94 protein-coding genes and 4 pseudogenes (1 of these 98 running past the window's edge) are annotated in these 115343 nt (G+C 74.1%); 60 read left to right on the top strand and 38 right to left on the bottom strand.

Annotated elements, in window-relative coordinates; genetic code table 11:
• Together ACFVU7_RS20050 and ACFVU7_RS20045 are read left to right on the top strand one after the other, a co-directional pair.
• Window positions 1–481: the 3' portion of a LysR family substrate-binding domain-containing protein gene (locus ACFVU7_RS20050; RefSeq protein ID WP_375875364.1), read on the top strand. 353 nt of this gene lie to the left of the window's left edge; only the last 481 of its 834 coding nucleotides appear in the window; its start codon lies off the left edge, out of view; its stop codon occupies window positions 479–481.
• A gap of 55 nt (window positions 482–536) precedes the next feature.
• Window positions 537–1118: a DUF421 domain-containing protein gene (locus tag ACFVU7_RS20045; protein WP_049657336.1), complete on the top strand. Its 582-nt coding sequence runs from the start codon at window positions 537–539 to the stop codon at window positions 1116–1118.
• 78 nt (window positions 1119–1196) lie between these two features.
• Here ACFVU7_RS20045 and ACFVU7_RS20040 read toward each other — a convergent pair whose 3' ends face one another.
• Window positions 1197–1925: a rhomboid-like protein gene (locus ACFVU7_RS20040; protein ID WP_388046250.1), complete on the bottom strand. Its 729-nt coding sequence runs from the start codon at window positions 1923–1925 to the stop codon at window positions 1197–1199.
• Between the two features lie 95 nt (window positions 1926–2020).
• Window positions 2021–3370: a cytochrome P450 gene (locus ACFVU7_RS20035; RefSeq protein WP_388046249.1), complete on the bottom strand. Its 1350-nt coding sequence runs from the start codon at window positions 3368–3370 to the stop codon at window positions 2021–2023.
• 308 nt (window positions 3371–3678) lie between these two features.
• On the opposite strand from ACFVU7_RS20035, the gene ACFVU7_RS20030 reads away from it, so the two are divergent.
• Window positions 3679–5082 carry an amidase gene (locus ACFVU7_RS20030; protein ID WP_049657344.1) on the top strand — a complete coding sequence of 468 codons (1404 nt, stop codon included), beginning with the start codon at window positions 3679–3681 and terminating at the stop codon, window positions 5080–5082.
• 101 nt (window positions 5083–5183) lie between these two features.
• Here ACFVU7_RS20030 and ACFVU7_RS20025 read toward each other — a convergent pair whose 3' ends face one another.
• On the bottom strand, window positions 5184–7127 hold the full coding sequence (locus ACFVU7_RS20025) for an FUSC family protein (protein ID WP_388046248.1): 1944 nt from the start codon (window positions 7125–7127) through the stop codon (window positions 5184–5186).
• A gap of 430 nt (window positions 7128–7557) precedes the next feature.
• On the opposite strand from ACFVU7_RS20025, the gene ACFVU7_RS20020 reads away from it, so the two are divergent.
• From ACFVU7_RS20020 to ACFVU7_RS20000, 5 genes are all read left to right on the top strand, one after another.
• Complete coding sequence (locus ACFVU7_RS20020) at window positions 7558–8652, top strand: phytanoyl-CoA dioxygenase family protein (RefSeq protein ID WP_388046246.1); 1095 nt, start codon at window positions 7558–7560, stop codon at window positions 8650–8652.
• On the top strand, window positions 8634–9947 hold the full coding sequence (locus ACFVU7_RS20015; protein ID WP_388046244.1) for a DUF6271 family protein: 1314 nt from the start codon (window positions 8634–8636) through the stop codon (window positions 9945–9947). The genes ACFVU7_RS20020 and ACFVU7_RS20015 overlap by 19 nt, the downstream gene beginning before the upstream one ends.
• A gap of 120 nt (window positions 9948–10067) precedes the next feature.
• On the top strand, window positions 10068–11294 hold the full coding sequence (locus tag ACFVU7_RS20010; protein WP_375875365.1) for a type III PLP-dependent enzyme: 1227 nt from the start codon (window positions 10068–10070) through the stop codon (window positions 11292–11294).
• Entirely contained in the window at window positions 11291–11914 is a 624-nt protein-coding gene (locus ACFVU7_RS20005) for a GNAT family N-acetyltransferase (protein ID WP_388046241.1), read from the top strand. The genes ACFVU7_RS20010 and ACFVU7_RS20005 overlap by 4 nt, the downstream gene beginning before the upstream one ends.
• Before the next feature lie 5 nt (window positions 11915–11919).
• Window positions 11920–13125, top strand: a complete 1206-nt coding sequence (locus ACFVU7_RS20000) for an MFS transporter (RefSeq protein ID WP_117492192.1) — start codon at window positions 11920–11922, stop codon at window positions 13123–13125.
• 92 nt (window positions 13126–13217) lie between these two features.
• Here the strand turns inward: ACFVU7_RS20000 and ACFVU7_RS19995 are convergent, their stop codons facing one another.
• Complete coding sequence (locus ACFVU7_RS19995) at window positions 13218–13610, bottom strand: MerR family transcriptional regulator (RefSeq protein WP_388046240.1); 393 nt, start codon at window positions 13608–13610, stop codon at window positions 13218–13220.
• Between the two features lie 16 nt (window positions 13611–13626).
• Window positions 13627–14646 carry an MDR family NADP-dependent oxidoreductase gene (locus tag ACFVU7_RS19990; RefSeq protein ID WP_388046238.1) on the bottom strand — a complete coding sequence of 340 codons (1020 nt, stop codon included), beginning with the start codon at window positions 14644–14646 and terminating at the stop codon, window positions 13627–13629.
• Between the two features lie 238 nt (window positions 14647–14884).
• On the opposite strand from ACFVU7_RS19990, the gene ACFVU7_RS19985 reads away from it, so the two are divergent.
• Window positions 14885–15625 carry a PIG-L deacetylase family protein gene (locus ACFVU7_RS19985; protein WP_388046236.1) on the top strand — a complete coding sequence of 247 codons (741 nt, stop codon included), beginning with the start codon at window positions 14885–14887 and terminating at the stop codon, window positions 15623–15625.
• Window positions 15626–15632: 7 nt separating this feature from the next.
• Here the strand turns inward: ACFVU7_RS19985 and ACFVU7_RS19980 are convergent, their stop codons facing one another.
• The 3 genes from ACFVU7_RS19980 to ACFVU7_RS19970 all read right to left on the bottom strand — a co-directional run bounded on the left by ACFVU7_RS19980 (window position 15633) and on the right by ACFVU7_RS19970 (window position 17322).
• Window positions 15633–16301, bottom strand: a complete 669-nt coding sequence (locus tag ACFVU7_RS19980) for a DedA family protein (RefSeq protein ID WP_388046234.1) — start codon at window positions 16299–16301, stop codon at window positions 15633–15635.
• A gap of 44 nt (window positions 16302–16345) precedes the next feature.
• Window positions 16346–16540 carry a DUF1918 domain-containing protein gene (locus ACFVU7_RS19975; protein WP_049659048.1) on the bottom strand — a complete coding sequence of 65 codons (195 nt, stop codon included), beginning with the start codon at window positions 16538–16540 and terminating at the stop codon, window positions 16346–16348.
• Between the two features lie 119 nt (window positions 16541–16659).
• A complete protein-coding gene (locus ACFVU7_RS19970; protein ID WP_388046232.1) occupies window positions 16660–17322 on the bottom strand; it encodes a TetR family transcriptional regulator in 663 nt (220 codons plus the stop codon).
• 379 nt (window positions 17323–17701) lie between these two features.
• Between ACFVU7_RS19970 and ACFVU7_RS19965 the strand changes: the two genes are divergently transcribed.
• From ACFVU7_RS19965 to ACFVU7_RS19930, 8 genes are all read left to right on the top strand, one after another.
• A complete protein-coding gene (locus tag ACFVU7_RS19965; protein WP_388046230.1) occupies window positions 17702–18526 on the top strand; it encodes a phytanoyl-CoA dioxygenase family protein in 825 nt (274 codons plus the stop codon).
• Between the two features lie 11 nt (window positions 18527–18537).
• Entirely contained in the window at window positions 18538–19107 is a 570-nt protein-coding gene (locus ACFVU7_RS19960) for a DUF6309 family protein (RefSeq protein ID WP_388046228.1), read from the top strand.
• Window positions 19104–23510 (top strand): AMP-binding protein, encoded by a 4407-nt coding sequence (locus ACFVU7_RS19955; protein ID WP_388046226.1) that lies wholly within the window; start codon window positions 19104–19106, stop codon window positions 23508–23510. Before ACFVU7_RS19960 ends, ACFVU7_RS19955 begins: the two co-directional genes overlap by 4 nt.
• Window positions 23511–23521: 11 nt before the next feature.
• Window positions 23522–24778, top strand: a complete 1257-nt coding sequence (locus ACFVU7_RS19950; protein WP_074004675.1) for an aspartate aminotransferase family protein — start codon at window positions 23522–23524, stop codon at window positions 24776–24778.
• Window positions 24779–24790: 12 nt separating this feature from the next.
• Window positions 24791–25654 (top strand): TauD/TfdA family dioxygenase, encoded by an 864-nt coding sequence (locus ACFVU7_RS19945; protein ID WP_049659062.1) that lies wholly within the window; start codon window positions 24791–24793, stop codon window positions 25652–25654.
• On the top strand, window positions 25651–26466 hold the full coding sequence (locus tag ACFVU7_RS19940; RefSeq protein ID WP_388046224.1) for an SDR family oxidoreductase: 816 nt from the start codon (window positions 25651–25653) through the stop codon (window positions 26464–26466). Before ACFVU7_RS19945 ends, ACFVU7_RS19940 begins: the two co-directional genes overlap by 4 nt.
• A gap of 3 nt (window positions 26467–26469) precedes the next feature.
• Complete coding sequence (locus ACFVU7_RS19935) at window positions 26470–27216, top strand: class I SAM-dependent methyltransferase (RefSeq protein WP_388046222.1); 747 nt, start codon at window positions 26470–26472, stop codon at window positions 27214–27216.
• A gap of 289 nt (window positions 27217–27505) precedes the next feature.
• Window positions 27506–28699: a glycosyltransferase 87 family protein gene (locus ACFVU7_RS19930; protein ID WP_388046220.1), complete on the top strand. Its 1194-nt coding sequence runs from the start codon at window positions 27506–27508 to the stop codon at window positions 28697–28699.
• A 61-nt stretch (window positions 28700–28760) separates the two neighbouring features.
• Here the strand turns inward: ACFVU7_RS19930 and ACFVU7_RS19925 are convergent, their stop codons facing one another.
• Window positions 28761–29453 (bottom strand): Tat pathway signal sequence domain protein, encoded by a 693-nt coding sequence (locus ACFVU7_RS19925; protein WP_117492178.1) that lies wholly within the window; start codon window positions 29451–29453, stop codon window positions 28761–28763.
• Between the two features lie 308 nt (window positions 29454–29761).
• On the opposite strand from ACFVU7_RS19925, the gene ACFVU7_RS19920 reads away from it, so the two are divergent.
• From ACFVU7_RS19920 to ACFVU7_RS19900, 5 genes are all read left to right on the top strand, one after another.
• The gene (locus tag ACFVU7_RS19920; RefSeq protein ID WP_388046218.1) at window positions 29762–31222 is read left to right on the top strand and encodes a hypothetical protein; all 1461 of its coding nucleotides are present in this window, start codon (window positions 29762–29764) and stop codon (window positions 31220–31222) included.
• Window positions 31223–31287: 65 nt separating this feature from the next.
• Entirely contained in the window at window positions 31288–32091 is an 804-nt protein-coding gene (locus ACFVU7_RS19915; protein WP_049660250.1) for a methyltransferase domain-containing protein, read from the top strand.
• Entirely contained in the window at window positions 32088–32864 is a 777-nt protein-coding gene (locus tag ACFVU7_RS19910; RefSeq protein ID WP_388046217.1) for a maleylpyruvate isomerase family mycothiol-dependent enzyme, read from the top strand. Before ACFVU7_RS19915 ends, ACFVU7_RS19910 begins: the two co-directional genes overlap by 4 nt.
• Before the next feature lie 275 nt (window positions 32865–33139).
• On the top strand, window positions 33140–33775 hold the full coding sequence (locus tag ACFVU7_RS19905; RefSeq protein WP_388046215.1) for an AAA family ATPase: 636 nt from the start codon (window positions 33140–33142) through the stop codon (window positions 33773–33775).
• Window positions 33776–33863: 88 nt separating this feature from the next.
• Window positions 33864–34733, top strand: a complete 870-nt coding sequence (locus ACFVU7_RS19900; RefSeq protein WP_074004589.1) for an NAD-dependent protein deacetylase — start codon at window positions 33864–33866, stop codon at window positions 34731–34733.
• A 51-nt stretch (window positions 34734–34784) separates the two neighbouring features.
• Here the strand turns inward: ACFVU7_RS19900 and ACFVU7_RS19895 are convergent, their stop codons facing one another.
• A complete protein-coding gene (locus tag ACFVU7_RS19895) occupies window positions 34785–35426 on the bottom strand; it encodes a hypothetical protein (RefSeq protein WP_388046213.1) in 642 nt (213 codons plus the stop codon).
• 845 nt (window positions 35427–36271) lie between these two features.
• Here ACFVU7_RS19895 and ACFVU7_RS19890 point away from each other — a divergent pair.
• From ACFVU7_RS19890 to ACFVU7_RS19880, 3 genes are all read left to right on the top strand, one after another.
• A complete protein-coding gene (locus tag ACFVU7_RS19890) occupies window positions 36272–37543 on the top strand; it encodes an MFS transporter (protein WP_388046211.1) in 1272 nt (423 codons plus the stop codon).
• Between the two features lie 166 nt (window positions 37544–37709).
• Window positions 37710–38156, top strand: coding sequence for a glutaredoxin domain-containing protein (locus ACFVU7_RS19885; RefSeq protein WP_388046209.1), 447 nt, complete (start codon window positions 37710–37712; stop codon window positions 38154–38156).
• 228 nt (window positions 38157–38384) lie between these two features.
• A complete protein-coding gene (locus ACFVU7_RS19880) occupies window positions 38385–39098 on the top strand; it encodes a hypothetical protein (protein WP_388046208.1) in 714 nt (237 codons plus the stop codon).
• 119 nt (window positions 39099–39217) lie between these two features.
• On the opposite strand, the gene ACFVU7_RS19875 is transcribed toward ACFVU7_RS19880, so the two are convergent.
• Window positions 39218–40222, bottom strand: coding sequence for a hypothetical protein (locus ACFVU7_RS19875; RefSeq protein WP_388046206.1), 1005 nt, complete (start codon window positions 40220–40222; stop codon window positions 39218–39220).
• Window positions 40212–40733 carry a SigE family RNA polymerase sigma factor gene (locus ACFVU7_RS19870; protein ID WP_053112272.1) on the bottom strand — a complete coding sequence of 174 codons (522 nt, stop codon included), beginning with the start codon at window positions 40731–40733 and terminating at the stop codon, window positions 40212–40214. Before ACFVU7_RS19870 ends, ACFVU7_RS19875 begins: the two co-directional genes overlap by 11 nt.
• A gap of 350 nt (window positions 40734–41083) precedes the next feature.
• Between ACFVU7_RS19870 and ACFVU7_RS19865 the strand changes: the two genes are divergently transcribed.
• From ACFVU7_RS19865 to ACFVU7_RS19835, 7 genes are all read left to right on the top strand, one after another.
• Complete coding sequence (locus tag ACFVU7_RS19865) at window positions 41084–42604, top strand: sialidase family protein (RefSeq protein WP_079272534.1); 1521 nt, start codon at window positions 41084–41086, stop codon at window positions 42602–42604.
• 499 nt (window positions 42605–43103) lie between these two features.
• Window positions 43104–44045, top strand: a complete 942-nt coding sequence (locus tag ACFVU7_RS19860) for a phosphotransferase family protein (protein WP_388046204.1) — start codon at window positions 43104–43106, stop codon at window positions 44043–44045.
• Between the two features lie 155 nt (window positions 44046–44200).
• Complete coding sequence (locus tag ACFVU7_RS19855) at window positions 44201–45544, top strand: GH1 family beta-glucosidase (RefSeq protein ID WP_388046202.1); 1344 nt, start codon at window positions 44201–44203, stop codon at window positions 45542–45544.
• A 368-nt stretch (window positions 45545–45912) separates the two neighbouring features.
• On the top strand, window positions 45913–47073 hold the full coding sequence (locus ACFVU7_RS19850) for an amidohydrolase family protein (protein ID WP_388046200.1): 1161 nt from the start codon (window positions 45913–45915) through the stop codon (window positions 47071–47073).
• 160 nt (window positions 47074–47233) lie between these two features.
• Entirely contained in the window at window positions 47234–47866 is a 633-nt protein-coding gene (locus ACFVU7_RS19845) for a TetR/AcrR family transcriptional regulator (protein ID WP_049656129.1), read from the top strand.
• Window positions 47867–48166: 300 nt separating this feature from the next.
• On the top strand, window positions 48167–49726 hold the full coding sequence (locus ACFVU7_RS19840; RefSeq protein WP_388046198.1) for an MFS transporter: 1560 nt from the start codon (window positions 48167–48169) through the stop codon (window positions 49724–49726).
• Window positions 49727–50196: 470 nt separating this feature from the next.
• Window positions 50197–50916: a DUF2993 domain-containing protein gene (locus ACFVU7_RS19835; protein ID WP_388046196.1), complete on the top strand. Its 720-nt coding sequence runs from the start codon at window positions 50197–50199 to the stop codon at window positions 50914–50916.
• 233 nt (window positions 50917–51149) lie between these two features.
• On the opposite strand, the pseudogene ACFVU7_RS19830 reads toward ACFVU7_RS19835, so the two are convergent.
• From ACFVU7_RS19830 to ACFVU7_RS19795, 8 genes and pseudogenes are all read right to left on the bottom strand, one after another.
• Window positions 51150–51371 (bottom strand): annotated as a pseudogene (locus ACFVU7_RS19830) (TetR/AcrR family transcriptional regulator); the annotation flags it as partial.
• A gap of 67 nt (window positions 51372–51438) precedes the next feature.
• Window positions 51439–52455 carry a 4-hydroxy-2-oxovalerate aldolase gene (dmpG, locus tag ACFVU7_RS19825; protein WP_388046194.1) on the bottom strand — a complete coding sequence of 339 codons (1017 nt, stop codon included), beginning with the start codon at window positions 52453–52455 and terminating at the stop codon, window positions 51439–51441.
• Entirely contained in the window at window positions 52452–53399 is a 948-nt protein-coding gene (locus tag ACFVU7_RS19820; protein ID WP_388046193.1) for an acetaldehyde dehydrogenase (acetylating), read from the bottom strand. The genes dmpG and ACFVU7_RS19820 overlap by 4 nt, the downstream gene beginning before the upstream one ends.
• Complete coding sequence (gene mhpD, locus ACFVU7_RS19815; protein ID WP_388046398.1) at window positions 53396–54217, bottom strand: 2-keto-4-pentenoate hydratase; 822 nt, start codon at window positions 54215–54217, stop codon at window positions 53396–53398. The genes ACFVU7_RS19820 and mhpD overlap by 4 nt, the downstream gene beginning before the upstream one ends.
• A gap of 166 nt (window positions 54218–54383) precedes the next feature.
• A complete protein-coding gene (locus ACFVU7_RS19810) occupies window positions 54384–55394 on the bottom strand; it encodes a VOC family protein (RefSeq protein ID WP_388046191.1) in 1011 nt (336 codons plus the stop codon).
• Window positions 55391–56266 carry an alpha/beta hydrolase gene (locus ACFVU7_RS19805; RefSeq protein WP_388046190.1) on the bottom strand — a complete coding sequence of 292 codons (876 nt, stop codon included), beginning with the start codon at window positions 56264–56266 and terminating at the stop codon, window positions 55391–55393. Before ACFVU7_RS19805 ends, ACFVU7_RS19810 begins: the two co-directional genes overlap by 4 nt.
• Before the next feature lie 13 nt (window positions 56267–56279).
• Window positions 56280–57047 carry an FAD-dependent monooxygenase gene (locus ACFVU7_RS19800; RefSeq protein ID WP_388046188.1) on the bottom strand — a complete coding sequence of 256 codons (768 nt, stop codon included), beginning with the start codon at window positions 57045–57047 and terminating at the stop codon, window positions 56280–56282.
• Window positions 57048–57319: 272 nt separating this feature from the next.
• Window positions 57320–57886, bottom strand: a pseudogene (locus ACFVU7_RS19795) (FAD-dependent monooxygenase); the annotation flags it as partial.
• A gap of 254 nt (window positions 57887–58140) precedes the next feature.
• Here ACFVU7_RS19795 and ACFVU7_RS19790 point away from each other — a divergent pair.
• The 7 genes and pseudogenes from ACFVU7_RS19790 (at window position 58141) to ACFVU7_RS19760 (ending at window position 68401) form a co-directional block, all read left to right on the top strand.
• The gene (locus ACFVU7_RS19790) at window positions 58141–59190 is read left to right on the top strand and encodes an amidohydrolase family protein (protein WP_388046187.1); all 1050 of its coding nucleotides are present in this window, start codon (window positions 58141–58143) and stop codon (window positions 59188–59190) included.
• Window positions 59191–59357: 167 nt separating this feature from the next.
• Window positions 59358–59486 (top strand): annotated as a pseudogene (locus tag ACFVU7_RS19785) (family 1 glycosylhydrolase); the annotation flags it as partial.
• A gap of 182 nt (window positions 59487–59668) precedes the next feature.
• The gene (locus ACFVU7_RS19780) at window positions 59669–60118 is read left to right on the top strand and encodes a hypothetical protein (RefSeq protein WP_388046185.1); all 450 of its coding nucleotides are present in this window, start codon (window positions 59669–59671) and stop codon (window positions 60116–60118) included.
• A gap of 209 nt (window positions 60119–60327) precedes the next feature.
• Window positions 60328–61842 (top strand): TIGR02677 family protein, encoded by a 1515-nt coding sequence (locus ACFVU7_RS19775; protein ID WP_388046184.1) that lies wholly within the window; start codon window positions 60328–60330, stop codon window positions 61840–61842.
• Between the two features lie 19 nt (window positions 61843–61861).
• A complete protein-coding gene (locus ACFVU7_RS19770) occupies window positions 61862–63076 on the top strand; it encodes a TIGR02678 family protein (protein WP_049649843.1) in 1215 nt (404 codons plus the stop codon).
• A gap of 16 nt (window positions 63077–63092) precedes the next feature.
• Window positions 63093–67178, top strand: a complete 4086-nt coding sequence (locus ACFVU7_RS19765; RefSeq protein ID WP_388046182.1) for a TIGR02680 family protein — start codon at window positions 63093–63095, stop codon at window positions 67176–67178.
• On the top strand, window positions 67175–68401 hold the full coding sequence (locus ACFVU7_RS19760; protein WP_388046180.1) for a TIGR02679 family protein: 1227 nt from the start codon (window positions 67175–67177) through the stop codon (window positions 68399–68401). The genes ACFVU7_RS19765 and ACFVU7_RS19760 overlap by 4 nt, the downstream gene beginning before the upstream one ends.
• Before the next feature lie 124 nt (window positions 68402–68525).
• Here ACFVU7_RS19760 and ACFVU7_RS19755 read toward each other — a convergent pair whose 3' ends face one another.
• The 3 genes from ACFVU7_RS19755 to ACFVU7_RS19745 form a co-directional block, all read right to left on the bottom strand.
• On the bottom strand, window positions 68526–69752 hold the full coding sequence (locus ACFVU7_RS19755) for an alpha/beta hydrolase (protein ID WP_074004614.1): 1227 nt from the start codon (window positions 69750–69752) through the stop codon (window positions 68526–68528).
• A gap of 258 nt (window positions 69753–70010) precedes the next feature.
• A complete protein-coding gene (locus ACFVU7_RS19750) occupies window positions 70011–70685 on the bottom strand; it encodes a response regulator transcription factor (RefSeq protein ID WP_074004615.1) in 675 nt (224 codons plus the stop codon).
• Window positions 70682–71932, bottom strand: a complete 1251-nt coding sequence (locus ACFVU7_RS19745) for a sensor histidine kinase (protein WP_388046178.1) — start codon at window positions 71930–71932, stop codon at window positions 70682–70684. The genes ACFVU7_RS19750 and ACFVU7_RS19745 overlap by 4 nt, the downstream gene beginning before the upstream one ends.
• A gap of 867 nt (window positions 71933–72799) precedes the next feature.
• Here ACFVU7_RS19745 and ACFVU7_RS19740 point away from each other — a divergent pair.
• Window positions 72800–76909, top strand: a complete 4110-nt coding sequence (locus ACFVU7_RS19740; protein ID WP_388046176.1) for a hypothetical protein — start codon at window positions 72800–72802, stop codon at window positions 76907–76909.
• An 86-nt stretch (window positions 76910–76995) separates the two neighbouring features.
• Here ACFVU7_RS19740 and ACFVU7_RS19735 read toward each other — a convergent pair whose 3' ends face one another.
• From ACFVU7_RS19735 to ACFVU7_RS19725, 3 genes are all read right to left on the bottom strand, one after another.
• Window positions 76996–78186 (bottom strand): CapA family protein, encoded by a 1191-nt coding sequence (locus tag ACFVU7_RS19735; protein ID WP_388046173.1) that lies wholly within the window; start codon window positions 78184–78186, stop codon window positions 76996–76998.
• A gap of 194 nt (window positions 78187–78380) precedes the next feature.
• On the bottom strand, window positions 78381–79427 hold the full coding sequence (locus tag ACFVU7_RS19730; RefSeq protein ID WP_388046172.1) for a YncE family protein: 1047 nt from the start codon (window positions 79425–79427) through the stop codon (window positions 78381–78383).
• Window positions 79428–79805: 378 nt separating this feature from the next.
• Entirely contained in the window at window positions 79806–79937 is a 132-nt protein-coding gene (locus tag ACFVU7_RS19725) for a hypothetical protein (protein ID WP_375875341.1), read from the bottom strand.
• Between the two features lie 517 nt (window positions 79938–80454).
• Between ACFVU7_RS19725 and ACFVU7_RS19720 the strand changes: the two genes are divergently transcribed.
• Entirely contained in the window at window positions 80455–80658 is a 204-nt protein-coding gene (locus tag ACFVU7_RS19720; RefSeq protein ID WP_049649849.1) for a cold-shock protein, read from the top strand.
• Between the two features lie 15 nt (window positions 80659–80673).
• Here ACFVU7_RS19720 and ACFVU7_RS19715 read toward each other — a convergent pair whose 3' ends face one another.
• Window positions 80674–81618, bottom strand: coding sequence for a helix-turn-helix domain-containing protein (locus ACFVU7_RS19715; protein ID WP_388046170.1), 945 nt, complete (start codon window positions 81616–81618; stop codon window positions 80674–80676).
• A 186-nt stretch (window positions 81619–81804) separates the two neighbouring features.
• On the opposite strand from ACFVU7_RS19715, the gene ACFVU7_RS19710 reads away from it, so the two are divergent.
• Both ACFVU7_RS19710 and ACFVU7_RS19705 read left to right on the top strand, forming a co-directional pair.
• Window positions 81805–82749: an MBL fold metallo-hydrolase gene (locus ACFVU7_RS19710; protein ID WP_117492829.1), complete on the top strand. Its 945-nt coding sequence runs from the start codon at window positions 81805–81807 to the stop codon at window positions 82747–82749.
• A gap of 121 nt (window positions 82750–82870) precedes the next feature.
• Window positions 82871–84313, top strand: a complete 1443-nt coding sequence (locus tag ACFVU7_RS19705) for a carboxylesterase/lipase family protein (RefSeq protein ID WP_388046168.1) — start codon at window positions 82871–82873, stop codon at window positions 84311–84313.
• A 112-nt stretch (window positions 84314–84425) separates the two neighbouring features.
• On the opposite strand, the gene ACFVU7_RS19700 is transcribed toward ACFVU7_RS19705, so the two are convergent.
• The 5 genes and pseudogenes from ACFVU7_RS19700 to ACFVU7_RS19680 all read right to left on the bottom strand — a co-directional run bounded on the left by ACFVU7_RS19700 (window position 84426) and on the right by ACFVU7_RS19680 (window position 90414).
• Entirely contained in the window at window positions 84426–85553 is a 1128-nt protein-coding gene (locus tag ACFVU7_RS19700) for an NADH:flavin oxidoreductase (RefSeq protein ID WP_388046166.1), read from the bottom strand.
• A gap of 181 nt (window positions 85554–85734) precedes the next feature.
• Window positions 85735–86427, bottom strand: a pseudogene (locus tag ACFVU7_RS19695) (cytochrome P450); the annotation flags it as partial.
• Between the two features lie 264 nt (window positions 86428–86691).
• Window positions 86692–88401 (bottom strand): urease subunit alpha, encoded by a 1710-nt coding sequence (locus tag ACFVU7_RS19690; RefSeq protein WP_388046164.1) that lies wholly within the window; start codon window positions 88399–88401, stop codon window positions 86692–86694.
• On the bottom strand, window positions 88398–89165 hold the full coding sequence (gene ureA / locus ACFVU7_RS19685; RefSeq protein WP_388046162.1) for an urease subunit gamma: 768 nt from the start codon (window positions 89163–89165) through the stop codon (window positions 88398–88400). The genes ACFVU7_RS19690 and ureA overlap by 4 nt, the downstream gene beginning before the upstream one ends.
• 37 nt (window positions 89166–89202) lie before the next feature.
• Window positions 89203–90414 carry an agmatine/peptidylarginine deiminase gene (locus tag ACFVU7_RS19680; RefSeq protein ID WP_388046160.1) on the bottom strand — a complete coding sequence of 404 codons (1212 nt, stop codon included), beginning with the start codon at window positions 90412–90414 and terminating at the stop codon, window positions 89203–89205.
• Between the two features lie 264 nt (window positions 90415–90678).
• On the opposite strand from ACFVU7_RS19680, the gene tatA reads away from it, so the two are divergent.
• Window positions 90679–90999 carry a Sec-independent protein translocase subunit TatA gene (tatA, locus tag ACFVU7_RS19675; RefSeq protein ID WP_388046158.1) on the top strand — a complete coding sequence of 107 codons (321 nt, stop codon included), beginning with the start codon at window positions 90679–90681 and terminating at the stop codon, window positions 90997–90999.
• A 79-nt stretch (window positions 91000–91078) separates the two neighbouring features.
• Here tatA and ACFVU7_RS19670 read toward each other — a convergent pair whose 3' ends face one another.
• Window positions 91079–92818, bottom strand: coding sequence for a serine/threonine-protein kinase (locus tag ACFVU7_RS19670; RefSeq protein ID WP_388046156.1), 1740 nt, complete (start codon window positions 92816–92818; stop codon window positions 91079–91081).
• A 206-nt stretch (window positions 92819–93024) separates the two neighbouring features.
• The gene (locus ACFVU7_RS19665) at window positions 93025–93600 is read right to left on the bottom strand and encodes a TetR/AcrR family transcriptional regulator (RefSeq protein WP_074004630.1); all 576 of its coding nucleotides are present in this window, start codon (window positions 93598–93600) and stop codon (window positions 93025–93027) included.
• A 256-nt stretch (window positions 93601–93856) separates the two neighbouring features.
• Here ACFVU7_RS19665 and ACFVU7_RS19660 point away from each other — a divergent pair, with 256 nt between their 5' ends.
• The 8 genes from ACFVU7_RS19660 (at window position 93857) to ACFVU7_RS19625 (ending at window position 102517) form a co-directional block, all read left to right on the top strand.
• On the top strand, window positions 93857–94861 hold the full coding sequence (locus ACFVU7_RS19660) for an agmatine/peptidylarginine deiminase (RefSeq protein WP_388046154.1): 1005 nt from the start codon (window positions 93857–93859) through the stop codon (window positions 94859–94861).
• Between the two features lie 31 nt (window positions 94862–94892).
• On the top strand, window positions 94893–96542 hold the full coding sequence (locus ACFVU7_RS19655) for an ABC transporter substrate-binding protein (RefSeq protein ID WP_074004632.1): 1650 nt from the start codon (window positions 94893–94895) through the stop codon (window positions 96540–96542).
• Window positions 96539–97498, top strand: a complete 960-nt coding sequence (locus ACFVU7_RS19650) for an ABC transporter permease (RefSeq protein WP_079272556.1) — start codon at window positions 96539–96541, stop codon at window positions 97496–97498. The genes ACFVU7_RS19655 and ACFVU7_RS19650 overlap by 4 nt, the downstream gene beginning before the upstream one ends.
• On the top strand, window positions 97495–98349 hold the full coding sequence (locus ACFVU7_RS19645) for an ABC transporter permease (RefSeq protein ID WP_375875354.1): 855 nt from the start codon (window positions 97495–97497) through the stop codon (window positions 98347–98349). The genes ACFVU7_RS19650 and ACFVU7_RS19645 overlap by 4 nt, the downstream gene beginning before the upstream one ends.
• Window positions 98350–98425: 76 nt before the next feature.
• Entirely contained in the window at window positions 98426–99373 is a 948-nt protein-coding gene (locus tag ACFVU7_RS19640; RefSeq protein WP_049650853.1) for an ABC transporter ATP-binding protein, read from the top strand.
• Window positions 99366–100163 (top strand): ABC transporter ATP-binding protein, encoded by a 798-nt coding sequence (locus ACFVU7_RS19635; RefSeq protein ID WP_049650845.1) that lies wholly within the window; start codon window positions 99366–99368, stop codon window positions 100161–100163. Before ACFVU7_RS19640 ends, ACFVU7_RS19635 begins: the two co-directional genes overlap by 8 nt.
• A gap of 122 nt (window positions 100164–100285) precedes the next feature.
• On the top strand, window positions 100286–101209 hold the full coding sequence (locus tag ACFVU7_RS19630) for a DUF4436 family protein (protein WP_388046151.1): 924 nt from the start codon (window positions 100286–100288) through the stop codon (window positions 101207–101209).
• Between the two features lie 126 nt (window positions 101210–101335).
• Window positions 101336–102517 carry an agmatine deiminase family protein gene (locus ACFVU7_RS19625; protein WP_388046149.1) on the top strand — a complete coding sequence of 394 codons (1182 nt, stop codon included), beginning with the start codon at window positions 101336–101338 and terminating at the stop codon, window positions 102515–102517.
• Window positions 102518–102540: 23 nt separating this feature from the next.
• Here ACFVU7_RS19625 and ACFVU7_RS19620 read toward each other — a convergent pair whose 3' ends face one another.
• Window positions 102541–103197 carry a TetR/AcrR family transcriptional regulator gene (locus ACFVU7_RS19620; protein ID WP_159028415.1) on the bottom strand — a complete coding sequence of 219 codons (657 nt, stop codon included), beginning with the start codon at window positions 103195–103197 and terminating at the stop codon, window positions 102541–102543.
• Window positions 103198–103339: 142 nt separating this feature from the next.
• Here ACFVU7_RS19620 and ACFVU7_RS19615 point away from each other — a divergent pair, with 142 nt between their 5' ends.
• Window positions 103340–104518, top strand: a complete 1179-nt coding sequence (locus ACFVU7_RS19615) for an agmatine deiminase family protein (RefSeq protein ID WP_388046148.1) — start codon at window positions 103340–103342, stop codon at window positions 104516–104518.
• A gap of 87 nt (window positions 104519–104605) precedes the next feature.
• Here ACFVU7_RS19615 and ACFVU7_RS19610 read toward each other — a convergent pair whose 3' ends face one another.
• The 3 genes from ACFVU7_RS19610 to ACFVU7_RS19600 all read right to left on the bottom strand — a co-directional run bounded on the left by ACFVU7_RS19610 (window position 104606) and on the right by ACFVU7_RS19600 (window position 107672).
• The gene (locus ACFVU7_RS19610; RefSeq protein ID WP_074004639.1) at window positions 104606–105769 is read right to left on the bottom strand and encodes an agmatine/peptidylarginine deiminase; all 1164 of its coding nucleotides are present in this window, start codon (window positions 105767–105769) and stop codon (window positions 104606–104608) included.
• A 59-nt stretch (window positions 105770–105828) separates the two neighbouring features.
• Window positions 105829–106866 (bottom strand): agmatine/peptidylarginine deiminase, encoded by a 1038-nt coding sequence (locus ACFVU7_RS19605; RefSeq protein WP_049650855.1) that lies wholly within the window; start codon window positions 106864–106866, stop codon window positions 105829–105831.
• Window positions 106867–107093: 227 nt separating this feature from the next.
• Entirely contained in the window at window positions 107094–107672 is a 579-nt protein-coding gene (locus ACFVU7_RS19600; protein ID WP_049650856.1) for a TetR/AcrR family transcriptional regulator, read from the bottom strand.
• Window positions 107673–107815: 143 nt separating this feature from the next.
• Between ACFVU7_RS19600 and ACFVU7_RS19595 the strand changes: the two genes are divergently transcribed.
• The 7 genes from ACFVU7_RS19595 to ACFVU7_RS19565 all read left to right on the top strand — a co-directional run bounded on the left by ACFVU7_RS19595 (window position 107816) and on the right by ACFVU7_RS19565 (window position 114759).
• Window positions 107816–108376, top strand: a complete 561-nt coding sequence (locus ACFVU7_RS19595) for an RNA polymerase sigma factor (protein ID WP_181970890.1) — start codon at window positions 107816–107818, stop codon at window positions 108374–108376.
• Window positions 108373–109200 carry a zf-HC2 domain-containing protein gene (locus tag ACFVU7_RS19590; RefSeq protein ID WP_380741420.1) on the top strand — a complete coding sequence of 276 codons (828 nt, stop codon included), beginning with the start codon at window positions 108373–108375 and terminating at the stop codon, window positions 109198–109200. Before ACFVU7_RS19595 ends, ACFVU7_RS19590 begins: the two co-directional genes overlap by 4 nt.
• Window positions 109201–109241: 41 nt before the next feature.
• Entirely contained in the window at window positions 109242–110051 is an 810-nt protein-coding gene (locus ACFVU7_RS19585) for an ABC transporter ATP-binding protein (RefSeq protein WP_117492847.1), read from the top strand.
• On the top strand, window positions 110048–111448 hold the full coding sequence (locus ACFVU7_RS19580; RefSeq protein ID WP_388046145.1) for a hypothetical protein: 1401 nt from the start codon (window positions 110048–110050) through the stop codon (window positions 111446–111448). The genes ACFVU7_RS19585 and ACFVU7_RS19580 overlap by 4 nt, the downstream gene beginning before the upstream one ends.
• The gene (locus ACFVU7_RS19575; RefSeq protein ID WP_388046143.1) at window positions 111445–112035 is read left to right on the top strand and encodes a hypothetical protein; all 591 of its coding nucleotides are present in this window, start codon (window positions 111445–111447) and stop codon (window positions 112033–112035) included. Before ACFVU7_RS19580 ends, ACFVU7_RS19575 begins: the two co-directional genes overlap by 4 nt.
• Window positions 112036–112252: 217 nt before the next feature.
• Window positions 112253–113623 carry a (5-formylfuran-3-yl)methyl phosphate synthase gene (locus ACFVU7_RS19570; protein WP_380780242.1) on the top strand — a complete coding sequence of 457 codons (1371 nt, stop codon included), beginning with the start codon at window positions 112253–112255 and terminating at the stop codon, window positions 113621–113623.
• Window positions 113624–113769: 146 nt separating this feature from the next.
• Entirely contained in the window at window positions 113770–114759 is a 990-nt protein-coding gene (locus ACFVU7_RS19565; RefSeq protein WP_049650863.1) for a phospholipase D, read from the top strand.
• The last annotated feature ends 584 nt before the right edge of the window (window positions 114760–115343 follow it).

Below are 115343 nucleotides of genomic sequence, written 5' to 3'. Positions count from 1 at the left end.
CGGGCGGCCCGCCATCGCGCGTCCGGACAGCACGGAGGACGCGATCGAGCTGGTCGCCGCGAACGTCGGCGTGCTCCTGGTGCCGCAGTCGCTGGCCCGGCTGCACCACCGCCGGGACCTCACCTACCGGCCGGTGGTGGAGGCGCCGCAGTCCCAGGTGGCGCTGGCCTGGCCGCAGGAGCGGACGACGGACCTGGTGGAGGAGTTCATCGGGATCGTCCGCGGCCGTACGGTCAACAGCTCGCGCGGGCGCGGGGCCGGGCAGGCGGCGCCCGAGGCGCAGCCGAGGAAGGCGGCGGCCGGCCGGGGCAAGCCGCAGCCGCAGAAGTCCGGCGGGCAGAAGGGCGGCGCGCAGAAGGCGGGTGGCCAGAAGGCGGGCGGGCAGAAGTCCGGTGGACAGCGCGCGGGGGCGCCGAAGGCCGGGGGCGCCAAGGCCGGCGGGCGGGGCGCGGCGGCCCGGCGCGGCAGGCCCAAGCGGTGACCGTGGCGTAGCGTCTGCCCCGTTCGCTTGCAGTCGAGGCGGGAGGAGCGGGGCAGTGTGGCACGACCTGATGGCCGTCCAGATTCCGATCGTGGAGAAGGTCCTCCGTACGGTCGCCGTCTACGTGCTGATCCTGGTGCTGTTCCGGCTGGCCGGGAAACGCGGGCTGGCGGGGCTGAACACCTTCGACATGGTGGTCGTCTTCCTGCTCTCCAACGTGGTGCAGAACGCCATCATCGGAAACGACAACAGCCTGCTCGGCGGCGCGATCGGGGCGGTCACGCTGGTCGCGGTGAACGCCGGCGTCACCCGCTGGCTCGCCCGCGACCCGAAGGCCGCCCGGCTCCTGGAGGGCAGGCCCACCACCGTGGTGAAGGACGGCAAGCTGGTCGAGGGCGCGCTGCACAGCCTGGCGCTGCGCCCGTCCGAGCTGGAGCACGCCATCCGGATCCAGAACGGCGACAAGGTCGGCGACGTCGCCCGCGCCCGGCTGGAGCCGGACGGGCAGCTGCTGGTGGCCCTCAAGCACGGCGAGCAGAGCGCCACCCGCGCCGACGTCGAGGACCTGCGGCGCCGGCTGGCGGAGATCGAGCGGCTGCTCACCGCGATCGCCGCCGACCGGCGCCCGCCGGGCTGACGCGGGCTCGGGCTCGGGCCGGGCCCGCCCGCCTGGCTGTGGAAGGGGGTCTTCGCACTCCTGGTCATCCGGGCATGATCACCGGTCGGCCGCCGCCGGGGCAAGGGTTTCGGCGCGCCGGCGGCGGGCGGCGGTGAGGGCCACGGCGGCGGCCAGGGCGAAGCCGAGGGCGGCCGAGAGCAGGTGGCCGACGGTGGTGAACGGCGGGAGGGGACCGGGCCATTCGCCGTCGCCGGAGAGCGGCCAGGCGAGGACGAAGGCGGCCCAGGGCAGCCGGGCCCAGCGGGGCAGGGCGAGGACGGCGAGGGCGAGGACGGTCTGGGCGCCGTAGCTGATGCCGTAGTCCGAGGCCTGGCGCACGCTCTCCGGGTACCAGCCGTGCCGCAGGGCGAACACGATCACCGCGGCGGTGAGCAGGGTGGCGCCGATGTGCCCGCCGAGGAGGACGGCGGCGGCGCGCGGGCTGCCGAAGCGGCGCTCGGTCCAGGCGAGGCAGCAGCCGATGCCGAGGCCGAGGGTGATCAGGGTGCCGCCGAAGCCGGTGGAGAGGATCTCGGTGAGGGTGCCGTCGAACAGCAGCGCGCTGCCGAACAGGGCGGTGACCGGGTGGTCGTGGAGGTTGTCGAGGTTGGTGCTGATGTGGTCGCGGAGCGCGTCCGCCCGGTCCTCGGCGAGCAGGTTCCCGACCCAGACGTTCCCGAGCAGGAGCAGGAGGACGTAGCCGAAGGTCAGCGGCGAGCGGCGCGGGTACGTCCGGACGGCGCGGAGCAGCCCGGTCAGGAGCCCCGATGGGGTGGGTGCGTTCATGGTCTGGTGGTGTCCCGGTCGAGCGGTGTGGTCCGCGGCCGGCGCCCGTACGGCCGGCCATGCCGGGACAGTACCGAAGCCCGGTGGGGCTCCGGTCAGCGGACCCGGCGGGTCAGCGTCGCGGTGAAGGGCCGGGGCACGAGGGAGGAGCCGCGGACGGGGCGGACGGGCCGTCCGGGGGTGGGGGCGATGGTCCAGCGGGCGGCGATGGTGGCGATGGCGAGGACGGCCTCGGTGGTGCCGAAGGCGTCGCCGATGCAGCGGCGGGCGCCGAGGCCGAAGGGCGCGTAGGTGCCGGGGGCGGGGCGGGCGGTGGTGAGCCAGCGGTCGGGGTCGAAGCGGTCGGGGCGGGGGAACAGGTCGGGCCGGCGGTGCAGCAGGTACGGGCTGTACAGCAGGGTGGCGCCGGCCGGGACGTGGTGGCCGCCGAGCTCGGTGTCGGTGGTGGCGGTGCGGCTGAGGATCCACGGCGGCGGGTAGAGCCGCAGGGTCTCGCTGACGATCCGGGCGGTGAGCGGCAGGGAGGGCAGGTCCTCGTGGCGGGCGGGCCGGCCGTCCAGGACGGTGTCGAGTTCGGCGTGCAGGCGGGTCCGGACGGCCGGGTTGGCGGCGAGCAGTGTCCAGGCCCAGGAGAGGGTGGCGGCGGTGGTCTCCATGCCGGCCAGCAGGAAGGTGACCACCTGCTCGTGGACTTCGGTGTCGGACAGGCCCCGGCCGTCCTCGTCCGTGGCGGCGAGGAGCGTGGAGAGCAGGTCGTGCCGGTCGGTGCCGGCGGCGCGGTGTTCGGCGATCAGCCGCCGGGTGATCTCCCGCAGGTCCTGCTGGGCGCGGCGGAAGCGGCGGTTGCCGGGGGTGGGGAGGCGGTCGGTGCCGGGCAGCGGCAGCATCAGCCGCCGGCCGACGCCGCGGGTCACCACGTCCATGCTCCGGTGCACCGGCAGCGAGCCGGCCCGCTCGTGCGCGGCGAACAGGCAGCGGGCGGTGACGGCGGTGGAGAGGCGGTACATCGCGGCGGGGACGTCGATCACGTCGCCGTCGTGCCAGCGGGCGGTGGCGCCGGCGATCTCCTCGATCATCAGCGCGGCGTAGCCGGGCAGCCGGTCGCGGTGGAACGCGGGCTGGAGCATGCGCCGTTGGCGCCGGTGGGCGGCTGCGGGGCAGGTGGCGAGGCCGTTGCCGAAGACCTCCCGGGCCTTGTCGAGGAGGGGCCCGCCCTTGTCGAAGGTCTGGTCGTCGGTGAGCATCCGGCGGACCAGCTCGGGGTGGCAGACCACGTACGCGCGGAGCGGGCCGAGCCGCAGCCGGACGAGGTCGCCGTGGGCGGGCAGGCCGGCGACGAACTCGTGGGGGTGGTGGAGGAGCGCGGGGGCGTGGCCGAGCAGCGGGAGGCCGCCGGGGGCGGTGGCCGCGGTGAACCGGGTGGTCGGGAAGAACGGGGTCGGCACGGGCGTCACCTTGGTTGGGGCGGGAGGACCGGGACGAATCGCGAACGTGATCTTTCCCGGCGGTGTGCGGCGAAACGATCGTGGACCGGCGGACGGGGTGAACGCGGGGGCGCGGGGCGAACGATCGTGCGCCCTCGCTGTCTTGACGGCTCGTCCGCCCGTGAGCGGGCACCCCGGGCCGTAGGGCGTCGCCGGGTGGGCCTACACTCGGAGCCCAGTGAGATTACCGGTCAGTAGAACCGGGCAGGTACGAGCAGCCGGTGCGATGGTCGGACGGCGGAACGTCCGGCGGGGAGTGGGGGGTTCGGATGACCGACGAGCGGGTCCACGCGTTCGCCGACGACGCCCTGGGCGCCCACGACGCGGTGGCGCTCGCCGCGCTGGTCCGGGCCGGTACGGTCAACCCCCGGGAGCTGGTCGGCGCGGCCGTCGACCGGGCCGCCCGGGTGGACGGCGCGCTGCTGCCCGTCGCCCACGCTTCGTACGACAGGCCGCGGATCAGCCGGGAGGGCATCGGCGGTCCGCTCTGGGGCGTGCCGACCTACCTCAAGGACAACGTGGACCTGCGCGGCCTGCCGACCGGGATGGGCAGCGAGGCCTTCCCCGCCCGCCCGGCCCGCCGCAACGCGCGCTTCACCGACCAGTTCCTCGCCACCGGCCTGGCCGTCCTCGGCAAGACCCGGCTGCCCGAGTTCGGCCTCAACGCCTCCACCGAGTTCGCCACCGCCCAGCCGGTGCGCAACCCGTGGAAGCCCTCGCACTCGGCCGGCGCCTCCTCGGGCGGCGCGGCCGCCCTGGTGGCCTCCGGCGTGGTGCCGATCGCCCACGCCAACGACGGCGGCGGCTCGATCCGCATCCCGGCGGCCTGCTGCGGGCTGGTCGGCCTCAAGCCCACCCGGGGCCGGCTGGTCACCAACGCCCAGAGCGGCAAACTGCCGATCGACCTGGTCACCGACGGCGTGCTGACCCGCTCGGTGCGCGACACCGCCGCCTTCCTCGCCGCCGCCGAGCGGCACCGGAGCAACCCCGCGCTGCCCCCGCTCGGCCTGGTCGAAGGGCCCGGCGAGCGGCGGCTGCGGATCGGCCTGGTGGTGGACTCGCCGACCGCCAGGACCGACGGGCCGACCCGGCGGGTGGTCGAGGAGACCGCCGCCCGGCTGGAGGCGATGGGCCACCTGGTCGAGCCCGCCGCACTGCCCTTCGGCGAGGAGTTCTCCCGCGACTTCGTCAGCTACTGGGGCTACATCGCCTGGGCCGTCGCGGCCACCGGCCGGCTGCTGATCGACCCGGGCTTCCGGGCCGGGAGGCTGGACGGCCTGACCACCGGGCTGCGCCGCCGGTTCCAGGCCGAGTTCCCGCGGACCCCCGGCGTGCTGCGGCGGCTGCGCCGGGCCGAGGGCGTGTACGCGCGGATCTTCCGCACCCACGACGTGATCCTCTCCCCGGTGCTCGCCCACACCACCCCGCCGATCGGGCACCTGAGTCCGAACGTGGACTTCGACGAGCTGATGGACCGGCTGACGCGCTACGTCGCCTTCACCCCGGTCAACAACGTGGCCGGCGGCCCGGGCATCGCCCTGCCAGCGGGCTCCGCGCCCGGCGGGCTGCCGGTCGGGGTGCACCTGTCGGCGGCGCACGGGCAGGAGCGGCTGCTGCTGGAGCTGGCCTTCGCGCTGGAGGCGGACCGGCCCTGGCGGCGGATCCAGGACTGAGCGGGCCGGTCCGGGCCCGGTCGGCCGTTCGGCGACGGCGTTCAGGGCCGTCGCGCTCAGGGCAGCGGCGCTCTGGACCCCGGTGCTCCGGGTAGCGGTGCTCAGGGCAGTGGCGCCGCCACCGCCCGGGCCGCGCGCACCTCGTGGTGCAGCCGGGCGAGCGCGCAGTCCGGCGACAGCGCGTCCGGCCGCGCCTCCGGCAGCCGCTCGCCGGTGCGCAGCGCCTCGGCCAGGTCGGCCAGCTCCCGGGTGACGGCGGCGACCTCGGCGGTGGTCGGCACCGGCGCGCCGTGCTCGATCCGCACCCGGGTGGCGGTGGTGGTGTCCACGATCCGCTCGACCGCGATCACCACCGGCCACCACGCCCGCGCCCGGGCCCCGACCGGCGGCGGCTCGGTGAGGGCCCGCTGGAACTCGCTGCGCACGGCGGACAGGTCCCGGTAGAGCCGCCGCCGGTAGCGGGCGCGGGCGGCCGGTTCGTCCGGTCCGGGGCCGGTGGCGAAGGCCAGCGAGACGTACGAGGCGGTGTCCTGGACGGCGTCGGCGAGGCGGTCGCCGATCCGGGTGTGCCAGGACTCCGGCCACAGCAGGTAGCCGGCCAGCAGGGAGATCCCGCAGCCGATCAGCGAGTCGTAGAGCCGGGGCAGCACCAGGTGGAAGCCCTGGTGGTTGAGCAGGTCGGAGAGCAGCAGGATGACCGGGGTGATGGCCGCGGTCTGGAAGGCGTACCCCTTGGCGGAGAGCACCGGGATCAGCGTCGCCAGCACCGCCATCACGGGGACGTCCCACCAGCCGTGCGGTACCTCGGCCAGGACCGGGATGGCGATCAGCAGCCCGGCCGCGGTGCCGAACGCGCGCAGCACCGCGCGGGAGAACACCGAGCCGAAGTCGGGCTTCATCACGAAGGTCACGGTCAGCGCCACCCAGTACGAGCGGGGCACCGCGATCACCGAGACCAGCACCTGCGCCAGCCCGATGCACAGCGCCAGCCGCAGCCCGTACCGCCAGGACGCGCCGGACAGCAGCAGCGCCCTGGCCGCCCGCCGGGCCCGCACCGCGAGGCGGGCCGGCCGGCCGAGCCGGTCGTCGGCGGCGTACGGGTCGGGCGAGGCCTCGTACGCCACGGTGGCGGCGTGCTCGATCGCCTCGACCAGGGCGCGGGTGGACGGCCCGGCGGGGCTCGGCAGGGCGAGGGGCGGCGCCGGGCCGGCGCGGTCCCGCTCGACGGCGTCGGCGAGCGCGCGGACGGCGGCCGGGTAGTCGGCCGGCAGCGGGCCGAACTCGGGCGGGCGCAGCTGGGCCGCGGGGGCCGCCTCGACCACCGGGATCAGCGCGTTGAGCTGGGCGAGCAGTCGGGCCAGGGTGGGTGAGCGGCCGTGCCGGCGGGTGCGCCGGGCGAGCAGCAGGTCGTAGGACTGGTTGAGCGACTGGGTGAGCGCGTGGCGGCGGCCGTCGTACTCCGGTGTGCCGGCGGCCTCCAGCAGGTCGGCGGCCGCCCGGTAGGTGCCTGCCACCACCGCCCGCTCGGGGACGCCCAGCCGCAGCGGCCAGGCGAGCAGGGTCAGGGTGAGCACCACCAGGCCGCCGAGCAGCAGCAGGGCGGGCGGCAGCCACCACGGGGAGGGCAGCGGCAGGCCGGCTCCGACCACCGCGTTGAGCAGCAGGAGCAGTCCGGAGACGGAGGCGACCGCGCCGATCGAGGAGATCATGCCGGAGACCAGCGCGACGACGGTCACCGTCACGACGGCCGTCCAGCCGGTGCCGAACACCAGGGTGCCGAACAGCATCCCGAGGGCGCCGAACAGCTGGGGCACGGCGATGTTGAACACCCGCATCCGGTAGGCGTCGGCGGTGTCCCCGATGACTCCGGACAGCGCGCCCATCGACACCAGCGCGCCGTAGCCGGGCCGTCCGGTGGCGGTGCCCACCGCGAGCGGGGCGGCGAGCGCGACGGAGGCGCGGGCGGCCGCCGCCCAGGGGACCGGTGCGGACCGGGGGCGCAGGCCCTCGGTCAGCCACGGGGGAGCCGTCAACGCGCGTGCCATGTGCCCAACGTACGGCGGACCCGGGCGGTTCACCGTTCGCGCTTATGTCAATTCCGGAAACATACCCGCGCTTATGTCAGCCTCCGAAACATAAAGCGAACCCCGAGAGGCGCCGTGAGCTGCGTTGATTTCCCAATCGGTAACCCGCGGGAAAGGGTTGACACCATTAGTTGGTCTAGTCCAACGTATGGGGAGCGCGGTTCGGCAATGGCTGATGCAGGGTGAGCGGCCTTGCCGGACGGACGAGTTGACCCCCTGACGTGGCGCTGTTCCGCGCCCGCGGGCCGAGGGGAGAAGGGCCGTGTGCGGACGGCCTTCCGGTCCGCGCTCGAATTCCCGCTGCGGCCGGTGACCGGCCGCCGACTCGCCGTGCCCGCACCTGGCGTACGAGGAAGCGCTGCGTCGACTACGAACCATGGAGTGACTGCCCATGCCGAGCCCTGCCCCACACTCCGACGGACCCGCGGGGGAATACCTGTACCGGGCCGCGTCGGAGCGCCCCTACTTCAGCGCCGACACCGAGAGCTACCTCGCCCCGACCGCACTGCGCGAGGTCCGCAAGACCCGCCCGCTGCGCGTGCTCTCCGAGGAGGACCACGCCTTCTGGCAGGACTACGGCTACGTGGTGGTGAAGCAGGCGATCCCGGCCGAGGCCGCGCGCCGACTGCTCGACTTCGCCTGGGAGTTCCAGGGCCTGTCGCCGGACCGCCCCGAGGACTGGTACCGCGAGCGCGACTACCGCGACGAACTCGACCGGCACCTGCACATCTACGGCTTCGTCGAGGCCTACCACCACCAGCTCATCTGGGACAGCCGCCAGGCGCAGCGCGTCTACGACGCCTTCGTCGACGTGTGGGACTGCGAGGAGCTGTGGGTCACCCTCGACCGGCTCAACCTCAACCCGCCGAACGTCCGCAACCGCGACCGTGCGCTGATCGAGCCCACCGACCGCGGCTTCGACATCGAGCTGCACTGGGACGTCGACACCACCCGGGGCGTGCTGCCGCAGCGCGTCCAGGGCATCATCGCGCTCAACGACACCGCCCCCGACCACGGCGGCTTCCAGTGCGACCCGGAGCTGTTCCGCCGCTTCAACCAGTGGCAGGCCGCCCAGCCGGCCGACCGCGACCCGATCCGCCCGGACGTCGACCGCGCCGAGTACCCGGTCGTCCGGCCCGAGCTGAAGGCCGGTGACCTGCTGATCTGGAACGGCCTGCTCGCCCACGGCGTGGCGCCCAACACCTCCGCGGGCGGGGTGCGCGCGGTGCAGTACCTGTCGATGATGCCCGCGCTGGAGGAGTCCGAGAAGCTGCGCCGCTCCCGGGTGGAGTCCTGGCGCACGCTCGGCACGCCGGACTGGAACCGCACGCTGGTCGGCGACGCCGACCGGCCCGAGGCGCAGCGCTACGGGACCGCCGAACTCACCGAGCTGGGGGAGAAGCTGCTCGGCCTGTGCTCCTGGAGCGGCAAGCCGTTCGACGAACGCGGGGACACGGGGGAGCGGGAATGCGCGACGTCTGCCTGACCCTGCCCACCAACCGCGCGTGCGCGGACACCATCACCGCGATCGGCGCCGAAGCCGCCCACGCCGTACGGCGGTTCGGCGTCCGGGTGCACCTGCTGGTGCTGGACTCCGCCGACCCCGCGGCCCGCGCCCGGCACGCCGCGGCCCTCGCCGCCCTGCCGGCCGTCGAGGGCGTGGTCGTCCACCACCTGGACGAGGACGCCCAACGCGCCTTCCTGTGCGAGGCGGTCGAGCGCTCCGGCGCGGCCGACCCGGACCGGCTGCTGCGCCTGCTGCTGCCCGACGCCCTCTCCTACGGCGCCTGCACCAACCGGGCGTTCCTGCTGGCCGCCGCGCTCGGCTGCGCGTCGGTGCACCGCCGCGACTCCGACAGCAGCTACCAACTGCTCGACGGCGAACCGGTGTTCCCGATCGAGCACGAGCTGGCCACGCTCGGCCTGAAGGCCGCCGACGCGGCCGCCGCCGTCACCGAGAACCGCCTCGACCCGGCGCACGCGGACAAGCCGGTCGCGCTGGTCGGCGCCTCCTTCGTCGGCGAACTCTCCGTCGACATCGGCGAGATCCGCGAACTCGACCCCGAGGTCTACCACGACGTGGTCGCGCTCTGGGCGCCCACCGGGGCGAGCGAGCAGGAGAAGCGCGAACTCGTCGCCGACTCCTTCACCGGCGGCGGCAGCGAGCCGTTCACCGCCGACCGCGCGGTGCTCGACCTGCCCGACATCTGGCACATCGACATGTGCAACATCGGCCTCCACCACGAGGTGTACGAACGGGTGCCGCTGCCGCCCGCCACCGACACCATCGGCAGCGACTACTTCCTGCACCACCTGGTGCGTGACGCGACCCTGCCGGGCGTCACCCACAACCGCCACATCGTCAACTACTACACCCCGGAGCGCCGCACCGGCCCCGGCTTCACCGCCTACCAGCTGCGCTACGCCAAGTTCCTGCTCTCCATGCTCTACCTCTACCCGGTCTACTCCGACATGGAGACCGCCGGCGGCGCCCTGCTGGACGAGCAGCACCGCGTCCGCCCCGAGGCGATCGCCGACTCCGCCCGTCGCAGCGCCGCGACGGACCGCGCGGAGAACCACCGCAGGCTCGCCGAACTCGACCGCTGCTACCGGCGGCTCGGCGGGAAGTACGCCGACTTCGCGGACCGGTTGGCGCCCCTGCGGGCGCGCCTGCTCGACGAGGCGCAGGCGGACATCGAGGACTTCGCAGCGCTGATCGACGCGTGGGGCCCGCTGGTGCGGGCGGCCAAGGCCACCCCCGCCGACCGGTCGCCGCGCTAGCCGGACGGGGAGCTCACCGTGATACGCCAGACCACCAGCAAGACCAGTACGGCCGCCGGCCACGCCAACGCCCGCGTAGCCGGCCACCCGCCCGCCCACCGCGCCCCGTCCGTCTCCGTGCTGCACACCGAACCACCCCGCGCCGACGAACACGACCGCGGCGCGCTGCGCGCCGCACTCGCCGACGGCACCGACGACCGGATCATCTACGACCTGGACGGCATCGGCCGCCAGTACGCCGCGCTCCGCGCCGAACTGCCCGGCGTGGCCGTCCGGTTCGCCATGAAGGCCTGCCCGGTGGACGAGGTGATGGAGCACCTCGCCGCGCTCGGCTCCGGCTTCGACGCGGCGAGCCCGCAGGAGATCGCCCAGGCGCTGCGCACCGGCGTGCCGCCCGAGCTGATCCACTACGGCAACACCATCAAGTCGGACCGCAACATCGCCGAGGCCTACCGGTTGGGCGTGCGGGACTTCGCCACCGACAGCCTGGAGGACGTCGCGGCGATCGCCGAACACGCCCCCGGCGCACGGGTGTTCTGCCGGATCGCGACCACCGGCGAGGGCGCCCTGTGGGGCCTGAGCCACAAGTTCGGCTGCTCGCCCGAGGACGCCGTGCGGGTGCTCGACGCCGCCCGGACCGCCGGGCTGGTGCCGTCCGGCCTGTCGGTGCACGTCGGCTCCCAGCAGATGACCGCCGAGGCCTGGACCGCCGCCGTGGACGCGCTGGCCGCCGTGCTGGAGGCGCTCAACTGGCGCGGGATCACCCCGACCCGGATCAACCTCGGCGGCGGCCTGCCCGCCCTCGGCGTCCTCGACCGGGGCGGGCGCCCGCTCGACCCGCCGCTGGACAAGATGTTCGTGGTGATCCGCGAGGGCATGGAACGGCTGCGCGCCGTCAACGCCGGGCCGCTGGAGTTCCTGCTGGAGCCCGGGCGCCACCTGGTCGCCGACCACGGCGCGATCCGCGCCCACGTCTCCCGGCTCACCTCCCGCCACCGCCTCGACGGCACCCGGGAGGACTGGCTCTACCTCAGCTGCGGCAAGTTCAACGGCCTGTACGAGATGGACCAGCTCCAGTACCGGCTGGAGTTCCCCGCCCACCCGGGCGGCCAGTTCGTCAACGCCGTGGTGGCCGGCCCGACCTGCGACAGCGACGACGCGTACGCCCAGGACGGCGGCCGGGTGCGCGTCCCGCGCGCGGTCCGCTCCGGCGACCCGGTCTGGATCCACTCCTGCGGCGCGTACGCCACGGCCTACGCCACCCGCGGGTTCAACGGCTTCGCGCCGCTGCCGTACACCTGCATCGGTGGCGGCGACGGCCGGGACCACCACGGAGGCACCGCATGACCGACGCCCTCGTCGACGCTCCGACCGACCTGCGCATCCGGCTGCTCCGGGAGGAGGACTGGGACGCCGTGGTCGCGCTGGAGGAGCGCGCCTACGCCGCCAGCGGCCTGTCCGAGGGGCGCGAGGCGCTCCGGTCCCGGCACCGCGCCTCGCCGGACACCTGCTTCGTCCTGGAGCACCCGGACGGCCAGGGCGGCCAGGGCGGCGTGGGCGGGTACCTGCTCGCCCTGCCGTACCCGCTGTTCCGCTGCCCGGACCTCGCCCGCAGCGAGGACGGGGACGGCGCGGGCGCGGGCGAGCGGCCGACCAACATGCACGCGCACGACCTGGTCGTCGCCGAGGAGCTGCGCGGTCGGGGCCTGTCCCTGCGGATGTTGCGGCACCTGGAGGAGACCGCCCGGACGGCCGGCTACCGGAGCGTCTCGCTGGTCGCCGTCCGCGGCTCGCACGTGCTGTGGACCACGCTGGGCTACCGCGCCCGGCCCGAGATCGACCTGCCCGAGAGCTACGGCACCCGGGCGGTCTACATGGCGATGCCGCTGGACCCCGTCCCGTCCCGGCCGCTGCCGCACCCCACCGACCCGACCCCCGGGCCGCACTCCAGAGCCGAAGTGGGCTGATACCGATGTCCCCCGTTCGCGACGACTTCCGCCGGTCCCAAGTGGCCATCGGCGCACTGTTCTTCGTCCTCGGATTCCAGTACGCGACCTGGGTCTCCCGGGTGCCCGCGCTCAAGGCCAGGCTCGACCTGGGCGAGGCCCAGATCGGCCTGCTGCTGATGACCTGCGGGGTCGGCGCGGCGGTGTCCTTCCCCCTGGTCGCGGTGCTGATGCGGCGGCTCGGCTCCCGCCTGCTCTCGGTGCTGTCCGCGCTCGCCCTCGGCGTCGTCCTGCTCGCGCTGTCGGTGGTGCCGAACTATCCGGTGACGCTGCTGGTGCTGTTCTTCGACGGCGTCGCGGTCGGCGCCCTGAACGTCGCGATGAACGCCCAGGGCGCCGCGCTGGAGGCCCGCTTCGAGCGGACCACGATGTCCCGGCTGCACGCCACCTTCAGCGCCGGCTCGCTGCTCGCCGCCCTGCTGGCCTCGGGCGTCACCTCCGTCACCGGCACCCTGGCGGCGCACTTCGGCGTGGCCGCCGCACTGCTCGCGGTGCTGGTCGTGGCCGCCCGGCCGGGTCTGCTGACGGACGGCCCGGCCGCGGCCGCCGAGCCGGAGGAGCGGAAGGAGCGCCGCGGCTTCGTGCTGCCGACCGTCGTGACCCTCTGGATGGGCCTGGCGATGGTGTTCGGCACCGTCACCGAGGGCGCCATGAACGACTGGTCGGCGCTCTACCTCAAGGACTACGTGCAGGCCGGCGCCGGACTCGCCCCGATGGGCATCGCGGTGGTCTCGGTGATGATGGTCTGCGCCCGGATCTTCGCGGACGGCTGGCGCACCCGCTTCGGCGACGGCCGGATCGTGCGCACCGGCAGCCTGCTGGCCGGCCTCGGGCTGGCCCTCGCCCTGGCGGTCGGCGGCGTCGTCCCGACCCTGCTCGGGTTCGCCTGCGTCGGCCTCGGCGTGGCCGCGGTGACCCCGTGCGTCTACGTCGCCGCCGCCCGGCAGGGCCCCGACGCGCTCTCCCTGGTCGCCGCCATGGGCACCACCGGCCTGCTGGCCGGCCCCGCCGTGATCGGCTTCATCGCCGGCGCCACCAGCCTGCTCTGGGGCATGGCCGCCGTCGCCGCCTCGGCGGCCGTCGTCTCGCTCTGCGCCACCCGGATCCGCTGGCCCGACCAGGACGCCCCCGCCGCCCCCGCCGAACCCCGGCTCGCCGCCGACGCGACCTGACCCCACGCCCGGACCCTCGCCCGGCACCTCGCGCACCCCCGTCGCGAGGTGCCGGGCGAGTCTGTTGCGGAGGCCGGTGACCCGGGCGTCCGTCAGTCCCCGGCCGGGACGTCCGCGCCGCCGGTGGCGATGTGGTGGGCGAGCCTGGCGCGCAGCGCGGTGAGGCGGGCGATCTCGGCGTCCAGGGCGGCCAGCCGGGCGTGGACGACGGGGGCGAAGGTGTCGGGACCGGGGGAGCCGGAGCAGCGCACCGGCGGGTCCTGGCCGAGCAGGTCGAGGCGGTGGGCCCGGCTGGCCAGGTCGTCCACCGTCAGCCCGGTGGCGAGGAGTTGGCGGATCACCCGGACCCGGGCGACCTCGGCGTGGCCGTACTCGCGCTGGCCGGAGGCGGAGCGGGCGGGCGGGTGGAGGAGGCCGCGCTGTTCGTAGAAGCGCAGCGCCCTGGGTGTGGTGCCCGCCGCCGCTGCCGCGTCCCCGATCCGCATGCCCGCTCCCTGGTCGTCAGAGTTCCACGACGGTCGTCCCGAAGGTGTCCCCGGTGAACAGTCCGGTCAACGCTCCGACGGCCCGGTCGATGCCCGCCACCGGCGTCCGGGGCAGGACGATCTCCCCGGCGCGCAGCCAGCCGGCCAGGCGCTCCCGCCACTCGGCCTCCAGGTCCGGGTGGTCGAGCACGGTGAAGCCGCGCAGGCTCAGGCCGAGGGTGGCGACCCGGAAGGCGTCGATCACGGCGGGTGCGTCGCCGCCCCGGCGTTCCGGTGCGAGCTGGCCGTCCAACGCGCCGACCAGGGCGAACCGGGCGCCGTGCCGGGCCGCGTCCACGGCGGCGGTCAGCTGCTCGCCGCCGACCAGGTCCAGCACGACGTCGACGCCCTCCGGTGCCGCCGCGGCCAGTTGCTCGGCGAAGGGCCGCCCGCCGGGCACCAGCGCCGCGTCGTAGCCGAGTTCGGCGGTCAGCCGCTCCGCCTTGGCGGGCGAGCGGGTGGTGCCGATCACCCGGTCGGCGCCGAGCAGCCGGGCGACCTGCCCGGCCACCGTGCCGACCGCGCCGGCCGCGCCGGTCACCAGCACCACGTCGCCCGGGCGCACCCCGGCGGAGCGGGTCAGCCCGCCGTAGCCGGCCGAGGCGGCGGAGACCAGGGCGAGCGGGTCCGGGAAGTCCGACGGGACGGGGGTGAGATGCGCGGCCTCGGCGAGCGCGTGGCTCCGCCAGCCGTTCAGGTGGGTGACCAGGTCGCCGGGGCGCAGTGGACCGTCCTCCGGTGCGGCCAGCACCTCGCCGAGGGCGGGCCCGAACAGCGCGTCCCCGGGGGCGATGTGCGGCATCGGCAGGCCGGAGCCCGCGCCGCCGATCAGCGTGCGCAGCCCGGGGAAGACCAGGAAGGCCCGGTTGCGGACGAGGACCTCCCCGGGGCCGGGCGCCGCCAGCGGCTCCTCGGCCACGGTGAAGTCCCCGGGGGCGGGCAGTCCGGCCGGTGCGGCGGTCAGCCGGACGACGCGGGCGGTGGTGGGCAGGGCCATGGCGGCACTCCTCTGAGCGGGCGGGGGAGGCGGCGGCGGTCGGTGCCGCCGCGGGACGCCCGGACGCTAACCCCTGACCCTTGCGTCAGGGGCAAGCCGCCTGGCCACGGAGGTGTCTGACGGGGTGTGGGGGACGCGGGTCTTCTAGAGTCACGCGTGGTACGGACGTACGACTGTGATACCCCCGTACGTCCGTACCGCCGGACGACCCCGAGCCGCACCGAGAGGAACGAGCAGCATGACCGAGCAGGCCCCCGAGCCCTTCGAGCCCGTCGACGAGGACTGGCGGACGGCGCTGGCGATCGTCGCCCACCCCGACGACATGGAGTACGGCGGGGCCGCGGCCGTCGCCCGCTGGACCTCGCAGGGCAAGAAGGTCGTCTACGTGATGGTGACCAGCGGCGAGGCGGGCATCGACACGCTGGACCCGGCCGAGTGCGGTCCGCTGCGCGAGGCGGAGCAGATCGCCTCGGCGCGGGTGGTCGGCGTCGACACCGTGGAGTTCCTCGGCCACCCGGACGGCGTGGTGGAGTACGGGGTGCCGCTGCGCCGGGACATCGCCCGGGTGGTGCGCCGGCACCGGCCGGACATCGTGATCACCAGCAACTTCCGGGACACCTACGGCGGGGTGTTCCTCAACCAGGCCGACCACGTCGCGGTCGGCCGGGCCACCCTGGACGGGGTCCGGGACGCCGGGAACCGCTGGGTGTTCCGCGAGCTGCTGGCCGAGGGCCACGAGCCGTGGAACGGCGTGCGGCAGATCTGGGCGGTGGCCTCGCCGGAGGCGAAGCACGCGGTGGACACCACCGGGACCTTCGACCAGGGCGTCGCCTCGCTGGAGGAGCACAAGGCGTACCTGGCCGGGCTGGGCGGGGCGATGGCGGAGCCGCGGGAGTTCCTGGAGGGCTTCGGCCGGGGTGCGGGCAGCCGGCTGGGGACGCGCTTCGCGGTGCCGTTCGAGGTGTTCCCGCTGCGTTGACCTCCGGCTACCCGGAGCCGGGGCCGGGGTCGGCGTCCGTGCCCGCGCGGCGCCGGCGCCGGTAGCGCAGCACCTGCCGGAGCAGGAGGGCGGCGACCAGCACGCCCAACCCGACCGCGAACCAGACCTGGTAGCGCAGCGCCGTGTGGTACACGGCGCCGATGTTGGCGCCGGCGAGGTAGCCGAAGGTGCCCCAGACCGCAGTCCACAGCACCGCGCCGAGCAGGTTGAACGCCAGGAACCGGCGCCGGGGCATCTCCGTGGTCCCGGCGATGATCCCGTTGTACTGGCGCAGCCCGTCCACGAAGCGGGCGACCGCGACCACCTTGCCGCCGTGCCGGGCGAAGAAGCCGTCCGCGCGCTCCATCCGGGCCGGGGTGAGCAGCACGTAGCGGCCCCAGCGGTGGACGAAGGCGCGTCCGCCGGTGCGGCCGATCAGGTAGCCGAGTCCGTTGCCGAGCGCGGCGGCGCCGGTGGCGATCAGCAGGACGGCGGCGAGGTCGAGGTGCCCGGTGCCGGCGTACACCGAGGCCAGCACCAGGACGGTCTGCCCGGGCACCGGGACGCCGCAGTTGTCCAGCAGGACGAGCACCGCCACCGCGAGGTACCCGTAGTGGTCCAGCAGTGGCGCGAGTCCGGCGAGTGCCCCGGGCAGCGGGGTCGTGGGGGCGGGCACCGCTCCTCACCACCTCGCGCGGGGCGGGGTGGCGGGGGAGTGGGTCAGCGTTCCGCCTGGCGCTGTTCGATGTTGCAGTCGGGGCCGGGGTAGATCAGGCCCTCGTGGCCGTCCTCGAAGCGGACCACGTACGGCGGTTCGCCGTCGGTGCCGCGCACCTCGACGATCTCGCCCTTCTGGTCCACCATGCCCACCGACCTGCTGTGGATGTGGAGCCGGTCACCTACCGCCGCGTGCATGGTCTGCTCCCTCGGGTCGTGTGCCGGGCCGCCTCCGCGGACGGTTCCCGCTATCCACTGTGCTGCGGGGGCGGCGGGCGCGCAACGCCTCGGGCGGGCGGGGCCCGCGGGGCCGGGCCTCAGCGGGCGGACGGCTGTTGCGCGAGGTAGCCGCGGACCAGCCGCTTGCACTCGGCGATCAGCGCCGGATCGCCGTCCGGGGACTCCCGGAAGGCCAGCTTGAGCACCGCGTCGGCGGCCTCCAGGGCCACCCGCAGGGTCAGCATGACGGTCGTCGGGTCGCCCGCCCGGAACAGTTCGCCGCCGAGCGCCTGGAGCCGCAGGGCGACGGCGGTGTTGTTGTCCACGCCCGCGTCCAGCAGGTACCGGTCGTCCCGGACACCGGTGGGGACGGCCGGTCCGGCCAGGCCGAAGTCCAGCTGGCCGAAGCCCGGCACCGCGCGCTTCATCGCCACGAACTCCTCCACCGCGAGATCGGTGAAGAGGGCGGGGCCGACCGGCGCGGCGGCGGCCAGCCGGGCGTCCAGGCGCTGGAGGTAGTGGTCGAGGTTGCGGGTGGCGAGCGCCGCCAGCAGGTCCTCCTTGCCGGCGAAGAACTGGTACAGGGTGCCGATCGGCACCTGGGCGCGCTGGGCGACCTCCTTGGTGGTGAGCGCGGTCGCCCCGACCTCGTCCAGCAGCCCGGCGCAGGCGTCCAGGATGCGGCCGTACCGCTCCAGGCTGCGCTGCTGGACCGGGCGGCGCCGGACCGGTCCGGGGGCGGGGTGACTCCTGTCGCTCATGACCTCACTGTGCCGCATCCGCTGTTGCGGCGGCGAATCACCGGGGCGCGAACGGACCGGAGTTCCCCGTGGGACGGGAGACGACTGGTGGCCGGAGCTGAACGGCACGGTGGCGGGAAGGTGTCCACGGGTTGGCATTGGTCTTGTCGTGGACGCGAAGACAGGTTCATACTCCTGAGGCGGACTACCTTGCGTGATCAACGCATGCCTCTTCGTGGTGATCACGATTCAGCTGTGGCGGCCGAGGCGCCTGTGACGGACGCTCCGCCGCCACCCGAGGTCTGGATGACGCCGTGTGCCCCCACTGCCCGCGCCACGTCCCGTGGCGCCGATTCCCTGTGTGTTCCCCGCCGAACGGAAGGAGGGGATCGGTTCGGTGATGCCGTCCTCCGGAGGGCGTGAGGCCCTCGACACCGAGCACCGCCGCCAGTTCCTGGAGTCCGGGTACCTGGTCCTGCCCGGCCTGCTGCCGGAAGCGCTGCGCGAACGGCTCGCGCCCGAGGTGGACCGGTGGGTCGACGAAGGCCTGCGGGCCCGGTCGATCGCCGCGTGCGCCGACCCCTTACGGCACGGACCGCCCCCGCTGCTGGAACTGGAACTGCCCGCCCACGGCGAACTCCTCACCCACCCGCCCCTGTTGCGCACCCTGACCCGCCTGCTCGGGCCGGACTTCGTCTTCCACCACCTGCACAGCGACCGCCAGGACCCGGGGATCCCGGGCAAGGCCTGGCACCACGACTGCGAGCCCAACGACCGCTCCGACCCGTCGCTGCTGATGGTCCACGCGCTGCACTACCTCGGCGGACTGGACGAGAAGGTCGGCAGCCTGGCCGTGCTGCCCGGCTCGCACCTGCGCACCGTCGGCAAGTCCGCCTACGCCCACCACGGCACCGGCGAACTGCCCGGCGAGGTGGTCATCGACCGGCTGCCGCCCGGCTCCACCGTGCTGCTCAACTCGGCGCTGTTCCACACCCGCCGGCCGGCACCCGAAGGGCCGGGCCGCCCCCGGTACTTCGTCGACGCCTCCTACTGCCAGGTGGGAGCGCGCTGGCGCCCGGTGAAGCCGTACTGGCGGCAGATGCTCGCCCGGGCCCGCGAACTGGACCTGGCCGACGGCCAGTGGCCCGAGCTGTTCGCGGAGCGGCACTTCACCGAGTACACCGGCAGCGAACACGCCCGCACCGAGTACACCGGAACCGTCTGAGGAGCACTGCCGTGGAGATCGTCACAGCCGTCGCCTACCCCGAGGTCCACGACGCCTACCTGCGGGACCACCCGGTGGATCGGGCCCACGAGGCGAACAGCAACATGTACGGCGAGGAGAACCTCGACCGTGCCGACCGCATCCCCGGCGGCTGGTGGCGGATCCGGCTCTCCCGGGCGGACGTCCTGGGCATCGTGCTGCCCTGGCACCTGAGCGAGGGCGGGGAGCTCGAACTGGTGCCGCGCTCCGGGCTGACGGTGGCCGAGGCGGCCGAGCGGGTCCGGGCCGGCGGATCGGCCTGGACCGCCGCCAACCCGGTCTGCGCGGCGAAGCTGCGGCTGCTGAGGTGGGCCCCGCTCACGCCCGTCTTCCTCAGCACCGCCCCGGTCGACCACTCCGACTACGGGGACCTCGTGCTCCGGTCGGGGCTGATCCACCTCGACGGCCTGCACCGCATGCTGGCCTGGGAGTTGGCCGGACGGTTGCCCGAGCGGGAGCTGCTGGACGGCTACCTGGTGGGCGACCCGGGGGTGGCCGCCGGGCCCGCCCGGGCGGGCCGGAGGGGGGACGAGTCGGCGTGACCTCCGCGACGCAGCACCTCCGGTCCGCGGCCTGCGGCCACCCGGCCGACCCCGCCCACCGGGCCCGCTCGCTGCCCGACCTGCTCGCCCACCACGCCCGGGCGCACCCCGACCGGCCCGCCCTGGGCGACGGCGTCCGCACCTTCGACTACCGCACGGTCGACACCGCGGCCGACCGGATCGCCGCCCGGCTGGCCGCCGCCGGCACCCGCCGGGGCGACCGGGTCGCCCTGCTCGGGCCCCGGGACGCCCGGATGCTGGTGCTGCTGTACGGCGTGCTGCGCGCCGGCGCGGCGGCCGTGCTCGCCGATCCGGACTGGTCGGCGGCCGACCTGGCCCGGCGGCTGGCCTCCGTCCGGGTGGCCCGGGTGCTCGCCACCGAGGGCGGCCTCGGCGGGGAGGTGGTGGACGTCGAGGCGCTGCCGGAGCTGCCCCCGGTGACCACCGAGGTACGGGGCGAGGACCTCGCGTACCTCTCCTTCACCTCCGGGTCGAGCGGCGAGCCCAAGGCGGTGGCCGTCACCCACGCCAACGCGGTGCACTACGCCCGGGCGCTGGCCGGGCGGCTCGACCTCACCGAGGCCGACGCGCCCCGCGCCGCCCACGTCACCACCCTGGCCGCCGACCTCGGCCACACCGCCTGGCTGCTCGCCCTGGCCACCGGCGGCTCGGTGCACCTCGTGCCGGACCGCGAGGTACGCGACCCGGAAGCCTTCTGGGCCTCGCTGCGGCGGGCCCGGGTGGACGTGCTGAAGACCACCCCCTCGCACCTGACCGCCCTGCTGGAGGGCCGCCCGGCCGACACCCCGCCGCTGCACACCGTGCTGCTCGGCGGCGAGGCGCTGCCCCGCCCGCTCGCCGCCGCCCTGCTCGACGGCGGCACCACCGCGCGGCTGGCCAACCACTACGGACCGACCGAGACCACCGTCGGCGCCACCTGCCTGCTCGTCACCTCCGCCCGCCAACTGCCCGCCGAGGAGCCGACCGTACCGATCGGCACCGCGATCGGCGAGGTGCTGCTGACCGTGGTGGACGGCGACGGCCGGGCGGTGCCGGACGGCTCGGTGGGCGAACTGCTCATCGGCGGCCGGGGCGTGGCCGCCGGGTACTTCGGCCGGCCGGACGAGACCGCCCGCGGCTTCGTCCGGCGCGACGGCCGACTCGTCTACCGCACGGGCGACCTGTGCCGGCGGCGGCCGGACGGCAGCCTGGTCTTCCTGGGCCGGGTGGACCGCCAGGTCAAGGTCCGCGGCTACCGGGTGGACCTCGCCGAGGTCGAGCGGGCGATGGACGGCCACCCGGGCGTCGCCCGCTCGGCGGCGCTGCTGCGGGAGACCGCGCTCGGCAACCAACTGATCGGTGTCGTACGGCTGTTGGACGGCACGGACGGGACGGTGGGCCTGGACGGGGCTGGGATCCTGGACGGGCTGCGGGCGCACCTGCGGGACCGGCTGCCCGGCTACTCCGTGCCGCAGCCGATCCTGGTGCTGCCGCGGTTCCCGGTCGGACCGAACGGCAAGCTCGACCGGCAGCGGCTGGCCGAGCTGGCGGCCGAACTGGTCGAGGCCCGGGCCGAGTCGGGCGACACCGGGTCGGACGGAACCGAACCGGACGACACCGGGGTGAACGGCGGTGCGGGGAGCGGACCGGCCGGGGAGATCGCCCGGTTCTGGGCGGGCGCCCTGGGCCTGCCCGCCGTCGGGCCGCGCGCCGACGTGCTCGGCCTCGGCGGGGACTCCATCCTCGCCATGCGCACCATCGCCCTCCTGCGGCGCTCCGGCCTGCGGGTCGCCTACGAGGACTTCTACCGGTACCCGACGGCGGAGGGCCTGGCGGCGGTCGCCGTCCCGGTCGCGCCGTCCGTCCCGGCCCCGCGCGGCTCCACGAGCGGTCGCCGACTCGCCCCGGCCCAGCGGTGGTTGTACCGGCAGCGGACGGTGCGGGACCTGCGGCACTGGAACCAGTCGGTGCTGCTGCGCTGTCGCACCGCCGTCGACCCGGAGGCGCTCTCGGCGGCCGTCGCGGCCGTCCTGGAACGGCACCCGGCGCTGCGCCGGCCGGTCACCCCGGACGGCTGCGGCGAGGTCCGGGCGGTGGCCGAGCTCGACCCGGTCTCCTTCTCCCGGATCCCGCGCGCGTCCGGGGAGATCGCCGACACCGTCGCCGGGGTCTGCACCGAACTCCACCGCAGCCTCGACCCGTCGGCCGGCCGGCTGCTGCGCGCCCACCTGTTCACCGGCCCGCCCGGCACCGACGACCGGCTCGCGCTGATCGCGCACCACCTGGTGGTCGACGGGCTGTCCTGGCGGATCCTGCTGGACGACCTGGCGCACGCGTACCGGGCGGTGCTCGACCGGAAGCCGGTCGACCTGCCGCCGACGGCGGACTTCTACGCCTGGGCGGCGGTCTCGTCCTCCGTCGCGGCGGAACCGGTCGTCGGGGACGCCGCTGTCGGGGAAGCCGAGGAGGCCGGGGAGGTCGAGGAGCCCGCCGCGCTCAGCTGGGCGCTCGACCCGGACGCCACCGCCCGGCTGATCGCCCGGCACGGTGCCGGGGCCGGGCTGGAGGCCGTACTGCTGGCCGCCTTCGCGGAGGCCGTCACCGGTGACAGCGGCCGCCCCCGGCTCGCGGTGGAGGTCGAGACCCACGGCCGGGACGCGGTCGGCGACCCGGGCGAATTCCTGGACACCGTCGGCTGGTTCACCGCCGTCAAGCACGTCGAGCTGGACGCCGGGGCCACCCCGGACACCGTGGCCCGGCGGCTGCGCGAGGCCCCCGTCCGGCCGATGGACGGGCCCGGCGGACGGCCCGCCGTCGGCTTCAACTTCCTCGGCACCTTCCGGCTGCCCGAGGAGCCCGCGCTGGACTGGACCGTCGCCGCCGAACAGGCCGGCACGGCCCGCTGTACGGGCGGCGACCCGCTGTACGAACTGCGGCTCACCGCACGGGTGGTGGAGCAGCGGCTGGTCGCCGACCTGGTGTACGGCCGGCCCGGCCTGCCGCACCCCGCCGCCGAGCGGATCACCGGGCGGTTCGCCCGCGCCGTGGCGGCCGAGGCGCGGGCCGAGGTCGTCGGCCGGACCGACGCGCGGGCCGACGCCGAGGCGCCGGAGGCCGCACCGCCCGTCCGGGCACCGCTGTCCACCTCCGGCCAACTGCTGCACCCCGGTGTCGCCCCGACGGCCCGGGCGACGGTGCGCGAACCCGCCCGGGTGCTGCTCACCGGCGCCACCGGCTACCTCGGACGGCACCTGCTGGAGGCCTTCCTGGCGCGCGGCGCCGAGGTCACCTGCCTGGTGCGGGCCGCCGACGACGCCGAGGCGCTGAAGCGGCTCGGCACCGGCGCGGCGGGCACGGTCCGGCCCGCCCGGGCGCTCGCCGGGGACATCGACCGGGACGGCCTCGGCCTCTCCCCGGCCGCACTGGAACACGCCCGGGGCGCCCACCTGGTGGTGCACGCGGCGGCGGACGTCCGACTGGTGGCCTCACCCGACGAGCTGGAGCGCACCAACCACACGGCGGTGCGCCGACTGCTCGACTGGGTCGGGGAGCACGCCCCGGACGCCCGGGTCCACCACGTCTCCACGCTGGCCGTCTCGGGCGGCGTCGACGGCCCGCCGCGCCGCTTCAGCGAGGCGGACCTGGAGATCGGCCAGCACTTCCGCACCCCGTACGAGCGGACCAAGTACCGGGCCGAACAGGCCGTCCGGGCCTGGGCCGCCCGCGGGCACGCCGCCTACCTGCACCGCAGCGGCCACATCGCGGCGCACAGCCGGACCGGCGCGTTCCAGGCCAACGCCGGCGACAACCGGATCTACCAGCTGCTCCGCGGCTACCTGCTGGCCGGCGCCGCGCCGAGCCGGCCGGGCACCGCCTTCGCGTTCTCGTACGTGGACACGGTGGCCGCCGGGATCGCCGCGATCGCCCTCGACCCGTACGCCGCGCCCGGCGCGTACCACGTGGAGACGCCGCACGCCGTCCCGCACGACGAGCTGGTGCGGTGGCTGGCCGGGCACGGCCACGCCGTACGGCTCACCGACGAGGCGGCCTTCGCGGCCGCCCTCGCCCGGGCCGAGCGCCGGCACCCGACGGCCGCCCGGGTGGCCGCCGCCTGGGCGGCGCAGGAGGAGCGCCGCGTCCTGGTGGACAGCTCGTACACCACCGCGGTGCTCGACCGCCTGGGCGTGCGGTTCGCCGCGCCGACCCCGCGGTGGTGGTCGGCCGCACTCACCTGGGCCGCCGAGGCCGGCTACCTGCCGCCCGTCGGCCCGACCCCGCCCACCCGTGACGACATCCGTGACGACGTCCGCGACGGCGCCGATCACGACACCTGTGACGACGTCCGCGACGGCGCCGGTCACGACCCCCGAGACGACATCCGTGAAGGCAGGACCAACCCGTGAAGGCAGGCCCCGTGTCCCAGCTCTCCCCGGCGCTCAAGCAGGCCACCCCGGTCGTCGCCGTACGCGGCGAAGGACTCCACCTCTACGACGCCGACGGCCGCCGCCACCTCGACTTCACCTCCGGCGTGGGGGTGACCAGCACCGGCCACTGTCACCCGAAGGTGGTCGAGGCCGTCCGGGAACAGGCCGGCCGGCTGATCCACGGGCAGTACACCACCGTGCTGCACGACCAGCTCCTCACGCTCACCGAGCGGCTCGGCGAGGTCCTTCCGTCCGGCCTGGACTCGCTGTTCTACGCCACCGCCGGCACCGAGGCGGTGGAGGCCGCGCTGCGGCTCGCCCGGCACGCCACCGGACGGCAGAACGTGATCGTCTTCGAGGGCGCGTTCCACGGCCGCACCATGGGCGCGGCCTCGCTCACCACGGCCGGAACCCGGTTCCGGGCCGGCATCGGCCCGCTGATGCCCGGGGTCGCGGTGGCGCCCTTCCCGGCCGCGTTCCGGCTCGGGCTGTCCGAGGACGAGGCGGTGGCGCACGCCCTGCGCGGACTGGACGAGGTGCTCGCCACCGTCTCCGCGCCCGCCGAGACGGCCGCGATGTTCGTCGAGCCGGTGCTCGGCGAGGGCGGCTACGTCCCGGCCCCGCCCGGCTTCCTGGCCGGGCTGCGCGAGCGGGCCGACCGGCACGGGATCCTGCTGGTGGTGGACGAGGTGCAGACCGGCTTCGGCCGCACCGGCCGGTTCTGGGCCCACCAGTACGAAGAAGGGGTGCGCCCCGACGTCCTGATCACCGCCAAGGGCCTGGCCAGCGGCTTCCCGCTGTCCGCGATCGCCGCGCCCGCCGAGCTGATGGGCCGCGCCTGGCCCGGCTCGCAGGGCGGCACCTACGGGGGCAACCCGGTGGCCTGCGCCGCCGCGCTGGCGACCCTGGACGTGCTGCGCGAGGAGCGGCTGGTCGAGAACGCGGCCGAGCAGGGCGCCCGGCTGCTGGCCGGGCTGCGGGCGGTCGCCGCCGAGGCGCCCGGGATCGCCGACGTCCGCGGGCTCGGGCTGATGGCCGCGAGCGAGTTCTGCCGCCCGGACGGCACCCCGGACCCGGAGGCGGCCCGGCGCGCCCAGCAGGCCGCGGCCGAGCACGGCCTGCTGCTGTTGCTGTGCGGGATCCACCTCAACACGGTCCGGATGATCCCCGCGCTGGTGGTCACGGCCGAACAGATCGACGAGGGCCTGGAACTGTGGGCGAAGGCCGTCGCGGCCGGCGGCCGGTAGGGAGGAGAGGACATGGACGCGGTGACCGAAATCGGCTGGAGCAGCCTGGAGTTGGACGCCCGGCGGGAGCTCTGGTCGCTCCCGCTGGAGGAACGGGAGCGGCGGCTGCTCTGGGCCGACGCGCGGGCCGGGCAGTGGGGCGCGGGTGAGCAGGTGCGGACCAGGCTGCGGGAGTTCGTCCGGAACGCCGCCGACTCGGTGGGCATCACCCATGTGAGCGGCCTGGTGGACGCGACCCGCCCGGAGCAGGAGATCACCGAGGTGCTCTCCTTCCTGCTGGGGGACTTCGGCCGGATCGTCCCGCAGAACGGGCGCGGCGACCTCACCTCGGTGCTGCACGACCAGGACGGCGACGGAAACACCGAGCTGGGCTTCCACTGCGACACCTGCGACCTGCTGGTCCTGCTCTGCCTGCGGCCCGCCTTCGACGGCGGCGGGCTGACCAAGCTGGCGAGCGCCCGGCACGTGCACGACCTGATCGAGCGGGAGCGGCCGGACGCGCTGGCCACGCTCCGCGAGGAGTGGACCTTCGAGCGCAGCGGCCGGGCCGGTCCGCAGGTGGTGGTCACCCCGATCCTGTACGACCGCAAGGACGGGACGATCGGGTGCTACTACCAGACCCGCACCGTCCGCTCCTCTCCCGACCGCGGCGGACCGGAGTTGACGGACCGTCAGTGGGAGGCGCTCGGCGTGCTGGACGAGGTGCTCTACCGGCCGGAGATCGCCTTCGGGCTGCCGATGGCCGCCGGTGACCTGCTGATCATCCGCAACAGCCGTGTGCTGCACGGGCGTTCGCCGTTCATCGACGAGCCCGGGCCGTACGCCCGGCGGATGCTGCGGGTCTGGGTGAACGAGGGGGAGGAGTGGACGCCGTGACCGCTGGAGCCGAGAGCACGGATGCCGTGACCGCCGGAGCCGGCGCCGGAGGCGCGCCCGCACCGCACGGGCGGGTGGCGATCGTCACCGGCGGGGGCAGCGGCCTCGGCCGGGCCTCGGCACTGGCCCTGCTGGCGGCCGGCTGGACCGTGGCCGTCGCCGGGCGGCGCAAGGACGCGCTGGAGGAGACCGCCGCCCTGGCCGGGCCCGGGGCCGCCCGGGTGCTGCCCGTCCCGACGGACATCCGCAGCCCGGAGGAGGTCGCCCGGCTCTTCGACACCGTCCTCGACCGCTACGGCCGGGTGGACCTGCTGTTCAACAACGCGGGCGCCGCCGCCCCGCGCCGGCCGATCACCGAGACCCCGTTCGAGGACTGGAACCGGGTGCTGGACACCATCGTCACCGGCGGCTTCCTCTGCGCCCGCGAGGCCTTCCGGGTGATGAGCACCCAGACCCCGCAGGGCGGGCGGATCATCAACAACGGCGCGCCCTCGGCCTACGTGCCACGCCCCAACTCCATCGCGTACACCGCCGCCAAGCACGCCGTGCTCGGCCTCACCAAGGTGCTCGCCCTGGACGGCCGCGCGTACGGCATCTCCTGCGGGCAGATCGACGTCGGCAACGTCACCCCGGTGGACGGCGGCCCGCAGCCGGCCGCGATGCAGGCCGACCGGACCATGGCCGTCGAGGCGACCATCCCGGTGGACCGCTTCACCGAGGCCCTGGTGCTGATGGCCTCGCAGCCGCCGGACACCACCATCCAGTCCCTGGTCGTGCTGCCGACCACCATGCCGTTCGTCGGAAGGGGCTGAGCCGTGCTGGTCAGCGCACGCTCCTTCGCGGAGTACCGGGCGATGTTCGCGCTCACCGAACGCGACCTGGAGCAGCGCGTCCTGGACTGCCCGGCCGGCGCCGCGAGCTTCGTGGCGGAGGCCGGGCGGCGTGGCATCGACGCCGTCGCCGTCGACCGCCAGTACGCCGAGCACCGCGAGGAGCTGGGCCTGCTGGTGGAGCGGGAGACCGGCTTCAAGCGCGAGCGGCTGGTGAAGGAGACGGCCGACCACGTGTGGTCCTGGTACACCGACGCGGACGACATGATCCGCCAGTGGACCGCCAACGCCCGGGACTTCCGCGCCGACATCGCCGCCCGCCCGGACCGCTACGTGGCCGGCTCGCTGCCCGAACTCCCCTTCGCCGACGACTCCTTCGACCTGGTGCTCAGCTCGCACCTGCTGTTCTCGTACGGCAACCGGCTGGACGGGGACTTCCACCGGGCGGCCCTGCTGGAGCTCGCCCGGGTGGCACGGCACGAGGTGCGGGTGTTCCCGCTGATGGTGTACGACACGCGGGAGCGCTACCCCGGGCTGGAGCCGCTGCGCGGGGAACTGGCGGACCTCGGCGTCCCCAGCCGGGTGGAGCGGGTGGCCTACGAGTTCCGGCCGGGGGAGAACGAGATGCTGGTGCTCGCCACGGCGGGCTACCGGACGCCGGCCCGGACCGCGGCGGGCGCCGCGGTGGCCGAGGACCCGGTGCGGTGGCGGCACCGGGAGGCCGGGGACTGACCGCTGCCGGGCGCCCGCTCGCGCCCCGGGCCGGAGCCGTACGAGCTCAGGCCCGGGGCGGGCCCGGGTGGGTCGGTCCGCGGGTCGGTCGGCGGCCCGGTCGGTGGGTCGGTCGGCGGCCCGCGGAAATCCGTACCGGTTCGTTGTCGTCCGTTTCCGGTGGGTGCCGCGTCCTGGTGGTATGAACCACTGTCCAGTCCGACCCGAACCCGACCTGCGCCCCGGCCCCCAGGAAGCCGCGCCGGACCGAGGGACCCCGCCTCCGCGCCGGGCCGATCCGGTGGTGCCGGTGCTGGCCGCGGTCGCGGTGGCGGCGGTGGCGTCCGCGCTCCTGCTCCGGGGCCTGCTGCTGCAGTACGAGTCGTCGGACTGGTACTACTTCCTCGGCCCCTGGTACCGGTACATCGCGGCGCACGGCGGGTTCCAGGCCCTCGGCGACACCGGCTTCTCGGACTACAACGTCCCCTACCTGTACCTGATGGCCGCGCTCGGCCGGCTGCCGGTGCCCGCGCTGGCGGCGGTCAAGTGCCTGTCGGTCCTCTTCGACCTGGCGCTGGCCTACTACACCCACCGCATCGTCGCGCTGCGGTGGCCGCACCGGCCCTGGCGGCCCTTCGCGGCGGCGGTGACCGTGCTGTTCCTGCCCACGGTCGTGACCAACAGCGGGTGGTGGGCCCAGGCCGACGCGATCTTCACCGCCTTCCTGCTCGGCGGCGTCCACCACCTCCTGCGCGGCCGGCCCTGGTGGACCTGCGCCTTCTTCGGGATCGCCCTGGCCTTCAAGCTCCAGGCGGTCTTCCTCTTCCCCCTGCTGCTCGTCGTGGTCCTGGCCCGGCGGATGCCGTGGCGGTGCCTGCTGGCCGTCCCGGCCGCCTACCTGGCGCTCGACGTCCCCGCCGTGTTGCTCGGCGCCGACCCCTGGCAGCTGCTGACGGTGTACGCCCGGCAGACCGGGACCTACCGGGACCTCACGCTCAACGCGCCGTCGGTCTACCAGTTCGTCTCGGTGCCGTCCGGCGAGGACGACCCGGTGCGCCGGGCGGGCGTGCTGGTCGCGGGCCTGCTGGTGCTGGCGCTGATCGCCCTGGCGGTCCGGGCCCTGCGAAGCGCCGGAGGTGCGGCCGGAGAGTCCCTTGCCGGCAGGTCCACGGCCGGGGGTGGACGGGCGGGGCTCACCGGGACGGGGATCCTGCTGCTGGCCACCGTCTCCGCGATCGCGGTGCCGTTCCTGCTGCCGTCCATGCACGAGCGCTACTTCTACGTCGCGGACGTCCTCAGCGTGATCGTCGCCTTCCACCTGCCCCGACAGCTCTGGTACCTGCCGGTGCTGGTCCAGCTCGCGTCCTTCGGCAGCTACCTCAAGTTCATCGCACCCGGCGTGGCGCCGTACCTGTCGATGCCGGCCCACGGCGCGCTGATGCTGCTGGCACTGGTCGCCGTACTCCGGGCCGCCGCCCGGGAGTTCGGCCTGCTCCGGGTCTGACCGGAGCCGGGGTGGGCCCGGCGGCGCTGCCACGCCCGCCCCGACTCCTCTGCGGGTGCGGTCAGTTGACGAAGACCGCCGGGCTTCCCGACTGGCTGGTGTCCGCGACCGGCCCGTACGTCGCGGAGAAGTAGCCGTCGGCCGGGCAGAGCGTCGAACCGCCGCTCTTGGCGAAGTGCTCGGTGCGGAAGGCCAGGCTGTGCGCGGTGTTGTCGGCGCTGCCGGTGAACGCGCCGCTCAGCTGGTAGGAGCAGGTGATGGTGCCGAACCAGGTGTCCAGCACGGCGGTGGCCTGGATCGTCCCGGCGGACCCGCCGGTCAGGGTGACCGGCAGGCCGGGCGCGTCGGAGACGGTGACGCCGTACGGCAGGTTGCCGACCGTCAGGCTGCGCACCGAGGTGACCCCGGTGACGTTGGCGGTGCACGAGCCGAAGGTCAGCCCGGTCAGCGACGCGGTCGCGCTGCCCGGCGCCGCCGGGTTGCCCAGCACCGAGGCCGAGAGCTGGGAGGTGGCGCAGGTGACACCGGTGGTGCTGGTCGCGGTCGAGTAGAAGGTGGCCTTGGTGCCCGGGGCGAGCGGTGCGGCGAGCGCGTCGCCGACGGCGACGGCGGTGCCGCCCGCGCTCCCGGCGGTGAGCACCGGGCCGGCGGCGAGGGACTCGGGCGACGCGGAGGCGGGTACGGCGGCCAGCGCGAGCGCGGCGGTCGCGCAGACGGCGGCGGCGGTGGCGGGGAGGCGGCGGCTGAAGCGCATGGGAAAACCTCTTCCTCGGTGAGGGGCGAGAAGACGTCCTCTCGCGCGTTCCCGAGCGGTGGGGACCGGGGAGCGCGCGGCGTTTCCGGGTCCACAGGGTCCAGCCGTGACCGCATGCCGTCAAGGCGATCGGACGAACTTGCTGACATTTCGTCAACAAGACCGTCCTCGTCCACAAGACCGTCCTCGCCGACGGCGCCACGGCGCCACGGCGCCACGGCGCCCGGGGCTTGCGGCGCGGGTCTTCCCTCCACCCGCCGGGAACCGCCACTGTGGTGGACGCGGATCCCTCGGACGGGGTGGGTGGAGTGGGCGACCAGCACGAGACGCACAACAGGATCAGCCAGAGCACCATCCACGGCAACGTGTTCATGGGCGGCGTCCTCACGCTGATGGGCGGCCGCAGACCGCGCCTTCGGCTGCTGATCGCCGTGCTGAGCGTGCTGGCCCTGCTGGGCGCCGGCACGACGTACTGGGCGCTGACCGCGACGGAGGGCGGCAAGGGGCCGGAACTCGGCGCCCACTACGACCCCGAGCACGCCGACGCCGACTCGACCACGGTCGTCCCCCGGGTCGTCAAACCGACCGACCCGCCGGCCGTCACCGGCTGCGAAGCCGCCCGGACGTGGGCGCACGCGCAGGGCGGTACGGACGTGGGCGCGTCGCCGCTGTCGGTCTCGATGGTCGGCAACGGCCACACCGTGGCGATCGAACAGGTGCGGGCGACGATCGTGGGCGAGCCCCGCGACCCGCTGTCCGGCACGGTCGTGGACTGCGCCGGACAGGGGGAGGGCAAGAAGATCGACATGGGCGTCGACCTGGACTCCCCGAATCCGGTCGCGCTGATCGGGGCCGCCGGACCGGTGTCGTTCGCGCCCTACTTCACCGACAAGTACCTCTATCTGGAGGACCGGAAGCCCGAGATCGTCAGCCTCACCGTGCTCGCGACCCGGCACAGCTACGACTACGTGCTCACGGTCGAGGGCACCGTCGACGGCAAGCGCCGCACCTGGACGCTGAAGGACGGCGACCGCCCGTTCCACGTCTCCGGGGTGCGCAGGGAGTCCGGCACCGAGCTGTCGACCCACGGCAGGGGCTGGGAGACGAGCTACGGCACCGGTTCCGGCGAGCGCATCCGGTGCAACCCCTGCTACGACCAGGACCAGCAGGAGATCCCGGGCACCACGGTCGCCGTCGCTCCGGCCGGCTACAGCTTCCCCTCCAAACCGGGATACCAGCCGGGGGATCCGATCGCCCCGCCGAAGGACCGGCCGACCGCGCAGACGCCGCCGCTGACGGTGGACGGGCACGACGCGGAGTCCGTCGCGATCGCCTGGGCCGTCACCTCGGGCACCTTCGACACCTCCCGCGGCGACACCGGGCCGGCGGCCGTCCTGAGCCGGTCGCGCCGGTACCTGACGTCCGAACTGGCCGCCGCCGGCGGTGGGTTGACCGCCTGCGAGGAGAACGGGCCGGCCTGGCCCGCCGACCTGACCGCACGCCGGGGCTGGTCGCTGGTCAGATGGGTGGTCGCGGGGCCCGCGGCGGGCCGCTTCGATCCGCGCGACCTCACCGGCGAGGTGGTCGAGCTGGAGGTCTCCGCCTACTGCACCTACGCCGCCGAGGAGGGCTGGTTCCGAACGCCCAGGCAGTCGTACACCCCGCGACTGACGCTCCGACGCGGGCCCGACGGCGGCTACCTGATCTCCGACATCGGCAAGGTGACCTACGACATCCCGGCGCTTACCGACCCGGCCCCGCAGCCCTGAACGGCCCGACCCGAGCGCCGCGCCCCGATTGCCCCGGCCGAGCCGCCGCCTGCGAGAATCCCGGCATGGCTGAGCACGAGAGCGACCACGGCTACCTCCTGGACAACCGCCAGTCGGAGGCGGGCATCCGCTTCGGCGCCCTCGCCGAACTCTTCGACCCGGTGACCTTCCGGCACGTCGACGCCCTCGGGATCGGCCCCGGCATGCGCTGCTGGGAGGTCGGCGCGGGCGGCCCCTCGGTGCCGCTCGGGCTCGCCGAACGCGTCGGCCCGACCGGCGCGGTGGTCGCCACCGACATCGACGTCTCCTGGACCGCCCCCGCCGCCGGCGGCGTGATCGAGGTGCTGCGCCACGACGTGGCCGCCGACCCGCCGCCGCCCGGCGGCTTCGACCTGGTGCACGCCCGGCTGGTCCTGGTGCACGTCGCCGACCGCGCCGAGGCCCTGCGCAGGATGGTGCGGGCGCTGCGCCCCGGCGGCCGGCTGCTCCTGGAGGACGCCGACCCGGCCCTGCAACCGCTGCTCTGCCCCGACGAGTCCGGCCCCGACGAGCGCCTCGCCAACCGGCTGCGGACCGGCTTCCGCACCCTGATGGCGGGCCGCGGCGCCGACCTCGCGTACGGGCGGACGCTGCCCAGGGCGCTGCGCGAGGCGGGCCTGGTCGACGTCCAGGCCGACGCGTACTTCCCGATCACCTCGCCGGCCTGCGCGGTCCTGGAGGACGCGACCGTCCGGCAGATCCGCGGACTGCTGGTGCGGGAAGGCCTCGCGACGGACGAGGAGATCGACCGCCACCTGGCCAACGTCGCGACCGGCCGGCTCGACCTGGCCACCGCCCCGATGATCTCCGCCTGGGCGCGCCGCCCGTGACGTCTCCCGGGCCGCCGCCCGCAGGCCTGGACGGGTCCGGGGTCGGCGCGCTGCTCGCCGAGGTGCGGGCCTCCGCCGGGCGGGTGCTCGCCACCGTCGGCACGCTGACCGACCGGCAGGCCCGCGAGCCCTCGACGCTGCCCGGCTGGAGCCGCGCCCACGTCCTCACCCACCTCGCCCGCAGCGCCGACGCGTACCGGTGGCTGCTGACCGTGGCCCGCACCGGCACCGAGCCGGGTCCGCGCGCCGGGGCCGCCGCGCCGGACCGCGCCCTGGGCGAGGGCGCCGGGCGCGGTGCGGCGGAGCCGGCCGCCGACCTGCGGAACAGCCTGGACGGGATGTTCGCGGCGGCCGCCGCGATGCCCGCCGAACGGTGGTCCACGCCGGTCACCGCCCTCGCCGGCTGGCGGCACCCGGCGTGGTTCACCCTGCACCGGGCGTGGCGGGAGCTCGAAACCCACCACGTCGACCTGGACCTCGGCCGCTCGACCGCTGACTGGCCCACCGGGTACGTCGCCTGGGCGCTCGACGGGACGGCGGCCGCCCTGGCCGCGCGCGGATTCCCCGTCGCCCGGCTGACGGCCACCGACCTCGGCCGCGACTGGGCCCTGGCGCCGTCCGGCCCCACCGTCAGCGGCCCCGGCCACGCCCTGCTCGCCTGGTTGTCGGGGCGCGGGTCGGTGGAGCGCCTGCGGGCGGAGGGCCTGCGGGCGGACGGGCCGCTGCCCGGGCCGCCGGGGTGGCCGCTGCCGCCGGTGCCCGGCTGGGGCTGAGGCGGCGGGTCCGGCGTCCGGTCGCCGGAATGCGGCAACATCTGCTCCTGTAGCGGCGGTTCGGCCTCGTTCACCTCCGCGTCGGCGGGGTTTCCCGAGGGGCGGGTCCACTGGAACGGCGGCTCCGGCGGGTTCCGGCGGCGCGATGCCGCCGTCCGCCGTCCGCCACCCGCAGGGGAGGTGGCGGGCGGCGGCCGCCCGGCGCAGACTCACCAGGCATGACACCCTCCCTCCCGACCACGGACCGAACCCCCAGCACGGACCGAACCCCCACCATGGACCGACGCCCGCACCTGCTCGTCGTGAGCGGCCCGCCCGGAGCGGGCAAGACCACGCTGGCGCACGCCCTGGCCGACGCGCTCGGCCGCCCGGCGGTCTGCCGGGACGAGATCAAGGAGCGGATGGCCGCCGCCCGGCAGGCCCCGGCCAAGGACCTGGGCCTGGATTTGGGCCCGGACCAGGACCTGAACCAGCGGACGCTGACCGAGTTCTTCCGCACCGTCGACGGACTCCTGCGCGCGGGAACGGACCTGGTGGCGGAAGCGGCCTTCCAGGACCGGCTGTGGCGGCCCGGTCTGCTGCCGCTCGTCGGCCGCGCCGAGCTGCGCATCGTACGCTGCACCGTCGACCCCGGGACCGCCCGCGAGCGCATCGCCCGCAGGGCCGCCGAGGAACCCGGTCGCGCCGTCCACGCGGACGGTGAGCTGCTGCGCCGCATCGCGCGCGGCGAGCGGCCGATCGAGTCCTGGGTGCCGATCGCGCTCGACGCCCCCTGCCTGGCCGTGGACACCACCCGGGGCTGGAACCCGCCGCTGGAGCGGATCACGGCCTTCGCCGCCGGTGCCGCCGGTGTCACCGAGGAGCCGTCCGGGCGGGTGGGGAACCACGTGCCGCGGGGTCGGAAGAGCTGACAGGACCGCGCGGTGCCGCGATCACGTCCCGACGCGTCCGGGACCTGTGCCGGCCCCTCCTGCGGCGCCACGCCCTAACCTCGACGGTATGGACGCGTTCGAACACCCGGGCGGGCAGGCCGCCGTTCCCCCGGGAGTGGAGCTGGAAGGCCTGGTACGGCTGCTGGACCGGCGCGGCGCGGTGGTGCTCAGCGGGGCCGGCCTGTCCACCGAGTCCGGTATCCCCGACTACCGCGGCGCCACCGGCCGCCGCCGCAGCGGCACCCCGATGACGTACCAGGAGTTCACCGGCAGCGCGGAGGCCCGGCGCCGCTACTGGGCCCGCAGCCACACCGGCTGGCCCGCGATCGCCGGGGCCCGGCCCAACGCCGGGCACCACGCGGTGGAACGGCTGCGCCGGGCCGGGCACGTCGCGGCGGTCATCACCCAGAACGTGGACGGCCTCCACCACGCGGCCGGCACCCGGGAGGCCGTCGAGCTGCACGGCGGACTCCGCCGGGTGGTCTGCCTCGACTGCCGCCGCACCAGCACCCGGGCCGAGCTGGACGGACGGCTGGAGGAGCTCAACCCGGGCTTCCGGTCGGCCCGGGCGGAGCTGCGGCCCGACGGCGACGCGCGGCTGCCGCAGTCCGCGGTGGACGGCTTCCGGGTCGCCGCCTGCACGGCGTGCGGCGGCGTGCTCAAGCCCGACGTGGTCTTCTTCGGTGAGAACGTCCCACCGCCCCGGGTCGAGCACTGCTACGAACTGGTCGACGCGGCGGGCTCGTTGGTGGTCCTCGGGTCCTCCCTGGCGGTCCTGTCCGGGCTGCGCTTCGTCCGCCGCGCCGCCCGGGCCCGGCTGCCGGTCGCGATCGTCAACCAGGGGCCGACACGCGGGGACGAACTCGCCGGGCTCCGCCTCGACCTGCCGCTGGGGGCGGCCATGACGGAGGTCGCCCGGCTGCTCGACGCGGCCTGACCGGGCCGGCCGGCGTTCCAGCCGGCCCGGTCGGCGGCCCGGTCGGCCCGGTCAGCCGGCGGGCAGGGCCGGTCGGCCCGGTACCCACAGCGGCACCCGGCCGGCGCGCGGCATGGAACGTGCCGCGTCCTGCTCCAGCCAGCCGGCCACCCGCTCCGGATCGCCCTCGCACAGCTCCACCAGCGCGGCCGCGGCGATCCGGGTGCAGCACAGCACCAGCGCCAGGGTGTCCTGGCGGCAGTGCCGCTCCCGCACGTACGCCTCGGCGCGCTCCTCGATCCGGCGGGCGTGATCCGGCCCGTCCTCGGCGGTCAGCGCCTGGACCCCGTGCCACACCAGGGTCAGCGCACAGGGCTCGGCCGGGTGCGAGGCGCCCTCCCGATGCGCCTGCTCCCGGGCCTCCGCCGAGCGCTGCCCGAGCCACTCCAGGGCCGCCGGACCGTCCTCCCGGCAGGAGCGCAGCACCAGCTCCGCGGCCCGGGCGACCACGGCCCGCAGCACCTCCGGCGCGGGCGCCCGCAACCCGGACGCGGGCCCGTCCCCGAACGCCAGCCAGGCATCGGCGAACGAGGCCGCCCGCAACCCGCCCACCCAGGCCGGCGCCCCGCCCTCCGTACTCAGCCAGTCCTGCGCCCCCAGCCGCACCAGCCCCACGGCCGCCAGGCGCACCGCGTCCCCGTCCAGCTCCCGCAACCATCCATTCCGCACCAGCACACACCCCCGTCAGCGGTTCATCCCCGTGAGGCTCATCCCACCACACCGGGACGGGAACGAACTAGACAGGGGCACGTCACAATCCGGAAGCGGGCCTTCCGGGTGGTTCTCCCGCGGGGACGGCCGCGCCGCCGGGCCGGGCGCGTGGCCGGGCCTCGACGCGGCGGGTCGACCGGGCTGGTGCCGGACGTCGTTGGCGGGCTGGTCGCGCGAGGGTTCCCGGCGGGAGTGTCGGGGCGGTCGGGCGGAGCGCGCGGGGGCGGCCCCGGGGGCGGCGGGATCCGGCCAGGGTTCGGCCGGGTGTGCGGGCCGCCGCATGGGGTGGCCGGGTTTCGGTGTGACGGCCGTGGCGTGTTCGGTCGTTCGGGGTGTGGGCGTCGGGTGAGTTGGGCAGGGACGCGTCAGGACCCGGGCGGCTGTGCGGACGCCCGGTGCGTCAGGGCTGGGCCGGTCACGGCCCGCCGTCAGTGTGCCGTGAGCCCGTCGACCGGGCCGCGGGCGCCCTTCACCGATCCCGCCGGGTCGATCACCGGTAGCGGACCCCACGGATGGTGCGGGTGGCGTCCGGCGCGAGGGTGATCCGTTCGGGCCGGTCGACGCCCGCGGCCCGGACGGTGGGCGGGTGCGGCGCGGCGTGCTCGGCGAACGCGACCGGCTGGTCCGTGACTTGGGCGCCGGTGCGGTGGCCCGGGGCCTCGCGGGTGGTGCGTGCGGCCGTGCGGTCTCGATGGGCGCCGGACTCCAGCGTGCGGCCGGGAGCGCCGGCGCCGGGGAAGCAGGGGAGCGACGGGTGGGCCGGTTGCGACGGAAGGGACGGACCGAAGATGGATGTGACGACGCGGACGGCGGTCGCGGCGGACCGCGCAGCGGAGCGGGAGGCGCGACACCGGACCTCGGCGGGGGTGTTCTGGCGCTACTGGACCGGATCGCTGGTCAGCCGGCTCGGGAACCAGGTGTCCGTCGTGGCCCTGCCGCTGATCGCCGTGCTCACCCTGCACGCGACGGCCTGGCAGGTCGGCCTGGTCACCGGCGCCGGGTACCTGGCCTGGCTGCTGGTCGGACTGCCGGCCGGGGTCCTGGTCCACCGGCTCCCGCTGCGCGGCACCCAGGTGGCGATGGACCTCTTGCGCGGGGCGGCGGTGGCCTCGGTGCCGGTGGCGGCGGCCCTGGGCGTGCTCGGCCTGCCGCAGTTGGTGGTGGTCGCGCTGCTGGTCGGGCTGGCGGGTGTGGTCTTCGACGTCGGCAACTCCACCTTCCTGCCCTCGATCGTCGCCAAGGAGGAGCTGACCGTCCGCAACAGCCTGCTCTCCGGCAGCAGCGCCGCGACCGAGCTGGCCGGCCCCTCGCTGGGCGGGGTGCTGGTCCAACTCGTCGGCGGCGCGGCCGCGATGGTGCTGGACGCCGTCAGCTACCTGGTCTCGGCGGCGCTGCTGCGCAGTCTGCCGCGCGCGGAGCGGCCCGCCCGGCGGCCGGGCGGCGCGGGGATGTGGAGGCAGATCCGCGAGGGCTGGCACTTCGTCACCCGACATCCGGTGATCGGGCCGTGTGCCGCCTACGCCACCGCGGTCAACTTCGTCTCCGGCGGGCTGATGACGCTCACTCCGGTGTTCCTGGTGGACGCCCTCGACGCCCCGGCCGCGGCCGTCGGCGCGCTGATGGCCACCGGAGGCCTGGGCAGCCTGGTCGGCGCCGCCCTGACGCCCCGGGTGGTCTCCCGGATCGGCAGCGGTGGCGCCCTGCGGTGGTCGGCACGGATCGCCGCGCTCGTCACCTTCCTGCTCCCGGTGGCCGGTTCCGGATGGGCGGCGCTGGTCTTCGCCCTCGGCAACGCGGGCTTCGCGGCGGGCGTCGTGGTCACCACCATCGTCGCCCGCACCCACCGGCAGACCCACACTCCGCCGGAGCTGCTCCCGAGGGTGATGGCCACCGTCCGGTTCGTCTCCTGGGGCTCCATCCCGGTCGGCGCGCTGCTGGCCGGTGCCGCCTCCACGGCCTGGGGGCCGCGTACGGCCCTGCTCCTGCTGGCGGTGTGCAGCCTGGCGGGCCCGGTGATTCTGGCGGCCGGCCCGCTCCGCCGGCCGCGCGACCTCGCCTGACATCGGCCCGCGGGCTTCCCGGCGGTCCGCCGCCATCGCGAGCCGTTCTGACGCAACGTCACTATCGGTACAGTGCAAGGGCATCGATTCAAACGGTGGGGGTCATCGCGTGGCAGGGCCGGGGGAGTGGAGCGGCGAGGGCCGTGTACGGATAGCCTGGGTCGCCATGATGCGTGTGTGGATGCTGCCGTTGTTGTTGGTGCTCTGCGGTGCGGCCGTCGCGGGCGGACTCGTGTCGAGCGGGAGCCGCGGAGCGGCCGTCGTGTACCTGCTGGGGTTCGCGGGGCTCGCGGCCGTGAGCTCGACCCTGGTCTTCCCGAAGTCGCTCGGCGCGGCGGAGGCGCAGCGCCGCAGCGCGGCCGACGGCTGGCCGGTGGTGTACTGGAGGCCGGGCTGCATGTACTGCCTGCGGCTGCGGATCCGGCTGGGCCGGGCGGCCCGGCGGGTGCACTGGGTGAACATCTGGCGCGACCCGGAGGCGGCCGCGGTGGTGCGGGCGGCCAACGACGGCAACGAGACCGTGCCGACTGTCGTCGTGACCGGCCGACCGCACACCAACCCCGACCCCGCGTGGGTGCGCGGACAGCTTCCCGCCGCCACCGCGAAGCGCTGACCGCCCGTCGGCGCGGCCGTACCGACGGCGGTGGCAGGCGATTTGAGTACGGCTCAGCGCCGGCGTGACCGGAGCCGTGCGGCCAGGGGCGTTGCAGTTCGGTGACACGGAAGGCTCCATTCCGTCGACTGTTCGTACTACCTTCGAACTGCACGCGAAGCCGCCCTCCGGTCCCCGCAGGAGAGGGCGCCGCGCGCTCCTCACCCGCACTTCGCTCAGGAGAACCGCATGCCCTTCTCGACGATCCGCCGCGCGACCACTGCCCGTACGCTGGCCGGAACCGTCCTGACCGCGGCCCTGCTGGTGCCCGCCGCGACGGCCTGCTCCTCCACGTCGGGCGCGACCGGCGCGGCCGCGCCGGCCACCGCGTCGGCGGCTGCCACCGCGCCGCCCGCCGCGCCCGCCACCGAGCCTCCGGCCACGGCCTCCGCCGCGCCCACTCCGACCGGCACGCGCGGCGCCACCCCTCCGGCCGCCGCGCCCAGCGGGCACGCCGCGACCACGTCGGCCACCCCGCCCAAGGGGGGCCAGGGGGTCCGTACCGAGACCCTGGTGGACGGCAGCAAGGCCGAGATCCACGACCTCGGCAACCAGCACTACACCGCCAAGATCGTCAACGCCGGTCAGGTCCTCGCCACCATGGAGACGAAGGAGCACGACGACGGGCTCGACGCCAACGGCATGTTCGTCATGCTCTCGCTGGACGGCCGGATCCGCTCCTGGATGGGCGGCAGTCACCAGGGGCCGGGCACCTTCAAGCTGGCGGGCGGCTGGACGGCCAAGGTCACGAAGGTCGGCGAACTCCGGTACCGCGCGGAGATCCTCGGCAACGAGAACGCGGTGTACGGCACGCTGGAGGCGAACCAGCACGATGTCGGGGTCGACGCCAACGGCGTCTCCATCGTGCTCAGCGCCGGCGGCGAGATCAGCGCCCACGAGTGAGCACGCCGGAACCCGGACACGCCGGACGGCGGAGCCACCGACCCGATCGGTGACACCGCCCTCCGGCTCCGCCCCTGACCCAAATCCCTTGGTAGACAACGGCGTTGAGACCGGGACCGCTAGCGGACCTCGGCCACCAGGGCCCCGTACTTCGCCTTGATGTCCGCCTCGGCGGACTGCCACTGCGGGGTGTCGACCACGACGCCGGTGCCGTCGATGGCGAGCGTCAGCCCGTCGATCACCACGCCCCTGGCCCGCCACTCCTCGGTGTCCGCGCGGATCCGGTTCAGGACGGTCATGAGCTGCTCGCGGGAGCCCGCGGCGTCGGCGAACCGCACCTTCACCGTGGGCCAGTCGGCCGCCCTCGCGGTCACGGCGGCGTCCAGGCCGCTGCCGGGGACCCGCATCACGTAGAGCGTGTCCGTGTTCCTGTCGCGGCACGTGCCGAAGTAGTGGTCCGGGTAGTCGGTCATCGCCAGCGTCTCGATGGAATCACCCGCCCGGGTCACACGGGCCTCCGCCGGGTCCTCCGACGACAGCGACGACGGCGAGCCCGAGCCCGAGTCCGTGGGCAGGGGCGACGGCGAGCCGGACGACGACGGGAGGCCGGAGAACGGCGTGCCTGTCGACGGGACGTCCGAGGACGAGTAGCCCGGCGGAGGGGTGGCCGGCGACAACAGGCCCAACCAAGGGGAGCCCGGCGGCGGCGTCCACGACGACGAGTAGCCCGACGAGGTGATCGCCGACGGCGTCTCCCAGGGCTGCCGGCTGGAGTGCTGGTGCCAGCCCGGTGTCCGCATCGACGTGGGCCCGTTCACACAGTTCAGCATCACGGCGGTGCGCCCCGGCGCCGTCGCCCCCGCCGTCGGAGTCAGCACGCTGAGGCCCGTCCCGGCCGCCCCCGTACGGTCGCTCCCGGGGCCGCCGCCACCGAGCTGCGTCAGCGCTCCCGCTCCGAGGACCAGCACCGCGGCCGCCGTCACCCCCCGTACGGTGGCCTGCCGCCGGGCGCGCCGACGCCCGGCCCGGTGCAGTTCGGCCAGCGGCGGGGTGCCGGCGATCCCTGCCGCGTGTGTTCCGAGCCGGGTGACCAGCTCCTCCTCGAACCTGTCCTCAGCGCTCACGGCCTACCAGCTCCCTCACGTTTTCCATGTCCTGTCGAAGCGCCTTGATCCCGCGCGCCAGGTGCGTCTTCGCCGTGGGCACCGAGCACCCCAGCTCCTCCGCCACCTGAGCGACCGGCAGGTCCAGGTAGTAGCGCAGCACCACGGCGGCCCGCTGCCGCTTGGGCAGTCCGGCCAGTGCCGCCGCCAGCTGGTCGTCCCGTTCGCCCTCCGGGGCCGCCGGTCCGTCCGGCAGCGCGGAGGTGAGCACTTCGCGTCTGGTCCGCCGCCAGCGCGAGACGTGGGTGCGGACCATCGTCCTGCGGACGTACCCCTCGGTAGCGGCCGTGTCCCGGATCGTCGAACGCTTCGGGTACACCTGCGCGAGGGCGTCGTGCAGCAGGTCCCGGGCGTCGTGGACGTCACCCGTGATCAGGTACGCCCCCCGCAGCAGGGCCTGGTACCGGGCTACGACGAACTCGTCGAACGGGTCGGATCCGGAGCCCCCCGGGAGGATCGATTCGCGCTTCATGCCTTCAGGACGCCCCAGCCACGGAAAACGGATGACAACCAGCCAGTATTCACGTCCAGGGGGGCGTCGCCCCGCGCCGGGGGAGGGGCGCCGGACCCGACGGTCCGCGAGGCGCCGTTCCGTTTTGGTTGCACATCTTGTGCGATGTCATGATCCGGCTCACACTTCCGATTTGCGAACACGTGTGCACTTCTGCGCGCGGCACGCGATCGGGCGGCGTCGCCCCCACGAGCCTCGACGGCGCCGGACTCCTCCGATCCGCACGCGCCAACCGGGGCGGGTCGCCGCGCCCTCGGACCGCGGCCCGCCCCTCGTCGTCCGTACCTTCCCCCCACGCGAAGGAGCTTCGGATGAAGCACCCGCGCACCCCTGCCCGCTGGCGGCGGCCGTTCGCCGTCGCCGCCGCGGCCGCCCTCGTCCTGACCGGCGCGGCCTGGAACGCCGCCCCGGCCGCCGGCGCCGCCCCGTACGCCCTGACCGTCGACGGCGGCGGACCGCGCCTGCTGCAGGTGAGCGCCGACCCGTTCACCGACACCGGGACCGGAAGCCAGCACGCCACCGAGGTGGAGCCCGACACCTTCGCCTACGGCGGCACGATCGTCTCCTCGTCCCAGGTCGGCCGGTTCCCCGCCGGCGGTTCGGCCGCCCTCAGCTGGAACACCTCGCGGGACGGCGGCGCCACCTGGCGGCACGGCATCCTGCCCGGCATCACCACCCACCAGGGCGGCGGCAACTGGGCCCGGGCCTCCGACCCCTCGATCGCCTACGACGCCAGGCACGGCACCTGGATGATCGCCGGCCTGGTCATCGACGCGGCGATCAACCCCGTCGGGGTGACCGTCAGCCGCTCGGCCGACGGCCTGCGCTGGCAGGACCCGGTGCGGGCGGTCGGCTTCGACGGCCAGGGCTACGACAAGGAGTGGATCGTCTGCGACAACACCCCGTCCAGCCCGTACTTCGGCACCTGCTACATCGAGGTCGACATCCCCTCCTCCGACAACCTGGTGGTGATGTCCGCCTCCCGGGACGGCGGCGCCACCTGGTCCGCCCCGTCGGGCCCGTCCGGCGTCAACCTGGGCCTCGGCGGCCAGCCGCTGGTGCAGCCCGACGGCCGGGTCGTGGTCCCCTTCTCGACCGACACCACCTCGATCCGCTCCTTCAACTCGACCGACGGGGGCCGGTCCTGGGGCTCCACCGTCCTGGTCGCCGACGTCGTGGCGCACGGCGTCGCGGGCGGCCTGCGCGACGGCGAGGGCCTGCCCTCGGCCGAGATCGACGGCGCCGGCCGGGTCTACGTCGCCTGGCAGGACTGCCGGTTCCGGGCCGGCTGCCCGGGCAACGACATCGTCTACGCGACCTCGACCGACGGGACCACCTGGTCCGCCGTGACCCGGGTGCCGATCGACGCCACCACCAGCGGCGCCGACCACTTCCTCCCCGGCCTCGGCGTCGACCGCGCCACCTCCGGGCGCAGCGCCAAGCTCGGGCTGTACTACTACTTCTACCCGAACGCCGACTGCACGGACGCCACCTGCGAGTTGGAGGTCGGCTTCATCTCCTCCGCCAACGGCGGCGCCACCTGGAGCGCGCCGCGGACCGTCGCCGGCCCGATGCCGCTGTCCCGGATCGCCGCCACCGGAGGCGGCGCCATGGTCGGCGACTACCTCTCCACCTCCGTCCTCGACGGCAAGGCGGTGGCGATCTTCGCGGTCGGCAGGGCCCCGGCCGACGGCCAGGCCTACGACGAGGCCATGTACGCCGTCGAGGGCGGCCTGCCCGTCCGCGGCGGCAGCACCCCCTCCAGCACCGGTCCGGTCGCCTTCACCGCGCCCGCCCGGGAGCGGCAGCTGCCGCCGCCGGTCCGTCACTGACCCGCCACTGATCCCCGCTGACCCACCGCTGACCCGCCCGGGCCCGTCCTCCCGCCCCACCGGGAGGACGGGCCCGGCCGCGTCCCGAACCGGGTCGGCGCGGCAGTACGGCAGTACGGCGACACGGCAGCGTGGCGGAATCAACGGAATCCGGCGTGCCGCCCCAGGAGAGCACCAACCAGCTCGCCACGGGCGACTTCCCGGCCGTCATCGGCGACTGCCACGCCGTCCGCGACCTCCAGACCCACACGAGCATCGCCCCGCTGCCGGCCGAGGGAGTTCCCGCAACTGCCGGAGCTGGTCGCCCGGCACTACGCCGGCATCGTCGTAGAGGACGGCCTCCTCCTCGACGTGGGCTGCTCGACCGGTACCCTGATCCGCACCCTGGCGGAGCGTCGCCAGGGCAGCAGGGCGGGTCCGGCCAGGCCATGACGGCCCAGAAGTACACCTGCTTCGAGGGCTTCCTGGCCGTCAAATGACAAACAGAGGAAGGTTTCTGGTGAGGCTTCCCGCCACTGGACAACTGATCGACCAGGACGTCACGGACGGGCTCGCCGAACTCGCGGGCTCGCTCGGCTACACCCCGCCCGCGGTGCTCAGCAGCGGCGTGGAGTTCCTCGTCTACCGGGCGAGCCCGCTGAGCGGCGCGGCGCACGAGGACGTGGTGCTGCGCGTGCCGCGCGCCCGTACGTTCCACACCGCGAACAACGTCGGCGTCGGCGCGGACGGCCTGCTGGAGCAGGAACTCCGGATCACCCAGTGGCTGGCCCCGGACGGCTTCCCGGTCGCCCGCGCCCTGGGCATCGAGTACACCCGGACGGGCACGCCGGTGCTGCTCTCGGCCTTCGTGGACTCCGACGCCCAGGCACCGGACTGGTCCGAGGTCGGGGCGCTGTTCGCGGCGCTGCACGCCAAGCCGGCCCCGGACCTGGCGCCCGTCGTCCAGTACGGCCGGCCCGTCCCCGACCTGCTGGCGCAGCGGCTGCCCGACCGGTTCGGCAGGCTGCTGGACCTCCGCCCGGGCCTGGGCGAACTGCCCGAGCGCGCGGCGATCGCGGCCCGCCTCGCCGAGACGTCGGCCGAGCCCGCGCTGCTCCACCTGGACCTGCGCCGGCAGAACCTGCTGTGCAGCCAGGGGCGGGTGGCCGCGCTGATCGACTGGTCCAACGTGCTGATCGGCGACCCCGCGATGGAACTGGCGCGGATGTCCGAGTACGCGCTCATCCCGGAGAACGGCCTGGACGAGCGGGCGATCCGCCAGGGCTACGAGGCCGCGGGCGGGAAGTCCTCCGTCACCCCCGCGGCCGACCTCCTCTACCGGCTGGACGCGGCGGTGATGCTGGCCCTGGTCTTCACCTCGGTGGCGCCGGACCCGCGGCTCGGGCCGGCGCAGACGGCACGGGTGGTCGAACTGCTGCGGGAGCTCGCCGACGTGTGGTGACGGGGCCGGGGGCGAGCCCCTCACCCCCGGCCACCGGACGACAGAAGGGACCGAGGCCCTCTGCGGGGCTCCGGTCCCTTCCGTCGTCCCACTCTGGTGTTTTGGCGCCGCGCCGGTAACATGACTTCCCCTCATGTTTCCGTCAGGAGGCTGTCATGCCGGACCGCTTCGACCTGCCGGCGGGGTTCCGCTGGGGTGCCGCCACCGCCGCCTACCAGATCGAGGGGGCGGTGAACGAGGACGGCCGCGGGCCCTCCGTCTGGGACACCTTCGCCGCCCGCCCCGGCGCCGTCCGCGACGGCCACACCGGCGCGGTGGCCTGCGACCACTACCACCGGTGCCCCGAGGACATCGCCCTGATGAAGGGCCTCGGACTCGACGGCTACCGCTTCTCCGTCGCCTGGTCCCGCGTCCAGCCCACCGGCGCGGGCGCCGTGAACGCCGCCGGCCTCGCCTTCTACGACCGCCTCGTCGACGCCCTCCTCGAAGCCGGCATCACCCCGCTGCCCACCCTCTTCCACTGGGACCTCCCGCAGGGCCTCGAGGACCACGGCGGCTGGCTGAACCGCGACACCGCGTACCGCTTCGCCGAGTACGCGGGGATCGTCGCCGACCGCCTCGGCGACCGCGTCCCCGCCTGGATCACCCTCAACGAGCCCTTCGTCCACACCGTCTTCGGCTACGCCCTGGGCACCCACGCCCCCGGCCGCACCCTGATGTTCGAGGCCCTCCCCGCCGCCCACCACCAGCTCCTCGCCCACGGCCTGGCCGCCACCGTCCTCCACGACCGCGGCCTGGAGGCGATGCTCTCCAACAACCTCACCCCCGTCGAGCCGGCCACCCCCTCGCCCGCCGACCTCGCCGCCGCCGAGGCCTACGACGCCCTCCACAACCGCCTGTTCACCGACCCCGTCCTCCTCGGCCGCTACCCCGACCTCACCGCCCTCGGTGTCCCCGACGACATCTTCGGCGCCGTGCGCGACGGCGACCTCGACCTCATCCACACCCCCGGCCTCGACGGCCTCGGCCTCAACTTCTACAACCCCACCCGCGTCGCCGCCCCCACCGAGCCCGGCCTCCCCTTCGACCTCGTCGACATCCCCGACGTTCCCCACACCGCCTTCGGCTGGCCCGTCGTCCCCGACGCCCTCCGCCAACTCCTCCTCAACCTCCGCGAGTCGTACGGCAAGGCCCTCCCGCCCCTCACCATCACCGAGAACGGCTGCTCCGTCGAGGAGTCCACCACCCCCGACCAGCCCCGCATCGACTTCATGTCCGCCCACCTCGACGCCCTCGCCCAGGCCACCGCCGAAGGCATCGACATCCGCGGCTACTACACCTGGTCCCTCCTCGACAACTTCGAATGGGCCGAGGGCTACCACCAGCGCTTCGGCCTCGTCCACGTCGACTTCGCCACCCAGCAGCGCACCCCGAAGGCCTCGTACACCTGGTACCGCGACCTGATCGCCGCCCACCGGGCGAAGTCGGCGGATCGGTAGCAGCGGCCGCGCCTGGTGGGCTCTACGTACCTGGGCGCTCGTGTCGCAGTGGCAAGCCGTCGAAGACCTGTCGGCTGAAGTGAGCTGCCCGCAGGGCGGTGTGGCGGCCCGCACCGGGATCCGGGGAGAGCGGCGGTGGGCGGTGCGCCCTGCATGGTCCCCTGACCGGATCTCGCCGTGCCCTGCCCATTGACTCCGACCTTCACCCCTCTTACCGTAGCGGTCACTACATGAGTCTGTAGTGACCGCTACATGAACGGGTGCGTCCGTGGCGACGCAGACCCGCCGGTCCGGCATGCCTGCTTGGTGCCGATGACGACCCGCCAACGGTTCATGCTGCGTCCCGTTGCCCACAGGAGGTGCGCGTAATGACCGACACCGAAACCGAGAATGCCCCAAGTCCGGGGCGCCGAAGGCTCCTCAAGGCCGCCCTGCCGCTCGCCGTCGCCACCGCGGCGCTCGATCCGACGCCGGCCCGCGCGGCATCGCCCGACCCGGCGCCGCGGTCGCCCGTGACGCGCGGCCGGGGCCGCATCGACGTGCACTGCCACCTGCTCCCGGACTTCTACCGGCAGTCCCTCGCCGCGCACGGCGTCGTCGAGATCGGCGGAGTGCCGGTCCCGGTGTGGAGCCCGGCCCTCGCGGTCGACTTCATGAACCGCTACGGCATCGAGGCGCAGGTGGTCTCCGTCTCCGAGCCGGGGGTCACCTATCTGGATGCCGCCGCCGACCGGTTGGCCATGGCGCGGCGCCTGAACACCTACATGAGCCGTGAGCTCGTCTGCGGATCCACCTACCGCCAGGGGCGCTTCGGCGGCTTCGCGGTCCTGCCGTTGGGCCGCAGGGTGACCGCGATGGACGTGGGCGACGCGGTGGTGGAAGCCCGGAGGGCGGTGCGTGAACTCGGGTTGGACGGCGTGGGCCTGTTCAGCAGTTACGGCGGGACCTACCTGGGCGATCCCGTCTTCGAGCCGTTGCTGCGCGAACTCGACGACCTGCGGGCCATGGTGTTCGTCCACCCGGTGACCCCCTCGGCCTATCCCGACCTGGGGCTGCCGCCCTTCCTCTACGAGTTCACGTTCGACACCACGCGAGCGCTGGTCAACATGCTCTACAAGGGGGTGTACGAGCGGCACGCGCGCATCCGCTGGCTGGCCGCCCACGCCGGCGGCACGCTGCCCTACGTCTCCTACCGTGCGAGCCTGTTGACGCTGACCCCCGAGCTCGCCCAGCGGTTCGGCGCCTCCGGGTCGGCGGACAGCAGTGCGCAGTTCCGCGGCCTCTTCTACGACACGGCCCTCTCGCCGGCGCCCCAGGCGATGAAGTCGGTGCGGGAGCTGGCCGGCGCCGAGCACATCCTGTTCGCCACCGACTGGCCGTTCAGCAGTCCCTTGTTCCTGGGGGCCGGAGATCCCGCGCCCCAACTGGACGAGACGTTCGGTCCCGACGAGCGCCTGGCTGTCGAGCGGGGCAATGCGCTGGCCCAGTTCCCGGCGCTGGCCGCCCGGCTCGGGGCCCGTACGGGCTGACCCCCGAGCCGGACGCGCTCGGCCGATCCGGCAGGCGGAGCGCGCCGCCGAGCGCACTGTGGCACACTTGCTGTAGTGATCGCTCCAATTGGAGTGAACGCTGCAGTAGGATCGCCGTCGACGACAGTCGAACGCACCCGAACACGAGGAGGCACCCGCCATGGCCGGGCCGCAGACGACCCGCAAGAAGCGCGCGAACGGGGTGGAGTCGCGCCAGCGCATCCTGGACGCCGCCGTGGAGATCGCGGGCGAGCGCGGCTACGAGGGCACCTCGATCGCGGCCGTCAGCACCAAGTGCGGGCTGCCCGCCAGCTCGATCTACTGGCATTTCAAGGACAAGGACGACCTGATCGCCGCGGTGATCGAACGCAGCTTCGCGACCTGGCTGGCTGCCGTCGAGCTGCCGGGCGAGGAAGCGGGCACTCCGTTGGAGCGGGTCACCGCCATGGCGGTGAGCGTGGCGAAGTCGCTGATCGACGCTCCCGACTTCCTCCGGTTCGGGCTGATGCTCGCGCTGGAGCGGCGCCCCACGGAGCCCCGGGGCCGGACGGTGTTCCTCCAGGTCCGTGAGATCGCGGGCGCGAAGATCGCCGAGATGGCCCGGGAGCTCGTCCCGGACCTCGACGAGGACTCTGTCCGCCTGCTCACGACCTATGCCGTCGCCGGTGCCGACGGACTGTTCGTCCAGCGCGAGATCAACGGGGACGGCGTCGACCTGGTCGCGATGTTCGAACTGCACGCCCGGCTCGTCTACGAGGCGGCTACACGCATGGCGGCGGAGAAGGAGGAGTGAGCCCGGCCGGTCGCGCGACTCCGCGGCCGGCTCCCCGCCCTGCCCGGCCGCCGACCCGGCCGGAACCGGGCAGGGCCGTGCCGCCAGCCCGGACCCGCCCGGTGCCACCCCGTACGCGTCCGGGGCCGTCGGCCGCTCCGACACCGAAGCGCGCGTCCCCGCCCGAGCGTCGCCTCCCGACCCTGCCGCTGTGAGGCGCCCGCCCGATCGCGGTGCGTCCGTTCCGTGCGGCCCGGTGCACCCGCGGCGCGTCCGCCCCTCGGGCCCTCTCAGCACAGCATCGACCGAGACAGGTTCCCCATGTCCACCATCCCTCAACACCAGACCGACGACCGGGCGGGGGAGAGCCTCGGCGCCGTCGCGGCCGGCCGGGCCGGACACAACGGCGTACTCGCCGCCATGTGCCTGGCCCTGGTCCTCGTCGTGGCCTCCGTCTCCGCCCTCAACCTCGCACTGCCGGACCTGGCGCTCGACCTGTCGGCCACCAACAGTTCGCTGACCTGGATCGCCGACGCCTACACCGTCGCCCTGGCCGCGCTCGTGCTGCCCCTCGGCGCGATCGGCGACCGGCTCGGGCGCCGCAACGTCCTCGTCGCGGGCACCGTGGTCTTCGGTGCCGCCTCCCTGGCCGCTTCCTTCGCCGACTCCACCACCACGCTCATTGCCTGGCGGGTCGTCATGGGGATCGGCGCCGCGATGATCATGCCGGGCACGCTGTCCACCATCACGGCCGCCTTCCCGCCCGAGCAGCGGGCCAAGGGCGTGGCTACCTGGTCGGGATTCGCCGCGGCCGGCGCCATCCTCGGCATGCTCGCCGCGGGGACGCTGCTGGAGTGGTACTCCTGGCGGTCGATCTTCGTCACCGGCGCCGCGGTCGCCCTGGTCGCCGCGCTGGCGGGGATCCTCCTGGCGCCCGACACCAAGGACCCGCACCCCGAGCCGCCCGACGTGCCCGGGGCCGTCTGCACCGCGCTCGGGATCGGCACCCTGGTCTTCGCCATCATCGAGGGCAACGAGCAGGGCTGGACGCAGCCCCCGGCCGTCGCCGCACTCGTCGTCACGGTTCTGGCCTTCACCGCGTACGCCTGGCTCGGCCTGCGCAACGAGCACCCGCTCCTCGACCCCGCCCTGTTCGGCATCCGCGGCTTCCGGGCCGGCGCGATCACCGTCCTCGTACAGTTCATGGCCGTCTTCGGGTTCTTCTTCGTCGGCCTGCAATACCTGCAGCTCATCCTCGGCTACAGCCCGCTCAAGGCCGCCGTCGCCCTCGTCCCCGTCGCCGTGGTCGTCCTGCCCACTTCGCAGCTCACCCCCCGCCTGGTGCGACGGGTGGGGATGAAGGTCACCATGGCCGCCGGCCTGGCCCTGCTGAGCGCCGGCCTGTTCGTCATCTCCCGGATCGACGTCGACTCCGGCTACCTGCCCTTCCTCGGCGGGCTCGTCCTGGCGGGCTTCGGCATCGGCCTGTCCGGGGCCGTGGGCACCTCCGCCATCACCGGCTCGCTCGGCCGCGGCCGGCAGGGCGTCGCCTCCGCGATGAACGACACCACCCGCGAGGTCGGCTCGGCCGTCGGCATCGCCCTCATGGGCTCGATCTACGGCAGCCGCTACCGATCCAGCCTCCCCGCTTCCCTCGACCAGCTGCCCGCCGAGGCGGCCTCGGCCGCGCGCGACTCCGCCGCCGCGGGCCTGCACGTCGCCGATCGGCTCGGCGTCGGGGGAGCGGCCCTGGCGGACGGCGTCAAGGCCGCCTTCATGGACGGACTGTCGGCCTCGCTCGTCGCGGTCGGTGCCCTCGTCCTGGCCGCAGCCGTCGGCTGCCTGTTCCGCGCGCCGAGAACACCGCCGACGTCGGACTGAACCCGCCCCTCCCGCACCGTCGGTGACGGTCCGTCGAAAGGTGTGACCGTCCGTTCGGCAGCTGACCCGATCAACAGTAGGACCGCAGACGCCGCCATGCCGTACATCCCCTACGACGAATGGGCCGGCCTGACCGGCGGCGGGTACGCGTTGCGCGGGGTGATCGGCCGCGGCGGCGCGGGCGAGGTCCGGTCGGCCGACGACCTGCTCCCGCACCGTACGGTCGCCGTGAAGCCGATGCACCCGCGGCTCGCCCTCGACGACGTCGCCCGGAGCCGCTTCCAGCGCGAGGTCCGCGCCGCCCTTCCCCGCGCACCCCGACGGGCAGCGGACCCAGCCCCTCGGCACCGCGCACGAGCACCGGTCCCGGCCCGGTGCTCCCCCCGTCGCCGGTCCGTCACTGACGAACCAACACCGCCGCTGTCCGACACCGCGGTCGGACCAGGCCATTACCGCAGAGGAGAGAGAACATGCACGAACCGGTCAACGGCCGGGCGCCGCGCCTCAAGCGCCGCCGCAACAGGTGGATCGCGGTGGCCCTGACGCTGCTCGCCGCCGCCGGCGGCGGCGAGGTACTGGCCACGCAGTACACCCAGGAGCGCATCGCCGACTCGGCTCGTCGGAACCTCGGCCTCGCAGCCGCTCCCGAGGTGCGCGTGCACGGTTTCCCCGTGTCTCTGCAGTTGGCCCGGGGAGTGGTCACCGAGGCGGACATCGACGCCGCACGCGTGCCGGCCGACCTGGACGGCCGCGTCCTGACCGTCGAGGACGTTGCCGTCCACCTGCGAGGAGTGCACCGGGAACGGGACGGCGGGGAGCGGGCCGACGAGGCGGAGGTCACGGCGACCGTCGCGTACGACGAGCTCTCGGCCTTCTACGGGGTCGCCATCGGCCGGGGCGAGGGTGACGACCGGGTGGCAGCGACCGCCCGGCTGCCGCTGTTCGGGCAGGTCACCGCCTCCGCCCATGTCGGCGTCGCCGCTCCGGACGCCGTCGGACTCGACGACGTCCGGCTCCCCGAGAACGTTTCCCCGGCCGCACGAACCCTGCTGGCGAGGGCCTTGGAGCGCCGGACCCCGCTCGACGACCTGCCCGAGGGGCTCGCGCTCCGGTCCGTGGCCGTCACCGACCACGGCATCGTCGCCCGCATGTCCGGGCACGGTGTCGAGCTGCGGTCCCGCACCGCCTAGGACCCGGACCCGACGGCCACGACCCGGTCGGCCGGCGGTTCGGCCGCGCCCGTCAGCGGACCCCGCCGCTCCGGGGCCAGGGGTGGCAGGGACGGGTGGCCACCTCGTGGGCGTCCTCGTCCGACAGACCCGGCGTGAGCACCAGCAGCTCGGACATCCGCGGTCCCGTCGCCGTCGTCGAGCCGCTTCACCATGGGCAACCGCGACCGCAACCGCAACCGCAACCGCGACCGCAACAGGCCGAGGACGGCCCCTCCGATCGCGCCGAGGGGCACCACGGGGGCCTCGGTCCGGAACCGGCCCGCTGCGCGCCCGGGTTCGAGATCGCGCAGGGGCAGGGGCAGGGGCCCGTCGGCCGTGCGGATGTGCTGCATGCCGCGCAGCCTCAGGGCACCGGTGACCTCGGGGAGGGAGGCCGCCGGCACCAGGGTCGGCCGGATGCCGGCGGCGAAGCGTTCCGCCGGGTCCTCGACGTCCCGCGTCGCGGCGTCCGTCGGCCCGGGGCGTGCGAGGGCTGTTCGGTCAGTCGGCGGAGCGGGCCGTCGCGAGGTCGAGGGCGATGTCCGTGATCATGTCTTCCTGGCCGCCCACCATCTTGCGCCGCCCGACCTCGACCAGGATCGCGCGGGTGTCCAGGCCGTAGCGGCGGGCGGCGGTCTCGGCGTGGCGCAGGAAGCTGGAGTACACGCCCGCGTAGCCGAGGGTGAGGGTCTCGCGGTCGACGCGCACCTCGCGGTCCTGCAGCGGGCGGACCACGTCGTCGGCGGCGTCCATCAGCGGGAACAGGTCGCAGCCGTGCTCCCAGCCCATCAGGTCGGCGACCGCCACGAACGCCTCCAGAGGGCAGTTGCCGGCGCCCGCTCCCTGGCCGGCGAGGGAGGCGTCGACGCGGGTGACGCCGTTCTCCACGGCCACGACGGAGTTGGCGACGCCCAGGCCCAGGTTGTGGTGGGCGTGGATGCCGAGTTCGGTGTCGGAGGACAGGACGTCGCGGTAGGCGCGCAGGCGGTCGCGCACGCCGTCCATGGTGAGGCGGCCCCCGGAGTCGGTGACGTAGACGCACTGGGCGCCGTAGGACTCCATCAGCCTGGCCTGCCGGGCGAGTTCGGCGGGTTCGGCCAGGTGGGACATCATCAGGAAACCGGCCACGTCCATGCCCAGGCCGCGGGCGGCGTCGATGTGCTGGGCGGCGATGTCGGCCTCGGTGCAGTGGGTGGCGACGCGCACCGAGCGGATGCCGAGGGCTTGCGCCTGCCGCAGGTCGTGCAGGGTGCCGATGCCGGGCAGCAGCAGGGTGGTGGGCACCGCGTGGTGGACGCTGTCGCAGACGGCGGCGATCCACTCCCAGTCGGTGTGGGCGCCGACGCCGTAGGTGATGCTGGAGCCGGACAGGCCGTCGCCGTGGGCGATCTCGATCGCGGCCACGCCGGCCGCGTCGAGGGCGCCAGCGATGGTGCGGGCCTGGTCGATGGTGTAGCGGTGGCGCACGGCGTGCATGCCGTCCCGCAGGGTCACGTCCTGGACGTACAGGGAAGTCATCGCGTCGCCACCTCCGGGGCGCGGTGGGCGGCCATGCGTTCGGCGGTGCGCAGGGCGGCCGAGGTCATGATGTCGAGGTTGCCGGCGTAGGCGGGCAGGTAGTGGGCGGCCCCCTCGACCTCCAGGAACACCGACACCTTCGCGGCGTCGCCGGTGCGGCAGGAGGCGGGCAGCAGGGAGCGGAGCGGGTCGTCCGCGGCGACGCGGTCGAACTGGACCCGCTGCTTGAGGCGGTAGCCGGGGACGTACGCCTGGACCCGGGCGACCATCCGCTCGACCGATTCGGTCACCGCGGCGTCGTCGCAGTCGCCGACCAGGCAGTACACGGTGTCGCGCATGATCAGCGGCGGCTCGGCCGGGTTCAGGACGATGATCGCCTTGCCGCGGGAGGCGCCGCCCACCTTCTCGATCGCCGAGGAGGTGGTCTCGGTGAACTCGTCGATGTTGGCCCGGGTGCCGGGGCCCGCGGAGCGCGAGGAGATCGAGGCGACGATCTCGCCGTAGTGGACGGGGGTCACGGCCGAGACCGCGGCCACGACCGGGATGGTGGCCTGGCCGCCGCAGGTGACCATGTTGACGTTGGGGGCGTCGAGGTGGGCGTCGCCGTTGACCGGCGGGACGACGTACGGGCCGAGCGCCGCGGGCGTCAGGTCGACGACGGTGCGCCCCAGCGAGCGCAGCACCTCGTCGTGGCGGCGGTGGGCTCCGGCGGAGGTGGCGTCGAAGACGATCTGCACGTCCGCGAACTCGTCCAGTGCCACCAGGCCGTCCACGCCTTGATGGGTGGTGGCGACCTTCAGGCGGCGGGCGCGGGCCAGGCCGTCGGAGTCGGGGTCGATCCCGGCCATCGCGGCGATCTCCAGGGACTCGGAGAGCCGCAGGATCTTGATCAGCAGGTCGGTGCCGATGTTGCCGGACCCGATGACGGCGACCTTCGTGGTCATGCGAGGGCTCCTTCCTCGGTGGCGGGTGCGAACGCGGTCGTGACCGTGCCCAGCCCTTCGATGACGGCGGTGAACTCGTCGCCCGCGGCGGCGGCGGCCATCGGGCCGAGCGCGCCGGTCAGGACGAGGTCGCCGGCCCGCAGCGGGTCGCCGAGCCCGGCGAGGGTGGAGGCGAGCCAGAGGGCGGCGGTGAGCGGGCTGCCCAGGCAGTCGGCCCCGGTGCCCCGGGAGACCTGTTCGCCGTTCCGGGTGAGCGTCATGGTCACGGCCCGCAGGTCGACCCGGTCCAGCGGCACCGGGGTGCCGCCGAGGACGTACAGCCCGCAGGAGGCGTTGTCGGCGACGGTGTCGACGATGGTGATGTCCCAGTCGGCGATGCGGCTGTCGACGATCTCCAGCGCGGGCAGCGCGAACGCCGTGGCGCGCAGCAGGTCGGCGACGGTCGCATCGCGGTGGGGCAGGTCGGAGCCGAGGACCAGGGCGACCTCGGCCTCGACCTTCGGCTGGAGCAGTCGGCCGGGGGCGACGGGCTGTCCCTCGGGTACCGCCATGTCGGCGAACAGGGCGCCGAAGTCAGGCCGGTCGACGCCGAGTTGGCGCTGTACGGCGGGCGAGGTCAGGCCGACCTTGCGGCCCACGAGCCGTCGCCCCGCCGCGAGGGCGCGCTCGACGTGGAGCTGCTGCACGGCATAGGCGGCCTCGATGTCGGCCTCGGGCAGCAGCGGGCGCACCGGGGTGCACGGGACGCCGGTGCGGGCGGCCTCTTCCAGGAGGGCGGCCGCCTCGGCGACGCGGGCGGGCCGGGTCGGAACCGGCAGGGATCGGTGGGGTGGTGCGGAGCCGAGCACGAGGGTGGCCTCCGGGGGATCGTCGAGGGGTGGGGGAACGGCCGGGGCACCGGCTTGTGCCGGGTGCGGGCGTGCGCCGCCGACGCCGGGCAGGGCGGGGACGGAGCCGTACCGGCGGTGCGGCGGCTGTCCCGGGTCAGTCGTCGGGGATGCCCGTGCCGCTGAGGGCGGGCACGGTGAGCTCCGGGCGGGCCAGGGATCGGGCTCCGGCGCGGAACTGGGCGAGCTTGTCGACGACGGTCTGGCCGACGGGCAGGTGGCCCCAGGTGCTGATGCCCTGGTGGGTGGTGGGTTCCCAGGTGCTCTCGTCGATGACGATCGGGTTCCAGCCGACCTCCCACTCGAAGCCCGAGGGGGTGCGGGCGTAGTAGGACAGTTCCTTGTCGTTGGTGTGCTGGCCCACCGACAGGGCCATCTCGAAGCCGAGTTCGTGGACGCGCTGGTAGCTGCGGGCGACGTCGTCGAGGGTGGCGGCCTGGATGTTGAGGTGCTGCACCCGGGTGCGGATCGGGTCCAGGGGCAGGCCGCGGACGGCGGCGACGGCGATGGAGTGGTGGCGCTCGTTGACGCGCAGGAAGCGGATCTTGAGTTTGACGCCGCTGATGGTCTCGTCGATGTAGTCGGTCAGGCGGGCGTCGAAGACGGTGTCGAAGTAGCCCCGGATCTGCGCGGGCCTGGTGGAGGTCAGCGCGACGTGGCCCAGGCCGGAGTCGCCGGTGACGAAGCCGGAGGCGAGCATGCGCAGCGGTTCGGCCGCTCGCTTCGGGTTGGTGTAGATCTCCTGGGTGATGCCCTTGGGGCCGGGGAAGCGCAGCAGGCGTTCGACGCCGCGCAGGGCCGCCTCCTCGTCTGAGCCCCGGGTGAGGGGGACACTGTGGGCGCGAATGCGGGCTTCGATCCGTTCGAAGGCGGCGTGGTCGTCGACGTGCCAGCCGGTGGCGACGACGTCCTCGGCGGGCCCGCGGGTGAGCAGGAAGCGGCACTCCTGGCCGTCGAGGCGGAAACGCATCAGGTCGGGGGAGAGGCTGTCGTGGTGCATGCCGATGGCGTCGGTGCCGAAGCGGCGCCAGTCGGCGAAGCGGTTCGTCTCGATGACGACGTAGCCGAGGCGGACGGCCCCGAAGACGCTGGTCGGTACGGTGTTCATCGTTGGCCTGCCAGGAAGTCGGCGCACAGCCGGTTGAAGAGTTCCGCGCGCTCGAACTGGACCCAGTGGCCCGTGTTGGCGACCGTGTACAGGTCGCAGTCGGGCATGCGATCGGCGAGCATCCGGCCGCCGGAGGGCCGGTTGACCCTGTCCTGGGCCCCCCACAGCACCAGGGTCGGGACGGGCAGCCGGGACAGGCGCGGGTCGCGGGTGAAGTCCATCCTCCACACGGTCCGCAGGGCGTCGCGCCCGGAGGGCCGCCGCAGGGGCGGTGCGGCGACCACCTCCGGGTCGATGCTGGCGCGGTAGCGCTCGTCGATCACGGAGTCGGGGACGTCGGCGGCGTTGAAGACGAGGTGGTCGCGGATGAACTTCTCCAGCTTCGGCCGCGAGGGCCCGTCGCCGGTGTAGTAGTTCAGCAGGCTGTTGAGGCCGGGGGTGGGCAGGGCGCGGGTGGTGCCGATGCCGCCGGGGCCCATCAGGACCATGCGGTCGACCCGGTCGGGGGTGTCCAGGGCCAGGCGCAGGGCGCAGGCGCCGCCGTAGGAGTTGCCGACCAGGTGGGCCTTCTCGAGGCCGAGGCGGTCGAGCAGGCCGCGGACGTGGTCGGCGAGGAAGCCGAAGGGGTCGCCGGCGTCGACGCCCTTGGTGCTGCGGCCGTAGCCGGGCAGGTCGGGCACGATGACCCGGTGGCCCCGGGCCAGGGCGGCGATGTTGCGGGTGTAGTTGGAGACGCCGGAGGCGCCCGGGCCGCCGCCGTGCAGCAGCAGGACCGGCGGGCCGTCCCCGGTCTCCGCGGCGAAGACCTTCCTTCCGCCGATGTCGTACGTCGTCTCCTGCATCGTCGGCAGGCCGGTCGGTGTCGTCGTCATGGTGCCGGTGTCCTCACTGGGCGGTGGACGCGTGCGGGCGGGGAGCGGTGGTGGGGGCGAAGCCCCGGGGCGGCAGCGGGAGCGGAGTGCCCGCGGGGGCCGCCGCGTAGACGTAGGCGTCGGGGCGCAGGGCGAGGGTGGCCGCGCCGTGCCGGGCCATCCAGGGCAGCAGGACGCCGTCGCTGTCGACGAGGGTGTCCTCCGCGGGTGCGGAGCCCAGCGGCGTGACGGTCAGGGACGGCACGCCCAGGACGTCCCAGGCGAGTTGGGGGGCGGCGGTCCGGGCGTGCAGCAGGTGCCACCGGCCGCCGAGCGCGTCGTCGAGGCGCACGCGGCTGCCGTCGGGGCCGGTCACCCACGGCTGGGGCACCTGGTGGCCGGTCGCCCTGGCGCGGGAGCGGGCCTGCAGGCCGGCGTCGTACCGGGCGACGGGGATCCAGTTCGCGCTCTGCAGCCAGTTGCTGAAGCCCGGGACGCGGTCCAGGGTGCGCAGGGCGCCGTCGCGGACCTTGGTGACCGGCCGGCGGCGTTCGGTGATGGTCCGGCCGACGAGCACCGCCCGCCGGGTGACCTCCTTGACGTGCGGTTTGCGTTCGGCCTCGTAGCTGTCGAGGACCGTCTCGGGCAGTTCGCCGCGCAGGACGGCGTCGAGCTTCCAGCAGAGGTTGGCCACGTCGCGCACGCCCGCGGCCATGCCCTGGCCGATCCACGGCGGCATGGCGTGGGCGGCGTCGCCGGCGAGGTAGACCCTCCCCGCACGGAAGCGCGTGGCGAAGCGCACGTGGTGGCTGTAACGGTCGCGCGCAGCACCTTGACGCTGTCGCGGCCGATCCCGTACCGGGAGATCAGCCCGTACACGGCGTCCTCGGTGACCAGGTGCTCCTCGTCGTCCCCGGGCAGGAGCGGGAACTCGTAGCGGTGGTGGCCCAGCGGGGTCGGGCAGTCGACGGCCGGGCGCGCCGGGTCGCAGTGGAAGCGCAGCTTGTCGTGGTCGGGCCAGGGCTTGAGCATCTCGGTGTCGATGACGACCCAGCGGTCCTCGTACGTCCGGCCCTCGTAGCCGATGTTCAGCTGGGCGCGGGTGAGGCTGGAGCCGCCGTCGGCCGCGATCACGTAGGAGGCACGCAGCCGGTGCACGGAGTCGTCGGCCGTGCCGACGGTCGTCAGCTCCACCCCGTCGGCGTCCTGGCGCAGGCGCAGGCACTCGTGGCGCAGCAGGACCTCCACGTTCGGGTACCGGTCGACGCCGTCGCGCAGCACCTGCTCCAGCGCGGGCTGGTAGACGAACATCTGCGGCGGGTGCCCGTGCCCGCGCGGGGTGGGGCGCGCGCGGATGAAGGGGCGGCCGTCCGCGTCGACGAAGTCCACGGGCCGCTCGGTCAGCATGTCCTGCTTGAGGCGCTCGGCCAGTCCGGTCCGCTGCCAGATCCGCATGACCTCCTCGTCCGTGGAGATGGCCCGGGCACGGGAGAAGACCTCGGCGTCCCGCTCCAGGACGACGACGCGCAGCCCCGTCGCGCCCAGCAGGTTCGCCGCGGTCACGCCCGTGGGCCCGTAACCGATGACGGCCACGTCGTAGGAACCGTCCTCGGGCTCTGTCCCAGCCCCGGTCTGACGCATCAGGCCCACCTCACCGTGTCGATCGCACCGCGCAACTGTTGCTGTAGTACTCACTCCAATTGGAATGACTGCTACGGTATGCTCGCCGTCGGAGAGGGTCAAGTGACCGGAACCGCGTACCACCGGAGGGGACGCCCGCCGCGGCCGAGCCGCGGACGACCCGCGAGCGGCACGTGCCCGGCCCGGCGCCGTACGGCCGGCGGCCGGTACGACAACCCTGCTCCGCCCCCACAGAGCGCACGAAAGGCCGCGGCATGTCTCCTTCGGCACAACGCATCGACGTCCACCAGCACGTGGTGCCCGGCTTCTACCGCGACGAGCTCGCCAGGGCCGGCATCACCGACGCCGGAGGCCGGGCCCTGCCCGACTGGAGCGCCCGGTCGGCACTGCACCTGATGGACCTGCTGGAGACCGCCACCGCGATCGTCTCCGTGTCCACGCCCGCGACGGGCTTCCTCGCCGACCCCGCCGAAGCGGCCGACCTGGCCCGACGTCTCAACGACCACGGTGCGTCCCTCGCCTCGGACCACCCCGGCCGCTTCGGCTTCTTCGCCACCCTGCCCCTGCCCGACGCCGGAGCCTCCGCCGCCGAGGTGGTACGCGCGCTGGACGAGCTGCGCGCCGACGGCGTCACCCTGCTCGCCAACAACCGCGGCGCCTACCTCGGGGCCGACGGCCAGGACGTCCTGTGGCAGGCACTCGACGACCGCGGCGCGGTGGCCTTCGTCCACCCCGCCGAACTACCCGCCCCACCGGTCAGCGGCATCCCGGCCTTCGCCGCCGACTTCCTGCTCGACACCACCAGGGCCGCCTACCTCCTGGTCCGCAACGGCATCCTGCGCCGCTACCCGAACATCCGCTTCATCCTCAGCCACGCCGGCGGCTTCCTCCCCTACGCCTCCCACCGGATGGCCGTCACCCTCGCCAACGACACCGCACGCAGCCCGCTCGACGTCCTCGACGACTTCCGCTCCTTCCACTTCGACACCGCCCTGTCCTCCAGCCCGGCCGCCCTGCCCACCCTCCTCGCCTTCGCCCGCCCCGGACACGTCCTGTTCGGCAGCGACTGGCCCTTCGCCCCCACCCCCGCCGGGCAGTACTTCGCCAACGGCCTCGACACGGGCGTCGACCCCGGCACGCTCACGGCCGTCAACCGCACCAACGCCGAAGCACTCTTCCCCAGGCTGGCCACCACCCGCCCGGCACCGCTGCCGGCGCCGTCGGCCCCGGTGCGCATCCGCCGAGCGGCCCAACGCGCCGCAGCGCGCCTGGCTTTCAAGCTCGTTCAGCCCGGCACGGACTGATCCGGCGTTGTGGGACCTGGCGTGCGCCGGGTGCGTCCGTGTGTCTCCTCCGTGCCCGCAGCACCCTCGCCGAGCGCTCCCGGACGGGAAGAAATCTCTGCACGGAATGTTCGGCAACCTCGTCGGCCGACTGAGGGTCGCGACCACAATGACACCCCGTCCGACGGGCCGAGGGCTACCACCAGCGCTTCGGCCTCGTCCACGTCGACTTCGCCACCCGGCAGCGCACCCCGAAGGCCTCCTACGCCTGGTATCGCGACCTGATCGCCGCCCACCATGCGAAATCCGGACGTTAGTCAAGGCCTGGGCAAGGGGGTGCGGGTCAGGATCGCGGCGGGGAAGGGAGTGTCGTCCGATCCTTGACGGCCATGGGAACTCCGCCCGCCTCCGCGCGCTGTCACCTGTCCTCGCCACCCGTGCCATCGGGTGACTACGATCGGTGAGGATTCCGGTCGACTGACGTACCAGGGAGGCCCGGATGGACGCGGAACTACCGGCGCTGCGGCTGAAGCTCTACATCGAGTCGCTCCAGGTCCTGATGCCCGAGCGGCAGTTCAAGCTTCTGATGGATCTCCTGCGCGGCTATGCCGAGCTCGGTGGTGGGCGGATCGAGGTGAAGCTGGACGCAGAGGAACGGGAGCTGTTCACACCCGCGGTGCAGCGCGAACTGCTCGTTCTCCTCGGCCTGCTCGGTGCCCTGGTGCCCGGACACGAGGACCGCGCCGACGCTGTGGTGGCCGACCTCGGCGACGGCGAGCGGGCCAAGGGGGTCATGTCGCTCGTACCGCCGGAGGTCGCTTCCGATCCGGCCCGCCTGCGGGACATGCGCGACCGGCTTGACGCCGCCGAGGGCCGGCGGGCGAGCGACCGCGCGACGGTCGAGGGAATCGCGGAGGTGAGCGGGATGGCGGGGACGGAAGAGAACTGATCGGAGCGCGTTCAGCTCTGTGAAACCTCCCTGGCGGTTGCCGGAGCCGGGACACAGGCCTCCCCGGAGGCCCGGGCGCACCTGCACCAGCTGTACCTGCCGCACGCGACCTGGCCGGTCGACAACCGCGTCGTCGGGCGTCGGCACGTCCGCGTACTGTGGTGCCCGGAAGACGGGGAGGGGAGCCGTTGCGCAGGGTGCCGCCGGAGATGTTCCGGTTCACGACGGGGGAGAGGGCCGAACTCTACGGTGCGATCCTTCAGGCCTTCGGAGCGGCCAACGAGAGGTTGGAGACCGCGCTCGGGCTGGACGAGGTCCGCACCCGGCTGCGGACGGTGGGCTGGCTCGACGCGGTCCATGACGACGACCTCCAGGAGGCGCTGCGCAAGCTCAGGGAGTGGCAGCTGCTGGACGTCGTCCAGAACCACGCGGAGAACTACCGCACCGCCGAGGAGTACGAGCGCCGCAACCTCCAGTACTCGCTGACCCGACGCGGTGAGGCCGCGTCCGCCGGGGTCGAGCACGCCCTGTTCGTCCTCGCCTCGACGGGGGCGCTCCAGACGGCGGTGCTGGAGGCGATCACGGACCGGCTCGACGAGCTGTACGTCCTGCTGGGCGACTCCGCGTCCTCGGACCGTCGGGTCTTCACCACGCTGCAGGAGCTGGAGGGCCACCTGGAGGCGCTGCTGGCCAACACCAAGGCGTTCAACGGCGAGTTGCAGCGCCTGCTGCGCGCCGAAGGTGCGGACCTGGCGACCTTCCGCGAGGTGAAGGCCGCGACGGTGGCCTATCTCCAGGAGTTCCTCGTCAACCTCGACCAGCGGGGCCAGGCGGTCGCCACCGCCGTCGAGCGTGTGGAGCGGCTCGGGGTGAGCCTGCTGCACGCGCGGGCGCTGCGGGGCGCCGAGCTGCCGCCGGTCGCCGACGGCGATCCCGCGCCGGCCTGGCTGGAGCGGCGCCGGGCGCGCTGGGAGGGGCTCCGGTCCTGGTTCCGGCCGGCCGACGGGGCACGGCCCCGCGTGGAGCAGCTGCACGACGTGGCGCGGCGGGCGATCGTGACGCTCCTCCAGGTTCTCGACCGGATCACCGAGTCACGGCGCCGCTCCTCCAGCGCCGTCCAGGACTTCCGGGAGCTGGCCCGCTGGTTCGCCGCCGCGCCCACCGAGGACGACCTGCACCGCCTCTGGTCGGCCGCCTTCGGTCTGGGGTCGGCCCGTCACGCCCATCTCGCCCACCCCGACCCGGAGTTGGTGCCCTCCTCGGGCAGCTGGGCCGAGACCCCGCCGGTGGAGGTCTCGGCGCTGCTGCGCACCAGCGGCCGCACCGAGCGGTTCACCCGCACCGGGAAGGTGCGCGACATCGGAGGCATCAAGGCGGCCCGGGCCGAGCGGGCCCGGAAGGAGCGGGCCGAACTCGAAGCGGCCTGGGACGTTCTGGGAACCGACGGCCCGGTGCGGCTCTCCGACCTGCGCGTGCTGGACCACACCGTCTTCGAGCGGCTGCTCGACCTCCTCGGCCGGGCGCTGGCCGTACGGCCGGACGCCGGCGGGGCACGTCGGGCGGTCACCTCGGACGGCCGCGTGGAGATCGTGCTCCGGCCTTCTCCCGAGGGCGGACGGGCCGTCCTGCGGACCTCCCACGGCCGGTTCGAAGGGCCCGACTACCTGGTGGAGATCCGGAGCCCGAGCGCACTGCGGGCGGTCGTCCGGGAGGACAGCGCATGAACACCACCAGGAGCGGCACATGAGCACCCTCGCCAACCAGCTGGTCCTGGCCGAGCGGCAGGACATAGCCCGAGGCATCAGACTGCTCCTCGGCCTGCCGCTGATCACCGAGCGCGGTGACCCGCCCGCCTTCGAGCTGATCCGCCGCCGTCAGGATCCGCTGACGAAGTGGTTCGACTACAACTGCGGCTGGCAGCTGGTGGTGGAGCCGCGCCTGGGGTATGCGCGTCTGCTCAAGATCCGGACCGTGCCCGACGCCTCGCGCCCCGCCCGTCGGCTGCGGTCCGGCAAGGCCCCGTTCGACCGCCGCCGTTACACGCTGCTGTGCGTCGTCGCGGCCGAGCTGCTTCCGGTCCCGGTCACGACGGTCGGCCTGCTCGCCGACCGGGTCGTCCACGCCTGTGCCACCGACGAGGCACTGCCGCCCTTCGACACGGCGAGCAGGTCCGAGCGCATGGCGTTCGTGGACGTGCTCAAGCTGTTGGAGGCCTACGGCGCGCTCCTCACCGTGGACGGCGTCACGGAGAGCTTCGTCGACTCGGCGAAGGCCAAGGTCCTCTACCGAGTGGACGCCACCGTCCTGATGCGCCTGCTCGCCGCGCCCGTCGGCCCGTCCCGGCTGGCCGTTCCGGCGCAGGACGTGCCGCTGCGCTTCGAGGAACTCCTGCGGGGCACGGTGCGCGAGAGCCGGTACGGCGGGGCCGACGCCTCCGACGCGCAGCGCAACCTCCGGCTCCGGCACTCGGTGCTCCGGCGGCTCCTCGACGATCCCGTCCTGCACCACGACGAACTCGGCGCCGACGAACTGGCCTACCTGGCCTCGCCGACGGGGCGCCAGATCGTCAAGCGCGCCGCCGAGCAGGGCGGCTTCGTGCTGGAGGAACGGGCCGACGGCCTGCTGCTCGTGGACCCGGAGGCCATCGCCACCGACAGCCGCTTCCCGGACGACTCCGCGACGGCACGCGTCGCCGCCCTGCTCCTGCTGGAACCGCTGACGGCCGCCCCGGACGGGCTGACACCGGAACAGCTCGAGGCCGAGGCGAACACGCTGCTGCGGCGCTTCCCGCGGTGGGCGAAGGGTTACCAGTCCGAGGACGGCGCCCAGCGGCTCACCGCCGATGCCCTTCGTGTCCTCGACGACTTCGGCCTGGCCCGCCGGATCGGCGACCGCACCGTTCCCCGGCCCGCGGCGTTCCGGTACCGCACCACCGTGACCGACGGTCCCGCAACCTGACCAGGGAAGACCTCCGATGACCGTGACACAGCCACCGCAGAGCCCCGTGCCCCCGACGGCGGCCGCAGCCGCGCGATGGCGGCCCGCCAGGGCCGGCATCCTCAACGTCTGGCGCTACTACGACGAGACCTTCACCTTCCACAAGGGCCGGCTGCTCCTGCGGGGGCAGAACGGCACCGGCAAGTCGAAGGCGCTGGAGGTACTCCTGCCGTTCCTGTTCGACGCGAGCCTGCGACCCAACCGGCTGTCCACCTTCGGCGGCTCCGAGCGCACCATGCACTGGAACCTGATGGGGGAGGGCACCACGGGCAAGACCCGTGTCGGGTACGTGTGGCTGGAGTTCGTCCGCGGTGACGGCGATCCCGGGTGGTTCACCTGCGGCGCCAGGCTCCAGGCCAGCGTGCACACCCCCGGTGTCACCGTCGACTACTTCACCACCGGCGCGCGGATCGACCGCCCAGGCGGTCTCTCCCTGGTCAACGACGCGGGCCAGCCGCTCACCCGCGCCGCCCTGGCCGATGCCCTGCACGGCCGGGGCGAGTTGCACGGGTCACCCACCGACTACCGCAACACGGTCCGCAGCACGCTCTTCCCCGGGCTGAGCGAGCAGCGCTTCGACGCCCTGATCACCGCGCTGCTCCAGCTCCGCACCCCCAAGCTCTCGGAGCGCCTGGATCCGTCGCTGCTGTCCTCGCTGCTCTCGCGGGCGCTGCCCCCGCTCGGCCAGGGCGAGATCACCGAACTGGCCGAGGGTTTCGAGCGCCTCGACCGCCAGCGCGAGCACCTGAAGACACTGGACGACGAGGTGGCCGCGGCCACCGCCGTCGCGAACCAGCAACGCGGCTACGCCCAGCGCGTCCTGCGTGCCGGAGCAGCCGGTCTCATCTCCGCGACGACCGAGATGGACAACCTCGCCCGCCTCGCGAGGGAGAGCGGGGAGGCGCACGCGGGAGCCGTGCGTGAGCGCGACGAGAGCAACCGGACGCAACAGGAACTCGAACACGGGCGGCAGGAGATCGAGGGCGCCATCGAGGGGCTGCTCGACTCCGAGGTCTACCGGCAGGGGCAGGAGCTCGACCAGCTCCGTCGTAGGAGCGAGCAGGCCGACCAGACCGCCGCCCGGGCCCGTACCGCCGCCGACCGGAAGGTTCGGGCGGCCGACGAGGACGCGGGGCGTGCCGACGATGCGCGGCTGCGTTCCGAACAGCGGGCCGAACAGACCCGGGCCGCTCGCGAGGAGGCACGTGGCGCGGCGCGGCGAGCAGCCATGGAGTCCGTCTGCGCCGAGGTGCAGACGGTGCTCGGCACCGCACCGGGTCCGTCGGGGGAGAACGAGGAGCAGGGGCGTACGGCGCGCCGTCTGCTGCGCGGTGCGGTCGTCTCGCGGCACCACCAGATCGCCGACGTCCGAGCCGCCGTCGAGCGCCACGAACGGTTCCTCGCGGGCCGGACGACGGCGGAGCAGCACCTCGATTCGGCGCGCGAACGGCTGACCGGGGCGACCGCGAAGCGCGAGGGGAACGCCCGTGCCTACCAGGCCGCCGTCGACGCCCACGCCGCCCTGTTGCGTCGTTGGGCGAGGGAGGACTGCGCGGAACTCTCGATCGACGACGCCGAGGAACTCGCGTCCCGTGCCGCCGTCGAGACTGATGTCCTCGTGCTGGTCGAAGCCGCGGCCCGGGCGGCGGAGAGCTCCATCACCGCCGACGAGACGACCGCCCGCGCCGGCCGGGACGACGCCCGCGCCGGGCGTGACCGGGTCCTCCGGGAACTGGAACGCATCGCGGCCGCGGCCGATCTCCCGCCGGTTCCACCACGGACTCGCACGGCCGACCGGTCGGTCCTGCCGGGGGCGCCACTGTGGCGTCTGCTGGCCTTCCGGCCGGACGTTCCGCCCGCCGATCAGGCCGGCGTCGAAGCGGCCCTCGAAGCGGCCGGGCTGCTCGACGCCTGGATGACCCCCGACGGCGGTCTCGTCGTCGCCGGGCACGACGTCCTGGCCGATCCGGCAGCGGCCGCGCCCGCACCCGGCCCCTCGCTGCTCGACGTCCTGGCTCCGGAACCCGACGGCCCGGTGCCGCCCGCCCGGGTGCGGCGGCTGCTCGCCGGTGTCGCCTACGGCCCCGCACTGACGACGGACCACCCGGCCGTCGTGGGCGCGGACGGAAGCTGGCGGCTGGCGATGGCGGTCGGCTCCTGGGCCAAGGAGGAGTCCAGCCACATCGGCGCCGCGGCCCGGGAACGCGCGAGGCAGCGGCGGATCGCGGAACTCACCACCGAACTGGCCGAGGCCGACACCGCCGTCGTCGGCTACGAGACGCGGCTGCACGCCCTCGCCGACCGCCGGACGCGCCTCGAAGCCGACCTCCGCTCCCGGCCGCACCACCGGGACGTGGAGGAGGCCAAGGTCGGCTGGGACCGGGCCGAGTCCGAGGTGGGCGCTCGGGAGGACGCCGTGCGGGAGGCCGTCGAACAGCTCGCGCGGCAGGAGAAGGCGGTCGCGGACGCGCTGCGCACACTCGCCGTCGCCTCCGCCGAGCATGCCCTGCCGACCGAACGCGCCGCCCTGGACAAGACCGCCGCGGCCGTCGAAGCGCTGCGCGAACAGGCCGACGTCTGGCTCGACGCCCATCTCGCCTGGACAGCCGCCCACCAGGCCTGGCACTCCGCGCGCGGCCATGCCGAGGCATCGAGGGGGGCTGCGACCGAGGGCCTGGCGGAGGCCGAGACCGCCGAGGCCGCCGCCCGTGGGCTCCGCTCCACGCTCCGGGCGGTCGAGAGCACCGTCGGTGAGGACTACCGCGAAGTGGCCGCCCGCATCAGTGACTTCCGGAAGTCCCTCGACCGCGTTCGCCGCGACCTCGAATCCGGCACCCAGGCACTTCTCGCGCTCGAAGGCCGCATCGGCGCGCTCGGCGCCACCGCGGCCCAGGACGAGGCCCTGCACGACAGGGCCGTCGAGGCCCGGAACGAGGCCGCCCATGGCTTCCGGCGCCTGTGCGTCCTCGGATTCCCCGAGGACGCGGGCCTCGGGCTCGTCCTCACCTCCGCGGACGGCACCCGCGCCACCCTCGAAGCGGCGCGCGAGACCGCTGCCGCGTGGCCCGACCTGCCGCACGGCACCAGGAACCTCGGTGACTCCCTGAACCGTCTCTCCGAGGCCGTCCACCGAGCCCGCCAGAGCCTCAGCAGCCGCGCCGACCTCGAGCTCGAAGCGGAGGAGGACGTCCAGGTCCTCACCGCCACCGTCGACGGCATCCGGGTCGGCGCGACCGGCCTCCTCGTCATCCTCACCGGTGAGCGTGACCGCGGTCAGGACGACATCACCGCAGCCGAACGCGGCCTCTTCGACCGGACCCTCACCGGCGACACGCGCCGCCACCTCGCCTCCCGGATCCGTCAGGCCGGTGAACTCGTCGAGCGGATGAACGGCCACCTCGAAGGGATCCGCACTGCCTCACGGGTGGCCGTCCGTCTGGTGTGGCAGATCCACCCCGACCTGCCAGCCGGTACCCGGACGGCCCGTGAGCTGCTGCTCAAGGACCCGGCGCGGATCACCGAAGCCGACCGCGAGGCCCTCCACGCCTTCTTCCGGGGCCGGATCGAGGAAGCGAAGACCCGCAACACGGCGGCGACCTGGGAGGAGCAGCTCGCCGAGGTCCTCGACTACACGGCCTGGCACCAGTTCGTCGTCAAACTGGACCGCGCCAACGGCTCCGGGTGGCAGCTGCTCACCAAGAAGCTCCACGGCGCGCTCTCGGGCGGCGAGAAGGCCATCGCCCTCCACCTGCCGCTGTTCGCCGCCGTGGCCGCCCATTACGAGGCGGTGCCGGAGTCTCCGCGGCTGATCCTGCTCGACGAGGTCTTCGTCGGCGTCGACACCGTCAACCGCGGGCAGGTCTTCGGCCTCCTCGCGGCACTCGACCTCGACCTGGTGCTCACCTCGGACCACGAATGGTGCACCTACCGGGAGCTCTCCGGCATCGCCGTCCACCAGTTGATCACCGGAGGTGACGGCGACGACGCCGTCACCAGTGCCCGTTTCACCTGGACGGGCACCGACCTGCTGCCCGACGAAGCCGACGCGGAAGAACCGGCATGACGGACCGCCACCCCCTCGACCTCCCCGAGCTCCGACCCCTGTGGTCGGCCGTTCACGGCCGTCTCTCGACCGGTCGCCCCGTCAGCCGGGTACGGTCCGGACCACTCGACGAGGCAGGCCGGGAGGCACTGGCCGACCTCCTCGGGCTCGACCGGCTCCCCGGCGCCGAACCGACGATCCCCCTCGCCGGGCTCGACAGTGCCGTGCTGGACGCCTGCGGCCGACCCGTCCGGGACGTGGTGACCGCGATCCTCGGCCCGATCCACGACCGGGCCGCCGAGCGCCACCACAGGACCGGCCAACGCGAGGCCCTGTGGGCGTGGTTGGCCGGCCACGAGGTGGTCACCGTCCAGCCGGCCCTGCTGGACTGGGTCGGCCACCTGCGGGCCGGCGGCCTCGTCGACGGCTCACCCGAGCGGACCCGGGGCCTGCTGACCGCCGCGCTGACCGTCCTTCACGCACTCCCAGCCGACGGTGAGCCACTACCGGTCCTCGCCGCCCGCCTCCTCGACGGCGACTCCCACGCCCTCGACGACGGGACCCGGCTGTCCTCGCTCGTCCTGCGTGCGCTGGCGGTGCTGTACGGCACCGACGTGCCAGACGCCGCCGAGGGACGACGCGCGCTGTGGAGCCGAGCCGGCGTGGCCGACGACGAGCTGTCCGCCGCCGTGCTCGCCGCGGGTCTCCGCCCCGTGGGAGAAGGGCCGGTTGCCATGATCTCCCGCATCTGCGCCGGAGCCGGCCACCCCGTCAGCCTCACCCTCGCCCAACTGCGCACACCCGGTGAGTTCACCGGTCCCGCAGGACCCGTGCACATCACCGAGAACCCCAGCGTGCTCGCTCTGGCCCTGCGCCGCTTCGGCTCGCACTGCCCGCCGCTGGTCTGTACCTCCGGCTGGCCCAACACCGCCGTGATCCACCTGCTGCGCCGACTCGCCGACGACGGCGCGTCCCTGCACTACCACGGCGACTTCGACGGCGAGGGCATCCGCATCGCCGCTCACGTCATGGCCAGAACCGGTGCCGCACCCTGGCGGATGACAGCCGACGACTACCGGGCCACCGCACCGCGGGTTCCCTTCGGCCCTGATCCGGGTCGCTTGACGCCGGCGCCGTGGGACCGCTCGCTCATCGACTCCATGACCGAGTCGCGCACCGCAGTGGTCGAGGAAGTGGTTGCCGATCTCCTCCTCGACGACTTGGCAGCGCACCTGCACGGATAGGACGACGGCCCGTCCGACGGGCCGAGGGCTACCACCGGCGCTTCGGCCTCGTCCATGCCGGTCGAGCGGGCCGGGGCTCCCCGCCGGCCGGCGGGGAGCCCCGGGGCCAACGCGGTCAACGCGGTCAGCGCGGGTCGGCGAGGAGGAAGTCGAGCAGGATCCGGCGGCTCGTCTGGGAGGTGAGACTGCCGTACACGTCGTCGAAGGCGTGGTCGGCGAAGGGCAGTTCCTCCACCTCGACGTCGACGCCCTGCTTCCTCAGCGCGTCGCCGAGGGCGGTGACGGTCTCGGGGCGGGCGCTGCGGTCGCGGTCCCCGACGACGAGCAGGGTGCGGGGCAGGCCGGGGCGGACGTCGGAGGTGGGGGACACCTCGCGGTAGCGGTCCGGGTACTGCTGCGGGGTGCCGCCGGTGTACATCTGCGCCGCCTCGCGGGTGCCGGCCACGTCGTCCGCCCACATCTGCGCGACGTCGGTGCCGGGGTAGAAGCCGATCACGGAGGCCGGGGGCGCGGGGGTGGCGCCCTCGACGGCCTTGATGGTGCCGTTGTGGAGGCGGTAGGCGGTGTTCATCGCCAGGGTGCCGCCCGCCGACATGCCGCCGAGCGAGATCCGCGCGCCGTCGACGCCGTACGCGTCGGCGTTGCGCTGCACCCAGCCCATGGCGGAGAGGAGGTCCTGCGGGGCCTTGTCCCAGGTGGGACGGTCGGGACCGGCCAGGCGGTAGTCGACGGCGAAGACGGCGACGCCGTGGTCGGCGAGCCAGCGGCCGGTGCCGCGCAGGTCGCTCCTGTCGAAGGTGTGGAAGCCGCCGGCGTGGGCGAGCACGACGGCCGGGGTCCGCTGGCCCGGGACCTTCGCGGGCAGGTACGCGTCCACCCGCAGCGGCTCGCCCTCGGGGCTCGCGAACGTCTCGGTCGTGTCCGGCTTCGCCGCGGGGTAGCCGAGTTCGGTGAACACCTGGCCCAGGGAGACGTCGGCGCCGGCCTCCCGGGCGGCCTGGAACTGGATGCCGCCGATGACCAGCGCGCCCACGGTGCACAGCGTCGAGACCACGGTGACCACGCGTCCCCAGCGCACCAGGCCGGCCCGCCAGGCCAGCGCGGCCAGGCCGGCGGCGACGAGGGCCAGCAGGGCGATGTGGAACGGGTACTGCCCGCCCAGCACCGGGCCGATCACGCCCGCCTTGGGTATCGAGGGGACGTACGCGCCGAGCACGACGGCGGCGGCCAGGAACGCGAGGAACGACGCCAGGACGGCGGAGGCGGCCCGCAGGATCCGGACGGGCCGTCCGGGACGGGCAGGCCGGGCGGGCCGTCCGGGCGACGCGGCGGAGCTTCGGGGTGTGGTCATGGCTGTACTCCTGCGATGGTGCGCGGGACGGTCGCCGCCGCCCGCGGAACGTGTCGGGAGCCGCGAGGCCCTCGCCACCGCACACGGGGGAGGCGAGGACCGGCTCGTACGAGAACGCTAGGAATCCGGCACCCGCACGGGCCTCCCACCACGGAGCCATTTCCCGGAGCGGCTCTCAGGTAGGGGTCGGACGGGGACGTCCGGGCCGGTGCCGCCGCACCACGGCGGGATCACCACCGAGGGATCACGGACGCGGGATCACAGACCGGTGCGGCCGGGAACGACCAGTCCCGTCTCGTAGGCGAGGACGGCGGCCTGGGTGCGGTCCCGCAACTGGAGCTTCTGCAGGATGCTGCCCATGTGCGTCTTGACGGTCTGCTCGGCGACGACGAGTTCGGCGGCGATCTCCGCGTTGGACAGGCCCCGGGCCACCAGCGTGAGCACCTCGGTCTCGCGGTTGGTGAGGATGTCGATCCGCACCCGGGCGGACGGCTTCGCCGAGCCGCCCAGCCGGGCGAACTCCTCGATGAGCCGCTTGGTGAGCCCGGGTGACAACAGCGCGTCCCCGGCGGCCACGACGCGTACCGCCTCGGCCAGTTGGACCCCGGAGGCGTCCTTGAGGAGGAACCCGCCGGCGCCGGCGCGCAGCGCCTCGTACACGTACTCGTCGAGGTCGAAGGTGGTCAGGACGAGGACCCTGGTCGACAGGCCGGCCTGCCCGGTGATCCGGCGGGTGGCCTCGATGCCGTTCAGCCCGGGCATCCGGATGTCCATCACGATCACGTCGGGGCGCAGCTCCTCGGCCTTGGCCACCGCGTCCAGGCCGTCCACGGCGGTCGCGATCACCTCGATGCCGGGCTGGGCGCCGAGGAGCACCGAGAAGGCCTCACGGACCATCGCCTGGTCGTCGGCGATCATCACTCGGATCGTCATGCGGTCTGTTCCCTGTCTGTCCGGACGGCCGGGGCGGCGGGCACCGGCAGCAGCGCGGCGACCTCGTAGCCGCCGTCGGGGGCGGGGCCGGCGGAGAACTCCCCGCCGAGCATCGCGGCACGTTCGCGCATGCCCAGGAGGCCGTGCCCGGCTCCCGGCGAGGGCCCGGCGGCCGAGGTGCCGGGCCCGTTGCGGATCCGCAGCCGCAGGGCGGTTTCGGTGTACGCCAGCTCGACGCGGGCCGAGCCGCCCGGGGCGTGGCGCAGCGTGTTGCTGAGCGCCTCCTGCACGATGCGGTAGGCCGACAGCTCCACGCCCTCGGGCAGCGGGCGGCGTGTCCCGGAGACCACCGCCCGCACGTCGAGCCCGGCCGCGCGCACCCCGGCGAGCAGGTCGTCGAGCCGCTCCAGGGTGGGCTGCGGAGCCTCGGGAGCACGCCCGCCGGGGCGGTCCTCGGACCGCAGCACGCCGAGGAGGCGGCGCAGCTCGGTCAGTCCCTCCAGGGCGCCCGCGCGGATGTCGGCCAGCGCCGCGACGAGTTCCCGGGGCGGGTCCGCGACCCGGTACGGCGCGGCCTCGGCCTGGATCGAGATGACGGACATGTGGTGGGCGACCACGTCGTGCAACTCGCGCGCGATACGGGCGCGCTCCTCCAGGACGGTGCGGTGCGCCCGTTCCTGGGCGAGGGCCCGCTCCTGCTCCGCGAGCCGGACGCGGACCTCCCGCGTCCGGCGCACCCCGGTCGCGGCGGCCGCGACGAGGGCGAACAGCACCAGCACGATCACCGTGAAGTACCAGGGCCCGATCCGCCCGCCCGCCAGCTGCAGACCCAGCAGCAGCGCGGTGCTCAGCCCCACCGTCTCGGCCGTCACCCGCGGCGGGTTGCGCAGCGCGACCAGGAACGACAGTCCGGCCTGCACGGCCCACGCCCATCCCGTGTAGGGCGCGAATGGCGGGTACAGCGAGAAGACCGGCAGCGTCACCAGCGAGAGCCACCAGGCCGGCAGCGGTCGGCGCAGCGCCGGTACGAGGAGCGCGGCGTGGAGCATCCCGAGCGGCCGCAGCGGGATGTCCTCGGTGGCGGAGACGGCCGCGAAGACCGCCACCATGACGACCGCACCGTGCGGCAGCCACCTCAGCGGTCCCGGCCCGCTCATGGGCGGCATGGGCTGCGGGGCCAGGGTGAACAGATCCTTCCGCACGGTGCGCAGCGCCGCGCGCACCGGCCGCCGCCCAGTCCTGTCCATGCGGACAGTATTGTCCGGTTCGTCCACCGGACGGCCGCGGCCGGGGTGCTCAGCGGTTCGGACGCTCACGGTGCCTTCCTCGGCCGGGGTGCATTCGGTCACCAGGCTACGGAGCGGACCGGCCGACCGGCCTCCCGCTGCGGAGCCGTCCTCGGCCTGGCTCTCAGGTATGAGGCGGCACCCGCGCCGACCGCGCCCGCCGGTACCGAAGGCCGCCGGACACCGGGAAGCGGGGCAACCCCGTGGGCGCGGACCAGACGTGGCGCCCTACCGGGCGGCGGCTCCCCGTCTCCGGTAGGGCATGCGACTGATTTCCCGGCCCTTCCGCGTCTGCCTGTCGGGCGTGTGCCCGTCGGCGGGTGAGCGTGGGGCCGTCGTGACTCATCGACCGATCGACGTTCCAGGGGCCACCCGGTCCGATCGGCCGGGACGGAGGGCTGGTTCGCCATGGTTCGGACGTGGTCGGAATTTCGACGGAGACGGTGCGCGCCCTTCGTGGCCGCACTGCTGACCTGGGGACTGGTGGCGCTGGCCGCGCCGCCGGTGGCCGCGGCCGATCCGGGCCCGGCCGACCGGACACCCGCGGCTGCCCGGGCCGCGTCGCCCGCGCCGGTTGCGCAGGCTTCGCCGCAGACGGTCCCGGCCGCGTTGCCCGCGTCCGTGCCGCCGACGGTTCCGTCCGCGTCGTCCGCGTCGCCCGCGGCCGTGTCTCCCGCGTCCGTGCCGCCGACCGTTCCGGCCGTGTCTCCCGCGTCCGCGTCTCCGGCGTCCGTGCCGCAGGCGGTTCCGTCCGTGCCGTCCGCGTCCGTGTCCCCCGCGTCCGCGCCGGTGGCACCGCGGACGGATCGCGCCGCGGACGTCGTCGACGTGACGACCAACATCGCCGGGCCGACCAGCGGGTACGCGGGCCAGGAGTTCACCTACACGGTGACCATGAGCAACAACATGCTGACCGCGGCCGACGGAGCGCCGTTCACCGTGACGCTGCCGGCCGCCGCGACGCATGTGGCGGCGAGCTGCTCGGCCGCCGCCGGTGCCGCCTGCCCCGGCTCGCTGGCCGTGTCGGACAGCCAGGTCTCGGGCACGGCGGTGAGCCTGCCGCACCTCGGGGTGCTGACGCTGACCGTGACCGGCCGCTTCGGCGCCCCCTCGCCGTCGTCGGTGACGGCGTCCTCCCACATCGACCCGCCGCCGGGGGCCACGGACTCGGACCCGAGCTCCAACGACAGCTCGGTCAGCACGACGATCAGCAACCAGATGAGCCTGCGGGTCACCAAGTCCCAGTCGGCGACCACGATCCTGCCGGGCCAGCCGAACACCTACACGGTGACGTTCGGCAACGAGGGCAGGGGCTGGGCGGACGGCTCGACGATCCGCGACTACATGAGCGCGTCGAAGTCGCTGTACACGTCGTACGCCGTGCACATCGTGTCCTGCGACGGCACCGGCGGTGCGAGCTGCCCGTCGTTCATCACGGACACCACGGCCAACAACAGCACCATGATCTTCTCCGGCGTGATCGGTGCGTTCCCGCCGGGCGCGACGCTGACGGTGGTGATGACGGTGGACCCGTCCGGTCCGGTGCCGGCGTGCTCCTCGTCACAGACCGCCGACATCGTCGGCAACACCGCCAACATCTTCGCGCCGAACGGTGTGACCAACACCCTGTCCAACCAGGCGTACGTCTCGGCGACCGGCCTCACCCCGGGCCAGTGCCCGCAGACGAACATCTCCGTCACCAAGACGCAGAGCAACCCGCAGATCCTGCCGGGCATGCCCAACACGTACACGGTCACCTACCAGAACAACGGCCCGATCGCGGCGGACGGCGCGACCATCCGCGACTACCTGACCTCGTTGAACCAGTACTTCACCTCCTACGCCGTGCACATCGTCTCCTGTGACGGCACCGGCGGGGTGAGCTGCCCGTCGTTCGTCCAGGACACCACGGCCGGCAACAACACGATGGTCTACTCCGGAGCGTTGGGAGCGTTCCCGCCCGGAGCCAAGCTGACCATCGTCATGACGGTCGACCCGTCGGGTACGCCCACCACGTGCAGCAGCAATCCGACGGCCGACATCGTCGGCAACACCGCACAGCTGTTCACCGTCTCCCCCCTGGTCAACACCGGCAACAACACGGCGACGACCAGCGCGACCGGGCTGACACCCGAGCCCTGTCCGCGGACGAGCATCTCCGTCACCAAGACGCAGGCGAACACGGTGATCCTGCCGGGCAAGCCCAACACGTACACGATCACGTACGAGAACAGGGGCCCGAACCCGGCGGACGGGTCCTTGATCCGGGACTACCTCAGTTCGTCGACGACCCTCTTCCGCTCGTACGCCGTGCACATCGTGTCCTGCGACGGCACCGGAGGCGCGTCCTGCCCGTCGTTCATCACCGACACCACGATCGCCTACAACGCGCCGGTCTACTCCGGCACGGTGGGCGCGTTCCCGCCCGGTGCCAGGCTGACCGTCGTCCTGACCCTGGACCCGGCCGACCCGACCCCGTTGGCGGCCTGCCCGAGCACCGCGACGATCGTCGCCAACAACGCGGACTTCTTCGTCGCGTCGCCGCTGGTCAACACCGGCAACAGCTCCGCCTCCACCACGGCGACGGCTCCGTGCGCGGACATCGCCGTCAACAAGGCGGTGGAGCCGGCCGCGGTGCAGGCCGGGCAGGCCGTCACCTACACGATCAAGGTCTCCAACGCGTCACCGCAGACGGCGAGGTCGGTGGAGTTCTCCGACCCGCTGCCCCCGGCCACCGCCTTCGAGTACGGCTCGGCGACCTGCGTGGCGAACTCCGCCGCCTCGGCGTGCGGCCCGGTGGTGTTCGACCCGGCGACCCGCACCGTGACGTCCACGATCCCGCAGATCAGCGGCGGCGGGGACTACGTCACCATCACCGTCACCGGCACCGCCGGACCGGTCCCCGGCACCTACCCCAACACCGCGACGGCCCGGTCCTCCACTGGCCCCGACGCGTTCCTCGACGCCATCCCCGCCTCGAACGAGAGCACCGTCTCGCTCCAGGTCTTCAACACGGCCTCCACCATCACCGTCGTCAAGCAGCTCACGGGCCTGCCCGCCGGCGGCCTGCCGTCGCCGCTCACCTTCAGCGGAACGGTCACCTGCGGTACCCAGGAACCGCAGACCTGGTCGGTCACCGTCCCGGCCGGAGCGACCGCCGCCACCGCCGCGCCGCTCGCCTTCTACGACGGCCAGCGGTGCACCGTCACCGAGAACCCGCCGCCGACCCCGCCCGGCGGCCTGCACTACACCGGCCCGACGGTGATCAACCCCTCCGTCATCGACAGCCTCGGACCGCAGGCCGACCAGCGGGTCGTCAGCTCCACCCCGCTGGGCACCAACGCCGAACTGAGCCTCAGCAAGCAGGTCGACCGGGCCACCGCGACCACCGGAGACACCGTCACCTACACCTACGAGGTCGCCAACACCGGCACCGTCCCGGTCACCGGCGTGACGGTCGACGAGAGCGTCTTCACGGGCAGCGGCACCAAACCCGTCCCCATCTGCCGGAGCACCGACCTCGCCCCCGCCGCCACCACGACCTGCACGGCCACCTACACCGTCACCGCGCAGGACGTGACCGCCGGATCGATCACCAACACCGCCACCGCGACGGCCACCGCGGCCACCGGACCGGACCCGGTGAGCAACGAGGCCACCGCCACCGTGCGCACCGTCACCGCGCCCGGCATCACGCTCGCCAAGAGCGTCACCCCGGGCACTGTCGACCGGGCCGGCACCGCCGTGTCCTACTCCTTCACCGTCACCAACACCGGTGGCGTCCCCCTCACCGACGTGCACGTCGACGAGACCGCGTTCACCGGCTCCGGCGGCGCGCCACTGGTCGACTGCCCGGCCGCCGCGCTCACCCTGGCACCGGGCGGCTCCGTGGTCTGCACCGCCACCTACACCACCACCCAGGCCGACATCGACGCCGGCCGGATCACCAACGCCGCCACCGCCACCGCCCGGGCGCCCGCCGGGTTCGACAGCCCCGTCTCCGCCGAGGCCCGCGCCACCGTCACCGCACCAGCCGCTCCCGCGCTCACCCTCACCAAGACCGCGGGCCCCGCCGACACGCCGCTGGCCGAAGGCGCCACGGTGACCTACCGGTTCCTCGCCACCAACACGGGCAACGTCACCCTCACCGGACTCGACGTCCAGGAGACCGCGTTCGACGGCCACGGCACCCCGCCCACCGCCTCCTGCCCGCCCGAGGCCGGCTCCGTCGCCCCGGGCGTCGCCATCCCCTGCACCGCCACCTACACCGTCACCGCGGCCGACGTCGACGCCGGCCGGATCACCAACACCGCCACCGCGAGCGCCACCGACCCCGGCGGCCGGACCGTGCGCGCCGAAGCCGCCACCGCCGTCTTCCCGGCCCGGGCCACCCCGGCCCTGACCCTGGTGAAGACCGCTTCCCCGGCCGTCGTCCACCAGGCGGGCGACACCGTCCACTACACCTTCACCACCACCAACACCGGCAACGTCGCCCTCACCGACGTGACCGTGACCGAAACCGCGTTCGACGGCCACGGCACCCCGCTGACACCCGACTGCCCGCCGGCCGACACCGCCCGACTGCTCCCCGGCGGGCAGGTGACCTGCACCGCTGACTACACCGTCACCGAGGACGACCTGCGGGAGAACCTGATCGAGAACACCGCGACCGCCTCCGGCCACGCGCCCGGCGGTGCGACCGTCACCTCGCCCGAGTCGACCGCCCAGGTGGCCGTGGAGCCGACCGGCGCCGTCCCGCCCGCACCGCCGACTCCGCCGAAGCCCGGCCCGCACCACCCCCGGCCGCACCACCCCGGGCCGCACCACCCCGAACTCGCGCAGTCCGGCACGGCCACCGTGTCCGTGCTCGGGTACGCGGCACTGATCCTGCTCGCCGGAACCTCCCTGGTCCTGTCGGTGAGAAGGCGCCGCCGCTGACGACGGCCGTCCCGCAGGCCACGGTGCCCGCCCCGTCCCGGGGCGGGCACCGTCGTTTCGCCGTCACCGTCGGACCCGCCGTCCCTTCAGGGGGCCATGGTGAGCCCGGCCGAGGCGCCGTCGCGGCTCAGGACGACCGACCGGATGTGGTCGAGGGCCCGGGTGTAGTCGGCGCGGTCGGGGGTGCGGCGGAGGGCCTCGGTCAGGTCGAGGACCCGGTAGGGCGGGCCGAGGTCGGTCAGCTGCGGGAGGAACTCGGCCTTGGTGACGGTCCATCGTTGCCCGGGCCCGGGCGGCGGGGAGAAGGTGAAGCGGGCGATCGAGCTCCAGTTCCCCCGGGGGTCCTCCGCGCCGGTGGGGTTGAACATGTGGCCGGCGAGCTGGTCGCCCATGCCGTAGATCGTCCAGGTGTCGTTGATCTTCTCGTAGGCCTGCGGGATGTGGGCGTGGGTGCCGAGGACCAGGTCGATGTCGGGCCGGCCGGGGCTCTGCTCGGCGGCCAGGTCGCGGGCGAGCGCGAGCTGCTGCTCGTCCGGGGTGTCCTGCCACTCGGTGCCCCAGTGGAGGCTGACCACCACGATGTCGGCGCCGCGCTCGCGGGCGGCCCGGGCGTCGGTGAGGATCCGGTTCCGGTCGATGAGGTTGACCGCCCAGGGCCGGTCCTTCGGCAGGGGGATGCCGTTGGTGCCGTAGGTGTAGGCGAGCTGGGCCACCGTGGCGCCACCGGCGGTGAGCGTCGTGGGGCTGCCTGCCTCGTCGGCGCTGCGCGCGGAGCCCGTGTGCTTCAGGCCGACGGCGTCCATGGCGTCGAGCGTGCGCCGGATGCCGTCCGGGCCGCCGTCGAGCGTGTGGTTGGAGGCGGTGTCGCAGGAGGTGTAGCCGGTGTCCTTGAGCGCCTGGGCGACCTGGGGTGGCGAGATGAACGACGGGTAGCCGGTGAACGGCCCGCCGTCGGCGCCGTACACCGTCTCCATGTGGCAGATGGCCAGGTCGGCGGCGCTGATGACCGGTTTGACTCCGGCGAGCATCCGGGTGAAGTCGTAACCGCTGCCCCCGGCGTCCTCCTTGGCCTGCTGGATGATCTCCGTGTGCGGCAGGACGTCCCCGGTCGCGACGAGGGTGAACGCCCGCGGCCCCGCCGGGGTGGGCGCGGCCGTGGAGCTCGGATCGCGGGGTGTCGACGGTGCGGGCTGCCGTTCCTGCGGCGACCCGCAGCCGGTGAGGGAGAGCAGCAGGGCGGTGGCGGCTGTGAGGATCTCTCGGCAAGCAAATCGCATGGTCGGCTCGTCCCACGATCGGCGGGTATGACGAGTCCGACTATGCGAGTCGTGGACGGGCCGCCGTGGAACCCGCGCCCTGGGATCACCCGACGGGGCCACCGACCCGTCGGCGGGCACGGACGGGCGCGGAGGGGCGCGGACGGGCGGGTGCGCGGAGTGGCGCGGGGCCGCGCACCCGCCCGGCGGGCGGGTCAGAAGGTGACGGCCTTCAGGTAGCTGGTCTCGCCGCGCGGACCGGCCAGGTAGAGGGTGTGGCCGTCGGGGCCGAGGGCGGCGGTGCCCACGCCGTCCAGGCCGAAGCCGGTGAGGTCGGCGGCCGGGAGGGCGGTGTTGGTGGCGGTGTCGTAGGCCAGCACGGTGGCGGAGGGCTTCCAGCCGTCCTTGAGGACGAACAGGCGGCTGCCGTCCGGGGAGACCGCCACCAGGTGGGTGTCGGCGGAGGTGGCCGGGCCGCCGAGGGTGAAGGCGGTGCGGGACGTGTCGGTGAACGGGTCGAGCTCGTAGCCGGAGCCCTGGGCGGCCCGGCTGCCGAGGGCGTAGAGGCGGGTGCCCTCCGGGGAGGCGGTGACCTCGGTCGCGGCGGCGAGCGACTGGACGGTGCGGGTGACCGTCGGGACGGGAGAGGTCAGGTCGAGGTGGACGACGCCCGCGCCGGTGGCGACGTAGGCGTCGGCGCCGCCGTTGTGGAGGGCGATCCCGTCGACGTCGGGGTCGCCCAACGGGACGGCGCCGGTGAAGGAACGGGTGAAGGTGTCGAAGACCAGCACCCGGCCGGGGCCGGCGGTGCCCTGCTGGGTCACGAACACCCGGGAGCCGTCGACGCTGACGGCGAGCGCGCGCGGGCGGTCGACGGGCGTGCGGGACAGCACGGTGTTCGTGGCGAGGTCGACGACCAGCAGCTGCTCGGCGGCGAGGACGTAGATCCGGTTGCCGTCGGGGCTGAGGGCGGGCCGGCCGGCGGTGCCGTCCTGGCTGAGCAGGGTCTGCGCCACGACCGTGCGGGTGCGGGTGTCGACGGTGCGCAGGAGGGTGGGGTAGCCGGTGCCGACGTGGTCCTCGGCGACGACGTAGGCGCGGGTGCCGTCGGAGCTGACGGCGATGCCGAGCGCCCGCCAGCCGACGGCGGTGTCGGCGGTGCCGGTGGTGCCGGCCGTGGCGCCGGCCGGCACGGCGCACAGGAGCGTGACTGATGCCGCGAGGGCGGTGGTCCAACGAGCCGTACCCGTAAGCGAGTTCATGGAGATTTCCCCGGACGGTGTCCTCGCGCTGTGCGAGGCGTGGACACGCTACGGGGGAGGGGAGGGCGCGTGGACGGGGCGTGGAGGAGTTGACCGGATCGGTATTGGTCTAGTCCAAAATCCGAAGCCGTCCGCGGGGCCGTGCGGGTGGCCGGGGCCGCCGGGTGGCCGCGTCACGGGTGCGGGCGCGGGTGCGGGTGCGGTGCGGACAGGGCGCGGGCATGGCCCGGGCGTGGTGCGGAACCGGGCTGCGGGCCGGGCGCGTCGACGCATCACGAAACGCCTGGCGTCCGGCCGGGTGGCCGGACCCAGGTGAGCGGCCGATCGGGCTCCGGCATGCGCCCCGGAGCGGTGACGGTAGGGCCGCGGGTGTGCCGGTCAGAGTGTGAACAAGGCGGCGTACGGTGGGGCGATCCGCTCCTGTCGGGTGCCGAAGTCGACGAGGACGGCCGCGTAGGCTCCGTCCTCCACCGCGAGGACGCGGCCGAGACCATACTTGTCGTGGCTCACGCGGTCGCCCACCGCGAATAGCTTGGGCGGTGCGTCGGGCCGGGGTTTGAAGGGGCTGGTGGGCAGGGGGCGTCGGACTGCCGGTGTTTTCCTCATCCCGGTCAGTATGCTCCGAAAATCGACGGAACGGGCCGTTCCGGAGGGTGTGAATCCGTTGCCGGGTGTCCCCGGGGCGACTCGCCCCCTGGGCGTGGCGAAAAAATCATGACCGGGGCGGCGCAGGGTCCGGTGTCGCCAACTCCGGTGCGGGAATCGATCGTTGCTGTCGCTTTCGGGGCGAGACGGTCGTGCCCGGGAGGGCGGGAAAAAAATAGACGAGTGAAAATCCGCGCCGGCGGGCCGGAGTCTGCTAAGCTCTTCTTAGTTGCAGTTGTGGTTCCCATGAACTTTGTGTGCGCCTGCTTATTGTTGCGGGCGCATTTTTTGTTTTACCGGCTCTTTCCGGCGGGTTCTCATCGCGGCGACTCGAATGTCTGCATGGTGCAGACTTCGCACAGTCTCTCGAAGGAGATTTCTCATGGCTACTGGCACCGTGAAGTGGTTCAACGCGGAAAAGGGCTTCGGCTTCATCGAGCAGGAGGGTGGCGGCGCTGACGTGTTCGCCCACTACTCGAACATCGTCGCCCAGGGCTTCCGCGAGCTGCTCGAGGGTCAGAAGGTCGAGTTCGACGTCACGCAGGGCCAGAAGGGCCCGCAGGCCGAGAACATCCGCCCGCTGTAATTTCCCTGCCGCGCTTTAGCCCGGCAGACAGGGGCCCGCACCGTGCGTCACGCACGGTGCGGGCCCTTTGCCGTTCCGGGGCGGACCGCTGCTCTGCGGAACCCCGCAGCCGACGCCGGCCCGGGTGAGGAGGGCGAGGGCCGCCTCGGAGGGGGAGCCGGCGGGGGCGGTGCAGACGACGAGCACCTGATCGGGTGAGCGGGCGATCGACAGCATCTGCTGCGTCACGGTGAGCGCGCCGACGACGGGGTGGTGCAGCCGGTAGGAGCGGGTGTCGCACGGCGCCACCCGGTGGTCGCCCCACAGTGCGACGAACTCCGGGCTCTTCATGGTCAGTTCGCCGATCAGCTCGGCCAGCAGCGGGTCCTCGGGGTGCCTGCCGACGGTGGCGCGCAGGCTGCCGACCACCGTGCGCGCCTTGTGCTGCCAGTCCGTGTACAGCTCCCGGGTGTGCCCGTCCAGGAACAGCATCCGGCTCAGGTTCGGGCGTCGCGCCGGGTCGTCCGGGCCGTGGACGTCCACGTGGCCGGCCAGCAGGGCGTGCCCGAGGGTGTTCCAGGCCAGCACGTCCGTACGGCGGCCGAGCACCACGGCCGGGACGCCGTCGACCGCGCGGAGCAGGTCGCGGGTCTCGTCCGCCAGCCGCTCGGGTCGCGGTCGGCGTACCCGGGGGGTGTGGCGGGCGGCGACGGCGAGCCGGTCGAGGTGCTCGCGCTCGTGGTCGCCGAGCAGGAGCGCGCGGGCGATCGCGTCGAGCACCTCGGCCGACGCCCCGCGGGACAGGCCCTGCTCCAGCCGGGTGTAGTACGAGACGCTGACGCCCGCCAGCTGGGCCACCTCCTCGCGCCGGAGCCCGGCCACCCGACGGCGGGGCCCGAGTTCGCGCAGGCCGACGTCCTCGGGGTGCAGCCGTGTCCGTCGGGCTCTGAGGAAGGCGCCGAGCGGGCCGGGTCCGTTCATGCCCCCCAGTATTCGGCGCCCGGAGCGGTCCCAGCCACACCCTGTGAGGGGTAGGACGGGCCGGGGTAGGACGAGCGGGGGCTGGTCGGTGCCGCTCGGAGGGGCCAGGCTCGGTCCCGACCGGAAACGGTCGGGAGCGGTCGGCGGACGGTCGACCGCGTGCCCCGGACCCGAGGAGGGGAGCCCATGCGGCGGAACCCGGAGCAGATCACCATCGGTGACGTCACCGTCACCCGGATCAAGGAGTTCTACGGCTCGGCCGGGCTGTCCCCGGGCCGGTTCTTCCCAGATAGCCCCGGCAGCACGAACGGCCCGGCCGGCCCCGACGGCTCGTGGGAGCGGCACCGCGACTGGCTGGCGCCCGACTTCTGGGACCCGGCGACGGACGAGTGCCGTACCGCGGTCCAGTCCTGGCTGCTGCGTAGCGAGGGGCGCACGATCCTGGTCGACACCGGGGCGGGCAACCACAAGGACCGGCCCCACGCGCCGGTCTGGAACCACCTGGACACGGACTACCTCGACAACCTCGCCGCCGCCGGGGTGCGGCCCGAGGACGTCGACCTCGTCGTCAACACCCACCTGCACGTCGACCACGTCGGCTGGAACACCCGCCTCGACGGCCGGACCTGGGTGCCGACCTTCCCCAACGCCCGGTACCTGATGACCCGGCGGGACTTCGAGTTCTGGGACCCGGCCAACGGGCACCGCAGCGTGCTCGGCCGCGGGAACCAGAACGTCTTCGAGGACAGCGTCGCGCCGGTCCACCGGGCGGGACTGACGCGGCTGTGGGAGGGCACGTACCGGATCGACCGGAACCTGCGGCTCGACCTCGCGCCCGGGCACACCCCCGGCTCGTCCGTGCTCACCCTGGAGTCCGGCGGTGAGCAGGCCCTGTTCGTCGGGGACCTGGTGCACAGCCCGTTCCAGATCGCCGAACCGGACACCAACTCCTGCTTCTGCGAGGACCCGGCGCTGTCCCGCGCCACCCGGCACCGGCTGCTCGGCCAGGCCGCCGAGCACCGTGCGCTGCTCTTCCCGGCGCACTTCGGCGGCCGGGGCGCGGTGGAGGTCGCGCGCAACGGGTCGACGTTCGCGATCAGGGAGTGGGCGGGCTTCTCCCGCATCTCCTGATGATCCGGTCATCCGCCTGATCCGCCTGATCCGCCTGATCCGCCGACGCGCCCGCTCCGCCGGTACGTCGGCCCCAGCACCGCCAGAGAGCTCCAGAACCGTCAGAGAGGAATCGTTTCCCATGCCCCGACAGGCAGATCCGGTCGTCGAAACCCCGGCAGGAGCCGTGCGCGGCGTCCGGGACGGGTCCGGCGAGCGCTACCGCGCCCTGCCGTACGCGGCGGCACCGACCGGCGCCGGCCGCTTCGCCCCGCCCGTACCGCACCCGGGCTGGTCCGGCGTCCGCGACGGCACGCGGCCCTCGCCGACGGCCCCGCAGCCGGTCCGCGCCTTCGACCGGCTCGACGTGAGCCCCTACTTCGGGCCCGGCTGGGCGCCCGGTGCGGAGTACCTGACCGTCGACGTCCGCACGCCCGCGGCCGACGGCGGCAGGCGCCCGGTCATGGTGTTCGTGCACGGCGGCGGGTTCATCACCGGCTCGAACCGCGCCGCCCTCTACGACGGCGGCGCGTTCGCCCGCGACGGCGTCGTCCTGGTGACGGTGAACTACCGCCTCGGCATCCCCGGCTTCCTCGACCTGCCGGGCGCCCCGGCCAACCGGGGGCTGCTCGACGTGCTCGCCGCACTCGGCTGGGTGCGGGACACGATCGCGGCGTTCGGCGGCGACCCGGGGAACGTCACCGTCTTCGGGGAGTCCGCGGGCGCGACGCTGGTCTGCGCGCTGCTGGCGGCGCCGGAGGCCGGCGGGCTGTTCCGGCGGGCGATCGTGCAGAGCGGCAGCGGCACCGGCGCGTTCACCCCGGAGCAGGCGGGGCGGGTCACCGCCGTCGCGGCCGCCGAGCTGGGCGTCGAAGCGACCGCCGAGGCGTTCGCCCCGATCCCGGACGAGCGGTTGCTGACGGTCCTGCCCGCGCTGCTCGGCCTCGACCTGCGGACGGACACCGCCACCGACCCGCTGACCGGGCTCAGCCCGCTCGGCCTCGTCCTGCCGGTCCAGCCCGCGGACGCCCTCGCGGACGGCCCGGCCCGCGACGTCGGCCTGCTCATCGGCACCAACACCGAGGAGGCGAACCTCTACCTCGTGCCCGAGGGGGAGCTGGAGTCCACCACGGAGGCCGACCTCCACGCCGTCGCCGCCGGACTGCTGGCGGATCCGGCGGCGGTCCTCCCTGCCCTGCGGGCGGCGCGGCCGGGCGCCACGCCGGGCGAACTGCGCTCCGCCGTGCTCGCGCACGCCCTGTTCGAGGCCGGGACGACGCGCATGGCGGAGGCCCACGCCCGGATCTCGGGCGGCCGCCGCACGTACCGCTACTCGTTCGGGTACCGCTCGACGGCCCTGGACGGGCGGCTCGGCGCCGCCCACACCGTCGAGCTGCCCTTCGTGTTCGACCTCGCCGACGAGCCCTGGCTGCACGGGGACACCGGCCTGCTCGGCCCCGACCCCGCCCCGGCCGGCCTCGCCGCCCGAGTGCACGGCGCCTGGGTCGCCTTCGCCGGGACCGGGGACCCGGGCTGGGCCGCCTACGACCCGCGGCTGCCCGTGGCGGAGGCCCTCGGCGGCTGAGCGGGGCACGGAGGTCCGACCACCTGTAGCCAGCCCGCCGACCGGGCACGGCCCGCACCGCGAGCGCAGCGGTACGGGCCGGGCCGGACCGGGCCCGGTCGGCCCGTCGCGGTCAGCTCAGGGTGCGGCTCGCGGCGGCGTCGTAGGGGAGCAGGTCGGCGAAGCGGCCGGAGAGGACCTTGGCGGCCCACTGCGGGTCCTGGAGGAGGGCGCGGCCGACGGCGACCAGGTCGAACTCGTCGCGCTCCAGCCGGTCGAGCAGGTTGTCGAGGCCCTGGACCCCGGAGCCCTGGCCCGCGAAGGCGCGCATGAAGTCGCCGTCGAGGCCGACCGAGCCGACGGTGATGGCGGGGCGGCCGGTGAGCTTCCTGGTCCAGCCGGCCAGGTTGAGGTCCGAGTCGTCGAACTCGGGGACCCAGTAGCGGCGGGTCGAGGCGTGGAAGGCGTCGACGCCGGCCTCGGCGAGCGGGGCGAGGATCGCCTCCAGCTCCTGCGGGGTCTCGGCGAGGCGGGCGTCGTAGTTCTCCAGCTTCCACTGCGAGTAGCGGAAGATCACCGGGAAACCGGGGGAGACGGCCTCGCGCACGGCGGCGACGAGCTCGGCGGTGAACCTCGTCCGGGCGACCGGGTCGCCGCCGTAGGCGTCGGTGCGGCGGTTGGTGCCGGCCCACAGGAACTGGTCGAGCAGGTAGCCGTGGGCGCCGTGCAGCTCGACGCCGTCGAAGCCGATCCGCTCGGCGGCCGCGGCGGCCTCGGCGAACGCCCCGATGACGGCGTCGAGGTCGGCCCGCGTCATCGCCCGCCCCGTTCCCTCGGTGCCGTCCAGCCGTATGCCGGACGGGCCGACGGCGGGGGCGTCGGCGAACGGCGGGTCGCCCTGCTTGCGCGCCATGCCGATGTGCCAGAGCTGCGGGACGATGGTGCCGCCCGCCGCGTGGACGTCCTCGGCGACGCGGGCCCACCCGGCCAGCTGCTCCTCGCCGTGGAAGCGCGGGATGGCGTCGCTCTGGCCGGCGGACTCGTGGCCGACGTACGTCCCCTCGGTGACGATCAGGCCGACGCCCGCGGCGGCGCGGCGGGCGTAGTACGAGCGCACGTCCTCGCCGGGCACGCCGCCCGGGGAGAACGAGCGCGTCATCGGCGCCATCACGATGCGGTTGGGCACGGTCAGCCCGTTGAGCGTGACGGGCCGGGACAGGAGGTCGGCCGCGCGGGAGGCGGCGGGCTCGGTGACGGTCATGAGGATTCCTCGCGGTCGGCGGTGGCGGTGGCGGGCGCCAGGGCGGTGACGGTGATCGTTCGCCCGTGCCAACCGCCTTGGCGGCTCCCGCATTTCATCGTCCGCGCGAAGTCCGCTGTGATCCGCGCCACGGTCCGCCGCGGGCCCCGGGACGGGGCCTCTCGACGGCTCCCGGCACCGGTCAGGGCCCGGCCGGGCGGTTCCCGGACGGGTCCGTGCGCGGTTCCGCCGTCATCAGGAGGTTCTCGGGACGGTTGGTGCTGGTCATGACGCCCCGTACCCGCGCTCCCGGGACGGGCGCCAGCCGCCAGCGGCCCGCGACGGCCGCGACCACGGTCATCATCTCGGTGCGGGCGAAGGACTCGCCGATGCACAGGTGGCTGCCGGCGCCGAATGGGACGAACGCGCCGCGCGGGACGGGGGGCCGGTCGGGCAGCCAGCGGTCGGGGTCGAACCGCAGGGGGTGGGGGAAGTAGCGAGGGTTCCGGTGGAGGACCAGGGCGCTGAAGATGAACTCGGTGCCTCGGGGGAAGCGGTAGCCGCCGAGTTCGACGTCGGTGGTCGCGCGGCGGATCGTGATGCCGCCGGGGTTGCGGACGCGCAGCGCCTCGTCGACGACGCGGCGCGTGTACTCCAGCCGGGCCAGCCGCTCGGGGCCGAGGGGAAGGGCGACGTGGTCCCGCAGTTCCTGGTGGAGCCGCTGGTCGACGAGCGGGTGCCGGCCCAGCTCGTGGAAGAGCCAGGCGAGCCCGCCTGCGGCGGTCTCCGTGCCGGCGACCAGCAGGGTGATGAGTTCGTCGTGGAGCTGGCGGTCGGTCATGGCCTCGCCGCTGTCGGCGTCCCGGGCCTGGAGGAGCGTCGACAGCAGGTCCGGCCGCTCGCCCGTGCCGTCGGTGTTGTCGGAGGTGGAGGGGGCCCTGGGAGGGGGCCCTGGGAGGGGGCCAGTCCGTTCCCGAGGTAGGGGCGGAGCTTGTCGAAGGAGCGGCCCTTGGCGAAGCTCGCCGCGTCGGTGACCAGTACGCGGTGGACCAGCTCCGGGCTGGTCAGTACGTAGCTCGGCTCGCCCCGGTGGGCCGCGCGCGGACCGGCGAGGAGTCCACCGGCCCGCCCCGGTCGACGGGTAGAGGAATCAGAGGAATCAGAGGAAGTACAGGCGGTTCAGCGGGACCTCCTCGGCGGGGTCGGACCGCAGGGGGGCGCCGTCGAGGGTGACGAGGCCTTCGCGCGGGTCGACGAGGACCTCGCCGAGGCGGCTGTTGCGGACCATGTCGCCCGGGCCGATGCCGCGGGTGTGGCGGACGGCGACGCGGCGTCGGCGGGTGGTCATGGTGTCGTACGGGCGGGCGTGGGTGCCGGACTCGGCGGCGGCGCGGCTGGTGAAGGCGACGGAGAGGTCCGCGGGGGTGGCGCCGTGGGCGCCGAACAGGGGCCCCATGACGAGGGGTTGGCAGGTCTCGGTAGCGGCGTTGGGGTCGCCGGTGACGCCGTAGGCGGGGAAGCCCGCCTTGAGGACCAGCTGGGGCTTGGCGCCGAAGGACGCCGGGCGCCACAGGACGAGGTCGGCGAGTTTCCCGACCTCGATCGAGCCGACCTCGTGGGAGAGGCCGTGGGCGATGGCCGGGTTGATGGTGAGCTTGGCGATGTAGCGCAGCACGCGCTGGTTGTCGTCGTCCGGGCCGTCGCCCTCCAGCGGGCCGCGTTCGGCCTTCATCTTGCCCGCCACCGCGAAGGTGCGGCGCACCGTCTCGCCGGCCCGGCCCATGCCCTGGGCGTCGGAGGAGGTGATGCCGATGGCCCCGAGGTCGTGCAGCACGTCCTCGGCGCCCATGGTGCCGGCCCGGATGCGGTCGCGGGCCATCGCGGCGTCGCCGGGCAGGTCGGTCTTGAGCCCGTGGACGGAGACGATCATGCCGTAGTGCTCGGCGACCGCGTCCCGGCCGAAGGGGAGGGTGGGGTTGGTGGAGGAGCCGATGACGTTCGGCACGCCCGCCATCTTGAGGACGTTGGGGACGTGTCCGCCGCCGCAGCCCTCGATGTGGAAGGCGTGGATGGTCCGGCCTTCGAGGACCTTCAGGGTGTCCTCGACCGAGAGGCACTCGTTCAACCCGTCGGTGTGCAGGGCCACTTGGACGTCGTGGGCCTCGGCGACGGACAGCGCGGTGTCCAGGGCGCGGGTGTGCGCGCCCATGTCCTCGTGCACCTTGAAGCCGCAGGCTCCGCCCTCGGCGAGGGCCTCGACGAGCGGGGCGGGGTGGGAGGACGAACCGCGGCCCAGGAAGCCGATGTTGACGGGCCAGGCGTCGAAGGAGTTGAAGGCGTGCCGCAGCGCCCAGGGCGAGTTGACGCCGACGCCCCAGACCGGGCCGAACTCCTGGCCGATGATGGTGGTGACACCGGAGGCCAGCGAGGCCTCCATGATCCGCGGGGACATCAGGTGCACGTGGGTGTCGATGGCGCCGGCGGTGACGATCAGGCCCTCGCCGGAGACGATGGCCGTCCCGGTGCCGACCACCACGTCCACGCCGTCCAGGGTGTCCGGGTTGCCGGCCCGCCCGATCGAGGCGATCCGGCCCTCCCGGATGCCGATCGAGGTCTTGCGGATGCCCTGGATCGCGTCGATCACCAGGACGTTGCTGATCACCACGTCGCAGGTGTCCCGGACGGCGGCGGCCTTGAGGTGCAGGCCGTCCCGGGCGGTCTTGCCGAAGCCGGCCAGGAACTCGTCGCCCGGCCGCTGGGAGTCGGACTCGACCCGGACGACCAGGCCGCTGTCGCCGAGCCGGACCCGGTCCCCGGCGCGCGGGCCGTGCACGGCCGTGTACTCGGACGCGTCGATGCTGCTGCTCACGGGTGCTGCTCCTGTCCTTCGCCGCTTGTTCCTGCGCCGGCCGCTCCGCCGTCGACCGTTCCCGCGCCGGCCAGTCCTTCGTCGGCCGCTCCGAGGTAGCCCTGTTCGGTGGCCCGGCGCAGCGCCTCGCGCCGCACCCGGGGCGAGTCCAGCGGCCCGTCGACCAGCCCGGCGAAGCCGATCGCGACCCGCTCGCCGCCGATCGGCACCAGGCCGACCTCGACGGTGGCGCCCGGGTCGAAGCGCACCGAGGAGCCGGCCGGCACGGCCAGGTGCATCCCGTAGGCGGCGGCCCGGTCGAAGGCCAGCCGCGGGTTGGCCTCGAAGAAGTGGAAGTGCGAGGTGACCGAGACCGGTACCCCGGAGGTGTTGCGCACGGCGAGGGTGCGGACGGGTTCCGGTCCGGTCGCGGCGTGGCCGTCGGTGAGGACGGCGCCGGGTGCGGCCTCGCCGAGGGCGCCGCCGCCGAACGGGTCGGCGATGACGGCGAGCCGGGTGCCGTCCTCGAACACGGCCTCGACGTGGATCTCGGTGACGAGGTCCGCCACGCCGGGCAGGACGTCGGCGGGGGAGAGGACGGAGCGGCCGCGCGCGACGGCCTCGGCCAGGCGCAGCCCGTCGCGGGCGGCCTCGCAGACGGTGTCCGAGACGAGCGCGGTGGCCTCGGGGACGTTGAGCCGCAGGCCGCGGGCGCGGCGGGCGCGGGCGAGTTCGGCTGCTGTGAAGATCAGCAGCCGGTCGCGTTCGGTGGGGGTCAGCTGCACGGGGGTTCCCTTCTCCCTCGGTGCGGGGCGGCGGGGGTCAGCCGGCCGGCTGGTCGTGGGTGGAGCAGTGGATGCCGCCCCCGCCGGAGGCGATGGTGTCGATCTTCACGGGGACGATCTCGCGGTCCGGGAACTGCTCCCGGAAGACCTCCTGGGCGTGGCCGTCGGCCTTGGCGTCGCCGAAGAGCGGCAGGTAGACGCCCTTGTTGCCGATGTAGAAGTTCATGTACGAGGAGACGAAGGCGTCGCCGCGACCGGTGATCCGGTCCGGGTCGGGCTGGCCGATCTCGACGACCTTGAGCTTCCCGCCGGTCGCGTCGGTGGCCTCGGAGAGGACGGCGCGGGCCTGGTCGGCGGAGCGGGACCAGACGTCGGGCGGGGTGCCGGGGAAGGCGCGGTCCAGGAAGACGACGCCGGGGGCGGCGAAGCGGGCGAGGCAGTCGACGTGGGCGTCGGTGATGTCCTTGCCCTTGACGCCCGCCAGCCAGATCACCTTGCTGAGGCCCAGCGTCCGCTTGAGCTCCGCCTCGACCTCGTCGCGGGTGCGGCCCGGGTTGCGGTTGTCGTTGACCACGGAGCTCTCGGTGACCAGCAGGGTGCCCTGGCCGTCGGTCTCGAAGGAGCCGCCCTCGGCGGTGAGCGGGGTCTCCAGCCGCTCGATCCCGTACTTCTCCAGGACGGTGCGGGCGATCCGGGCGTCGTTGGCGTGCTCCTGCTTCCCGCCCCAGCCGCTGAAGTTGAAGTCGACGCCCTTGACCTTTCCGCCCTCCTCGACGAAGACCGGCAGGGTGTCGCGGGCCCACAGGTCGTCCACCGGGACGGCGAGCAGCTCGACGTCCGAGCCGCAGGCGTTGCGGGCCGAGGCCTCCTGGCCGGGGCGGACGAGCAGGACCACCGGTTCGCGCTGTCCGATGGCCCGGGCCACGGTGGCGATGTCCCTGCGGACGGCGCCGAGCTGCTCGCCCCAGACGTTCTCGGAGGCGGGCCAGGCCATGAAGGTCCGCTCGTGCTTCTCCCACTCGCCGCCGAGCCGCCGGCCGCGGGCGGGGGCGGGGGCGGGCGCGGGGGTGGGATCGGAGGCGGGCGCCGGGGGCTGCGCGGCGGGCTGTCCGGGGGTGCCGGAGGCCGGGGCCGCGGGGCCGGCCGGCTCGTCGCCGGCGGTGGCGCAGGCCGTCGCGCCGAGGGCGATCGCACCGGCTCCGGCGAGGGAGCGCAGCACCGTGCGGCGGGCGAGGGGGGACTGGGACACGGTGGACTCCGGTGGGGCTGGGGGGTGGATCCGGTGCGGCGGGGAGGGCGGGCTCCGGGGGAGCGGCCCACGCGGCGATGGTCGGCGGCGGACGAGGAGGTCGTCCGGGAGGACGAGGTCGGTCGGCAGCGCCGGGACCGACTCTCGCATTGACTGAAAAATCAGTCAAGCTTTACGGTGAAGTCACCCAAACCACCCCGAGACGACCGGGGGCGCCATACGAGCGGCCCCGGTCACGACGACGAAAGGCCGGGTGAGGCGGCGATGCTGCGCAATGGTCTGGAGCCCTGGCACGTGCTGGTCACGGTGGCCGTGCTGGTGCTGCTGTTCGGCTCCAAGAAGCTGCCCGAGATGGCGCGCGGACTGGGGAAGTCGATGCGGATCCTGAAGTCCGAGACGGCGGCCCTGCGGGAGGACGGGGCGCCCGGCGGGGCGGTGGCCGAGCCTCCCGCTGGAGCAACAGCGGGTTCGCCCGGCGGAGCGACGGCCGGTTCACCTGGCGGAGCGACGCCCGGTGCGCCCGGCGGGGCCGTCACCGAGCCGCCCGCGGCCCCGCAGGCCGGGCCGGTGAAGCGGCCGCTCTGACCGGCGGGCCCGTACGCGAGCCCGCCGCCGACGCCGGGAGCCGTCGTCCCCCCGCCGCCCGACGGGGGAACGACGGCTCTCAGCCGTTGCGGCGGTAGTGGTCCAGGGAGACCCGGACCGGCCCGTCCGGGCCCGCGGTCGACAGCACCCGGACGACCGCGAGGTCCCGGCCGTCCGCGGACCGGACGCAGAAGGCGCCGCGCGGCCCGACGGCGGCGAACGGGATCCGCCCGGCCGGGCGGCTGCCGAGGCCCTTGAGGCACTCGGCCGGGCCCAGTCCGGCGTCCCGGCCGATGAAGGAGTCGGCGTTCTCCGGCACCAGGAACTCGCCTTCGCCGCGGCCGACGTACCAGGTCGCGCTGTCGGTCGGGACCACGGTGCCGGTGGCGAGGTCGAACTCGTAGCCGGCGTCCGACGAGGTCAGCTCGACCGCGCGGTAGGCCGGGGCGTACTCGGGGGCGGGGGCGGACGGCGGTGCGGCGCCCGGCGCGACGGGGACGGACCGGGTGGGCGACGGCGACCCGGCGGGCGTCGGGGCGGCGGTCGGGGCGCCGGGCTCGGCGGCACCGGACACCGGGGCCTCGGCGGCCGAGGCCTCCCCCGACTCCTGGTCGTCGAGCAGCAGGGCCGTCGCGGTGGCGGCGCCGACGGCCAGGGCGACGGCGGCGGTCAGCGCGGTGCGCCCGAGGGCGCGTCTGCGGCCGCCCGCGCGCGGGGCCTGACGGCCTGCCGACACCTGCGACCCGGCGGGCAGCGGCCCGGCGGGTGCCGGGGCGGCTCCGGTCGCAGGCGCCGGCGCGAGCACCGTCGGCGTCGGCGGGGTGGTCGGGGCGAGGACCGTACGCGCCGAGTCCCACCCGGGCCCGGCGGCCCCGGGCCCCTCGGCCGGTACCTGCGGCAGCTCGGCGTGCCGGGTGATCTGGCTGGTCAGCGGGTGCGGCAGCCAGTCGTCGCCGAACCTGAGCTGCCCGCCCACGGCCGGGTGGCTCCGGGCGGCGGCGATCACCTCGGCGGTGGTCGGACGGTCCTCGGGCCGCTTGGCCAGGCACCGCAGCAGCAGCGCGCGCAGGCTCTCCGGGACCCGGCCGAGGTCGGGCTCCTCGTGGACGGTCCGGTAGAGCGCCGCCGGGTCCGGGCCGTCCCCGAACGGCGGAGCGCCGCCGGCGACGTGGACGGCCAGGGCGCCCAGCGCGTACACGTCGGTGGCCGGGGTCGCGGCCCGGCCCACGGCCTGCTCGGGCGCCATGTAGGCGGGCGAGCCGATCCGCAGGCCGGTGCCGGTCAGCGCGCTGGCGTCGGCCGCGCGGGCGATGCCGAAGTCGATCACCCGGGGGCCGTCGGAGGCGATCAGCACGTTGCCGGGTTTGAGGTCCCGGTGGACCACCCCGGTGGCGTGGATCGCCTGGAGCGCCTCGGCGATGCCGGCCATCAGCAGCAGGACGGTCCGTTCCGGGAGTGGGCCGTGGCGCTGCACCACCTCCTGGAGCGAGGGGCCCGGCACGTAGGTGGTGGCCAGCCAGGGGGTGGCGGCGTCCACGCCCGCGTCGACCACCTGGGCCGTGTACAGCCCGTGGATGCGTCGGGCGCTGGCCACCTCCTGGGCGAACCGGGCCCGGAACTCCGGGTCCCCGGCCAGTTCGGGCCGCACCACCTTGAGCGCCACCGGCCGGCCGCCGGGGGTGTACGAGAGGTAGACCCGGCCCATGCCGCCGGCGCCGAGCCGGGCGGCCAGCAGGTGGCCGCCGACCTCGCGCGGGTCGTCGTCGGCCAGCTCCTGGAAGACCGGCTGGAGGGCGAAGGGGGACCGGTCAGCGGACATGCGGGCTGCCTCTCTCGGCGGTCAGGGGGCGGCACGGGGGCCGGACGGGCCGGAAACGGGCGTACGGCACACGCGGCACGTACGGCACGCACGGCACGCACGGCGCCGCAGAGTTTAGAGGTTTTATCAGGATCGGCCGAATCGGCCCCGGCGAGGGGTGTCCGACGCGGGAGCCCGACGGGAACGGTCCGCCCGCGACGGCCCGGCTAGTCGCGCGCCAGCTCCGCCTCGACGGCCCCGCACAGCAGCCGGCGGGCGTGGTCGAGCGGCAGCGAGCCGCTCAGCCAGCGCACGCTCAGGCCCTCGACGAGGGCGGTGAGCCGTTCGGCGGCGGCCGCGTGCGCCGGGGCGGTCCCGCACGGATCGGCCCGGGCGAGCAGTTCGGCGATGTCGTGCACCCAGGTGTGGGTGGTCCGCGCCAGGTCCTCGCGCAGGTGCGGTTCGAAGACCGCGGTGGCTCTCAACTCGCCCCAGGCGGTGCTGTTCTCCCGGACGTCCGGGCTGTCCTGGAGCTCCCGGAGCAGTACGCGTTCGAGGTCGGCCCGGGGGCTCTCGGCGCGGGCCGGGGCGGGCTCCTCGTCGGCGGTGTAGTGGTCCGCGCGGTCGCTGATGTGCGCCAGCGTCTCCCGGAGGATCCCGGCCCGGTCGGTGAAGTGGTAGTAGATCAGCGAGGTGGACACCCCGGCCTCGGCCGCGAGTTCGTTCACACGCAGTCCGCGTACGCCGCGCCGGGCGATCACCCGGGTCGCGGCCTTGAGTATTTCCGTCCGACGGTCCGACATGGGCGCCCACTCTACCGGGCTTCCCGGCTGGTCAGACAGGTTCCTGATGATCGTTTCAGGGGTTTCCATCAGCTTTGCCTCCAAGTCTTGACTGAATTTTCAGTACGGTAGAGGATGCGGGGCAACCCCCACGCCTCCCGCATCAGCCAGGGAGCGCCCCGTAGACCCCCACCCCCTCCCGGACACCACCGACGGCCACGTCGCTGCCCGGCGCACCGCGCCGCGCCCGGAGGGGCCCGAACAGAAGAGGTTTCCCGTGACGTACCGAATGCCCGCGGAGTGGACCGAGCACGAGGGCTGCCTGATGGCCTGGCCCGTCCGCCCGGACCTGTGGGGCGACACCCTCGACGAGGTGAAGGGCGAGTACGCGGCCGTCGCCCGCGCCATCGCGCAGTTCGAACCGGTCACCATGGTCGCGCCGCCCGGCCACGGCGAGGAGGCCCGGGCCCGGTGCGGCGAGGGCATCACCGTGGTCGAGCTGCCGACGGACGACTCCTGGTTCCGCGACTCCGCGCCGATCTTCGTCCTCGACGGGGACGGCCGCCGGGCCGGCGTGGACTTCCGCTTCAACGCCTGGGGCCGCAAGCACAGCCCCTGGGACGCCGACGACCGGATCAGCGGCCTGCTGCTGGAGCACCTCGGCACCCCGGCGATCCGCTCCGAGATGATCCTCGAGGGCGGCGCGATCACCGTCGACGGCGAGGGCACGTTGATCACCACCGAGCAGTGCCTGCTGCACCCCAACCGCAACCCGGAGATGACCCGGCAGGAGATCGAGGCCGAACTGAAGGCGCGCCTCGGCGTCACCAAGGTGGTCTGGCTGCCGTACGGCGGGGCGCTGGACACCGAGACCGACGGGCACGTGGACGGCGTCTGCGCGTTCGTCGCCCCCGGCAAGGTCGTGGTGCAGCTCCCGGCCGACCCCGCGCACCCGGACCACGCCCGGATGCGGGCCAACCGCGCCGTGCTGGAGCACTCCACGGACGCCCAGGGCCGGCCCTTCGAGATCGTCGACCTGCCGCAGGCCGCCTTCGTCGAGGTCGACGGCCGCGAGGTCGAGGTCGGCTACCTGAACTTCTACCTCGCCAACGGCGGCGTCGTCGTGCCGGTCGCCGACCACCCCGAGGACGCGGGCGCCCTGGCCGTGCTCGCCGCCGCCTACCCGGACCGGAAGGTCGTCGGCGTGCGCGCCCGGGTGATCGCCTACGGCGGCGGCGGCGTCCACTGCATCACCCAGCAGATCCCGGCCGCCCACGCCTGACCCCTCGCCAGCGAACGGAGACCCCACCCTCATGACTCCCACCGCGCCCGCGAGGGGCGCCGGAGCCCGCGGCCGGCTCGTCCTCGCCACCGCCCTGCTCTCGGCGGCGGCCCTGGTCGCCGCCTGCTCCGGCCCGCCCCGCGGCGGCGCCGACCAGGCGGCGGTCCGGCTCTCCGCCGACACCCCGCCCGCCAAGGGCGAGCTCGACTCGTTCACCTGGGCCACCTACGCCGAGCCGCCCACCCTGGACTACCTCCAGGCCTTCGACTACCCGCAGAACACGGTGCTCTCCAACGTCTGCGAGAGCCTGATGCGCTGGACCCCCCAGCTCACCCTGGCCCCCGGCCTGGCCGAGAAGGCCTCCAACCCCGACCCGGCGACCTGGGTCTACGACCTGCGCTCCGGCGTCCACTTCCACGACGGCACGGTGATGACCGCCGACGACGTCGTGTACAGCCTCGGCCGGCAGATGAACCCGGACAACGCGGCGGCCTGGGCGCAGGTGTTCCAGAACGTCGAGTCCGTCACCAGGACCGGCCCGCTCCAGGTCACCGTCAAGCTCAAGCAGCCCGACTCCCAGTTCCCGCAGTACATGGCGACCGCTGCCGGCGTCGTCGCCGCCAAGGCGGGGGTGGAGGCCGCGGGCAAGGACTACGGCACCAGCGGCGGCCTCGACTGCACCGGCCCCTTCACGCTGGGCACCTGGGCCAAGGGCCAGTCGATCGAGCTCCAGCGCTTCGACGGCTACTGGGGCGCCAAGGCCAAGTCGAAGAAGGTCGTGTTCAGCTTCCTCACCGACGCGTCCGCCCGCACCAACGCGATGCTCACCGGCGACGTCGACGGCGGCTACCTGATCCCCACCGAGAGCTACGACCGGCTGAAGCGCGAGGGCCCGGGCACGCTCTACTTCGGCGAGGGCCTGAGCACCGTCAACCTCAACGTCACCAGCATGAACGGCCCGCTCGGCGACCTGCGGGTCCGCCAGGCGCTCTCGCTGGCCCTCGACCGCTCCGGCTTCGTCCGGACCGGCCTGGCCGGCGCCGGCACCGTCACCGGCTCCCTCACCACCAGGGCCGCCTGGGCCGGCGCCCCCGAGGACGTCCGGAAGGCGGCCTTCGACCACCTCACCCCCACCGCCCCGGACATCGACCGGGCCAAGGCCCTGGTCAAGGAGGCCGGCGCCGAGGGCAGGACGCTCACCGTCGCCACCAGCACCATCGGCCAGGACGTCTCGCTGCTCGCCACCGCCGTCCAGGCCGCCGGAGCGAAGATCGGCCTGAACGTCCAGCTGAAGACGATCGCCCCGAACGCCTTCACCGCGCTGTTCACCGACGCCAAGGCGCGCGAGGGCATCGACCTGTTCCCGGAGACGTACTACGACTCCGTCACCGACCCGCTCGACCTGCTCGCCAACTTCCGGACCGGCGCCTACCAGAACTACGCCGGCTTCAGCGACAAGGCCTACGACGACCTCGTCGACCAGGCCACCGCCGAGTACGACCCGGCCAGGCGCGGCGCGATCGAGGCCAGGCTCCAGCAGACCGCCTCCGAACAGCTGCTGTGGATCCCGGTCGCCGAGTGGCCCACCAGCGTCTTCCTCAACAAGCGCGTCACCGGCGCCCCCACCACCATCTCGTACATGTACTACCCGTGGGCCGCCGACGTGGGGGCCGCCCGGTGAACTTCCTGAGATTCGCCGCCCGGCGGCTGGCCGAGATGGCCGCCACCCTGCTCGGCGCGTCCTTCGTGGTCTTCGGCGCGATGTACCTGGCACCGGGCAACCCGGCGAGCTTCCTGCTGTCCGGCCGGTCGGCCTCCCCGGCCGCCCTGCAGGCGATCAACGAGCAGTACCACCTCGACGACCCGTTCCTGGTGCGGTACTTCCGCTGGCTCGGCCAGGTGCTGCAGGGCGACTTCGGACGCTCCATCACCTACCGCACCGACGTGTCCCGGCTGCTCGCCGACCGGCTGCCCGCCACCCTGACCCTGGTGGTCATGGCCCTGCTCGTGGTCGCCGTCCTCGGCCTGGCCCTCGGCTGGATCGGCGCGGTGCGCGGCGGCGCGACCGACTCGGCGGTCCTGCTCTCCACCACGCTCGCGGTCGGCACCCCCTCCTTCGTCGCGGCCGTCCTGCTACAGGGCCTGTTCGCGGTCAAGCTGGGCTGGTTCCCGACCAGCGGCACCGGCGACGGCTTCGGCGACCTGCTGTGGCACCTCACCCTGCCGGCGGTCGCCCTCGCGCTGTACCTGATCGGGATGCTCGCCCGGGTCACCCGCTCGGCGATGCTGGACGCCCTGGAGGGCGAGCACGTCGCCGTCGCCCGCAGCCGCGGCGTGCCCGAGCGCGAGGTGATCCGTCGCCACGTGTTCCGCAACTCGCTGGGCACCGTGCTGACCACCGGCGGCCTGATCGTCTCCACCCTGCTGGTCTGCACGATCCTGGTGGAGTCCGCGTTCAGCATCGGCGGCATCGGCCAGCTCCTCGAACTGTCCACCACCACCAAGGACTTCCCCACCGTCCAGGCCATCTCGCTGCTGATCGTCGCCCTGTTCATGACCGTGAACCTGGTCGTCGACCTGCTCCACCCGCTGGTCGACCCCCGGGTCGCCCTCGGTTCGAGGAGGGCCGACGCATGAGTGTCGCCCTCACCCGCCGGCCCGGCCTCGGCCGCCTCAGGGCCGCCCGCGCCCCGCTCCACCTGGCCTGCCTCGGCCTCGTCGCCCTGGTGGTGCTGGCCGCCCTGCTCGCCCCCTGGATCGCGCCGGACGACCCGAACGCCGTCGACCTCGGCAACGCCCTCGCCGGCCCCTCGCCCGACCACCTGCTCGGCGTCGACGCCGCCGGCCGCGACACCCTCTCCCGGCTCCTGCTCGGCGCCCGCACCTCCCTGCTCGGCCCGCTCGGCGTGGTCGCCTTCTCCACCGTCGCCGGCGTCCTGGTCGGCCTGGTCGCCGGCTGGCGGGGCGGCTGGCTCGACTCCGTCCTCTCCCGCGGCACCGAACTGGTCTTCGCCTTCCCCGGCATGCTGCTCGCCATCCTGATCGTCTCGGTGTACGGGGAGGGCCTCCTCGCCCCCGTCGTCGCCCTCGCGATCGCCTACCTGCCGTACGTCTCGCGGCTGACCCGCTCCCTGGTGCTGGCCGAACGCGAACGGCCCTACGTCGCCGCGTACCAGGTCCAGGGCCACTCCGCCGCGCAGATCTGCCTGCGGCACGTCCTGCCCAACATCGCCCCGATCGTCCTGGCGCAGTCCACCATCAACTTCGGCTACGCCCTCATGGACCTCGCCGGCCTCTCCTTCCTCGGCCTCGGCGTCCCCGCGCTCACCCCCGACTGGGGGCGGATGGTCTTCGACGGCCAGACGGCGATCCAGCACGGCTACCCGCTCTCCGCGATCCTGCCGTGCGTCCTCCTCGTGCTCACCGTCGTCGCGTTCAACGTCGTCGGCGAGCGCTGGGCCGACCGCGTCGCCCGGAGGAGCCGATGAGCCGGAGAACGACGAGCCGGAGAACGACGAACCGGGGGACCCGACGAACCGGCGCAGCCCCGAACCGGAGGACCGCGTGAACGCCCTCGACATCCGGGGCCTGCGGCTCCGCCTGCCCGGCACCGCCCGGCCCGTCCTCGACGGGGTCGACCTCGCCGTGGGCCCCGGGGAGACCGTGGCCCTGGTCGGCGAGTCCGGCTCCGGCAAGAGCCTCACCTCCCGCAGCGCCCTCGGCCTGCTGCCGCCCGGCGCCACCGCCGAGGGCAGCGTCCTGGTCGACGGCGAGGACGTCCTGACGATGGGCCCCGACCGGCTGCGCGCCCTGCGCACCGGCCGGGCCGCCATGGTCTTCCAGGACCCCAGGGCCGCGATCAACCCGCTGCGCCGCGTCGGCGACTTCCTCACCGAGGGCGTCCGCCTCGGCGGCCGGACGAGCCGGGAGGACGCCGAGCGGCGCGCGGTCGAACTGCTCGACGCCGTGGGCCTCGGCCCGGAACTGCTGCGCCGCTACCCCGGCCAGCTGTCCGGCGGCATGCTCCAACGCGTCATGATCGCCGCCGCGCTGATGGGCGACCCGGTCCTGCTGCTCGCCGACGAGCCCACCACCGCGCTCGACGTCACCAGCCAGGCCGAGGTGGTCGCGCTCCTCGACCGGCTGCGCCAACGCTTCGGCACCGGCCTGCTGTTCGTCACCCACGACCTCGGCCTCGCCGCCGCCATCAGCGACCGGGTCCACGTCATGTACGCCGGGCGGATCGTCGAGAGCGGCCCCGCCGAGGCGCTCTTCGCCCGGCCCCGCCACCCCTACACCGCCGCGCTGCTGGCCGCCACCCCGGGGCTGGACTCCGGGAGCGGCCGACTCGCCGCCATCGACGGCCAACCACCGGACCTGCGCGAGGAGTTGACGGGCTGCGCGTTCGCCCCCCGGTGCCCCCGGGCGACCGTCCTGTGCCGCGAGGAGACCCCGGCGCCGGGCCCGGTCGCCTGCCACCACCCGCTCGAAGGGAGCCGCGCCGATGCCTGAGGCCGTACTGGAGGTCACCGGACTGTGCCGGACCTTCGGCACCGTACGGGCGGTGGACGACGTCTCCTTCACCCTCCCGGCCGGCGGATCGCTCGGCATCGTGGGCGAGTCCGGCTCCGGCAAGACGACCACCGCCCGGATCGTCGTCGGCCTCGAACAGGCCGACGAGGGGCGGGTCGCCGTCCGGGGCCGGGCCCGCGCCGGCCGGGTGCGGGGGAGGGCCGGGCGGCTGGCCCGCGCCCGTGAGGTCCAGATGGTCTTCCAGGACCCGTACCTCTCCCTGGACCCGCGCACCAGCGTCGAGGCCGTGCTCCGCGAGACCCTGCGGCTGCACTTCCCCGGCACCGACCACGCGGCCCGGATCCGCGAACTCCTCGACCAGGTCGGCCTCGGCAGCCGGGCGGCCGACGCGCTGCCCCGGCAGCTCTCCGGCGGCCAGCGCCAACGCGTCGCCATCGCACGGGCGTTGGCCGTCCAGCCGGCCGTCCTGGTGCTGGACGAGGCGGTCGCCGCGCTGGACGTCTCCGTGCAGGCACAGGTCCTCAACCTGCTCGCCGACATCCGCGAACGGACCGGCATCGGCTACCTGTTCATCACCCACGACCTCGGCGTCGTCCGCTGCGTCACCGACGAGGTCGTCGTGATGCGCCACGGACGGATCGTCGAATCCGGCCCCACCGCCCATGTCCTGGACTCCCCGCAGCACGCCTACACCCGGCTGCTGCTGGAGTCCGTCCCCCGGCCCGGCTGGGATCCCGACCGGATCGCCGCCGCGCGCCGCGCCTTGTAAGACGGCTCCGGCCCGGCAGGTGGTGGGACCTGCCGGGCCGGAGCGACCGAGCAACACCGGCGGGCGACGCCGGGCGGCAGCGACCCTGCCGGCCCGGCGCCACCGCCGCAGGAAGGACGACCGTGCAGGTCACCACCGACGACACCAGCGCGACCGACCGGGCCGCGCACCGATCCCCCCGCCGCCGTTGGCGGTTCGCCGCCGTCCTGGCGGTGGTCGTCACCCTCTGCGGGTCGGGCATCGGGCTGTACCTCAACGAGCGCGACACCCGCGAACAGACCAGGGAGCTGGCGGTCCCCGCGACGCCCGACTGGATCGAACTGGACGTCACCGCCCAGGACGTGGACCCGACCGCCCAGCAGCTGACCCTCTACGTCACGCCCGTCCCGCACGGCAGGTTCGCCGCCGGGCCGGACTCCCAGACCTTCGCCCGCCCCGTCGAGATCACCGTCACCGGCACCCCCAGGGTGACCATCCGGGCGGCCGAGGGGGAGGCCGCGGCGTCCCAGCTCGTCCAGGTGGGGACGTACGACGGCACCAAGACGGACTACCCGTTCGACCGCTACCGCGCCGAGGCCGGCTTCACCGCCACCAGCGGGGGCGCGGCCGTGCCGGTCGGCCTGGTCCTCACCGACACCGACCCGTTCTTCGTACTGCGCCCGCAGGCCACCACCGCGAGCTCCGGCGCCGTGACCCTGGATACGCGGATCACCCGGTCCCGCAGCACCTTCATCCTCTCCTGGTTCATGATCGCGGCCATGTGGGCCATCGCCCTGGCCGTCCTCGGCGCCGCCGAGGTGCTGTACCGCAAGCGCGAGGGGCTGGTCTGGCCCTCCCTGGGCTGGATGGCGGCGAGCCTGTTCGCCCTGATCGGCATGCGCAACGCGGCCCCCGGGGCGCCGCCGATCGGATCCCTGATCGACTACGTGGCGTTCTTCTGGGCCGAGGGCCTCATCGCCGCCAGCCTGGCCTGCACCGCCTGGTCCGGCATCCGCACCGAGCACCGGCTGCGCCGCGAGCGGGAGGCGGTGACCGAGGCGGCGTGAGCCGAGGGGCGGTGAGCGGGGGTGTGAGCGGATTCCCCCGAACGGCGGGTGCGTGCCGCGCCGGAATCTGACCTTCCGATCAGTAGCCTGCGGAGCCGAACCCGACCCCAACCGGAACGAGGCCCCATGGCTCACCCCCGGCCGTCCCGCCGTTCACTCCTGCAGTCCGGGGCCGCGCTCGCCGCGCTGGCCCTGACCGGTGGCTGCTCCTCCGACAGCGGATCGGGGGAGCGGTCCGGTCAGAGCGGTCCGGCCTCGGGGGCGGCCGGGTCGGGGAGCCCGGCGGCCGGCGGGTGGACCATGCCGGCCGAGTCCGGCCCGCACACCCGCACCTTCATGGCCTGGCCGGCACTGGAGGAGGTGTGGGGCGACCAACTGCCGGCCGTCCGGCAGGACATCGCCGGGCTGGCCCAGGCCATCGCCGGCTTCGAGCCTGTCGTCCTGCTGGCCCGCCCCGACCAGGCCGACCAGGCCCGGCAGGCCTGCGGCTCCTCGGTCGAGGTACTGGAACTGAAGGTCGACGACCTGTGGGCCCGGGACACCGGCCCGACCTTCGTCACGGGCCCGAAGGGGCTCGCCGGGGTCGACTTCAACTTCAACGGCTGGGGCGGCAAGCAGACCCACGCCAACGACGCCCTGGTCGCCCGCTACCTCCTGGACCACTACGGCATCACCCGCGTCCAGGCGCCGGTCACCGGGGAGGGCGGCGGCATCGAGGTGGACGGCGAGGGCACCCTGATGGCCACCGAGAGCTCCTGGGTCAACGACAACCGCAACCCCGGCAAGTCCCGCGACGAGATCGAGGCGAGCCTCAAGGGCCTGCTCGGCGTCGAGAAGGTGATCTGGTTCAAGGGCGTCGCCGGGCAGGACATCACCGACTGCCACGTCGACGCCCTCGCCCGCTTCGCCGAGCCGGGCACCGTGGTGCTGCACCGGCCCGCCGCCGACACCCCGCCGGACGTCTGGACCACCGCCTCCGCACAGGCCGTCCAGGTGCTCCAGTCCGAGACCGACGCCAAGGGCCGCGCGTTCACCGTGGTCGACCTGCCCGAGCCCGACGTCACCCTGATCCAGGGCGCGGGCAAGGACTTCCTCGCCACCTACATCAACTACTACGTCTGCAACGGCGGCGTCATCGTCCCGCGCTTCGGCGACCAGGCCACCGACGACCGGGCGGCCGGCATCATCGGCGACCTCCACCCGGGGCGCAAGGTCACCCAGGTCGGCATCAACCACATCGCCGCCGGCGGCGGGGGCATCCACTGCGCCACCCAGCAGCAGCCCGTCGCACCCGGCTCCACCGGGTGACGCAGGGGCAGATAGTGGGACCGTCAGGCGCCGGACGGCCGGGCGGCGGCGGAGGAGAGCGAGTCCAGCAGCGTCCGCAGCACCCGCTCGGCGTCCACCGTCCCGTCCAGTGACCCGATGGCGGCGAGCCCGTCCACGGCGGCGGCGAAGGCCTCGCCGAGCGGCACCGGGTCGGCGCCGTCGCCGCGCTCGTCCAGCAGGCAGCGGAACAGGCCGACGAAGGAGGACCGCCAGCGCGCGTACTCGGCCTCCAGGCTGGCGCGGACGCGTTCGTCGTTGAGGGCGAGCCAGTGCAGGGCCGCGTGCAGCCGGGCGAGGTCGGGGCTCTCGGGCCGGGTGAGCAGTGCCAGGACCCGCTCGGAGCGCTCGGCGTAGCCGCCGGGGCCGGCGACCGCCTCCTCCAGCGGCGTGATCCACTCGGGCCGGATGTCCTCGACCACCGCGACGATCAGGTCGGTGCGGTCCGCGAAGTGGTAGTGGCACATCCCGTGCGAGACCCCGCACAGCGCGGCCACGTTGCGGGTGGTGAACCGCCCCGCGCCGTCGCCGGCGAGCAGGGTGCGGGCCGCGGCGATCAGCCGGGCCCGGGTCTGCTCGCCCTTGGCGGAAGCGCGCGTTCGGCCGGTGCCGCCGGGGCCGGGGGCCGTACGCGGGGCTGCGCCCGTCGCCTGTGTCGCCATGGCCGCCACTGTAACGACTGTGGGGGAGCGGCAGGGGCGCATCGGCACCGATCTCTGCGCAAAGTATTGACCGAGCGCTTGGTCAGTTTTACCTTTTCGGTCAACTGCCGCACAGGCAGCGCACTTTGACAGGGAGGTAGTGATGGAGGGCAGCTTCAGATCCCATCCGGCGATCGACGGAGGGCTCGGCCGACGCCGGTTCCTGACGGCCGCCGGGCTCGCTGTCGCGGGCACCGCGCTGACCGCGGCGAGCGGTGGGCAGGCCCGGGCCGCGCAACCCCGCACCACCACCGCGGGCCCGGCCGTCGCCACCGGCCTCCGGGTGCCGCTGGACACCGTCCGGCACACCCGCACCTGGATGGCCTGGCCGGACAGCAGCACCATCTGGCGGAACAAGCTCGGCGGTGTCCAGTCGAACATCGCCCTGATCGCGAAGACCATCGCGAAGTACGAGCCGGTGACCATGTGCGCCAACCCGGCGAGCGTCGCCAAGGCGCGCTCGATGTGCGGTTCGGCCGTCACCGTCATCGGGGACATCCCGGTCGACGACTGCTGGATGCGCGACACCGGTCCGGTCTTCCGCACCGACGGCGCCGGCGGCCTCGACACGATCGGCCTCAACTTCAACGGCTGGGGCAACCACCAGAACCCGCACGGCAACGACGCCCTGGTCGCCGGGCGCGTCGCCGCCTACCTAGGCCTGCCGTTCACCGCCGCCGGGCTGGTCGCCGAGGGCGGCGCCATCGAGACCGACGCGGCCGGCACGCTGATGGCCACCCGGAGCAGCATCCTCAACGCCAACCGCAACCCCGGCATGTCCCAGGCCGCGGTCGAGAGCGCGATGTGCGCGGCCTACGGCGCCAGCACCGTGATCTGGTTCAACGGTGTGGCCGGCCAGGACATCACCGACGACCACGTGGACGCCACCTCCCGCTTCCTCGACGCGGGGACGGCCGTGGTCCAGATGCCGCTGGCGAGCGACACCGACGCCTGGTCGAACGACGCACGGCAGCAGTACCGGATCCTGACCACCACCACCGGTGCCCAGGGCACCCCGTTCGCGGTCAGCCGGATCCAGGGGCCCGACTACAACCTGATCCGCTCGACCGACCCCAACTTCGTCGGCTCCTACGCCAACTACTACCTGTGCAACAACGCGGTGATCGCGGCGCAGTTCGGCGACGCCAAGGCCGACAGCGCCGCCAGGGCGGCCCTCGCCCGGCTGTTCCCCGGCCGCACCGTCGAGCAGCTCAACATCGACTCCCTCGGGGCGGGCGGCGGCGGGATCCACTGCGTCACCCAGCAGCAGCCCGCAGTGTGAACCCGCCGGGGCCGGGTCCGGCCCGCCGACCGGACCCGGCCCCGAACGGAGGCCGGCCCGGGGTTGTCCCCGGCCCGGCCGGTCCGGTCAGCCCAGGGCGGGGATGTCGTGGGTGGCGCAGTGGATGCCGCCACCGCCGGCCGCGATCGCGTCGATCTTGACCGGCACGATCTCGCGGCCCGGGAAGTACTGCTTCATGAGCTGCTGGGCCCGGTCGTCGGCCCTGGCGTCGCCGAACTTCGGCAGGTAGACGCCCTTGGTGCCGATGTAGAAGTTCATGTACGAGGAGACGAAGGCGTCGCCGCGCCCGGTGATCTTGTCGGGGTCGGGCTGCTGGAGCTCCACCACCTGGAGCTTCCGGCCGGTCGCGTCGGTGGCGTCCTTCAGGACGGACCGGGCCTGGTCGGCCGAGCGGGACCAGACGTCCGCCGGGGTGCCGGGGAAGGCCTGGTCGAGCAGGACCACGCCGGGGGCGACGAAGCGGGTCAGGCAGTCGACGTGGGCGTCGGTGATGTCCTTGCCCTTGACGCCCGCCAGCCAGATCACCTTGGTCACGCCGAGGACCTTCTTCAGCTCGGCCTCGACCGCGTCCCGGCTCATGCCCGGGTTGCGGTTGTCGTTGACGACGGAGCTCTCGGTGACCATCAGGGTGCCCTGGCCGTCGGTCTCGAAGGAGCCGCCCTCGGCGACCAGCCGGGTCTCGATCCGCTCGACGCCGTACTTGGCCAGCACCGTCCGGGCGACCTTGGAGTCGTTGCCGCGCTGCTGCTTGCCGCCCCAGCCGTTGAAGTTGAAGTCGACGCCCTTGACCGTGCCGCCCTCCTCGACGAACACCGGCAGGGTGTCCCGGGCCCACAGGTCGTCGACCGCGATCGGGACCACCTCGACCGCCGAGCCGCAGGCCTTCCGGGCGGCGTCCGCCTGCTCGGGCCGGGCCATCAGGACGACGGGTTCGCGGGCGGCGATGGCCTGGGCCAGGCCGGCGACGTCCCGGCGGACGTCCGCGAGCTGGTCGCCCCAGACGTTCTCGGAGGCGGGCCAGGACATCACCGTGCGCAGGTGCTTGTCCCACTCGGCGCCGAAGCGGCGCACACCGGGGGTGCCGCCGGGCCGCGTGGGCGGTACGGCGCCGTCGAGGTCCTTCAGGTCGTTGGGGTCGCAGGCGGTGAGGCCGAGGGTGAGGGCGCCGACTCCGGCGCCGACGCCGGCGAGCCTGCGGATCAGGGTACGGCGGGACAGGGCGTTGGTCATGCGGGAACTCCAGCTGAGGGTCTGAGTGGTGGTGGAGGAGAGTGCGCGGGGCGGCCGGGTTACGGCAGCGGTTCGTGCATGGTCGAGCAGTGGATGCCGCCGCCCCCGGCCATCAGGCGGTCGACGTCGATCTGCACCACCTCACGGCCGGGGAAGGCCGCGGCGAGCGCGTCCCGGGCGGCGGCGTCCTTGTACGCGTCGCCGAACTGGGCGGTGATGACACCCCCGTTGACGACGTGGAAGTTGAGGTAGGAGTCGACGAACTTGGAGCTGCGGGAGCGGACGGTGTCCGGGCCGTGCACCGGGACGACTTGCAGGCGGCGCCCCCGGGCGTCGGTGGCGGCGGAGAGGATCGCGAACTGCTCGCGGGCGTCCCGGGCCCAGGCGTCGTTGCGGTCGGCTGGCGGCAGCTGCACCATCACCGTGCCGGGGCGGACGAACCGGGAGGTGACGTCCACGTGGTCGTCGGTGATGTCCTGGCCCTTGATCCCGGGCAGCCAGATCATCGTGTCGGCGCCGTAGGCCTCCAGGACGGCCTCCTCGATCTCGTCCCGGCTCATGCCGCGGTTGCGGTTCTTGTTCACCAGGCTGCTCTCGGTGGCCATCACGGTGCCGTCGCCGTCGGTCTCGATCGCGCCGCCCTCGCCGACGAAGTCCGCGAAGGTGTGGCGCAGGCCGCGGCGGGTGGCGACGAGCTCGGCGACCCGGGCGTCGTCGTGGTGCACCTGCTTGTTGCCCCAGCCGTTGAAGTTGAGGACCACGGCGTCCAGGCCGCCGTACCCGTCCCGGCGGAACACCGGCGCGGTGTCGCGCATCCACAGGTCGTCGGTGGGGATCGCGGTGATCACCTCGACTCCGGAGCCGCACCAGGACTGGGCCTTGCCCGCCGTCCAGTCGTCGGGGGCGCACATCACCACCGGCTCGAACTCGGCGATCGTGCGGGCGATCAGGGCGATGTCCTCCTGGACGCCGCCCAGCCGCAGTCCCCACACGCCCCGGCGGGAGGGCCAGGACATCCAGGTCCGCGCGTGCGGGACGTCGTCCGCCGGCACCCAGGGGTAGGGCTCGGTGGAGCGGTCATCGCGGTAGTGGGTCATGAGGGCCTCCAGATCGTGCGACGGTGCCGGGAGGGGTGCCGGGGGCCGCCGACTCCACTCTTCGCGCCGCGCCGGGGCGGCGCACGTGGGGACGGACGGGCGGCAGCACCCTGCCGCGGGTTCAGGCTCGCACTGACTGAAAAGTCAGTCAAACTCGCGGTCATGCCCTAACGCATCCTTGACGGGCTCCGTGCGCAGAGTGAGGCCCCCCGTGCGGTCCGTACGGATCAGGACCCGAGCCGGGCCACCTCGGCGTCGACCGCGTCGGCCATGAGCGTGCGGGCGTGCGCCAGCGGCAGGCTGCCGCTCAGCCAGCGCGTGCTCAGCCCCTCCAGCAGCGCGGTCAGCCGCTCCGCCGCCCCGGCCAGCGCGACCGCCGAGGACATCGGCCGTACGGTGCCGAGCAGTTCGGCGACCTCCTGCACCCAGATCCGGGTGGCCCGCGCCAGGTCCTCGCGCAGCGTCTCGTCGAACACCGCGCTCGCCCGCAGCTCGCCCCAGGCGGTGCTGTTCTCCCGCACCTCGGCGGTGTCCTGGAGCTCCAGCAGCAGGGTCTGCTCCAGCTCCTCGCGGGGCGTCAGCGGCGGGGCGTCCTCGGCGCGCTCGGTCGTGTACCGCTCCGCCCGGTCGTTGATGAACTCCATCGTCTGCCGGAGGATCCCCGTCCGGTCCTTGAAGTGGTAGTAGATCAGCGCGGTGGACACGCCCGCCTCGGCGGCGAGCTCCTCCACCCGCAGCCCGCGCACCCCGCGTCGCGCGATCACCCGCGCCGCTGCTTCCAAGATCGACGTTTTACGACTGGCCACGATCCACCACCTTACCGGGGCGCGGGCGCCGGCCCCGTGCGGTTGCTGAAAGGCCGGTCAGCGAGGTCGGTCGATTCCCCCCGGCTGTGACGCAGGTCACCTCCAGGGAAGAACCTGCACGCCGCATCGGGCGTCTGGCTGGTGTGAGATCACGCAGGAGAACACTGGACGACCTGGACGAGGAACGCCTCCTCCGGCTGGTGGCCAAGGGCGACCGCGGGGCCTTCGACGAGCTGTACCGGCGGACGTCGCCCTGGCTCGCCGTGCGGCTGCGCCGCCGCTGCGCGGACGAGCAGATCGTCGCCGAAGTCATGCAGGAGACCTACCTCGCGGTCTGGCGCGCCGCCGGCGCGTTCGCCGGCAGCGCGGTCGGCGGGACGGCCGTCGGCTGGCTGTGGACGATCGCGGCGCGCCGCCTCGTCGACGCGTTCCGGCGCCGGGCCCACCACGCCGAACCGCCGGTCGCCGCCGCCGAGCGCGCGGTGGTGCCCGCGGCGGAGGAGGAGGCGCTCGCCGGCACCGTCGGCGGCGACGTCGGGGACGCCCTGCGCCGGCTGGCGCCGGAACTCCGAGAGGTACTGCAGGCCACGGTGCTCGACGGGCTCTCCGTCCGGGAGACCGCCGTCCTGCTCAGACTGCCCGAAGGCACGGTCAAGACCCGTGCCCGTCGGGCCCGGATCGCGATGCGGGAGGCGCTGGCATGAGTGGGGAACACGCGACCAGGCAGTTGATCGACGACTACGCACGTGGCGTCACGACGATGGCGGCGGACACGGTCTGGGCGCTGGAGGCCCACCTGGAGACGTGCGCGCCCTGCCGGAGCCTGCTGGCGGCCTCCGTCGCCACCGGGGCACCCGACATCGCCGCGCTCGTCGACACCGTCCGGGCCGGCCTGGAACCGCGGTTGGACGCGGTGGGCGCGGTGCCCCCGCGGTGGCGCCGGCCGAGGTGGGTGTCGTCCTGGCTGACGCCGGCCATGACCCCGTGGCTGGCCATGACCGCCGTCGTCACCCTGGTGGCGCTGCTGCTCGACGCGGCCGCCCCGGCGGAGGTCTTCGGCAGCTCCTCACCGGTGTCGCTGATCGCGCCGGTGCTGCCGCTGTGCGGCGTCGCCGCGTCCTGGTCCAGCGGCCTGGACCCGGCCCACGAACTGACCGCCTCCACCGCCCGGGCCGGCCTGCCCCTGCTGCTCAGGCGCACCACCTCGGTCCTCGTGGTGGTCCTGCCCGTCCTCCTGCTGGGGGGATGGCTGACCGGGAGCACGACGGCCGCGCAGTGGCTGCTGCCCTCCCTGGCCTTCACCTCCACCGCCCTGGCGCTGGGCAGCGTGGTCGGGGTGACCCGTGCCGCCCTCGGGCTGGCGGCCGGGTGGGGCCTCGTCGTCGTGGCCCCCACCTCGATCACCGGCCGGGTCCCCGCCTTCCTTCAACTGGCCCTGCAACGCGACCAGTTGCCCGTCTGGGGGCTGCTCCTCGCGCTCGGCGTCTGCGCCGTGATCGCCCGCCGGGACACGTACTCGACGCTGTGAAACCCATGTCCACCCTGTCCACCCTCGAAAGGGACCATCGCATGACGCATACGGCGAGCGCGGCCGACACCGCGCCGAAGACCTACCCCTGGGAGATCCGGGCCAGCGGCCTGAAGGTCCGCGTCGGACGGAGCAAGATGGCCGTCGACGGCCTCGACCTCTCGCTGGGCATCGGTGCCCACGGCCTCCTCGGGCCCAACGGAGCGGGCAAGACCACCCTGATCCGGACACTGGCCACCGTGCTGCGCCCCACCGAGGGCGAGCTGGAGATGCTCGGCACCTCCCTCGGCAGGGTGGGCGACCACCGGGCCCTGCGCCGCCGCATCGGCTACCTGCCGCAGGACTTCGGCTACTACAAGCGGTTCACCGTACGCGAGTTCGTCGAGTACATGGCCTGGCTGAAGGAGGTCCCGAAGCGGGACGTCCCCGACGCCGTCCAGCGCGCCGTCGAACGGGTGGGCCTGGCGGACCGCGCCGACCACCGGATGAAGACCCTGTCCGGCGGCATGGTGCGGCGGGCCGGCATCGCCCAGGCCATCGTCAACTCCCCGGCGGTGCTGCTGCTGGACGAGCCGACGGCCGGCCTCGACCCGGCCCAGCGGCTGCGCTTCCGCGAACTGCTGACCGACCTGGGCCGCGACACCTGCGTGGTCGTCTCCACCCACCTGGTCGAGGACGTCGCGGCCGCCTGCTCCGACGTGGTGCTCTTCGCCGACGGCCGCCTCGTCTTCCAGGGCACGCCGGACGAGCTGGGCGCGGCGGGCAGCGCCGAGCACCCCGGCGACAGCCCCCTGGAGCGCGGCTACTCGGCGCTGCTCCGCACCTCCGGCCAGCAGGGGAGCGCCTGGTGAACGCACGCGTGCTGCGAACCGAGCTGAAGCGCTCGGCCGCCCCCTGGGCCGGAGTCGTCGTCCTGGGCGGCAGCCTGGCGGTCTTCCTCCCGTTCGACGCGTTCTGGTGGCACGGCACCGCGGGGTGGACGGCCCAGTGGACCACCATGGCGTTCTGGACCCGGTCCCTGCTGACCTTCTGGTGGCCCTTCGTGATCGGCGTCGGGGCGGTGTACGGGCTGCGCGAACCCCGCTCGCGGATGACCGAGCTGCTGACGACCACGCCGCGGCCGGCCTGGCGCCGTGCGGCGCTGCCGGCCGGTGCGATCGGGCTCGCGCTGGCGGTGGGCTTCGGCCTGCTGGTCCTGGTGGGCGGAGTCCAGGTGGCGTCCGGTCCGACCACCTACACCCCCCTCGGCTGGCTGCCGATCTCGCTGGTGGCGGCACTGGCCCTGGTCGCGGGCGCCGTGTTCGGCATGGGCGTCGCGCGGGCGCTGCCCTCCGTCCTCACCCCGCCGGCCCTGGTGGTGATCGTCTTCGTGGGGACGGGCCTGTTCCTGCGGATGAACAACGAAGGGGCGGTACCGACGGGCCGGGTGGCGAACCGGTTCGCCCTGCTGTCCCCGGCGACCCCGGAGCCGCGGCAGATGCTGTTGACCCTGTCCGGCTCCGTCCACCTCGGCCAGACGCTCTGGCTGCTCGGCCTGCTCGCCACCGGCGTCGCGCTGCTGGCGGCCGCGACCCGGCGGGCCCGGCTGCTCGCGGTGACTCCCGCCCTGGCCGGCCTGGTCCTGGCCCTGCTGGTCCTCCCGTCCGCCGCGCGCGACGTCTACGTCGTCGACAAGGCCGCCGCGGCGCTGGTGTGCGACGGGCCGGTGTGCGTGACCCAGGCGAGCCGTTCCCACCTGGCCGAGCTCACCCAGCGCAGCAAGGACGCGCTGCGCGTGCTGCACGAGGTCCTGGGCGACCGGGCGCCGACCTCGGTACGGGAGGACACCGCGCTGCACGAGCTCGCCGAGGCGCGCGAACTCTCCGCGGACGTGCTGCTGGTCGACTTCAGCGAGCGGCTGCTCGCCGACGCGACGGGCGAGCAGCTGACCCGCGCGCTGATCGCCAAGGGTCTGGCACCGAGCTGCTACCCGGACAACGACAAGGAGGGCGGCGGGCACGTCGCCATCCCCGCCCAGAGCATCGCCGTGAGCTGGGCGCTCCACGACCCCCAGCTCCAGCCGCTGGCGCCGAAGGGCACCACCGCGTACGAGGTCGAGACCTGGGCGGCGGCCGACACCGCGTGGCAGAAGCTGACGGCACTGCCGGCGGCGGAGCAGCGCTCGCGGATCGTCGCGCTGCACGCCGCCTCCCTGTCCTGCGCGCGGCAGGACCAGATTCCGGTGCTGGCCGGGGAGGTGTCGCGGTGAGGTGGCTGACGCTGTACGCGCGTTCACGGCAGGTGCCCACGTCGGCGGCCGCGGTCACGCTCACCGCCCTGGTGGTGTGGGCCTTCAACCGGGGCGGCGGCACGGGCGCGGTGGACGCGGACGCGATCAACCCGATCGTGTACTTCGTGCTCGCCGCGGGCGTGGCGGCCGGGTCCGTCGGGCTCGGCGGGCAGGACTCCGCACTGGACCGGACGGCCGCGATCCGGTGGGCGCCCCGCCGGGCGGCGCACGCGCTGCTGATCGGCGTGGTCGTGGGCGCCGCGGTGCTGGCGGTGCAGGCCGCGGGGCCGAGGTTCGCCCCCACCGAGGTCGTCCTCCGGGACACCGCGGGCCTGGCGGGCCTGGCCGCGCTCGGGGCGGTGCTCTGCGGAGCGCACCTCGCCTGGATCCTGCCGATCGGCTGGCTCGGCTTCACCATCCTCGTCCCCCCGCTGCCGCCCACCACCGTGGGGAAGGCGATCGGCTGGATGACCTGTCCGGCCGGGACGGGGGTGTCCACCTGGACCGCGGTGGCCCTGCTGGTGACCGGCGGCGCGCTGTACGCGGTGGCCGGCCCGCGACGGTGACGGGCCCGTGACGGTGACGGGCCCGTGGGCGCCGACGGAGCACCCGGCGGCGCCCGCGGACCGGCCGCGTGCCGGGGCGGCATCGCCGCCTGGTCACCCTGCTGTCAAGTGATCTCACTCCTTCGAGTGAGGATCGGTCGCCGATCGGTCGGTGGAGCACCTCTTGCGGTCAAGACTGACCCCCGAACGAACACAGTCAGTTCTCGGAGGGGGAACGGTGTCGACCATCGGAATGTCCGGCATACCCGGCGAGGTCGGGGCGGATCGACGGCTGCTGGTCAGCGTCTTCGACCCGCAGGAGGCGCGGGAGGCGGTCCTCGGCGGCGCGCGGATCATCGACAGCGAGGACCCGCGCAGCGCGCTCGGCACGATCAAACCGCGCCGGATCATGGACATCGCGGACGCGGTGCTGGCCGCCCGGCGGGACCTCCCGGTCCAGCTGAGCACCAACATCGGCGAGGACCAGCTGCTGTACCGGCGCGCGGAGAACGGTCTGGCCCTGCCCAAGTCGGCGTACGAGCAGGTCGGCAAGGCGGCCCAGGCCGCCCTCGGCGTCGCCCTGGCGATGGGCACCCGGGTGCATCCCTGCGGGATCGTCAAGGTCGGCCTGGACGGCATGCGGACCGGTGAACTGGCCGACGTGCTCGGCGAGATCACGGCGACGCTGCGCCGGACCGACCGGCTGTCGCACACCCGGGTGATGTCCGTCCTGTTCGCGCAGGACCTCGACCTGTGGGACGCCCGCAAGACGCTCCCGCAGGTGCGGCGCGCCCTGGTGGGCCTGCGGGAGTACTACCCGTGCGAGCCGTCCACGCCCGGGGCGTTCGACCTCGCCGAGTACGCGGACGCACTGCTCGACCCGCACGGCGAGCCGCTGTTCGGCGGCCGGCGGCCGGAGCCGGCCGAGCTGAGGGCCTCCGGCGCCCTGCCGACGGGCACGACCGGCGGTTTCGTGGCCGTCAACGAGCCGTTCTCCCAGGCGGGTTACGGTCTCACGACGGCCCGTCGCACCGATCGGGAGGCGATCCGCGCGATGGTCGAGGCCAGCGCGGCGGCCGGCGCCGACGCGATCATGGTGGACACCAGCATCCTGCTGAAGGTCGCCCGGATCGGACTGGTCTCCACCGCCGGCAGCCCGGAGCTCGCCGACCTCGACCGCCACGACACCGACCGGCACGGTCTGGCCAGGGCCGGCATCCTCTCGCTGGAGGAGATCCGGTTCCTCGTGGAGCTGTGCCACGCCCACGGCCTGGAGGCGAACCTGGCCGGTTCGGTGCAGAGCCACCACGCCCAGCAGGTCTGGCGGCTCGTCCCGGAGCTCGACCAGCTCTCCGCCCGCGGTGGCGTCAGCGCCCTGGCCCGCGACCCGTACGGCGGCACCGGCCGTGGTACCCGGCACGAGCGGACCGTGCGCCGCGCCCTCGTGAGCGGGCTGATCCCGCCGGAGCAGGGCGGCCGGCTGGTGCTGCCGCGGCGGATGACGGAGCAGCCCGGGGCGCTCGACGACCTGGCGGGCCTGCTCAAGCGCCACCCCGACCTCGCCGCGTACTCCTCCGACGCTTACGGGGTACTGGCGCCGCTCGGCTGAGCGGTGGCGCCCGCGAGACCGCAGGTATCGCTCATTCACCGTACGGCGACGCGGAGTCGGTGATATCGGTTGTCCGAGTACGTCCGACTACGTCCGAGCACGCGTGAGTACGGACCACTTCGAGCACCAGCGAGAAGGAGCACCTCTTGACCACTCACCACAGGCGCGGTGCCCACCTGCGGACGCTGTCGGCCCTGACGGCGGCGCTGTCCGGGATCGTCGGCGTCACCGCGCTCGGCACCACCCCGGCGGCCGCCGCCGACCAGCGTCACCCGATCTACGCCATCGCGCACCGGGTCGACACGCTGGACGGCGTGGACGCCGCGATCAACCACGGTGCCAACGCCATCGAGATCGACGTCTGCGCCTGGTGGAACCCGAACGAGTGGCGCGCCTACCACGACTGTTCCTCGGCCGGCGAGAACCGGCTCGGCCCCAGCTTCGACAGCATGCTCGACCGCATCCTCTCCAACGCCGACGCGGGCCGCCGGCTGTCGCTGGTCTGGCTGGACATCAAGGACCCCAACTACTGCGGCGAGGAGCCGAACCGCACCTGCAGCGTCGCCGGACTGCGCGACAAGGCCCAGCGGCTGACGGCCGCCGGCATCCAGGTGCTCTACGGCTTCTACGAGTACCACGGCGGCAGCACCCCGGACGTCGGCGGCCGGGGTTGGAAGAGCCTGGAGGGCAGGCTCGGCCCGCTGGAGGGCATCACCACGACCGGCACCCGCGACCAGGTGAACAGCGCCTTCAACCGGTCCGGCTCCGGCTTCCCGGCCGGCCGCCGGGCGATGGACTACGGCGACAGCGACATCACCAAGGGCTTCGGCAACTGCACGGAGGCCACCTACAACACCTGCGCGGAACTGAAGAAGGGAGCCGCCGACCGGTCCGCCGGACGGCTCGCGGCCACCCTGTCCTGGACGACCACCTACAACGACCCGTGGTACGTCGACAAGCTCCTCGGCGACGCCCAGGTGGACGGCATCATCGCCGGCTACGGCGCCTTCACCGGGGTGCGCGAGTACGACAACGGCTGGCAGTGCGCCAACGCCGTCAACCTCGTCCGGGACTGGGTGAACCGCCACAGCGGGACCCACCGCATGGCCACCAGCGGCGACCGCCTGTTCAGGTAGGCGACCGTTCGTCGTGGGTAGGGGGCCCGGCCTCTCTCCCGCGGGCGCCGACCCGGAGCCCGCGGGAGAGAGGGGAGAAGGAGAGGACCGGGGCCGTCCGGACAGGGCATTTTGTCTCGGGCGCCGGGGAGGGGTAGGGTCTCCCAGTCGCTCGACTGGGAGCACCGGACACGTGTCAACGCGGACGGTCCCGGGGCGGCCAATCCTCTGAACCAACACTTCCCGGCTCGGGCTGGGGCAAATCTGTCATGCGCAGGTGCGGCCCAGTCTGTATATGGCGTGTTCGTTTTATCGGATTGCGGCCGGATTCGCTTTTCGAAGTGGAGGTCGGCTAGTGTTTGAAACGTCGGACAGGGCGCCAAGCGCTGGAAGACAACAGCGAGTCGGAAGCAGAAAGCGCCGGTAAACGGAGCGGAAAGCATCTGGTAAGCTGGAAACACGAAAGAACGAAGCCCGGAGGGTCCGCTGGAAGGCGGTCCAAAGGAAGCATCCGTTCCTTGAGAACTCAACAGCGTGCCAAAAGTCAACGCCAGATATGTTGACATCCCCGGCCTCAGGGTTTCCTGGGGTTGGAGATTCCTTTT

The sequence above is a fragment of the Kitasatospora sp. NPDC058046 genome (assembly GCF_042885595.1).
Taxonomy (GTDB): domain Bacteria; phylum Actinomycetota; class Actinomycetes; order Streptomycetales; family Streptomycetaceae; genus Kitasatospora.
Note: the sequence above shows the minus strand (reverse complement) of the source record. Positions and strands in the feature narration are given on the sequence as shown.

Bases quoted from the DNA above. Each gene is read 5' to 3' on its own strand.
- ACFVU7_RS19670 (WP_388046156.1), bottom strand. From the start codon at position 92,818: ATGTCCGCTGACCGGTCCCCCTTCGCCCTCCAGCCGGTCTTCCAGGAG.
- ACFVU7_RS20030 (WP_049657344.1), top strand. From the start codon at position 3,679: ATGACCGACGAGCGGGTCCACGCGTTCGCCGACGACGCCCTGGGCGCC.
- ACFVU7_RS19625 (WP_388046149.1), top strand. From the start codon at position 101,336: ATGGCTCACCCCCGGCCGTCCCGCCGTTCACTCCTGCAGTCCGGGGCC.
- ACFVU7_RS19770 (WP_049649843.1), top strand. From the start codon at position 61,862: ATGAGCACCCTCGCCAACCAGCTGGTCCTGGCCGAGCGGCAGGACATA.
- ACFVU7_RS19845 (WP_049656129.1), top strand. From the start codon at position 47,234: ATGGCCGGGCCGCAGACGACCCGCAAGAAGCGCGCGAACGGGGTGGAG.
- ACFVU7_RS19890 (WP_388046211.1), top strand. From the start codon at position 36,272: ATGGATGTGACGACGCGGACGGCGGTCGCGGCGGACCGCGCAGCGGAG.
- ACFVU7_RS19760 (WP_388046180.1), top strand. From the start codon at position 67,175: ATGACGGACCGCCACCCCCTCGACCTCCCCGAGCTCCGACCCCTGTGG.
- ACFVU7_RS19990 (WP_388046238.1), bottom strand. From the start codon at position 14,646: ATGGCCCTGCCCACCACCGCCCGCGTCGTCCGGCTGACCGCCGCACCG.
- ACFVU7_RS19755 (WP_074004614.1), bottom strand. From the start codon at position 69,752: ATGACCACACCCCGAAGCTCCGCCGCGTCGCCCGGACGGCCCGCCCGG.
- dmpG (WP_388046194.1), bottom strand. From the start codon at position 52,455: ATGACTTCCCTGTACGTCCAGGACGTGACCCTGCGGGACGGCATGCAC.
- ACFVU7_RS19750 (WP_074004615.1), bottom strand. From the start codon at position 70,685: ATGACGATCCGAGTGATGATCGCCGACGACCAGGCGATGGTCCGTGAG.
- ACFVU7_RS20015 (WP_388046244.1), top strand. From the start codon at position 8,634: ATGCGCGACGTCTGCCTGACCCTGCCCACCAACCGCGCGTGCGCGGAC.
- ACFVU7_RS19820 (WP_388046193.1), bottom strand. From the start codon at position 53,399: ATGACCACGAAGGTCGCCGTCATCGGGTCCGGCAACATCGGCACCGAC.
- ACFVU7_RS19870 (WP_053112272.1), bottom strand. From the start codon at position 40,733: ATGAAGCGCGAATCGATCCTCCCGGGGGGCTCCGGATCCGACCCGTTC.
- ACFVU7_RS19970 (WP_388046232.1), bottom strand. From the start codon at position 17,322: ATGAGCGACAGGAGTCACCCCGCCCCCGGACCGGTCCGGCGCCGCCCG.
- ACFVU7_RS19885 (WP_388046209.1), top strand. From the start codon at position 37,710: ATGATGCGTGTGTGGATGCTGCCGTTGTTGTTGGTGCTCTGCGGTGCG.
- ACFVU7_RS19985 (WP_388046236.1), top strand. From the start codon at position 14,885: ATGACCGAGCAGGCCCCCGAGCCCTTCGAGCCCGTCGACGAGGACTGG.
- ACFVU7_RS19590 (WP_380741420.1), top strand. From the start codon at position 108,373: ATGAGTGGGGAACACGCGACCAGGCAGTTGATCGACGACTACGCACGT.
- ACFVU7_RS19745 (WP_388046178.1), bottom strand. From the start codon at position 71,932: ATGGACAGGACTGGGCGGCGGCCGGTGCGCGCGGCGCTGCGCACCGTG.
- ACFVU7_RS19905 (WP_388046215.1), top strand. From the start codon at position 33,140: ATGGACCGACGCCCGCACCTGCTCGTCGTGAGCGGCCCGCCCGGAGCG.
- ACFVU7_RS19585 (WP_117492847.1), top strand. From the start codon at position 109,242: ATGACGCATACGGCGAGCGCGGCCGACACCGCGCCGAAGACCTACCCC.
- ACFVU7_RS19665 (WP_074004630.1), bottom strand. From the start codon at position 93,600: ATGTCGGACCGTCGGACGGAAATACTCAAGGCCGCGACCCGGGTGATC.
- ACFVU7_RS19945 (WP_049659062.1), top strand. From the start codon at position 24,791: ATGGACGCGGTGACCGAAATCGGCTGGAGCAGCCTGGAGTTGGACGCC.
- ACFVU7_RS19715 (WP_388046170.1), bottom strand. From the start codon at position 81,618: ATGAACGGACCCGGCCCGCTCGGCGCCTTCCTCAGAGCCCGACGGACA.
- ACFVU7_RS19705 (WP_388046168.1), top strand. From the start codon at position 82,871: ATGCCCCGACAGGCAGATCCGGTCGTCGAAACCCCGGCAGGAGCCGTG.
- ACFVU7_RS19840 (WP_388046198.1), top strand. From the start codon at position 48,167: ATGTCCACCATCCCTCAACACCAGACCGACGACCGGGCGGGGGAGAGC.
- ACFVU7_RS19810 (WP_388046191.1), bottom strand. From the start codon at position 55,394: ATGAACACCGTACCGACCAGCGTCTTCGGGGCCGTCCGCCTCGGCTAC.
- ACFVU7_RS19710 (WP_117492829.1), top strand. From the start codon at position 81,805: ATGCGGCGGAACCCGGAGCAGATCACCATCGGTGACGTCACCGTCACC.
- ACFVU7_RS19865 (WP_079272534.1), top strand. From the start codon at position 41,084: ATGAAGCACCCGCGCACCCCTGCCCGCTGGCGGCGGCCGTTCGCCGTC.
- ACFVU7_RS19965 (WP_388046230.1), top strand. From the start codon at position 17,702: ATGCCGTCCTCCGGAGGGCGTGAGGCCCTCGACACCGAGCACCGCCGC.
- ACFVU7_RS19925 (WP_117492178.1), bottom strand. From the start codon at position 29,453: ATGCGCTTCAGCCGCCGCCTCCCCGCCACCGCCGCCGCCGTCTGCGCG.
- ACFVU7_RS19700 (WP_388046166.1), bottom strand. From the start codon at position 85,553: ATGACCGTCACCGAGCCCGCCGCCTCCCGCGCGGCCGACCTCCTGTCC.
- ACFVU7_RS19790 (WP_388046187.1), top strand. From the start codon at position 58,141: ATGTCTCCTTCGGCACAACGCATCGACGTCCACCAGCACGTGGTGCCC.
- ACFVU7_RS19620 (WP_159028415.1), bottom strand. From the start codon at position 103,197: ATGGCGACACAGGCGACGGGCGCAGCCCCGCGTACGGCCCCCGGCCCC.
- ACFVU7_RS20040 (WP_388046250.1), bottom strand. From the start codon at position 1,925: ATGAACGCACCCACCCCATCGGGGCTCCTGACCGGGCTGCTCCGCGCC.
- ACFVU7_RS19720 (WP_049649849.1), top strand. From the start codon at position 80,455: ATGGCTACTGGCACCGTGAAGTGGTTCAACGCGGAAAAGGGCTTCGGC.
- ACFVU7_RS19635 (WP_049650845.1), top strand. From the start codon at position 99,366: ATGCCTGAGGCCGTACTGGAGGTCACCGGACTGTGCCGGACCTTCGGC.
- ACFVU7_RS19850 (WP_388046200.1), top strand. From the start codon at position 45,913: ATGACCGACACCGAAACCGAGAATGCCCCAAGTCCGGGGCGCCGAAGG.
- ACFVU7_RS19610 (WP_074004639.1), bottom strand. From the start codon at position 105,769: ATGACCAACGCCCTGTCCCGCCGTACCCTGATCCGCAGGCTCGCCGGC.
- ACFVU7_RS19915 (WP_049660250.1), top strand. From the start codon at position 31,288: ATGGCTGAGCACGAGAGCGACCACGGCTACCTCCTGGACAACCGCCAG.
- ACFVU7_RS19735 (WP_388046173.1), bottom strand. From the start codon at position 78,186: ATGCGATTTGCTTGCCGAGAGATCCTCACAGCCGCCACCGCCCTGCTG.
- ACFVU7_RS20005 (WP_388046241.1), top strand. From the start codon at position 11,291: ATGACCGACGCCCTCGTCGACGCTCCGACCGACCTGCGCATCCGGCTG.
- ACFVU7_RS19975 (WP_049659048.1), bottom strand. From the start codon at position 16,540: ATGCACGCGGCGGTAGGTGACCGGCTCCACATCCACAGCAGGTCGGTG.
- ACFVU7_RS19605 (WP_049650855.1), bottom strand. From the start codon at position 106,866: ATGACCCACTACCGCGATGACCGCTCCACCGAGCCCTACCCCTGGGTG.
- ACFVU7_RS20025 (WP_388046248.1), bottom strand. From the start codon at position 7,127: ATGGCACGCGCGTTGACGGCTCCCCCGTGGCTGACCGAGGGCCTGCGC.
- ACFVU7_RS19900 (WP_074004589.1), top strand. From the start codon at position 33,864: ATGGACGCGTTCGAACACCCGGGCGGGCAGGCCGCCGTTCCCCCGGGA.
- ACFVU7_RS19615 (WP_388046148.1), top strand. From the start codon at position 103,340: ATGGAGGGCAGCTTCAGATCCCATCCGGCGATCGACGGAGGGCTCGGC.
- ACFVU7_RS19645 (WP_375875354.1), top strand. From the start codon at position 97,495: ATGAGTGTCGCCCTCACCCGCCGGCCCGGCCTCGGCCGCCTCAGGGCC.
- ACFVU7_RS19775 (WP_388046184.1), top strand. From the start codon at position 60,328: ATGTTCCGGTTCACGACGGGGGAGAGGGCCGAACTCTACGGTGCGATC.
- ACFVU7_RS19765 (WP_388046182.1), top strand. From the start codon at position 63,093: ATGACCGTGACACAGCCACCGCAGAGCCCCGTGCCCCCGACGGCGGCC.
- ACFVU7_RS19805 (WP_388046190.1), bottom strand. From the start codon at position 56,266: ATGACGACGACACCGACCGGCCTGCCGACGATGCAGGAGACGACGTAC.
- ACFVU7_RS19835 (WP_388046196.1), top strand. From the start codon at position 50,197: ATGCACGAACCGGTCAACGGCCGGGCGCCGCGCCTCAAGCGCCGCCGC.
- ACFVU7_RS19780 (WP_388046185.1), top strand. From the start codon at position 59,669: ATGGACGCGGAACTACCGGCGCTGCGGCTGAAGCTCTACATCGAGTCG.
- ACFVU7_RS19655 (WP_074004632.1), top strand. From the start codon at position 94,893: ATGACTCCCACCGCGCCCGCGAGGGGCGCCGGAGCCCGCGGCCGGCTC.
- ACFVU7_RS19730 (WP_388046172.1), bottom strand. From the start codon at position 79,427: ATGAACTCGCTTACGGGTACGGCTCGTTGGACCACCGCCCTCGCGGCA.
- ACFVU7_RS19880 (WP_388046208.1), top strand. From the start codon at position 38,385: ATGCCCTTCTCGACGATCCGCCGCGCGACCACTGCCCGTACGCTGGCC.
- ACFVU7_RS19995 (WP_388046240.1), bottom strand. From the start codon at position 13,610: ATGCGGATCGGGGACGCGGCAGCGGCGGCGGGCACCACACCCAGGGCG.
- tatA (WP_388046158.1), top strand. From the start codon at position 90,679: ATGCTGCGCAATGGTCTGGAGCCCTGGCACGTGCTGGTCACGGTGGCC.
- ACFVU7_RS20020 (WP_388046246.1), top strand. From the start codon at position 7,558: ATGCCGAGCCCTGCCCCACACTCCGACGGACCCGCGGGGGAATACCTG.
- ACFVU7_RS20000 (WP_117492192.1), top strand. From the start codon at position 11,920: ATGTCCCCCGTTCGCGACGACTTCCGCCGGTCCCAAGTGGCCATCGGC.
- ACFVU7_RS19855 (WP_388046202.1), top strand. From the start codon at position 44,201: ATGCCGGACCGCTTCGACCTGCCGGCGGGGTTCCGCTGGGGTGCCGCC.